Origin of the sequence: Chelatococcus albus, from assembly GCF_030067675.1 — a bacterium.
Taxonomy (GTDB): Bacteria; Pseudomonadota; Alphaproteobacteria; order Rhizobiales; family Beijerinckiaceae; genus Chelatococcus_A; species Chelatococcus_A albus.
On sequence record NZ_JASJEV010000001.1, the window covers coordinates 251,485 to 364,823 of the forward strand.

At 68.3% G+C, this 113,339-nt stretch carries 101 protein-coding genes, 3 tRNA genes, 3 pseudogenes and 1 riboswitch (1 of these 108 running past the window's edge); of the genes and pseudogenes, 43 read left to right on the forward strand and 64 right to left on the reverse strand.

Going from position 1 to position 113,339, the window contains the following annotated elements:
* A riboswitch (TPP riboswitch) is annotated at positions 1–74 on the reverse strand (it extends 25 nt beyond the left edge of the window).
* Between the two features lie 116 nt (positions 75–190).
* Positions 191–1,030, reverse strand: coding sequence for a 3-deoxy-8-phosphooctulonate synthase (gene kdsA, locus QNA08_RS01130; RefSeq protein WP_283738843.1), 840 nt, complete (start codon positions 1,028–1,030; stop codon positions 191–193).
* Positions 1,031–1,207: 177 nt separating this feature from the next.
* On the opposite strand from kdsA, the gene arfB reads away from it, so the two are divergent.
* Entirely contained in the window at positions 1,208–1,627 is a 420-nt protein-coding gene (gene arfB / locus QNA08_RS01135; protein WP_283738844.1) for an alternative ribosome rescue aminoacyl-tRNA hydrolase ArfB, read from the forward strand.
* A gap of 12 nt (positions 1,628–1,639) precedes the next feature.
* Here arfB and QNA08_RS01140 read toward each other — a convergent pair whose 3' ends face one another.
* From QNA08_RS01140 to tpiA, 5 genes are all read right to left on the reverse strand, one after another.
* Positions 1,640–2,044 carry a DUF350 domain-containing protein gene (locus QNA08_RS01140; protein ID WP_283738845.1) on the reverse strand — a complete coding sequence of 135 codons (405 nt, stop codon included), beginning with the start codon at positions 2,042–2,044 and terminating at the stop codon, positions 1,640–1,642.
* The gene (locus tag QNA08_RS01145) at positions 2,041–2,943 is read right to left on the reverse strand and encodes a VOC family protein (protein WP_283738846.1); all 903 of its coding nucleotides are present in this window, start codon (positions 2,941–2,943) and stop codon (positions 2,041–2,043) included. The genes QNA08_RS01140 and QNA08_RS01145 overlap by 4 nt, the downstream gene beginning before the upstream one ends.
* A 91-nt stretch (positions 2,944–3,034) precedes the next feature.
* Positions 3,035–4,663, reverse strand: coding sequence for a CTP synthase (locus tag QNA08_RS01150; RefSeq protein WP_283738847.1), 1,629 nt, complete (start codon positions 4,661–4,663; stop codon positions 3,035–3,037).
* 188 nt (positions 4,664–4,851) lie between these two features.
* Positions 4,852–5,247 carry a preprotein translocase subunit SecG gene (gene secG / locus QNA08_RS01155; RefSeq protein ID WP_283738848.1) on the reverse strand — a complete coding sequence of 132 codons (396 nt, stop codon included), beginning with the start codon at positions 5,245–5,247 and terminating at the stop codon, positions 4,852–4,854.
* Positions 5,248–5,372: 125 nt separating this feature from the next.
* Positions 5,373–6,131, reverse strand: coding sequence for a triose-phosphate isomerase (gene tpiA / locus QNA08_RS01160; protein WP_283738849.1), 759 nt, complete (start codon positions 6,129–6,131; stop codon positions 5,373–5,375).
* Between the two features lie 169 nt (positions 6,132–6,300).
* On the opposite strand from tpiA, the gene QNA08_RS01165 reads away from it, so the two are divergent.
* The 7 genes from QNA08_RS01165 to QNA08_RS01195 all read left to right on the forward strand — a co-directional run bounded on the left by QNA08_RS01165 (position 6,301) and on the right by QNA08_RS01195 (position 14,025).
* Positions 6,301–8,208, forward strand: a complete 1,908-nt coding sequence (locus QNA08_RS01165; RefSeq protein ID WP_283738850.1) for a SurA N-terminal domain-containing protein — start codon at positions 6,301–6,303, stop codon at positions 8,206–8,208.
* 6 nt (positions 8,209–8,214) lie between these two features.
* Entirely contained in the window at positions 8,215–9,735 is a 1,521-nt protein-coding gene (gene trpE / locus QNA08_RS01170) for an anthranilate synthase component I (protein ID WP_283738851.1), read from the forward strand.
* 108 nt (positions 9,736–9,843) lie between these two features.
* A complete protein-coding gene (locus QNA08_RS01175) occupies positions 9,844–10,455 on the forward strand; it encodes an anthranilate synthase component II (protein ID WP_283738852.1) in 612 nt (203 codons plus the stop codon).
* A 25-nt stretch (positions 10,456–10,480) separates the two neighbouring features.
* Entirely contained in the window at positions 10,481–11,494 is a 1,014-nt protein-coding gene (trpD, locus tag QNA08_RS01180) for an anthranilate phosphoribosyltransferase (RefSeq protein WP_283738853.1), read from the forward strand.
* 16 nt (positions 11,495–11,510) lie between these two features.
* A complete protein-coding gene (gene trpC / locus QNA08_RS01185; protein ID WP_283738854.1) occupies positions 11,511–12,326 on the forward strand; it encodes an indole-3-glycerol phosphate synthase TrpC in 816 nt (271 codons plus the stop codon).
* Positions 12,323–12,811 carry a cyclic pyranopterin monophosphate synthase MoaC gene (gene moaC / locus QNA08_RS01190; RefSeq protein WP_283738855.1) on the forward strand — a complete coding sequence of 163 codons (489 nt, stop codon included), beginning with the start codon at positions 12,323–12,325 and terminating at the stop codon, positions 12,809–12,811. The genes trpC and moaC overlap by 4 nt, the downstream gene beginning before the upstream one ends.
* Positions 12,808–14,025, forward strand: a complete 1,218-nt coding sequence (locus QNA08_RS01195) for a molybdopterin molybdotransferase MoeA (RefSeq protein WP_283738856.1) — start codon at positions 12,808–12,810, stop codon at positions 14,023–14,025. Before moaC ends, QNA08_RS01195 begins: the two co-directional genes overlap by 4 nt.
* A gap of 86 nt (positions 14,026–14,111) precedes the next feature.
* Here QNA08_RS01195 and QNA08_RS01200 read toward each other — a convergent pair whose 3' ends face one another.
* From QNA08_RS01200 to QNA08_RS01220, 5 genes are all read right to left on the reverse strand, one after another.
* Entirely contained in the window at positions 14,112–15,182 is a 1,071-nt protein-coding gene (locus tag QNA08_RS01200) for a BMP family ABC transporter substrate-binding protein (protein ID WP_283738857.1), read from the reverse strand.
* 94 nt (positions 15,183–15,276) lie between these two features.
* Positions 15,277–16,194 carry an ABC transporter permease gene (locus QNA08_RS01205; RefSeq protein ID WP_283738858.1) on the reverse strand — a complete coding sequence of 306 codons (918 nt, stop codon included), beginning with the start codon at positions 16,192–16,194 and terminating at the stop codon, positions 15,277–15,279.
* Complete coding sequence (locus QNA08_RS01210; RefSeq protein WP_283738859.1) at positions 16,191–17,282, reverse strand: ABC transporter permease; 1,092 nt, start codon at positions 17,280–17,282, stop codon at positions 16,191–16,193. The genes QNA08_RS01205 and QNA08_RS01210 overlap by 4 nt, the downstream gene beginning before the upstream one ends.
* Positions 17,272–18,858, reverse strand: a complete 1,587-nt coding sequence (locus QNA08_RS01215; protein WP_283739293.1) for an ABC transporter ATP-binding protein — start codon at positions 18,856–18,858, stop codon at positions 17,272–17,274. The genes QNA08_RS01210 and QNA08_RS01215 overlap by 11 nt, the downstream gene beginning before the upstream one ends.
* A 56-nt stretch (positions 18,859–18,914) precedes the next feature.
* Positions 18,915–19,895 (reverse strand): quinone oxidoreductase family protein, encoded by a 981-nt coding sequence (locus QNA08_RS01220; RefSeq protein ID WP_283738860.1) that lies wholly within the window; start codon positions 19,893–19,895, stop codon positions 18,915–18,917.
* A gap of 120 nt (positions 19,896–20,015) precedes the next feature.
* On the opposite strand from QNA08_RS01220, the gene QNA08_RS01225 reads away from it, so the two are divergent.
* A complete protein-coding gene (locus QNA08_RS01225) occupies positions 20,016–21,752 on the forward strand; it encodes a SulP family inorganic anion transporter (RefSeq protein ID WP_283738861.1) in 1,737 nt (578 codons plus the stop codon).
* On the opposite strand, the gene QNA08_RS01230 is transcribed toward QNA08_RS01225, so the two are convergent.
* On the reverse strand, positions 21,735–22,517 hold the full coding sequence (locus QNA08_RS01230) for a TerC family protein (protein ID WP_283738862.1): 783 nt from the start codon (positions 22,515–22,517) through the stop codon (positions 21,735–21,737). The two genes, QNA08_RS01225 and QNA08_RS01230, sit on opposite strands and share 18 nt — an antisense overlap.
* A gap of 161 nt (positions 22,518–22,678) precedes the next feature.
* On the opposite strand from QNA08_RS01230, the gene QNA08_RS01235 reads away from it, so the two are divergent.
* Positions 22,679–23,905, forward strand: a complete 1,227-nt coding sequence (locus tag QNA08_RS01235) for a UbiH/UbiF family hydroxylase (protein ID WP_283738863.1) — start codon at positions 22,679–22,681, stop codon at positions 23,903–23,905.
* A 34-nt stretch (positions 23,906–23,939) separates the two neighbouring features.
* Here QNA08_RS01235 and QNA08_RS01240 read toward each other — a convergent pair whose 3' ends face one another.
* Positions 23,940–25,067, reverse strand: coding sequence for a CaiB/BaiF CoA transferase family protein (locus tag QNA08_RS01240; RefSeq protein ID WP_283738864.1), 1,128 nt, complete (start codon positions 25,065–25,067; stop codon positions 23,940–23,942).
* A gap of 8 nt (positions 25,068–25,075) precedes the next feature.
* Positions 25,076–26,050: an AEC family transporter gene (locus QNA08_RS01245; RefSeq protein WP_283738865.1), complete on the reverse strand. Its 975-nt coding sequence runs from the start codon at positions 26,048–26,050 to the stop codon at positions 25,076–25,078.
* Positions 26,051–26,277: 227 nt separating this feature from the next.
* On the opposite strand from QNA08_RS01245, the gene QNA08_RS01250 reads away from it, so the two are divergent.
* Positions 26,278–27,321, forward strand: coding sequence for an HpcH/HpaI aldolase/citrate lyase family protein (locus QNA08_RS01250; protein WP_283738866.1), 1,044 nt, complete (start codon positions 26,278–26,280; stop codon positions 27,319–27,321).
* Positions 27,322–27,407: 86 nt separating this feature from the next.
* Entirely contained in the window at positions 27,408–27,737 is a 330-nt protein-coding gene (gene hspQ / locus QNA08_RS01255; RefSeq protein ID WP_283738867.1) for a heat shock protein HspQ, read from the forward strand.
* 87 nt (positions 27,738–27,824) lie between these two features.
* Here hspQ and QNA08_RS01260 read toward each other — a convergent pair whose 3' ends face one another.
* Positions 27,825–28,613, reverse strand: coding sequence for an invasion associated locus B family protein (locus tag QNA08_RS01260; protein WP_283738868.1), 789 nt, complete (start codon positions 28,611–28,613; stop codon positions 27,825–27,827).
* Positions 28,614–28,884: 271 nt separating this feature from the next.
* Between QNA08_RS01260 and QNA08_RS01265 the strand changes: the two genes are divergently transcribed.
* From QNA08_RS01265 to QNA08_RS01275, 3 genes are all read left to right on the forward strand, one after another.
* Positions 28,885–30,705 (forward strand): extracellular solute-binding protein, encoded by a 1,821-nt coding sequence (locus QNA08_RS01265; RefSeq protein WP_283738869.1) that lies wholly within the window; start codon positions 28,885–28,887, stop codon positions 30,703–30,705.
* A gap of 114 nt (positions 30,706–30,819) precedes the next feature.
* Complete coding sequence (locus QNA08_RS01270; RefSeq protein ID WP_283738870.1) at positions 30,820–32,055, forward strand: AMP-binding protein; 1,236 nt, start codon at positions 30,820–30,822, stop codon at positions 32,053–32,055.
* Between the two features lie 99 nt (positions 32,056–32,154).
* A complete protein-coding gene (locus QNA08_RS01275) occupies positions 32,155–32,847 on the forward strand; it encodes a DsbA family oxidoreductase (RefSeq protein ID WP_283738871.1) in 693 nt (230 codons plus the stop codon).
* 51 nt (positions 32,848–32,898) lie between these two features.
* Here the strand turns inward: QNA08_RS01275 and mfd are convergent, their stop codons facing one another.
* Together mfd and QNA08_RS01285 are read right to left on the reverse strand one after the other, a co-directional pair.
* A complete protein-coding gene (gene mfd / locus QNA08_RS01280) occupies positions 32,899–36,438 on the reverse strand; it encodes a transcription-repair coupling factor (RefSeq protein WP_283738872.1) in 3,540 nt (1,179 codons plus the stop codon).
* A gap of 169 nt (positions 36,439–36,607) precedes the next feature.
* Positions 36,608–36,904 (reverse strand): FAD assembly factor SdhE, encoded by a 297-nt coding sequence (locus QNA08_RS01285; RefSeq protein ID WP_283738873.1) that lies wholly within the window; start codon positions 36,902–36,904, stop codon positions 36,608–36,610.
* 110 nt (positions 36,905–37,014) lie between these two features.
* Here QNA08_RS01285 and recG point away from each other — a divergent pair, with 110 nt between their 5' ends.
* Entirely contained in the window at positions 37,015–39,117 is a 2,103-nt protein-coding gene (recG, locus tag QNA08_RS01290) for an ATP-dependent DNA helicase RecG (RefSeq protein WP_283738874.1), read from the forward strand.
* 27 nt (positions 39,118–39,144) lie between these two features.
* Here the strand turns inward: recG and QNA08_RS01295 are convergent, their stop codons facing one another.
* Positions 39,145–39,873 carry a DUF502 domain-containing protein gene (locus QNA08_RS01295; RefSeq protein ID WP_422679843.1) on the reverse strand — a complete coding sequence of 243 codons (729 nt, stop codon included), beginning with the start codon at positions 39,871–39,873 and terminating at the stop codon, positions 39,145–39,147.
* Positions 39,874–40,021: 148 nt separating this feature from the next.
* Here QNA08_RS01295 and QNA08_RS01300 point away from each other — a divergent pair, with 148 nt between their 5' ends.
* Together QNA08_RS01300 and QNA08_RS01305 are read left to right on the forward strand one after the other, a co-directional pair.
* On the forward strand, positions 40,022–40,456 hold the full coding sequence (locus QNA08_RS01300; protein WP_283738875.1) for a YbaN family protein: 435 nt from the start codon (positions 40,022–40,024) through the stop codon (positions 40,454–40,456).
* Between the two features lie 103 nt (positions 40,457–40,559).
* A complete protein-coding gene (locus QNA08_RS01305; RefSeq protein WP_283738876.1) occupies positions 40,560–40,865 on the forward strand; it encodes a YbaN family protein in 306 nt (101 codons plus the stop codon).
* Positions 40,866–40,889: 24 nt separating this feature from the next.
* On the opposite strand, the gene glmS is transcribed toward QNA08_RS01305, so the two are convergent.
* Both glmS and glmU read right to left on the reverse strand, forming a co-directional pair.
* Positions 40,890–42,716, reverse strand: a complete 1,827-nt coding sequence (gene glmS / locus QNA08_RS01310; protein ID WP_283738877.1) for a glutamine--fructose-6-phosphate transaminase (isomerizing) — start codon at positions 42,714–42,716, stop codon at positions 40,890–40,892.
* 147 nt (positions 42,717–42,863) lie between these two features.
* The gene (glmU, locus tag QNA08_RS01315; RefSeq protein ID WP_283738878.1) at positions 42,864–44,258 is read right to left on the reverse strand and encodes a bifunctional UDP-N-acetylglucosamine diphosphorylase/glucosamine-1-phosphate N-acetyltransferase GlmU; all 1,395 of its coding nucleotides are present in this window, start codon (positions 44,256–44,258) and stop codon (positions 42,864–42,866) included.
* A gap of 246 nt (positions 44,259–44,504) precedes the next feature.
* On the opposite strand from glmU, the gene QNA08_RS01320 reads away from it, so the two are divergent.
* The 3 genes from QNA08_RS01320 (at position 44,505) to QNA08_RS01330 (ending at position 48,454) form a co-directional block, all read left to right on the forward strand.
* Positions 44,505–46,112 carry an OpgD/OpgG family glucan biosynthesis protein gene (locus QNA08_RS01320; RefSeq protein ID WP_283738879.1) on the forward strand — a complete coding sequence of 536 codons (1,608 nt, stop codon included), beginning with the start codon at positions 44,505–44,507 and terminating at the stop codon, positions 46,110–46,112.
* A complete protein-coding gene (gene mdoH / locus QNA08_RS01325; protein WP_422679831.1) occupies positions 46,088–48,280 on the forward strand; it encodes a glucans biosynthesis glucosyltransferase MdoH in 2,193 nt (730 codons plus the stop codon). The genes QNA08_RS01320 and mdoH overlap by 25 nt, the downstream gene beginning before the upstream one ends.
* 98 nt (positions 48,281–48,378) lie before the next feature.
* A tRNA-Lys gene (locus QNA08_RS01330) sits at positions 48,379–48,454 on the forward strand.
* 81 nt (positions 48,455–48,535) lie between these two features.
* Here the strand turns inward: QNA08_RS01330 and QNA08_RS01335 are convergent.
* Positions 48,536–48,947: pseudogene (locus QNA08_RS01335) on the reverse strand (DNA adenine methylase); the annotation flags it as partial.
* Between the two features lie 464 nt (positions 48,948–49,411).
* Positions 49,412–49,954: a hypothetical protein gene (locus QNA08_RS01345; RefSeq protein ID WP_283738880.1), complete on the reverse strand. Its 543-nt coding sequence runs from the start codon at positions 49,952–49,954 to the stop codon at positions 49,412–49,414.
* 76 nt (positions 49,955–50,030) lie between these two features.
* Between QNA08_RS01345 and QNA08_RS19100 the strand changes: the two genes are divergently transcribed.
* Positions 50,031–50,153: an AbiTii domain-containing protein gene (locus QNA08_RS19100; RefSeq protein ID WP_479688866.1), complete on the forward strand. Its 123-nt coding sequence runs from the start codon at positions 50,031–50,033 to the stop codon at positions 50,151–50,153.
* 273 nt (positions 50,154–50,426) lie between these two features.
* On the opposite strand, the gene QNA08_RS01350 is transcribed toward QNA08_RS19100, so the two are convergent.
* The 7 genes from QNA08_RS01350 to QNA08_RS01380 form a co-directional block, all read right to left on the reverse strand.
* The gene (locus tag QNA08_RS01350; protein ID WP_283738881.1) at positions 50,427–51,473 is read right to left on the reverse strand and encodes a phage head morphogenesis protein; all 1,047 of its coding nucleotides are present in this window, start codon (positions 51,471–51,473) and stop codon (positions 50,427–50,429) included.
* A 642-nt stretch (positions 51,474–52,115) separates the two neighbouring features.
* Positions 52,116–52,191 (reverse strand) — tRNA-Glu (locus QNA08_RS01355).
* Between the two features lie 74 nt (positions 52,192–52,265).
* Positions 52,266–54,092 carry a single-stranded-DNA-specific exonuclease RecJ gene (gene recJ, locus QNA08_RS01360; RefSeq protein WP_283738882.1) on the reverse strand — a complete coding sequence of 609 codons (1,827 nt, stop codon included), beginning with the start codon at positions 54,090–54,092 and terminating at the stop codon, positions 52,266–52,268.
* 133 nt (positions 54,093–54,225) lie between these two features.
* Positions 54,226–55,221 carry a class II fructose-bisphosphatase gene (glpX, locus tag QNA08_RS01365; RefSeq protein WP_283738883.1) on the reverse strand — a complete coding sequence of 332 codons (996 nt, stop codon included), beginning with the start codon at positions 55,219–55,221 and terminating at the stop codon, positions 54,226–54,228.
* Positions 55,222–55,268: 47 nt separating this feature from the next.
* Positions 55,269–56,591: a homoserine dehydrogenase gene (locus QNA08_RS01370; protein WP_283738884.1), complete on the reverse strand. Its 1,323-nt coding sequence runs from the start codon at positions 56,589–56,591 to the stop codon at positions 55,269–55,271.
* Positions 56,592–56,633: 42 nt separating this feature from the next.
* Positions 56,634–57,854: an LL-diaminopimelate aminotransferase gene (locus tag QNA08_RS01375; RefSeq protein ID WP_283738885.1), complete on the reverse strand. Its 1,221-nt coding sequence runs from the start codon at positions 57,852–57,854 to the stop codon at positions 56,634–56,636.
* A gap of 123 nt (positions 57,855–57,977) precedes the next feature.
* Positions 57,978–58,355: a hypothetical protein gene (locus QNA08_RS01380; protein WP_283738886.1), complete on the reverse strand. Its 378-nt coding sequence runs from the start codon at positions 58,353–58,355 to the stop codon at positions 57,978–57,980.
* 138 nt (positions 58,356–58,493) lie between these two features.
* Here QNA08_RS01380 and phaC point away from each other — a divergent pair, with 138 nt between their 5' ends.
* Entirely contained in the window at positions 58,494–60,302 is a 1,809-nt protein-coding gene (phaC, locus tag QNA08_RS01385) for a class I poly(R)-hydroxyalkanoic acid synthase (RefSeq protein ID WP_283738887.1), read from the forward strand.
* A 292-nt stretch (positions 60,303–60,594) separates the two neighbouring features.
* On the opposite strand, the gene QNA08_RS01390 is transcribed toward phaC, so the two are convergent.
* A complete protein-coding gene (locus QNA08_RS01390; RefSeq protein ID WP_283738888.1) occupies positions 60,595–61,920 on the reverse strand; it encodes an OmpP1/FadL family transporter in 1,326 nt (441 codons plus the stop codon).
* Between the two features lie 418 nt (positions 61,921–62,338).
* On the opposite strand from QNA08_RS01390, the gene QNA08_RS01395 reads away from it, so the two are divergent.
* Positions 62,339–63,187 (forward strand): fumarylacetoacetate hydrolase family protein, encoded by an 849-nt coding sequence (locus QNA08_RS01395; protein WP_283738889.1) that lies wholly within the window; start codon positions 62,339–62,341, stop codon positions 63,185–63,187.
* Between the two features lie 283 nt (positions 63,188–63,470).
* Here QNA08_RS01395 and argC read toward each other — a convergent pair whose 3' ends face one another.
* Complete coding sequence (argC, locus tag QNA08_RS01400; protein ID WP_283738890.1) at positions 63,471–64,445, reverse strand: N-acetyl-gamma-glutamyl-phosphate reductase; 975 nt, start codon at positions 64,443–64,445, stop codon at positions 63,471–63,473.
* A gap of 279 nt (positions 64,446–64,724) precedes the next feature.
* A complete protein-coding gene (gene speB, locus QNA08_RS01405) occupies positions 64,725–65,687 on the reverse strand; it encodes an agmatinase (protein WP_283738891.1) in 963 nt (320 codons plus the stop codon).
* A gap of 160 nt (positions 65,688–65,847) precedes the next feature.
* Between speB and QNA08_RS01410 the strand changes: the two genes are divergently transcribed.
* Complete coding sequence (locus QNA08_RS01410; RefSeq protein WP_283738892.1) at positions 65,848–66,429, forward strand: TlpA disulfide reductase family protein; 582 nt, start codon at positions 65,848–65,850, stop codon at positions 66,427–66,429.
* A gap of 73 nt (positions 66,430–66,502) precedes the next feature.
* Here QNA08_RS01410 and rpsI read toward each other — a convergent pair whose 3' ends face one another.
* The 3 genes from rpsI to QNA08_RS01425 all read right to left on the reverse strand — a co-directional run bounded on the left by rpsI (position 66,503) and on the right by QNA08_RS01425 (position 68,112).
* A complete protein-coding gene (gene rpsI, locus QNA08_RS01415; RefSeq protein WP_283738893.1) occupies positions 66,503–66,982 on the reverse strand; it encodes a 30S ribosomal protein S9 in 480 nt (159 codons plus the stop codon).
* Positions 66,983–66,984: 2 nt separating this feature from the next.
* Positions 66,985–67,449: a 50S ribosomal protein L13 gene (gene rplM, locus QNA08_RS01420; RefSeq protein ID WP_283738894.1), complete on the reverse strand. Its 465-nt coding sequence runs from the start codon at positions 67,447–67,449 to the stop codon at positions 66,985–66,987.
* Between the two features lie 198 nt (positions 67,450–67,647).
* Positions 67,648–68,112: a PaaI family thioesterase gene (locus QNA08_RS01425; RefSeq protein WP_283738895.1), complete on the reverse strand. Its 465-nt coding sequence runs from the start codon at positions 68,110–68,112 to the stop codon at positions 67,648–67,650.
* Between the two features lie 167 nt (positions 68,113–68,279).
* On the opposite strand from QNA08_RS01425, the gene QNA08_RS01430 reads away from it, so the two are divergent.
* The 4 genes from QNA08_RS01430 (at position 68,280) to QNA08_RS01445 (ending at position 71,741) form a co-directional block, all read left to right on the forward strand.
* Positions 68,280–69,095, forward strand: coding sequence for an enoyl-CoA hydratase (locus QNA08_RS01430; RefSeq protein WP_283738896.1), 816 nt, complete (start codon positions 68,280–68,282; stop codon positions 69,093–69,095).
* 62 nt (positions 69,096–69,157) lie between these two features.
* Complete coding sequence (locus QNA08_RS01435; RefSeq protein ID WP_283738897.1) at positions 69,158–69,679, forward strand: CoA-binding protein; 522 nt, start codon at positions 69,158–69,160, stop codon at positions 69,677–69,679.
* A 118-nt stretch (positions 69,680–69,797) separates the two neighbouring features.
* Complete coding sequence (locus tag QNA08_RS01440; RefSeq protein WP_283738898.1) at positions 69,798–71,081, forward strand: O-acetylhomoserine aminocarboxypropyltransferase; 1,284 nt, start codon at positions 69,798–69,800, stop codon at positions 71,079–71,081.
* 222 nt (positions 71,082–71,303) lie between these two features.
* The gene (locus QNA08_RS01445) at positions 71,304–71,741 is read left to right on the forward strand and encodes a universal stress protein (RefSeq protein WP_283738899.1); all 438 of its coding nucleotides are present in this window, start codon (positions 71,304–71,306) and stop codon (positions 71,739–71,741) included.
* A 71-nt stretch (positions 71,742–71,812) separates the two neighbouring features.
* On the opposite strand, the gene QNA08_RS01450 is transcribed toward QNA08_RS01445, so the two are convergent.
* Both QNA08_RS01450 and QNA08_RS01455 read right to left on the reverse strand, forming a co-directional pair.
* Complete coding sequence (locus QNA08_RS01450) at positions 71,813–72,028, reverse strand: hypothetical protein (RefSeq protein ID WP_283738900.1); 216 nt, start codon at positions 72,026–72,028, stop codon at positions 71,813–71,815.
* A gap of 131 nt (positions 72,029–72,159) precedes the next feature.
* On the reverse strand, positions 72,160–73,266 hold the full coding sequence (locus QNA08_RS01455; protein WP_422679844.1) for a COX15/CtaA family protein: 1,107 nt from the start codon (positions 73,264–73,266) through the stop codon (positions 72,160–72,162).
* A gap of 233 nt (positions 73,267–73,499) precedes the next feature.
* On the opposite strand from QNA08_RS01455, the gene QNA08_RS01460 reads away from it, so the two are divergent.
* Positions 73,500–73,715: a DUF2842 domain-containing protein gene (locus QNA08_RS01460; RefSeq protein WP_283738902.1), complete on the forward strand. Its 216-nt coding sequence runs from the start codon at positions 73,500–73,502 to the stop codon at positions 73,713–73,715.
* Positions 73,716–73,745: 30 nt separating this feature from the next.
* On the opposite strand, the gene QNA08_RS01465 is transcribed toward QNA08_RS01460, so the two are convergent.
* Positions 73,746–74,798, reverse strand: coding sequence for a polysaccharide deacetylase family protein (locus QNA08_RS01465; RefSeq protein ID WP_283738903.1), 1,053 nt, complete (start codon positions 74,796–74,798; stop codon positions 73,746–73,748).
* Between the two features lie 247 nt (positions 74,799–75,045).
* On the opposite strand from QNA08_RS01465, the gene QNA08_RS01470 reads away from it, so the two are divergent.
* Complete coding sequence (locus QNA08_RS01470) at positions 75,046–76,131, forward strand: GNAT family N-acetyltransferase (RefSeq protein WP_283738904.1); 1,086 nt, start codon at positions 75,046–75,048, stop codon at positions 76,129–76,131.
* An 11-nt stretch (positions 76,132–76,142) separates the two neighbouring features.
* Here QNA08_RS01470 and QNA08_RS01475 read toward each other — a convergent pair whose 3' ends face one another.
* Positions 76,143–78,227, reverse strand: coding sequence for a GumC family protein (locus tag QNA08_RS01475; RefSeq protein ID WP_283738905.1), 2,085 nt, complete (start codon positions 78,225–78,227; stop codon positions 76,143–76,145).
* A gap of 137 nt (positions 78,228–78,364) precedes the next feature.
* Between QNA08_RS01475 and QNA08_RS01480 the strand changes: the two genes are divergently transcribed.
* The 4 genes from QNA08_RS01480 to QNA08_RS01495 all read left to right on the forward strand — a co-directional run bounded on the left by QNA08_RS01480 (position 78,365) and on the right by QNA08_RS01495 (position 83,027).
* Entirely contained in the window at positions 78,365–78,928 is a 564-nt protein-coding gene (locus QNA08_RS01480) for a polysaccharide biosynthesis/export family protein (protein WP_283738906.1), read from the forward strand.
* Positions 78,929–79,026: 98 nt separating this feature from the next.
* Positions 79,027–80,127 (forward strand): glycosyltransferase, encoded by a 1,101-nt coding sequence (locus QNA08_RS01485; RefSeq protein ID WP_283739296.1) that lies wholly within the window; start codon positions 79,027–79,029, stop codon positions 80,125–80,127.
* A gap of 117 nt (positions 80,128–80,244) precedes the next feature.
* Entirely contained in the window at positions 80,245–81,789 is a 1,545-nt protein-coding gene (locus QNA08_RS01490) for an undecaprenyl-phosphate glucose phosphotransferase (protein WP_283738907.1), read from the forward strand.
* Positions 81,786–83,027 carry an O-antigen ligase family protein gene (locus tag QNA08_RS01495; RefSeq protein WP_283738908.1) on the forward strand — a complete coding sequence of 414 codons (1,242 nt, stop codon included), beginning with the start codon at positions 81,786–81,788 and terminating at the stop codon, positions 83,025–83,027. The genes QNA08_RS01490 and QNA08_RS01495 overlap by 4 nt, the downstream gene beginning before the upstream one ends.
* A 30-nt stretch (positions 83,028–83,057) precedes the next feature.
* On the opposite strand, the gene QNA08_RS01500 is transcribed toward QNA08_RS01495, so the two are convergent.
* The 10 genes from QNA08_RS01500 to QNA08_RS01545 form a co-directional block, all read right to left on the reverse strand.
* Positions 83,058–84,317 (reverse strand): glycosyltransferase family 4 protein, encoded by a 1,260-nt coding sequence (locus QNA08_RS01500; protein ID WP_283738909.1) that lies wholly within the window; start codon positions 84,315–84,317, stop codon positions 83,058–83,060.
* A gap of 132 nt (positions 84,318–84,449) precedes the next feature.
* A complete protein-coding gene (locus tag QNA08_RS01505; protein WP_283738910.1) occupies positions 84,450–84,704 on the reverse strand; it encodes a hypothetical protein in 255 nt (84 codons plus the stop codon).
* A gap of 219 nt (positions 84,705–84,923) precedes the next feature.
* Positions 84,924–86,387 carry a methyl-accepting chemotaxis protein gene (locus tag QNA08_RS01510; protein ID WP_283738911.1) on the reverse strand — a complete coding sequence of 488 codons (1,464 nt, stop codon included), beginning with the start codon at positions 86,385–86,387 and terminating at the stop codon, positions 84,924–84,926.
* A gap of 219 nt (positions 86,388–86,606) precedes the next feature.
* Positions 86,607–86,684: transfer RNA gene (locus tag QNA08_RS01515), tRNA-Pro, on the reverse strand.
* Positions 86,685–86,756: 72 nt separating this feature from the next.
* Positions 86,757–87,368, reverse strand: a complete 612-nt coding sequence (locus QNA08_RS01520; RefSeq protein WP_283738912.1) for a MerR family transcriptional regulator — start codon at positions 87,366–87,368, stop codon at positions 86,757–86,759.
* Between the two features lie 32 nt (positions 87,369–87,400).
* Positions 87,401–87,715 carry an integration host factor subunit alpha gene (locus QNA08_RS01525; protein WP_283738913.1) on the reverse strand — a complete coding sequence of 105 codons (315 nt, stop codon included), beginning with the start codon at positions 87,713–87,715 and terminating at the stop codon, positions 87,401–87,403.
* Between the two features lie 145 nt (positions 87,716–87,860).
* Positions 87,861–88,838, reverse strand: coding sequence for a beta-ketoacyl-ACP synthase III (locus tag QNA08_RS01530; RefSeq protein WP_283738914.1), 978 nt, complete (start codon positions 88,836–88,838; stop codon positions 87,861–87,863).
* Between the two features lie 14 nt (positions 88,839–88,852).
* Positions 88,853–89,893 (reverse strand): phosphate acyltransferase PlsX, encoded by a 1,041-nt coding sequence (gene plsX, locus QNA08_RS01535; protein ID WP_283738915.1) that lies wholly within the window; start codon positions 89,891–89,893, stop codon positions 88,853–88,855.
* Positions 89,894–90,036: 143 nt separating this feature from the next.
* On the reverse strand, positions 90,037–90,615 hold the full coding sequence (locus QNA08_RS01540; RefSeq protein WP_283738916.1) for a YceD family protein: 579 nt from the start codon (positions 90,613–90,615) through the stop codon (positions 90,037–90,039).
* Entirely contained in the window at positions 90,612–91,154 is a 543-nt protein-coding gene (locus tag QNA08_RS01545) for a ubiquinol-cytochrome C chaperone family protein (RefSeq protein WP_283738917.1), read from the reverse strand. The genes QNA08_RS01540 and QNA08_RS01545 overlap by 4 nt, the downstream gene beginning before the upstream one ends.
* Positions 91,155–91,272: 118 nt before the next feature.
* On the opposite strand from QNA08_RS01545, the gene QNA08_RS01550 reads away from it, so the two are divergent.
* The gene (locus QNA08_RS01550; RefSeq protein ID WP_283738918.1) at positions 91,273–91,758 is read left to right on the forward strand and encodes an outer membrane protein assembly factor BamE; all 486 of its coding nucleotides are present in this window, start codon (positions 91,273–91,275) and stop codon (positions 91,756–91,758) included.
* Between the two features lie 186 nt (positions 91,759–91,944).
* On the opposite strand, the gene QNA08_RS01555 is transcribed toward QNA08_RS01550, so the two are convergent.
* The 15 genes and pseudogenes from QNA08_RS01555 to QNA08_RS01625 all read right to left on the reverse strand — a co-directional run bounded on the left by QNA08_RS01555 (position 91,945) and on the right by QNA08_RS01625 (position 106,582).
* Entirely contained in the window at positions 91,945–94,068 is a 2,124-nt protein-coding gene (locus QNA08_RS01555; RefSeq protein WP_283738919.1) for a sodium-translocating pyrophosphatase, read from the reverse strand.
* A 226-nt stretch (positions 94,069–94,294) separates the two neighbouring features.
* Positions 94,295–95,512: an MFS transporter gene (locus QNA08_RS01560; protein ID WP_283738920.1), complete on the reverse strand. Its 1,218-nt coding sequence runs from the start codon at positions 95,510–95,512 to the stop codon at positions 94,295–94,297.
* An 11-nt stretch (positions 95,513–95,523) separates the two neighbouring features.
* The gene (thiL, locus tag QNA08_RS01565; protein ID WP_283738921.1) at positions 95,524–96,519 is read right to left on the reverse strand and encodes a thiamine-phosphate kinase; all 996 of its coding nucleotides are present in this window, start codon (positions 96,517–96,519) and stop codon (positions 95,524–95,526) included.
* A gap of 28 nt (positions 96,520–96,547) precedes the next feature.
* Complete coding sequence (gene nusB / locus QNA08_RS01570; RefSeq protein WP_283738922.1) at positions 96,548–97,012, reverse strand: transcription antitermination factor NusB; 465 nt, start codon at positions 97,010–97,012, stop codon at positions 96,548–96,550.
* The gene (gene ribH / locus QNA08_RS01575) at positions 97,009–97,509 is read right to left on the reverse strand and encodes a 6,7-dimethyl-8-ribityllumazine synthase (protein WP_422679832.1); all 501 of its coding nucleotides are present in this window, start codon (positions 97,507–97,509) and stop codon (positions 97,009–97,011) included. Before ribH ends, nusB begins: the two co-directional genes overlap by 4 nt.
* A 120-nt stretch (positions 97,510–97,629) precedes the next feature.
* Entirely contained in the window at positions 97,630–98,280 is a 651-nt protein-coding gene (locus tag QNA08_RS01580) for a riboflavin synthase (protein WP_283738923.1), read from the reverse strand.
* Entirely contained in the window at positions 98,280–99,434 is a 1,155-nt protein-coding gene (gene ribD, locus QNA08_RS01585) for a bifunctional diaminohydroxyphosphoribosylaminopyrimidine deaminase/5-amino-6-(5-phosphoribosylamino)uracil reductase RibD (protein ID WP_283738924.1), read from the reverse strand. The genes QNA08_RS01580 and ribD overlap by 1 nt, the downstream gene beginning before the upstream one ends.
* Before the next feature lie 11 nt (positions 99,435–99,445).
* Positions 99,446–99,937 carry a transcriptional regulator NrdR gene (gene nrdR / locus QNA08_RS01590; RefSeq protein WP_283738925.1) on the reverse strand — a complete coding sequence of 164 codons (492 nt, stop codon included), beginning with the start codon at positions 99,935–99,937 and terminating at the stop codon, positions 99,446–99,448.
* Positions 99,938–99,965: 28 nt separating this feature from the next.
* Positions 99,966–101,273: a serine hydroxymethyltransferase gene (gene glyA, locus QNA08_RS01595; RefSeq protein WP_283738926.1), complete on the reverse strand. Its 1,308-nt coding sequence runs from the start codon at positions 101,271–101,273 to the stop codon at positions 99,966–99,968.
* 203 nt (positions 101,274–101,476) lie between these two features.
* Positions 101,477–102,067: pseudogene (locus tag QNA08_RS01600) on the reverse strand (class I SAM-dependent methyltransferase).
* 334 nt (positions 102,068–102,401) lie between these two features.
* Positions 102,402–102,611 (reverse strand): annotated as a pseudogene (locus tag QNA08_RS01605) (response regulator); the annotation flags it as partial.
* A 198-nt stretch (positions 102,612–102,809) separates the two neighbouring features.
* Complete coding sequence (locus QNA08_RS01610; RefSeq protein WP_283738927.1) at positions 102,810–104,066, reverse strand: L,D-transpeptidase family protein; 1,257 nt, start codon at positions 104,064–104,066, stop codon at positions 102,810–102,812.
* Between the two features lie 290 nt (positions 104,067–104,356).
* Entirely contained in the window at positions 104,357–104,869 is a 513-nt protein-coding gene (gene ldtR / locus QNA08_RS01615; RefSeq protein WP_283738928.1) for a transcriptional regulator LdtR, read from the reverse strand.
* 194 nt (positions 104,870–105,063) lie between these two features.
* Complete coding sequence (locus QNA08_RS01620; protein WP_283738929.1) at positions 105,064–105,513, reverse strand: DUF6163 family protein; 450 nt, start codon at positions 105,511–105,513, stop codon at positions 105,064–105,066.
* A 10-nt stretch (positions 105,514–105,523) separates the two neighbouring features.
* Entirely contained in the window at positions 105,524–106,582 is a 1,059-nt protein-coding gene (locus QNA08_RS01625) for an enoyl-CoA hydratase/isomerase family protein (RefSeq protein WP_283739298.1), read from the reverse strand.
* Between the two features lie 225 nt (positions 106,583–106,807).
* On the opposite strand from QNA08_RS01625, the gene hemB reads away from it, so the two are divergent.
* The 7 genes from hemB (at position 106,808) to QNA08_RS01660 (ending at position 113,315) form a co-directional block, all read left to right on the forward strand.
* Positions 106,808–107,872 (forward strand): porphobilinogen synthase, encoded by a 1,065-nt coding sequence (gene hemB, locus QNA08_RS01630; protein WP_283738930.1) that lies wholly within the window; start codon positions 106,808–106,810, stop codon positions 107,870–107,872.
* A gap of 253 nt (positions 107,873–108,125) precedes the next feature.
* Positions 108,126–109,466: a branched-chain amino acid ABC transporter permease gene (locus QNA08_RS01635; protein WP_283738931.1), complete on the forward strand. Its 1,341-nt coding sequence runs from the start codon at positions 108,126–108,128 to the stop codon at positions 109,464–109,466.
* A gap of 124 nt (positions 109,467–109,590) precedes the next feature.
* Positions 109,591–110,832, forward strand: a complete 1,242-nt coding sequence (locus QNA08_RS01640) for a threonine ammonia-lyase (protein ID WP_283738932.1) — start codon at positions 109,591–109,593, stop codon at positions 110,830–110,832.
* A 78-nt stretch (positions 110,833–110,910) separates the two neighbouring features.
* Positions 110,911–111,372 carry an RDD family protein gene (locus tag QNA08_RS01645; protein WP_283738933.1) on the forward strand — a complete coding sequence of 154 codons (462 nt, stop codon included), beginning with the start codon at positions 110,911–110,913 and terminating at the stop codon, positions 111,370–111,372.
* 79 nt (positions 111,373–111,451) lie between these two features.
* Positions 111,452–112,198 carry an arginyltransferase gene (locus QNA08_RS01650; protein WP_283738934.1) on the forward strand — a complete coding sequence of 249 codons (747 nt, stop codon included), beginning with the start codon at positions 111,452–111,454 and terminating at the stop codon, positions 112,196–112,198.
* Positions 112,199–112,305: 107 nt separating this feature from the next.
* A complete protein-coding gene (locus QNA08_RS01655) occupies positions 112,306–112,881 on the forward strand; it encodes a biotin transporter BioY (protein ID WP_283738935.1) in 576 nt (191 codons plus the stop codon).
* Positions 112,878–113,315 (forward strand): DUF1284 domain-containing protein, encoded by a 438-nt coding sequence (locus QNA08_RS01660; RefSeq protein ID WP_283738936.1) that lies wholly within the window; start codon positions 112,878–112,880, stop codon positions 113,313–113,315. Before QNA08_RS01655 ends, QNA08_RS01660 begins: the two co-directional genes overlap by 4 nt.
* Positions 113,316–113,339 lie beyond the last annotated feature (24 nt).

Consider the following 113,339-nt stretch of genomic DNA (forward strand, 5'->3'; position numbering starts at 1 on the left):
GCTGGCATGATCCAGACAGGTTCGATGGGTATGATCTCAGCCACGCCGAAGGCGCGGCACCCCAGGGCCGTAGTGCTAGGATTGACCTTTCCGGCGGTCCGCGCAAGCCGCAGCGGCGCGGAATTCGCCATCTCCCTTCCGCCCGGCGCATGACCGCCGGGCATCCCCTCTCTTCCCGCGTGCCGGCGGGTCAGGCGGCGCGCTTCTTGGCGAGCGCGTCGAAGGCCATGAGCTCGGCGACGAGCCCCTCCATCTCCTTGAGCGGCACCATGTTGGGGCCGTCGGAAGGGGCCTTGTCCGGGTCCTGATGCGTCTCGACGAAGAGGCCGGCGACCCCGACGGCGACCGCCGCCCGCGCCAGCACGGGCACGAATTCGCGCTGCCCGCCGGTCGAGGCGCCCTGCCCGCCCGGCTGCTGCACCGAGTGGGTGGCGTCGAAGACGACAGGCGCGCCCGTGCTCTCGGCCATGATCGGCAGGGCGCGCATGTCGGACACGAGCGTGTTGTAGCCGAAGGAGGCGCCGCGCTCGGTGACGAGCACGTTGGGATTGCCGGCGCCCGTCACCTTGGCGGCGACGTTCCTCATATCCCAGGGGGCGAGGAACTGGCCCTTCTTCACATTGACGGCGCGACCCGTCTTCGCGGCTGCGACGAGCAGGTCCGTCTGGCGGCAGAGGAAGGCTGGGATCTGCAGGATGTCGACGACTTCCGCGACCGGAGCGCACTGCTCCGGCGCATGCACGTCGGTGAGCACCGGCAGACCGAAACGCTCCTTGATCTCGGCGAAGATCGGCAGGGCCGTATCGAGCCCGACGCCGCGCTGTGCCGACAGCGAGGTGCGATTCGCCTTGTCGAAGGACGTCTTGAAGACGAGCCCGATGCCGAGACGGGCGGCGATCTCCTTGAGCGCGGCGGCCATCTCGAGCGCATGGGCGCGGCTCTCGAGCTGGCAGGGGCCGGCGATCAGGGCGAGCGGCAGGCGGTTGCCGAAGCGCACCTTGCCGATGGTGACGATGGCGTTGGCGGTCATCCGATCATCCGGGTGAGGAAGAGGCTCGCGCATCCCTACCCGCAAGCGGCGGGCGATGGAAGGGTTGGAGGGTCGCGGCTGCACCCGCGTCTTGCGCATTCCGCCATCACTTGCCGCCTTGCCCCGGCGGGAAGTCTGGTTCAGGAGGAGCGTCTGCAATTCTCCGGCGGCCCCGTCATGATCCGCGTCACCCCCAGCATCATTCTCGACGAGCGCGACATCGACGTGAGCTTCATCCGCGCCTCCGGCCCGGGCGGCCAGAACGTCAACAAGCTCTCCACGGCGGCGCAGCTGCGCTTCGACGTGAGCCGGATCGACCTGCCGGACGACATGCGCGAACGGCTCGCGCGCCTCGCCGGCCAACGGCTGACGCAGGACGGCGTCATCGTCATCACCGCGCAGCGCTTCCGCACCCAGGAACGCAACCGCGAAGATGCCGTTGCGCGCCTCGTCGATCTCCTCCGCCGCGCGGCCGAGCGCCCGAAGCCGCGCCGCCCGACCCACCCCACCCTCGCCTCGAAGAAGCGCAGGCTGGAGGCGAAGAGCCGCCGCTCCGCCCTCAAGAGCCTGAGACGAGGCAGGCCCGAGGGCGATTGAGGCGTGCGGGCCTCAATAGGTCATCGAGGCCGCGTTGATCAGGCCCGCGGCGAGGGAGGCCGCGCCGAGGAACAGGGCGGCGGCGAGCTCGCCGGAAGCGATGCGCTGCGTCAGGTTCGGCAGAACCAGGCGCACCAGCCAGTAGACGACGATCTGCACCACGAGGGCGACCAGGCCCCAGATGATGCAGTCGACGACCGTCTTGGCATGGACGATGGCGCTCGACAGCGGCAGGGCGAAGCCGAGCAGGCTGAGGCCGAGGGACAATGCCGCGGATATGACGTTGCGGCGGATGAGCTCGAACTCGTTATGGGCGGTCGCGAATGTGTAGACCGTCAGATAGAGCCCGACGAGGCCGATCGCCACGATGAAGTAGAGGAGGAATTCAGGCAGCCCTTCGATCGCCCCGTAGATCATGAATAACCCCCTCCCCGGCCCGCTCTGGCGCCACCTCCGCTCGCTGCCTCGAAGGTGATGGCCGCGCCGAAGGCCCGGCCCGACGGCACCGTCAGCCGCCCGCCCCTGTCGAGGAACGCTATACCACTTTCGCCGAGGCGGCGTGCCTGTTCCCGGAGATCGGGGACGGCCACCGCAAAGCCGATGAGGCGAGGCTCTGCGCTCGTCTCGGCAAAGCCGTAGATCTCCGCTGCGGCCGCCGGCGTCAGGACCTCGATGCGTCCGCGAGGCAGGCCGATCGTCACGCCGAGCGAGGTCGCCCGCATGTCGCGCTCGCCGGTGAAGGCCGAGAGAAAGGCGTGATGATCGCTCGGGTTCTCGGCGACCATGACGGCCGCGGTGATGCCGGTCGCCCCGTTGGGGTGGCGCTGGAAGGCGGGGTTCCAGAAGTTCTCGGGAAAGTGCTGCTGGCAGACAAAGAAGCCGGCCTGTGGCGCACGCAGGTCCTCGGCGAAGGCGAGCGTGAAGGCCACCTGCGTCTCGCTGCCGTCCGGCCGACGGGCGCGGCGCTCGAAGAAGAAGGTGTCGAAATCGCCGACGCCGGCGGCACGGAAGGCCGCCGCGTCCGCCGCGGCGTCCTTCGATTCGAGGACGAGCATGGCAAGGCCCTCACGCCTCGCCAGATAGTCGCGCACGAAGGCGCCGAAGGAGAAGGAGCGCGGGCCATGCGGCGCAATCTCCGCCCCCTCGCCCACCGTGATCAGTTCCAGGAACACCCCCGGAAACTGCACGATGCGGTTCTCCGTGCCCCACGGATGGCGATTGCGCGCCCCGACCGTGAAGCCGAGACGCTCGTGGAACGCGCCTGCCGCATCGAGATCGCGGACGGCGAAGACCAGATGGTCGATACCGCGGGGCATGTGCGCCTCTCCTCCCATCCTCGGGCGCGTCGGAAGCGCCGGCAGACGCAACTGCAGCCGCACGGCGCCGGTCGGGGCTGGAGCCGGACGATCAGACGAGACGGCTCTGGTCCCGTGCCGCCGCGACGAAGCTCCTGAACAGCGGGTGCGGCTCGAAGGGGCGCGACTTCAGTTCGGGATGGAACTGCACGCCGATGAACCAGGGGTGGTTATCGAGCTCGACGATCTCGGGCAGGAGCCCGTCGGGCGAAACGCCGGAAAAGCGCATGCCCTTGGCCTCGAGGCGCTCGCGATACTCCATGTTCACTTCATAGCGGTGCCTGTGCCGCTCGGAGATCTCCGTGGAGCCGTAGACGGCGGCCACCTTGCTCCCGGGGGTGAGGCGCGCCTGATAGGCGCCGAGCCGCATGGTGCCGCCGAGGTCGCCACCGGCCTGTCGCTTCTCGAGCTCGTTGCCCTTCAGCCATTCGGTGAGAATGCCGACCACGGGCTCGGGCGTCGGGCCGAACTCGGTCGAGTTGGCCTCCCTGACCCCCGCCAGCGACCGGGCGGCTTCGATGACCGCCATCTGCATGCCGAAGCAGATGCCGAGATAGGGAAGCTTGCGCTCGCGGGCAAAGCCCGCGGCCCTGATCTTGCCTTCGGCGCCACGATGGCCGAAGCCGCCGGGCACGAGGATGCCGTGCACATGTTCGAGGAACGGCGCCGGGTCCTCGCGCTCGAAGATCTCGCTCTCGATCCAGTCGAGGTTGACCTTGACGCGGTTGGCGATGCCGCCGTGGGTAAGCGCCTCGATCAGCGACTTGTAGGCGTCCTTCAGGCCCGTGTACTTGCCGACGATGGCGATGGTGACCTCGCCCTCCGGGTTCTTCACGCGTTCGGATATCGCCTTCCAAGGTTCGATGTTGGGAGCCGGCGCGCCCTCGATGCCGAAGGCGGCGAGCACCTCCGAGTCGAGGCCTTCCTCGTGATAGGCGATCGGCACGTCGTAGATGGAGGCGACGTCGCGCGCCTCGATGACCGCCGTCTCGCGCACGTTGCAGAAGAGCGAGAGCTTGCGCCGCTCCTCGCGCGGGATCGGGCGGTCCGTGCGGCAGAGCAGGATGTCCGGCTGGATGCCGATGGACCGCAGCTCGGCGACGGAATGCTGCGTAGGCTTTGTCTTCAGCTCGCCTGCCGACGGGATGTACGGCAGGAGCGTCAGGTGAATGTAGATGGCGTGATTGCGCGGCAGCTCCTGGCCGAGCTGGCGGATCGCCTCCAGGAAGGGCTGGCTTTCGATGTCGCCCACCGTGCCGCCGATCTCGACGAGCACGAAATCGTAGCCCTCGTTGCCGGAGAGCACGAAGTCCTTGATGGCGTTGGTGACGTGCGGGATGACCTGGATCGTGGCGCCGAGATAGTCGCCACGCCGCTCCTTGGTCAGGATGTCGAGATAGATGCGGCCGGTGGTGATGTTGTCCCCGCGGTTGCAGGGATGCCCGGTGAAGCGCTCGTAGTGGCCGAGGTCGAGGTCCGTCTCGGCCCCGTCGTCGGTCACGAAGACCTCCCCATGCTGGTAGGGGCTCATCGTGCCCGGATCGACGTTGAGATAGGGGTCCAGCTTGCGCAGGCGGACCTTGTAGCCGCGCGCCTGCAGAAGCGCCCCGAGGGCCGCAGAGGCCAGGCCCTTCCCGAGGGAGGACACCACGCCGCCGGTGATGAAGACGTACCGCGCCATGGGGATTCTCGTTTACTCCGTGCCGTTCGATTCGGGGAGTGGGACGGAGCCGCTCGCCGGCCCCATTCTACTCCACGCCCAAAAACGTGATCTCTCCGCCGGCGGCAGGCCGTCGGCGGCCACAAGCTCACGTCGATGTCGTCTCTACAAAAAGAGAGGGCCGGCGAACCGGCCCTCGATCTCGTGCCTCACTGCGCTGTCGGCGCTTGCGGCGCTGCCGGCGCCTGCGGGCTGCCGGTGTCGCCCTGCAGGCGCTTCAGCTCGTCGAGAACGCCGCCGCCGGTCGGGGCCGACGGAGCGCCGGAGGTCGCCGGAGCGCCGCCGGGCGCGGCCGTGTCGAGAATCGAGCGCGGGCCGCGCGACTGGCCGGCCAGGATCGACAGGACGAGGCTGGTTGCGAAGAACAGGGCAGCCAGAACAGCCGTCGTGCGGGTGAGCACGTTGGTCTGGCCGCGGCCTGTCATGAAGCCGGACACGCCGCCGCCGCCAAGGCCGAGGCCGCCGCCCTCGGACCGCTGCAGCAGCACGACGCCGACGAGCGCGAGCACGACGATGAGATGAATGACGATGAGGACACTCTGCATGGCAACATCCAAAGCCCGGCCGCGGACGTGCGACGGCCGGGCTGAACCCGTTCGGCGGCGCGTTTAACACAAGGATCGCGGCGGATCAAAGGCGCCCGTCGCAAATCCGCGGCGCGCCGCCCTCCTCAGCCCCTGTAGGCTGCGGCGATCCCCAGGAAATCCGCGGCCGCAAGGCTCGCGCCGCCGACGAGCGCGCCGTCGACATTGGCTACCGCCAGCAGTTCCTTGGCATTGGCAGGCTTCACGGAGCCGCCATAGAGGATGCGGATCGCCGCCCCCTCCTCGCCGTAGCGCGCCACGAGCCGCTCGCGGATGAAAGCGTGCACCTCCGCCACGTCCGCCACGGTCGGCGTCAGGCCGGTGCCGATGGCCCAGACCGGTTCGTAGGCCACGACGAGATTCTCGCCCGTCGCATCGTCCGGCAGTGACCCGTCGAGCTGACGGCCGACGACCTCGAGCGTGCGGCCGGAATCGCGCTCCTCGCGCGTCTCGCCGATGCAGACAATGGGGGTCAGACCCGCCCGCCGCGCGGCCAGCGCCTTCTTGCGCACATCCGCATCGCTCTCCCCATGATAGATCCGGCGCTCGGAGTGCCCGACGATGACGGCGCTGGCGCCGGCGTCGGCGAGCATTTCGGCCGCAAGGTCGCCGGTGAAGGCGCCGGAGGGTTCGGCGTGGCAGTCCTGCCCGCCGATGGCGACGGGCGCATCGTTCACCGCTGCGGCGAAGGCGAGCAGCAGGGTCGCCGGCGGGCAGACGAGCAGGTCCACCCTGTCGCGCAGCTCGGCGTCGTAGCCGGCGATGATCTCGCCGAGCGTACGGGCCGAGGCCTTGAGGCCGTTCATTTTCCAGTTGCCGGCTACGAGGGGGCGCGGGTTCGCCATCGGTTCCTTCTCCGTGTGGTCCGCGGCGGACTAGCAGACCGCGCAACGCCGGGCAACGCACGGCATTGCGGGGCGGGCGGGGCATCACTATGATCCGCCGCCTTTTCCCGGACGGGCGCGTCGCACAGACGCCCGTCTCCTGCAGCGTTCGACACCACCGGATCGCCTCATGCTCAAGGGTTTTCGCAAGGCCGGACAGTCCTGGCTCGGCAAGCTCCTCATTGCCGTCATGTTCGGTTTCCTGATCCTGTCCTTTGCGATCTGGGGTGTGGGCGACATCTTCCGCGGCTACGGCAGCAACACGGTCGCCACCGTCGGCTCGACGGAAATCTCGGTCGAGACCGTGCGGCAGACCTATCAGAACGAACTGCAGACCCTCTCGCGCCGCTTCCGTCGTGCCATCACGCCGGAGGCGGCGCGCGCGATCGGCCTCGACCAGCAGGTCCTCGCGCGCCTCGTCACGGAGGCGACCCTCGACGAGCGCGCCAGGGCCATGGGCCTCGCCGCCTCGGACGAGGCGATCGCCCGCTCGATCCGGGAGGATCCCACCTTCCGCAACGCGGCCGGACAGTTCGACCGTCTCGCCTTCGACGACATCCTGCGTGCAAGCGGCCTGACCGAGGCTGGCTATGTGCGCGAACAGCGCCGCGTCATGACCCGGCGCGAGATTGCCGACGGCGTGGCTGGCGGAACGAACGTGCCGCTCGCCATGCGCGAGGCGCTCCACCGCTACGGCGCCGAGCGGCGGGCCGCCGATTATGTCGTTCTGCCGGCGGCTGCGGCGGGCGAAATCGACAAGCCGGGCGATGCTGCGCTCAAGACCTATTTCGAAGAACGCAAGACGAGCTTCCGCGCGCCGGAATATCGCAAGGTGACGCTGCTCGCCCTGACGCCCGAGAGCGTTGCCCGACCAGCCGACGTGTCGGATGCGGACGCACGTGCGCGCTACGCGCAGATCAAGGACCGCTTCGGCTCGCCCGAGCGGCGCAAGATCCAGCAGATCGTCTTCCCGAGCGAGGCCGAGGCCAGGGCCGCGTCTGACAAGATCCGGGGCGGCGCCACGTTCGAGGCCGTCGCCGCGGAGCGCGGGATCGCCGAGAAGGATCTCGAACTCGGCACCTTCGCGCGAACGCAGCTCTTCGACGAAGCCGTCGCCGCTGCCGCCTTCGCCCTTCCCGAGGGGGGCGTCAGCCCGCCGGTCGCCGGCCGCTTCGGCATCGTGCTCGTGCGCGTCGTGACGATCGAGCCCGAGCGCGTGAAGCCCTTCGAGGAGGTTGCCGGCGAGGTCAAGGCCGAGGTCGCGCGCGAGCGTGCGCGAACGGCAATTGTCGACCTGCACGACAGGATCGAGGACCTGCGTGCGGCCGCGAAGCCCCTGCCGGAGATCGCGTCGACCGTGGCCTCGACCGCGCGCACCATCGAGGCCGTCGACCGCAACGGCCTCGACAAGGCGGGCCAGGCGATCGGGGGACTGCCGGACAAGGACGCGCTGCTCGCGGCCGTCTTCGCGTCCGACATCGGGGTCGACAACGAGGCATTGCGCCTGCAGGACGGCGGCTATCTGTGGTTCGATGTCGCCGGCATCGAGCCGGCGCGCGACCGCGCGCTCGACGAGGTTCGCGACGAGGTCGTGAAGCAGTGGACCGCGGACGAGGTCGCCAGGCGCCTCTCGGACAAGGCGCGCGGCCTCGTCGAGCGCCTCGACAAGGGCGAGGCCTTCGCAGCGGTCGCCGCGTCAGTGAACCTGCCGGTGAAGAAGGCGGAGGGCCTCGCCCGCAGCACGCCGAAGGACGACCTGACCGCCTCTGTCGTCGGCCAGATCTTCGCCACCCCCGCCGGCAAGGCAGGCTCCGCGGCACTTGGCGACGGGGAGGCGCGCGTCGTCTTCCGGGTGATCGCCGCCACCGTGCCGCCGCTCGTCACATCCACGCAGCAGGCCGAGAACCTCGAACAGCAGCTTCGGATCGCGCTGACCGACGACCTCCTGTCCCAGTATGTCGCCAGGCTCCAGGCGGACCTCGGCGTCAGGATCAATCAGCAGGCCCTGCGCAACGCGCTCGGCGGCGGGGAGTTCTGACGCGCGATGCAGCTCGAACCCTCGTACGAGACGATCGCCGCGGCCTATGCCCGGGGCGCGGCGAGCGTGCTGCGCGCCACGCTCGTCGCCGACCTCGAGACGCCGGTCGCTGCCTATCTCAAGCTGACGGCGGGGGGCGCCTCCCCAGCCTTCCTGCTCGAATCGGTGGAGGGCGGCGCCGTGCGCGGCCGCTATTCGATGATCGGGCTCAAGCCCGATCTCGTCTGGCGCTGCCGCGACGGAAAGGCGGAGATCGACCGCGACGCCCTCACGGGAACGGGCTCCTTCGTCGCGGACGAGCGGCCGCCGCTCGAGAGCCTGCGGGCCCTCGTCGCCGAGAGCGCCATTGCCTTCGGGGCCGACATGCCGCCAATGGCGGCCGGCATCTTCGGCTATCTCGGTTACGACATGGTCCGGCTGATGGAGCGGTTGCCCCCGCCCCCGCCGGACGCCCTCGGGCTGCCCGATGCTGTCCTGGTGCGGCCGACCGTGATGGTCGTCTTCGACGCCGTGCGTGACGAGCTGTCTCTGATCACGCCGATCCGCCCCAAGGACGGCGTCTCCGCCAAGGCCGCCTACGAGGGCGCCGTGGCGCGCATCGAGGAGGCGCTTTCGGCGCTAGACCGTCATCTGCCGCACGACGCGCGCGCAGACGTGCTCGGCATCGCCGAGCCGCAGGCCGTTTCGAACACGACGCCAGCCGAATACCGGGCCATGGTCGGCAGGGCGAAGGAGTACATTCGCGCCGGCGACATCTTCCAGGTGGTCCTGTCGCAGCGCTTCGAGGCCCCGTTCCCGCTGCCTGCGCTCGCACTCTACCGTTCGCTCAGGAGGGTGAACCCCTCCCCCTTTCTCTGCTTCCTGGACTTCGTCGATTTCCAGATCGTCTGTTCGAGCCCCGAGATCCTCGTGCGCGTCCGCGACGGCAAGGTCACGATCCGCCCGATCGCGGGCACCCGCCGACGTGGCGCGACGCCAGCCGAGGATCGGGCGCTCGCGGAGGAGCTGCTCGCCGATCCGAAGGAGCGGGCCGAGCATCTGATGCTGCTCGATCTCGGCCGCAACGACGTGGGCCGCGTCTCGGAGATCGGCACTGTGACGGTGACCGACAGCTTCTTCCTCGAGTACTACAGCCAGGTCATGCACATCGTCTCGAACGTCGAGGGCAGGCTCGACGCCAGGCACGATGCGCTGGCGGCGCTCGTCGCCGGCTTTCCGGCCGGGACGGTCTCCGGTGCGCCGAAAGTGCGCGCGATGGAGATCATCGACGAACTCGAGAAGGAAAAGCGCGGTCCCTATGCCGGCTGCATCGGCTATTTCGGCGCCAACGGCGAGATGGACACCTGCATTGTGCTGCGCACGGCCGTGGTGAAGGACGGCCGCATGGCTGTGCAGGCTGGCGCGGGAATCGTCTACGATTCCGACCCGGAGTCCGAGCAGCAGGAATGCGTCAACAAGGCCAAGGCCCTGTTCCGTGCGGCGGAGGATGCGGTACGCTTCGCCGCCAGGGCGCGACGCGGCCAGTAGAGACGAGGATGGGCGGAACCATGACGACGACCGGCTTTCGATGGCGCCGCGCTTGACCCGCCCGCAACGGGCCGTCACACCAAGGCTTCCTCGAACGCGGTCGCACCCATGGCCCGGATCGTCCTGATCGACAACTACGATTCATTCACCTGGAACCTCGTCCATCTGATCGGCGGGCTCGGCGTCGAGGTTGAGGTCCATCGCAACGATGCGGTGACGACCGACGTGGTTATCGCCTCCGCGCCCGACGCGGTCGTGCTCTCCCCCGGGCCGTGCACGCCGAGGGAGGCCGGCATCTGCCTCGACCTCGTCGGGCGTGCCGGCGGCGACGTGCCGATCTTCGGCGTCTGCCTCGGCCTGCAGGCGATCGGGCAGGTCTACGGCGGCAATGTGGTGCGGGCGCCCGTGCCGGTGCACGGCAAGCTCTCGACTGTCCGGCACCGCGCGGCCGGGATTTTTCGCGGCATCAACGGCCCGTTCCAGGCGACGCGCTACCACTCGCTCGTGGTCGAGCGCGGCACCTGCCCGCCCTCTCTGGACATCACAGCCGAGACCGACGACGGCCTCATCATGGCCCTCTCCCATCGCGACCACCCGGTACACGGCGTGCAGTTCCATCCGGAGAGCATCCTCTCCGAGCACGGCGCGACCATGATGAAGAACTTCCTCGATCTCGCCGCGGCCTGGAACGCAACCAGACGCATCCGGCGCGCGAGCTGAGGCAACGACGCATTCGGGATTGATCATGGACGCCTTCAAGCCCTTCATCGCCAAGGTCGCGACCGGTGCCTCGCTCACGCGCGAGGAGGCCAGCGCAGCCTTCGACGCGCTTCTCTCCGGCGAGGTCACGCCTGCCCAGGCCGGCGGCTTCCTCATGGCGCTGCGCGTGCGCGGCGAGACTGTCGACGAGATCGCCGGCGCCGTCTCTGCCCTGCGGGCGCGCATGCTGCGCGTCAAGGCGCCGGCGAATGCCATCGACATCGTCGGCACGGGCGGTGACAACTCCGGCAGTTACAACGTCTCCACCCTCTCTTCCATTGTCGTGGCGGCCTGCGGCGTGCCGGTCGCCAAGCACGGCAATCGCGCCGCCTCGTCGAAGTCAGGCGCGGCCGACGTGCTCGCGGCGCTGGGCGTCAAGATGAGCACCGAGCCGCGCTCGATCGAGCGCTGCATCGCGGAGGCCGGCGTCGGCTTCATGTTCGCGCCCTCGCACCACGCCTCCATGCGGCATGTGGCGCCGGTGCGTGTCGAGCTCGGCACGCGCACGCTATTCAACCTGATCGGCCCGCTGTCGAATCCGGCCGGTGTCCGGCGCCAGCTCTTCGGCGTTTTCTCCGAGAGCTGGCTTGAGCCCCTGGTCGAGGTGCTGCGTAGCCTCGGCTCCGAGCGCGTCTGGGCCGTGCACGGTTCGGACGGCCTCGACGAGCTGACGACGACGGGGCCGACCGCGGTGGTCGCGCTCGAAGACGGCAAGATCCGCAAGTTCACGGTCACGCCGCAGGATGTCGACCTGCCCCCCGCCCGCGTCGAGGATCTGCGCGGCGGCGATCCCGAGCACAATGCGCGCGCCCTGCGTGACGTGCTCAACGGGGAAGCCTCGGCCTACCGCGACATCACGCTCCTCAACGCGGCCGCAGCCCTCGTCGTCGCCGAACGGGCTGGGCATCTGCGCGAGGGCGTCGAGCTCGCCGCGAGGGCGATCGATTCCGGCGCGGCGCGGGCAACGCTCGACAAACTCATCGCCGTGTCGAACGATTGATGGCAGGGCCGAAGTGATGAGCGACATCCTCGCCAGGATCGAAGCCTACAAGCGCCGCGAGATCGCCGCGGCCAAGGAGGCCGTGCCGCAGGCCGAGATCGAGCGCCGCGCGCTCGCCGCGCCGCCCGTGCGCGGCTTCGCCGCGGCGATCGAGCGGCACATCGGCGCGGGCCGCCCGGCCCTCATCGCCGAGATCAAGAAGGCGAGCCCGTCGAAAGGTCTGATCCGCGCCGAGTTCGACCCGCCGGGGCTCGCCCGCGCCTATGCGGCTGGCGGCGCCACCTGCCTGTCCGTGCTCACCGACGAGCCGTCCTTCCAGGGTCGGCCGGACTACCTTTCCGCGGCGCGGGCCGCCTGCGACCTGCCCGCGCTGCGCAAGGACTTCATGTTCGAGCCCTACCAGGTCTTCGAGGCGCGCGCCTGGGGGGCCGACTGCATCCTCGTCATCATGGCGAGCGTGACGGACACCGAGGCGAAGGCGCTCGTGGAGACGGCTCATACCCTCGGCATGGACGTCCTTGTCGAAGTGCACGACGGCGCCGAGCTCGACCGGGCGCTGCCGCTCGGCACGCGGCTCATCGGCATCAACAACCGCAACCTTCGCAGCTTCGAGGTGTCGCTCGACACCTCGGAGGAGCTCGCCCTGCGCGTTCCGGCGGACCGCATCGTCGTCGGCGAGAGCGGCATCTTCACCCATGCCGACATCGAGCGCTTGATTCGCGTCGGCATTCGTACCTTCCTCGTCGGCGAGAGCCTCATGCGGCAGGTGGACGTGACGGCGGCCACGCGGCGTCTGCTCTTTGGCGAGGCTCCGGAGGCGGCCCGCGCATGAGCAGGCTCACCCACATTGATCCCACGACCGGCGCGGCGCGGATGGTCGACGTCTCGGACAAGGCCGTGACGGCGCGGACCGCCGTCGCCGAAGGATGTGTCGTGATGCGGCCGGAGACCCTGGCGCTCATCCGCAGCGGCGACGCGAAGAAGGGCGACGTGCTGGGCGCGGCGCGCATCGCCGGGATCATGGCGGCGAAGCGCACGCACGAACTCATTCCGCTCTGCCACCCGCTCAACCTCAGCAAGGTCGCCGTGGATCTTGCGCTCGACGACGGCCTGCCCGGCGTGCGCGTGCGCGCCGAGGCGAAGCTCGCCGGCCAGACGGGGGTCGAGATGGAGGTGCTCACGGCCGTCTCCGTCGCCTGCCTCACCGTCTACGACATGGTGAAGGCCGCCGACCGCGCCATGCGCATCGAGGGCATCCGTCTCCTCCGGAAGAGCGGCGGCAAGTCGGGCGATTTCCGCGCGGGAGATGTTGCATGAGCCTCCTGCCGGTGGTCGAGGCGCTGCAGCGCGTGCTGGCGAGCGTGGCCACGCCCGTCGAGGCCGAGGCGGTGCCGCTCGCGACCTGCCGCGGCCGTACGCTCGCCGCCGATCTCGCCGCGCTGCGCACGCAGCCGCCCTTCCCCGCCTCGGCGATGGACGGCTATGCCGTACGCGCCGCCGACGTCGCCGCATTGCCGGCGACGTTGCGGGTGATCGGCACGAGCGCCGCCGGCCACGGCCATCGCGGCACGGTCGGCGCGGGCGAGGCTGTGCGCATCTTCACCGGCGCACCGGTGCCCGATGGCGCGGACACGGTCGTCATCCAGGAGAACACAGAGCCGGGCGAGGGCACCGTCCTCGTCAGGGAAGTGTCGGCGACGCGCCATATCCGCACTGCGGGCCTCGATTTCCGGCAGGGCGACGTGCTCATTCGCGCCGGCCGGCGCCTCGATGCGCGCCTCCTGGCGCTCGCCGCAGCGATGGGGCATTCGAGCCTGCCCGTCCGCCGCCGGCCGCGGGTCGCCATTCTCGCCACGGGCGACGAGCTCGTCCCGCCCGGGAGCGAGGCCCGCCCCGACCAGATCGTCGCCTCGAACAGCTATGCGGTCGCTGCGATCGTCGAGGAGGCGGGCGGCGAGCCGATCGATCTCGGCATCGCCGGCGACAGTTTCGCTGCCCTGGAAGGGGCGATCGCCCGCGCCCGTGCGGCAAGGGCGGACGTGCTCGTGACGCTCGGCGGCGCATCGGTCGGCGAGCACGACCTCGTGCAGTCAGCGCTCGCCCGCGAGGGCATGCAGCTCGGCTTCTGGCGCATCGCCATGCGCCCCGGCAAGCCGCTCATGCACGGGCGCCTCGGCGATATGATCATCCTGGGGCTGCCCGGCAATCCGGTGTCGAGCATCGTCTGTTCGGTGCTCTTCGTCGCGCCTGCGGTGCGCGCCCTGTGCGGCGACCCCGAGGCCGGGCGCGATCCGAGCGAGGAGGCCGTGCTCGGCGTCGACCTGGCCGCCAACGACCAGCGGCAGGACTATCTGCGGGCCAGGCTGGACGAGCAGCCCGCCGGACCGCCGCGCGTGACGCCCTTCGGCCGGCAGGACAGCTCCATGCTGGCGACGCTCGCCGAGGCCCAGGCCCTGCTGATCCGCCCACCCTACGCCCCTGCGGCGACGGCCGGCAGCGCCTGCCGCATCATCCGTTTCGACAGGCGCTGAGCGCGGCGGTCGAAGGACAAAGGCGGCGCGCTTGCCGCGCGCCGCCTTTCCTTCAATGCTGCGGAACCTCCGGCCGGGCCGCAGCCTTACTGCGGCAGCTTGTCGTCGATGCCCTTCACGTAGAAGTTCATGCCGAGGATCTGCTCGTCGGAGAGTCCGTCGCCGCCCTTGCACTCCACCTGGCTGCCGTCCTGCTTGAAGACCGGGCACTTGAACGGCTTGAGCTTGCCCGAGCGGATGGCCTCCTCCGTCTCCTTGGCGAGCTTCGCCACGTCCTCGGGCATGTTGGTATAGGGCGCCATCACGACCATGTGCTGCGCGAGTCCGCCCCAGGTGTCTTGTGCCTTCCAGCTGCCGTCGAGGACGGCCTTGGTGCGGGCGACGTAATAGTCGTTCCAGTTGTCGATGATCGCCGTGAGCTGGGCCTTGGGCGCGAATTTGATCATGTCGGAGGCCTGCCCGAAGGCGAGCTTGCCGCGCGCCTCGGCGGCCTGCAGCGGCGCCGGGCTGTCGGTGTGCTGGGTAAGCACGTCGACACCCTGGTCGAGAAGCGCCTTGGCGCCGTCCGCCTCCTTGCCCGGGTCGTACCAGCTGTTGACGTAGACCACCTTGAGCTTGACGGCCGGGTTCACCGACTGCGCGCCGAGGAAATAGGCGTTGATGCCGGCCACGACCTCCGGGATCGGATAGGCGCCGACATAGCCGATGACGCCCGTCTTCGACATCTTCGCCGCGATCTGGCCGCTGATGTAGCGCCCCTCGTAGAAGCGCGCCGCATAGGTCGAGACGTTCTTCTCGCGCTTGAAGCCGGTGGCGTGCTCGAACATCACGTTCGGGTATTTCTTCGCCACCTTCAGCGTCGGCTCCATGTAGCCGAAGGAGGTGGTGAAGATGAGCTTGTGGCCGGTACGCGCCAGTTGCTCGATGGCGCGCTCGGAATCGGCCTCCGGCACGCTCTCGACGTAGCTCGTCTCGACCCTGTCGCCGAGCTCCTTCTCGATTGCCTTGCGGCCCTGGTCGTGCTGGTAGGACCAGCCGTGGTCACCTACGGGGCCCACATAGATGAAGCCGACCTTGAGCTTCTGCTGGGCCGACGCCGGCCCGGCCATAATGGCGAGCGCAGCCACGGCCACGGCTCCCAGAACTGCACGCTTCATGATCTGACCCCCATCGGAAGCAGCGAGGATTGAGAAGGAGCTGCCACGCGCGCCCCCCGCGTCGCGCGCGCGCTCGAAATTCAACGTTATCAATTCATCGATCAGGAACGAAGGGCGTGCCGAGTGACCCCGGCGCGCCGACCGCCCGGCGCTTGCCGAGCGAAAGCAAGACCAGGGCCACGACCGTCGCGAGATAGGGCAGCGCCGAGAGCGTCTGCGACGGCAGGCCGATGGAGGCGGCCTGGGCGTGAAGCTGCAGCACCGTGGCCGCGCCGAACAGATAGGCGCCGGCGAAGGCGCGGCCCGGCCGCCAGGCGGCAAAGACGACGAGCGCGAGCGCGATCCAGCCGCGCCCCGCGGTCATGCCGGGTGACCAGAAGCGCGTGTAGACGAGCGAGAGATAGGCCCCGCTGAGCCCCGCGCAGGCGCCACCGAAGACGATGGCGAGTAAGCGGACGCGAACGACGGGCAGGCCGAGCGAATGCGCCGAGGTGTGGTTCTCGCCCACCGAGCGCAGCGTCAGGCCGGCGCGCGTGTGGAAGAGGAACCAGGCCACGGCGAGGGCGAGGAGGAGCGAGACGTAGACGAAGGCGTCCTGCCCGAAGAACAGCCTGCCGACGACGGGCAGATCGGTCAGGCCTGGAATGTGGAGATGCGCGATGGGTTCGCGGCGCGCGCCGATGAACGGCGCTCCGATGAGCCCGGCGAGGCCGAGTCCGAGGATGGTGAGGGCAAGGCCCGAAGCGACCTGGTTCGTGGCGAGGCCGAGGACGGCGAAGGCGAAGAGGCTCGCGAGCAGGACGGCCGCGATCATGCCCGAGAGCACGCCGAGGGCTGTGGAATCGAAGACGACCGCGCCGGCGAAACCGCAGGCCGCGCCCATGGCCATCATGCCCTCGACGCCTAGGTTGAGAACGCCGGCGCGCTCCGCGACGAGCTCGCCCAGGGCTGCGAGCAGCAAAGGCGTCGAGGCCGTGACGATGGTGAGGAGAACCGCCTCGAACATGCTCACGCCGGTGCCCTCCCCGCGAGCACGCCCCGGCGCACGAGACGGATGCGGTACGAGACGAGCGCATCCGCCGCGAGCACGCAGAAGAGCAGGATACCCTGGAAGGCCTTGGTCAGGTCGAAGGGCAGGCGCAGCGAGATCTGGGCCGCTTCGCCCCCGATGAAGGTGAGCGCCATGACAAGACCGGCAAAGAGGATGCCGAGAGGATGCAGGCGCCCGAGAAAGGCGACCGTGATGGCCGTGAAGCCATAGCCGGGGGAAATGGAGGGCTTGAGCTGGCCGATCTGGCCGGAGACCTCCACGATGCCGGCGAGCCCTGCGAGGCCGCCCGAGATGGCGAAGACGGCGAGTGCCGTGCGGCGCTCGTCGAAGCCGGCGAAGCGAGCGGCCCGAGGGGCGTCGCCCGTGACGCGCAGGCGGTAGCCGAAGAGGGTCCGCGTCATGACGACCCAGGCGACGGCCGCGGCGGCGAGCGCGAAGAGGACGCCGACATGCAGGCGCCCACCGTCGCCGAGAATCGGGAGCGTCGCCGCCGTGTCGAAACCGACCGACTGGGGAAAGTTGAAGCCCTTGGGGTCACGCCACGGACCGCGCACGAGATAGTCGAGCATGAGTTCCGCGACATAGACGAGCATCAGGCTCGTCAGGATCTCGCTCACGCCGAAGCGCACGCGCAGGAAGGCCGGGACGAGCCCCCAGAGTGCCCCGCCCAGGATGCCGAGCCCGAGCATCGCCGGCAGCACCCAAGCGCCGGCCTCGGTGCCGTGTGTGGCGAGGGCGAGGGCGCTGCCGCAGATGGCGCCCACGACATACTGCCCCTCCGCCCCGATGTTCCACAGGCTGGCACGGAAGCAGAAGGACAGGCCGACGGCGATGAGCACGAGCGGCGTCGCCTTCACCACGAGCTCCTGCAGCGCCCAGGGGTCGGACAACGGCTGCAGCACGTAGATGTCAAGCGCCGTCAGCGGCGAGCGCCCCATCAGCGCGACGATGATGCCGCCCAGGGCGAAGGAGAGGATGAGCGCGCCGATCGGGGCAAGGAGCCTCGCCGCCGGCGAGACGGTGGCGCGCGGCACGAGCTCAAGACGCATGAACCACTCCCGCCTCCTCCGCCGCCTTCAGGGCGGATTCGTCCAACGCTCCCGTCATCAGCAGGCCCACCGCCTCGCGCGTCAGTTCACGCGTCGGCCGCGGCTCGCTCACCTGTCCGGCATGGATGACGGCGATGCGGTCGGCGACTTCGAAGAGCTCGTCGAGATCCTGGCTGATGACGATAACCGCACTGCCGCGCGCGGCGAGATCGACGAGCGCCTGGCGGATGACCGTCGCGGCGCCCGCGTCCACGCCCCAGGTCGGCTGGTTGACGACGAGGACGGCAGGTTCGCGCAGGATCTCGCGGCCGACGACGAATTTCTGCAGATTGCCGCCGGAGAGCGTGCGCGCCCTCGGGTCGGGCCCCTCCTTGCGCACGTCGAAGGTATCGACGATGCGGAAGGCGAGCTTGCGGGCGGCGTCGGCCAGAATGAAGCCGCGGGCCACCAGCCCGCCCGTGCCATGGCGCGACAAGAGCGCATTCTCGCCCAGCCTGTGGTCCGGCACCGCACCATGCCCCAGGCGCTCCTCGGGCACGAAGGCAGCACCGAGACGCCGGCGGCTCGTCACATCGAGAAGACCGACGGCGGTGCCGTCAATGCGCACCGCGTCGGCAGCGGCCGCAAGCCGCTCTCCCGACAGCGCGGCGAAGAGCTCGCCCTGGCCGTTGCCCGCGACGCCCGCGATGCCGAGGACCTCGCCGCCGCGCACGCCGAGCGCGACCTCGCGCAGGGACTGACCATGCGGTTCCTCGGGCGGAAGCGACAGCCCCTTCACGACGAGCCGCTCGGGCCCCATTGCGTGGCCCGGAACCGCCTTCACCTCGCCGATCTCCACGCCCACCATCAAGGCGGCGATCTCTCGCGCGCGCACGCTGCGCGGGTCGATAGTGGCCACGACCTTGCCAGCCCGCAGGATCGTCGCCGTCCGGCACAGCCGCCGCACCTCTTCAAGGCGATGCGAGATGTAGAGGATGGCACAGCCGTCGGCCGCGAGCTTCTCCAGCGTCACGAACAGTCTCTCGGCCTCCTGCGGCGTCAGCACGGAGGTCGGCTCGTCGAGGACCAGAAGACGCGGGTTCTGCAGCAGGCAGCGCACGATCTCGATGCGCTGGCGCTCGCCGGCGGAAAGCGTCCAGACGAATCGGCCGGGATCGAGCACCAGCCCGTACTCCTCCCCTACGGCCGCGATCCTCTCCGTGATCGCGGCAATCGGCAGATCACCGGGCATGGCGACCGCCACGTTCTCGGCAACCGTCAGGTTCTCGAACAGCGAGAAATGCTGAAAAACCATGCCGATGCCGAGCGCCCGCGCCTGCTGCGGCCCCTGGAGGGCGACCGGCTCGCCTTGCCAGAGGATCGCACCGTCGCTCGGCTCGAGGAGACCGTAGAGGATTTTCACCAGGGTCGACTTGCCGGCTCCGTTCTCGCCGAGCAGGGCGTGGATCTCACCGGGATGGATGTCGAGATCGACGTGATCGTTCGCCGTCAGCGTACCGAAGCGCTTGGTGATGCCGCGCAGCGACACGAGCGGAGGTGGAGCGGCGGCCGCTCGATCCCCTTCCCTCGGAACCATCTCGATCATCGCCTATCGGCTCTTCATCCGTGTCATGTGCAGAAGCCGGCGGAACGTCAGGCGGCCTGCGGCACGAGGACGGTCGCGCCGGTCGTGGCTCGGCTCTCGAGCAGGCGATGCGCCTCGGCAGCATCCTTCAACGGGTAACGGGCGTGAATCTCGATCTTCACCGCCCCGCTCGCCACCACGCCGAACAGGTCCTCGCTCATCGCAAGGACGTTCTCCCGCCTGGCGAGATGCGTGAAGAGCGTGGGACGCGTGGCGTAGAGCGATCCCTTCTGGGCGAGGAGGCCGATGTTGAAGGCGTCGATGGCGCCGGAGGCGGAGCCGAAGCTGACGAACATCCCGAACGGCTTGAGGCAGTCGAGTGATGCGGGAAAGGTCGCCTTGCCGACCCCGTCATAGACGACGTCGCAGCCCTCGCCCCTGGTGATCTCCTTCACCCGCGCAGCGAAATCCTCCTCGCGGTAGAGGATGACGTGGTCGCACCCGCTCGCCCTTGCGAGATCGGCCTTGGCCGCGGAACCGACCGTGCCGATGACCGTCGCCCCGAGGTGCTTCGCCCATTGGCATGCGATGAGCCCGACGCCGCCGGCCGCGGCATGGACGAGGATGGTCTGCCCCCTCTCCACCCTGAAGGTGCGGCGCAGGAGATATTGGGCGGTGAGGCCCTTCAGCATCATGGCCGCGCCGGTGTCGAAGTCGATCGCATCCGGCAGCTTGACCAGGAAATGCGCCGGCACGTTGCGTTCCTCGGCATAGGCGCCGAGTGTGGCGGCATAGGCGACGCGATCGCCCGGCGCGAAGCCGGTGACGCCCTCCCCGACGGACACGACTTCGCCCGCCCCCTCGTTGCCCGGCACGAAGGGCAGAGCCGGCACCGCATAGGCCCCCGTCCGATAATAGGTGTCGATGTAGTTGAGTCCGATGGCGCGGTTGCGCACCCGCACCTCGCCGGCCCCCGGCAGCTCGGCTTCGACATCCTCGTAGGACAATACCTCAGGACCGCCGTAGCGGTGCACACGAATCGCCTTCACGCGCGAGCCTCCCTTGCAGGCGACATGTTAGATATGCATGGGGCTTCTAGGCAACGCGGGAGACTCGCCATATACTACAAAATGTGGATGTAAATTACCCTCTCTCCCGGTCTTCCAACGATGTTGCAGCGCGCCCCTCACGAACCGACCTTCGTGGAGCTCTTCACACCGAAACTCGTGACGGTCCTGAGGGAGGGCTACGGCTTCCGCCAGTTTCGCGCCGACGCCCTGGCAGGACTGACCGTCGCCATCGTCGCCCTGCCCCTGTCGATGGCCATTGCCATCGCGAGCGGCGCGCCGCCGGAGCGCGGTCTCTACACGGCGATCGTCGCCGGCTTCCTCATCTCGGCGCTCGGCGGCAGCCGCTTCCAGGTTGGAGGCCCGGCGGGTGCCTTCATCGTCCTCGTGGCCGCCAGCATCGAGCGGCACGGCTTCGACGGCTTCCTGCTCGCCACGATGCTCGCAGGCTTCATGCTCGTAGCCATCGGCCTGCTGCGGCTCGGCACCTACATCAAGTACATCCCCCATCCGGTGACCGTCGGCTTCACGGCGGGCATCGCCGTCATCATCCTCGCGAGCCAGCTCAAGGAGCTCTTTGGCCTGCGGCTCGCCGGCAAGGAGCCGGCCGCGCTCGTGCCGAAGCTCGAGGCGCTCTGGGCGGCGCGGATCACCCTCGATCCGACGACCTGCGCGGTCGCCTTCGGCGCCATCGCCGTCATTGTCCTGGTCCGGCGCCTGCGCCCGCACTGGCCCGCCTTCCTCATCGCGGTGGGCCTCGGCGCCATCGCCACCTGGGCGCTCGGACTGCCGGTGGAGACCATCGGCACGCGCTTCGGCGGCGTGCCGAGCACGCTGCCGGCGCCGGCCCTGCCCGCCCTCTCGCTCGATAAGCTTCAGGCCGTTCTTCCAGACGCCTTCGCGCTCGCCCTGCTCGGCGGCATCGAGTCCCTGTTGTCGGCAGTCGTCGCCGACGGCATGAGCGGGCGGCGCCATCGCTCCAATTGCGAGCTCGTCGCGCAGGGCGTCGCCAATGTCGCCTCGGCCGCCTTCGGCGGGCTGACGGCGACGGGGACCATTGCCCGCACGGCGACCAACGTGCGCGCCGGCGCGACGGGCCCCGTCGCGGGCATGCTGCACGCCGCCTTCCTGCTCGTCTTCATGCTGGTGGCCGCGCCGCTCGCGAGCTTCATCCCGCTCGCAGCGCTCGGCGCCGTCCTTGCCGTCGTGGCCTGGAACATGGCTGAAGGCGCCGTCTTCCTCGCCATCCTGCGGCGCTCGCGCGGCGATGCGCTGGTGCTGCTCGCCACCTTCCTGCTCACGGTCTTCCGCGATCTGACAGAGGGCATCGCCGTCGGCGTCGTGCTCGGCAGTCTCCTGTTCATGCACCGCATGGCGGCACTCGTCGCCGTCGCCGGCGAAGCGACGCTGATGGCGACCGATCAGGCGGACGCGGGCGAGCGCACGGCCGCGACCTACGACGCGGCAGCCGCATCGGATCGTGACATTCTCGTCTACCGGATCGCAGGCCCGCTTTTCTTCGGCGCGGCGGCGAGCGTCGGCTCCGTGCTCGAGCGCATGGGCGACTATCCGCGCGCGCTCATCCTCGATGTCAGCGCCGTGCCGCTGGCCGACTCGACGGCGGCGCTGTCCCTGCGAACCTTCATCGACAAGGCGCGCCGCCACGGGGCGCGCGTCTACGTCGCGGGTGCCGTTCCGCCCGTGCGACGCACGCTGGCGCATGAGGGCCTGCGTGTGCCGGTCGTACGCTATGCTGCGACGGTCTCCGACGCCCGGGCCGCCGCCGCACGCGCCCTTGCCCCGGCGGTGGAGACGGCGGCCTCAAGCCGCGCCGCCTGAACCCGCGCCGCCTGAACCCGAGCCTTCCCGCACCACGGCCCGCTGCCTGTGCTGCAGGCGCTTGCGGCGGGCGAGCACGTTGATGAACTCCACCGCCACGGCGAAGGCCATGGCCGAATAGATGTAGCCGCGCGGGATGTGGAAGCCGCCGCCCTCGGCGCAGAGCGACACGCCGATGAGGATGAGGAAGGCGAGCGCCAGCATCTTCGTGGTCGGATGCTCCGCGATGAAGCGGCTCACGGTGCCCGCGGCAAAGTACATGACCGCCATCGAGATGACGACGGCGATGACCATGATCGCGAGGTCCTGCGCCATGCCGATGGCAGTGACGATCGAGTCGATCGAGAAGACGAGGTCGATCAGCGTGATCTGCAGAACGGCGGCGGTAAAGGCGCCGGGGGCCTCGCTGCGCCACTCCTCTTCGTCCGGCCCCTCGATCTCGCCGTGGATCTCGCTCGTCGCCTTGGCGATGAGGAAGAGGCCGCCGCCGATCAGGATGAGGTCACGCCAGGAGAACCCCTCGCCGAAGATCGTGAAGACGGGCTCGGTCAGCCGCATGATCGACGTCAGGGTGAAGAGGAAGATGACGCGGAAGACGAGCGCGAGCAGGAGCCCGATCTGGCGGGCCTGTTTGGCCTGGCTTGCCGGCAATCGCGCCACCAGCACGGAGATGAACACGACGTTGTCGATGCCGAGCACGATCTCCATGGCGGTGAGCGTGACGAGTGCGGCCCAGGCATTCGGGTCGGCAAGCCAGGCGAACATCGGGGGGATTCTCCGTGACGAAGCGCGGACAGGAGTAGGAAGCGCAGACAATCATGTGGTCGCCCGCGCGACAACTCGCCACCCGGAGCCTGCGTCGCCCCGACGCTGGCGCCGGGGGCTGCATCGCGCTACCCCTTGGCCCCGAAGGGAGATTGCGAGCCATGGCGACACATATGGCCGACATCGCGGTGGTCGGGGCTGGTCCGGCGGGGCTAGCGGCGGCCATCGCCTTCGCGCGCGAGGGCTTCAGGACTCTGCTCGTCGGCGCGCCCGACGCGCGCAGGGACGGACGCACGGTCGCGTTGCTCGACGGATCGGTGCGCTTCCTCTCCGCCATCGGCGCCTGGGAGGCGATAGCACCACAGGCGGCGCCGCTCGTCACCATGCGCATCATCGACGATACGGGCAGCCTATTCCGCCTGCCGCCGGTCGCCTTCCAGGCGCGCGAGATCGATCTCGGCGCCTTCGGCTACAACATCGAGAACGTGGCACTCGTCGCCGGCCTCGCCGCGGTGGCGGCGGGCTGCGAGGACCTCACCGTCGTTCCGGCCCTTGCCGAGGGCATGCGCATCGAAGGCGCCCATGCCCTGCTCACGCTCGCCGACGGCGCGACGGTGCGCGCGCATCTCGTGCTTGCCGCAGACGGCCGTCGGTCGCGCCTCAGGGAGGCCGCCGGCATCGCGACCCGCGACTGGTCCTATCCGCAGGTGGCACTCACGGCCGTGCTCACGCATTCGCGCGACCATGCGGAGGCGTCAACGGAGTTCCATACCCGTTCGGGTCCCTTCACGCTCGTGCCGCTCCCCGGCCGGCGTTCGAGCCTCGTCTGGGTCGCGAATCCGGCTGTGGCGGAGCGTCTCGCAGCGCTCGACGACACCGCCTTCGCCCGCGCTGTCGAACGCCAGGCCCATTCGCTGCTCGGCAGCATGGCAGTGGACGGACCGCGCGGCGCGGTTCCCATGTCCGGCCTCTCGGTCTCCCGCTTCACGGCGCCGCATCTGGCGATCGCCGGCGAGGCCGCGCACGTCTTTCCACCCATCGGCGCACAGGGCCTCAACCTCGGCCTGCGCGACGTGGCCGCCCTGCGCGATGCGGTGGCCGACGCGCGCGACGCCGGCGAGGACATCGGCGGCGTGGCCGCCCTCGCCGCCTACGAGCGGAGCCGCGGCCTCGACGTCCGCATGCGCACGGCGGCCATCGATACCCTCAACCGGACACTCCTCAGCGATTTCCTGCCGCTCGACCTGCTGCGCGGCGCCGGGCTCCTGGCGCTCGACCTCATCGGCCCGTTACGGCGCACGGTGATGCGGGAGAGCCTCGTTCCGCGCCTGTCCACGCCCCGCCTGATGCGGGCGCCGGTCATGGACACCGCCGGTGTCGCCTTCTGAGCATGCAGGCACGACCTGCCGCCACGGCCGCGTATCAGGCCACGGGCACGATCTCCTCGTCGTTCTCCCCCGCCGCGGGGACGCGGCGCACATCGCCCTGAGGATCGCGGAACGGCGGCGCGATCGGCACGGTCGCGGCCGGCATGCGCTTGCCGGAGGGTTCCTCGACGTGGCCGGCAAAGAGGCCGCGCGCGTGGAAATGCGGATCGGCGACGGCTTCGGCGAGCGAGGCAACGATGGTGCAGCAGCAGTCGAGGGGGCCGAGAACGGCCTCCCAGTGGGCGGCAGTCTCCCGCCGCACGATGTCGGCGATCGCCCGCCGGGTCGCCGCCGCGTCGAGGCGGTCGTCCCGGAACGGCCGCGGCAGGCCGATGCCCTCGCAGAAGGCCGCCCAGAACTTCTCCTCGAGCGCCCCGACCGCAAGAAAGCGATTGTCCTTCGTCGCATAGAGCGCGTAACGCGGCGAGCCACCCGCCAGGAAGTTCTCGCCCGCCCCCGGAAAGTGGCCCGTCGCGCGGCCTTCCGCCAGGCCATACCAGGCAAAGGTGAACATGGCGTCGGCCATGGCGATGTCGATGTAGGACCCCTCACCCGTTGTGTCGCGCCGCCTCAGGCCCAACAGGATGTTGATGACGGCGGGCATCGCGCCGCCGCCGATGTCTGCCACGAGCGCCGGCGGGACGACAGGTGTCTCAGGCGTTCCGGGGGACAGGGAGAGGAGCCCGGTCACGGCGGCATAGTTGAGGTCGTGGCCCGCTTCGCCCGCGCGAGGGCCCGTCTGGCCGTAACCCGTGATCGAGCAGTAGACGATGCGCGGATTGACGGCCCGGACCGCCTCGTAATCGAGGCCGAGGCGCTTCATGACCCCCGGGCGAAACTGCTCGACGAGCACGTCCGCCCGCTCGACGAGGGGCATCAGGCGCTCGCGCTCGGCCTTCTGCTTGAGGTCGAGCACGACGCTTTTCTTTCCCCGGTTGAGCACGGCAAAGGGGGCCGAGGTCGCGCCGAAGCGCGGCGGAAAGCCGCGCATGTCCTCGCCGCCGGGTTTCTCGATCTTGATCACCTCGGCGCCGGCCTCGGCCAGCATCAGGGTCGCGAGCGGGCCCGGCAGAAGCGTCGTGAAATCGAGGACAAGGAGATCGCTGAGGGGCGGCAGGAGCATTCGCACACTCACGACGGAAAGAGGTCGTGAGGCATCTTGCCCGTCTTGATGAGCCAGAGGAAGGCCATCAGCGTCACCATCGAGGCGACCGTGCCGAGCAGGATGCAGGCGGAGGCACGCTCCATGCCCACCTTGTAGTGCGCCGACAGGACGAAGATGTTCAACGCCGGCGGCAGCGCCGCCATCAGGACGGCCGCATAGACCCACACCGGATCGAAATCGCCGAGCCCGGACAGCACCACCCACACGAGAAGCGGATGGGCGACGAGCTTCACGGTAACGAGAATCGGCACCTCGATCGGCAGCTTGCGCATGGGCCGCAGGGCCACCGTGACACCGAGGATGAAGAGCGCGCAGGGCGCGGCGGCATTCGCCAGCCAGCTCACCATCTTGTCGGCGAAACCCGGCAGCTCGAACCGCGCATAGCTCGCCAGCACCCCTACGGCAGTCGCGATGTTGAAGGGGTGGGTCACGACACGCCGGGCCACCTCGCGGGCCGTCGCGGCGACGCTGCGCTTCTCCACCCCTCCGATCGTCATGAGGAAGGGCACGAGCGTGAACAGGAGCGCATTGTCGAAGACGAAGATGAGCGCCACGGGCGGGCTCGCCGCCGTGCCGAGCGCGGCCAGGACGAGTGGGGGGCCCATGTAGCCGATGTTGGAATAGGAGCCGGCGACCCCCTGCAGCGTCGCCTGCGGCAGATCCCCGCGCGAAAGGAGGAGGCCCGTCACGAAGGACGACGCGAAGATGCAGAAGGTCGTCAGCGTCGTCGCCAGGATGAAGTGCCAGTTGGCGAGTTCCTGTAGCGGCGTCGAGGCGATGAGCCGGTAGAAGAGTGGAGGCAGCGCGACGAAGACGACGAAGAACTGCATCCACGCGAGCCCCTCCGCCGGCAGCTTCACCACCTTCCCGCAGAGGAACCCGAGTGCGATCAGGCCGAAGAACGGCGCGACGAGGCTGACGAGCCCGGCGAGATCGGCCATGTGGAGTTCCGGTCGTAGCGAACTGGTGCGGCTCGACAGGTCTTTACCGGTTCCGCAGGTCATGGCAACGCATCAGGCCTGCGGTGGCCGCGCCTCCGCCGGACCGCCAGCGCATGGCTGGTGCCGCTTTCGGCGACGAGACGACGTCCCTCCGTCACAAGACCTATGGACGAGGCCGCCGCAGCGACCATACTGCGCTGCAACATGACCGATCGGAGGGATCGCCCGTGAAGCTGCCGCGCCAGTTCTACCGCCCGCTCGCCCTCGGCGCGCCGGAGCCCTATCGCGAGCTGCCCGTGCGGCTCGAGCGCATGATCCACTTCGTCCCGCCGCATATCGAGAAGGTGCGCGCCAAGGTGCCGGAACTCGTGGGCCAGGTGGACGTTGTGCTCGGCAACCTCGAGGATGCCATCCCGGCCGATGCGAAGGCCGCGGCGCGCGAAGGCTTCATCGCGCTGGCGAAGAGCATCGACTTCGGCGCGACCGGCCTCTGGACGCGCATCAACGCCCTGAACAGCCCGTGGATGCTTGACGACGTCACGGAAATCGTCGCTGCGGTCGGCGACAAGCTCGACGTGGTGATGCTGCCCAAGGTGGAGGGGCCGTGGGACATCCACTATCTCGACCAGCTCCTCGCCCAGCTCGAGGCCCGGCATGCGGTGAGGCGGCCGATCCTCATCCATGCGATCCTCGAGACGGCGGAGGGCGTCAAGAACGTCGATGCCATCGCCTGCGCCTCCCCCCGGCTGCACGGCATGAGCCTCGGGCCTGCCGACCTCGCCGCTTCGCGCGGCATGAAGACGACACGCGTCGGCGGGGGCCATCCCGACTATAGGGTCCTCGCCGATGCGACCGGCGACGGCTCGCCCCGCATCGCGGCACAGCAGGATCCCTGGCACTACACGATCGCGCGCATGGTCGACGCCTGCCAGGCGAACGGCCTCAAGGCCTTCTACGGCCCCTTCGGCGATTTTTCCGACCCGGAGGCCTGCGAGGCGCAGTTCCGCAACGCCTTCCTTCTCGGCTGCGCCGGCGCCTGGTCGCTTCACCCTTCCCAGATCGCCATTGCCAAGAAGGTCTTCAGCCCGGACGCGGCGGAAGTCGCCTTCGCCAGGCGCATTCTGGAGGCGATGCCCGACGGCACGGGCGCGGTCATGATCGACGGCAAGATGCAGGACGACGCCACCTGGAAACAGGCCAAGGTCATCGTCGATCTCGCCCGCAGCGTGGCGCGCAAGGACCCCGAAATGGCCGCAGTCTATGGCTTGTGAATGAAGACGGCGGCGGACCGCCCGGTTTCGCCGATTGACAGGCGTTCGGCGCGACTTATATGCGCGCCATGAGTATCGATGGACCCATGAAGGCGCGCGTCGCAAAATTCTCGATCGGACAGGTCGTCAGGCACCGCGTCTATCCGTTCCGCGGCGTGATCTTTGACGTCGATCCGGTCTACGACAATACCGAGGAGTGGTGGCAGTCCATTCCCGAGGACGTGCGGCCGTCGAAGGATCAGCCCTTCTATCACCTGCTCGCGGAAAATGCCGAGACGGAGTACATCGCCTACGTGTCGGAGCAGAACCTCGTGCCCGACACCTCCGGCGAGCCGATCCGCCATCCGCAGGTCGAGGATCTCTTCGTGCGGGGCGAGGATGGCGCCTATCGCACGCGCGGCGGCCTCGCCAGCTAGGACCGGCCACCCCTCGCCCTCTTCCCTCGGACCAAACGACAACGCCGGGCCGATGGCCCGGCGTTCTGTTTCAGATCTGTGCGCCAATTACTGCTTTGCCGGCGTCCCGGGGGCGGCGGGAGCCGCCGGGGCGGCACCCGCACCCGCCGCGCCCTGCTGCTGCTCAAGGCGCTTGCGCAGCTCGTCAGAACGCTTCTGGAGCTCCTCCTGCAGCCTCTTCTGCTGTTCTTCGAGCACCTTGGGGTCTATCGGCGCACCGTCGAAGGCCTTGCCGAAGCCCGACAGCGGCACCTGGAAGGTGACTTCGCGCCCGACCTGGTTCTGCACGCTGACGTTGATGTTTGTGCCCTTCTTCATGCTGGCGACGTCGGCTTCCTTCACCTGCGCCTCGGCGAAGCAGCCGTTCGGGAAGCAGATGGCGTAGCGGCCGGCCGTCGGCTGGCCCTGGTCAACCGCAAAGCGGATGCCGGGCTGGAGGATGAGGCCGAGCGGCATGAGGAAGCGGACGACCTTCGTCGGCTCGCCCTTCACGTCATAGACCGCCACGGCCAGAACCGGCTGCCCCTGGTCGGACACGAAGTCGCGCGTCGTGTAGCAGACTTCCTTGTTGGCGGCCTGATCCTTGCCGCAGACCTTGGTCCAGTCGGTCTGCGAAGGCTCGGGCTTGACCTGCACGATCGTCGGGCCGCCGGCGTCCGCACCGGGCTGGGCCGGCTGGGCGGGCTTCTGCTGCTGCTGAGCGGGCTTGGCCGCGGGCTGCGCGGGCTTGGCCGGGGCCGGCTGCTGCGCAAGGGCAATTGTCGGCAAAAATGCGGTCGCGCCGGCGACGAGCGCCGCCGCGAGGCCGAGCGGCGCAGATTTCTTCACGAACGGCATCGAGTGATCCTCTTTCACAAGACCGACGAGCTGGCGCCCGAAGTCGTCCCCGCTGGCCCGATGTCGCGCACGAACGCCGCGGCATCGGCTCTCGCATTCTGGAGCCGCTGGCTTCGGTGCCGAATGAGGCGATTGAATGACACGACTCGCGGCTTCCTTTATCCGGTTCCGCCAAGGCTTTCCAGATCGGACCGGAACCTCGGTGGGGCGTGATAGGGTGAATCAACCGACATTTTCGAATCATCCCGTGGAATGGAGCCCCCCGCGCGCGATGACCGCCGCCTGCCGTTCGATCCGTCCCTATGCGCTTCTCGTCGCGGCGGCACTGTCCTGGCTCGCCGTCCCGCTTGCCCACGCCGCCGAGGGCGCGGCCCGTCACGCCATTGTCAAGCACGGCGAACCCGCCCTGCCGGCCGGATTTACCCATTTTCCCTACGTCAATGTCGCGGCTCCGAAGGGCGGGCGCCTCGTCCAGAGCGTGCTCGGCACCTACGACAATCTCAACCCCTTCGTTCTCAAGGGCATTTCGGCCCAGGGGCTGACCAACCTCGTCTTCCAGAGCCTGATGGCCCGCTCCATGGACGAGCCTTTCTCGCTCTATCCCTCCATTGCCGAGAGCGTGGAACTGCCGGAGGATCGCAGCTTCATCCTCTTCCACCTTGACGTGCGCGCCCGCTTCTCCGACGGCCGGCCGATCACGGCCGAGGATGTGCTCTTTTCCTGGTCGCTGCTGAAGGAGAAGGGCAAGCCCTTCCATCGCGCCTACTACGGCAAGGTGGCGAAGGCCACGGCACTCGACGCGCGGACGGTGCGCTTCGATCTCGCAGACACGAGCGACCGCGAGATTCCGCTGGTGCTCGCCATGATGCCCGTGCTTGCCGAAGGCACGATCGATCCCGAGACGTTCGAGACCGAGACCTACAAGGTCCCCGTCGGCTCCGGCCCTTACGTCGTGGCGGAGTTCGAGGCGGGAAAGAGCATCACCTACCGGCGCAATCCGAATTTCTGGGCCGCGGACCTGCCGGTGAACCGCGGCCTCTACAATTTCGACGAGATCCGCTTCGACTACTACCGCGACGTCAACACCCAGTTCGAGGCCTTCAAGGCAGGCCTCTACGACCTGCGCGTGGAGCAGAGCGCCGCCCGCTGGGCCACGGCCTACGACTTTCCCGCCGTCGCGGAGGGCCGCGTCATCCGCGAGGAGCTGCCGGTCGGCACGCCCAAGCCCATGTCCGGCTTCGCCTTCAACACGCGCCGGACGCAGTTCTCGGACGTGCGCGTGCGCGAGGCGCTTGGCTACCTCTTCGACTTCGAATGGGTCAACCGCAACCTCTTCTTCGGGCTCTACAAGCGCACGGCGAGCTATTTCGCCGGCTCCGACCTGTCCTCCTTCGGCCGGCCGGCCTCGCCCCGGGAGCGGGCGCTCCTCGCGCCCTTCGGGGACGCCGTCCGCGGGGACATTCTCGAAGGCACGTGGTCGCCCCCCGCTTCCGACGGCTCCGGCCGTGACCGAGGGCTCGCCCGCAAGGCGTTCGAGCTCATGGAAGCCGCCGGCTTCGAGCTCGCCGACGGCCTCCTGCGCCGTAAGGCCAGCGGCGAGCCCCTGAGTTTCGAGATCATGGTCGCATCGCGCGATCAGGAGCGGCTCGCCCTCAACTTCGCGCAATCGCTCGCGCGCGCTGGCATCACGGCACGCGTGCGCCTCGTCGACGAAGCCCAGTACTGGAGGCGTCTGCAATCCTTCGACTACGACATGATCCTTTACACCTGGAACGTATCAGCCTCCCCGGGCAACGAGCAGGAAAACCGCTGGAACATGGCGTCCGCCGACCGGCAAGGTTCGCTGAACTATACCGGCGCCAAGTCGCCGGCGATCGACGCCATGATCGCCGCCATGCTCTCGGCGCGGACGCGGGATGACTACGTCGCTGCCGTGCGTGCCTTCGACCGCGTGCTCCTGTCGGGGTTCTACGTCGTGCCGTTGTTTCACGCCCCGAGCCAGTGGGTGGCCCACTGGTCGACGATCTCGCGGCCCGAAACGACACCGCTCTTCGGCACCCAGCCGGAAAGCTGGTGGCGCGCCGGGTCCTGACCGCGCATCATTCGATACCGACGATTCGATCAGGGGCGCGCGGCTGTGACGGCGAGAGGGGCCACGCATCAAACGGTCCAGGCGGGGACGTCCGGTGAGCCCGCGTGGGAGCGCTTGCGCCTGGCGCGGCTGCTCGCCGGCGCCGCGCGACGCGAGCCGACGCGCATCGCCTTTCGAGCGGCGGTGCGCGAGGCGCGGGTGAGCCGCGCGCTTGACGCCAGCCTGCCGCTCGCGGCTGCGGATGCCGCGGTTCGCCGACTGAGCGCCTTCTTCGCGGGACTACCGGTGCAGCGCCAAGCCGCCGTCGGCTTTCTCCTGCCGAACGGACCGGAGGCCTGCATCGGCATCCTTGCGGCGTTGGACGCGGGCCTGCGGCCCTGCCTTCTGCCCTTGGCCTGGCCGGTCGAAACCATTGCGCAAGCGGTCGAGGCGGCTGGCGTCGAAGTGCTCGTGACCGCGGGACGCATCGACCGTCTGGCACCGGCGGAGGACATGTGCCGGCTCGCGGCCGGCTTCTACGGCCTGCGCTTCATCGCGGCCTTCGGCGCCGACGTGCCGGATGGCGTGGCGGCACTCGATGCCATTCTCGCGGATGATGCGCCGCCGCCTGCCATCACGGTGGAGCAGCCCTTTCCGTCACCGGGGATCGTGACCTTCGCCTCGGCGGGCGAGCGCCCCCTGCCCGTCCTGCGCTCGGAAGGCGCACTGGTGGCGGCGACCTTGCCCTTCGTGCTCGCGACGGGACTGACGACCGGCCAGCGTATCGTCCAGCTCCTCGCGCCGGACGATCTCGCCGGGCTCGCGACCGGCCTCGCCGCGGCCCTGATCGGGGGCGCCACGCTGGTCTCGCACGGGCTCTTCGACGCGGCGCGTTTCCTTGACGATCTCGGCGCAAGCCAGCCGACGGTTCTCGTGGCGCCGGGCTGGATGGCGCAATCGATCGACGCGTCGGGGCTGCTGCGCCGCGACGGGACGCTGGTCTGCGCCCTTGTGCATCAGGCCTCGGGCGGCTTCTCCGCCGGCAGCGGCATCGCCGGTGGCGCAGTGGTCGACGTTCTCGCCCTCGACGAGGCCGCGATGCTCGTCGCACGCCGCGACGCGAACGGAGGCTGCGCACTCGCGCTCGGTGCGGTCACGGCCCCGAACGGCGGCACCCGCCCCCTTCTCGAGGTCAGGACCGGCGCGGCCGGCGGCCTCGAAGCCCGAGGTCCGGCCGTCGCCAGCCCGGTTGCGCTATCCCCATCGGCAGCGGTCGACGCCGAGGCCTGGCACGCATTGCCCTTCACCGTCACCGCGAAGGACGGCCGCATCCTGTCGGTCGCGCGCGACGGCGACACGGCGCCGGCCTGAGCCGCGCGCGGGGCGCGGGGCGCCCCCGCACGTGAGCGCCTCGTGCCGGCGGCCGCTTCTGCGCTAGACTGTCTTTCGGGTTTGATGGCGGAAGACACCATGTCGAACGGCCTGCCGAGTTCCGAACTGCTTGCGATCGACGTCGTCTCGGACGTCGTCTGCCCCTGGTGCTTCATCGGCAAGAAGCGGCTCGGGAAGGCGCTGGCGCTGCGCCCGGATGTACTTATCGAGCTGCGCTGGCGGCCCTTCCAGCTCGATCCGACCATCCCGCCAGAGGGCATGGACCGGCAGGACTATCTGACGCGCAAGTTCGGCTCCGCCGCGCGCATCGCCGAGATGCACGCGCATATCGCCGAGACGGGCGCCGCGGACGGCATTTCCTTCCGCTTCGATGCGATCAGGCGCGCGCCCAACACGCTCGATGCCCATCGCCTCATCCGCTGGGCACATGCCGAGGACGTGCAGGACATGGTGGTCGACCGCCTGTTTGCCGCCTATTTCCTCGAGGGCCGCGACATCGGCGATCATGCGGTGCTGCGGGACATCGCCGAGAAGACGGGCCTCGATGGCGGGCGCATCGCTGCGCGGCTTGCCAGCAGCGAGGACAGGGAAGCCGTGCAGGAGGAGATCGCCACAGCCGTGCGCCTCGGCGTCTCGGGCGTGCCCTTCTACATCTTCGGCCGCCGCTACGGGATCTCGGGTGCGCAGTCACCTGCGGTGCTCGCCGCGGCGATCGACCGGGCGCTCGCGGCGCGGGCGGAGCCAGACGCCGGCGACAGGCCGCCCGCCTGAGGCTCGCGAAGCGCGACGGTCCGACGCTTCCCCCTCCGGGATCGCCCCGCCTCAAGCCGCCTTCTTGCGCTCGGCGATCCGCACGAGGTTGCGCAGGATCGCGGTCGTGCCCCTGAGGCGCTGCTCGGGCTTGTCGAAATCGTCGATGAAGACAATGCGCATGTCGGGCCTGACTTTCGCGAGCGTGCCCTGCTCCGCCACATAGGCCACGAGCCCCGCCGGATTGGCGAATTCGTTGTTGCGGAAGGCGACGATGACGCCCTTCGGTCCGGCCTCCACCTTCTCGACATTGGCGCGGCGGCAGAGCGCCTTGATGGAGACGATCTTGAGGAGCTGGTCGACCTCCACCGGCAGCGGGCCGAAGCGGTCGATGAGCTCGGCGCCGAAGGCGTCGATCTCCTGGTCGGTTTCCAGCATCGACAGGCGCTTGTAGAGCCCGAGGCGCAGCTGCAGGTCGGGCACGTAGCCCTCCGGGATCATGACCGGCGTACCGATGGTGATCGTCGGCGACCACTGCTCCTCGCCCGCCTCGTCGACGACGCCGGCCTTGAGCTGGGCCACCGCCTCCTCGAGCATCTGCTGGTAGAGCTCGTAGCCGACCTCCTTGATGTGACCGGACTGCTCGTCGCCGAGCAGGTTGCCGGCACCGCGGATATCGAGATCGTGGCTCGCGAGCTGGAAACCCGCGCCGAGGGTGTCCAGCGACTGCAGCACCTTGAGGCGTCGTTCCGCGGTCGCCGTCAGGGTGCGATTCGCAGGCACGGTGAAGAGCGCGTAGGCGCGCGTCTTGGAGCGGCCAACGCGCCCGCGCAACTGGTAGAGCTGGGCGAGACCAAACATGTCGGCACGATGCACGATGAGGGTGTTGGCGCGCGGGATGTCGAGGCCCGACTCGACGATGGTCGTGGACAGGAGAATGTCGAACTTGCCCTCGTAGAACGCCGTCATGACGTCCTCGAGCTGGCCGGCGGCCATCTGCCCGTGCGCCACGGCAACCTTGGCCTCCGGCACCTGCTGGTCGAGGAAGGTCTTGATCTCGGCCAGATCCTCGATGCGCGGGCAGACGTAGAAGGCCTGGCCGCCGCGGTAGCGCTCGCGCAGGAGCGCCTCGCGGATCACGAGCGCGTCGAAGGGCGTAACGAAGGTGCGCACGGCCAGCCGATCCACCGGCGGGGTCGCGATGATCGACAGTTCGCGCACGCCCGTCAGCGCCAGCTGCAGGGTGCGCGGGATCGGCGTCGCCGAGAGGGTGAGCACATGCACCTCGGCACGCAGCTCCTTCAGCCGTTCCTTGTGGGCCACGCCGAAATGCTGCTCCTCGTCGACGATGATGAGGCCGAGGTCCTTGAACGTGACCCCCTTGCCGAGGAGCGCGTGCGTGCCGACGACGATGTCCAGCGTGCCGTCGGCGATGCCGTTCTTCACCTGCCGCATATCCGCGGCGGAGACGAAGCGCGAGGCGTGCCCGACCTTGACCGGAAGGCCCTGGAAGCGCTCGGCGAAGGTCTTGTGATGCTGGCGGGCGAGCAGCGTCGTCGGCACCACCACCGCCACCTGCTTGCCCGCGAGCGCTGTCGCGAAGGCGGCGCGCAGCGCAACCTCCGTCTTGCCGAAGCCGACGTCGCCGCAGATCAGCCGGTCCATCGGCCTGCCGGCGGCGAGGTCCTCAAGCACGGCATCGATGGCATTCTGCTGGTCGTCCGTCTCCTCGTAGGGGAAGCGCGCGGCGAATTCGTCGTACAGGCCGTCCGGCGGCATGAGGCGCGGCGCCTCCTTGAGAGCGCGGGCGGCGGCCACCTTGATGAGTGCGCCGGCCATCTCGCGGATGCGCTGCTTCAGCTTCGACTTGCGCGCCTGCCAGGCGACGCCGCCGAGCTTGTCGAGCACCACCTCGGTGTCTTCCGAGCCGTAGCGCGACAGGAGCTCGATGTTCTCGACCGGCAGGAACAGCTTGTCGCCGCCGGCGTAGTGAATCTCCAGGCAGTCGTGCGGCGCGCCGGCGGCATCGATGGTCTTCAGCCCGACGAAGCGGCCGATGCCGTGGTCAACATGGACCACGACATCGCCGGCCATGAGGCTCGACACCTCGGCGATGAAGTCCTGCGCGCGCTTCGTCTTGCGCTTCGCACGCACGAGGCGGTCGCCGAGGATGTCCTGTTCACCGACGACGGCGAGGTCGGCCGTCTCGAAGCCCTGCTCGATCCCCCACGCCGCCATCGCCACGACGGCCTTCGGCAGATCCTGCGCCTCGGCGAGCCGTGCGATGGGCTTCACCTGGGTCAGGCCATGGTCGGCGAGCACGTGGCCGAGGCGTTCGCGCGAGCCGTCGGACCAGGCGGCGAGCACGACGCGCTTGCCGGCGGCCTGCAGGTCGCGCACGTGCTTCACCGTCGCATCGAAGACGTTGGCCCCGGCCTGCACCCCTTCCTCCGCGCGCTCGGCGGCGAAGGTGCGGCCGAGCTTGCCACCGGCGTCGACGATCAGGCGTTCGGCGCTCCCGGGCTGGAGGAAGGGCGTGAGGCGGGCGATCCCGCCGTCGGCAAGCCTCGCCGCCCAGTCCTTCGACGAGAGATAGAGCGCGTCTGGCCTCAATGGCTTGTAGGGCGAGCCGCCGCCGGCGTTGCCCTGGTCGAGCACCGCCCGCCGCGCCTCGTAGTAGTCGGCGATCTGCGACAGGCGCTCCCCCGCCGCATCGTCCGCCAGCGCGTCGAAGACGATCGGCGTGTCCGGGACATAGTCGAAGAGCGTGTCGAGATGGTCGTGGAACAGTGGCAGCCAGTGCTCGAGGCCCGGATGGCGGCGCCCCTCGCTCACCGCTTCATACAGGGTGTCGTCGCGCGTCGCCGCGCCGAAGGTCGCGAGATACCCCTGGCGGAAACGCTTGATGGTCTCCGTCGTCAGTTGCGCCTCGCTCATCGGCACGAGGTCGAGCGCACGCAATTGATGCGTGGAGCGCTGCGTCTCGGCGTCGAAGGCACGGATCGACTCGAGCGTATCGCCGAAGAAATCGAGGCGAATCGGTTCCGGCAGGCCGGGCGCGTAGAGGTCAAGGATGCCGCCGCGCACCGCGTATTCGCCGACGTCGCGCACGGTGCCCGTGCGCAGGAAGCCGTTCACTTCAAGCCACGCCACGATCGCGTTCATGTCGACGGCATTGCCGGGGGCGGCCGAGAACGTCTCGCTGGCAAGGCGACTGCGCGGCGGCACGCGCTGCAGCAGGGCGTTCACCGTCGTCAGGAGGACGCGCGGCCGTTCGGTCGAGGACCGGGTGCGCACGAGGCGCGCCAGCGTCGTCATGCGCCGCGCCGTGATCGCCGGATTGGGCGACACGCGGTCGTAGGGCTGGCAGTCCCAGGCGGGGAACGACAGCGCCTCTATATCCGGCGCCACGAAGCCGAGTGCGGCCTCCAGCGCCGCGAGGCGCTGTCCGTCACGTGCCACGTAGACGAGCACGGCCGCGCGGTCGGCCTCCCGCAGGGCATGGGCGAGGTCGGCAACGACGAGCGTATCCATGCCGTCCGGCACGCCGGCAATGGTCGGGCTGTCGCCCCGCTTGAGGGCTTCGATGGCACGGGTGAGCGCAACGCTCATGTCTTCAGGCTCGTCATGCAAGTGCGCTGACCGGACGCGACGCGCCCGGCGGGAGTTCATCGGGTCAGGATGGATTCGGAATGAAATGATCCAAGGTCATCGTGGTCGATTTCAGAAGGTTGGAGTGCCTTGCCGCTCAATGGCCGGCCGGCGGCCTGCCGCATCGGATCTAGACGTGAATCGGGGCGCCGTGCGTATGGAAGGCCTTCACGCGCCGGTAGACCGGCGTGTCGTAGGCTTCGGGCACCGGCCGCTCGCCACTGATCCAGGCGAAGACGTCGTGATCCGGCGCGTCAATGAGATGCTCGAACTCGTCCACCTCGGCCTCGCTCATGTCGCCGATATGGGCATCGGCGAAGCGGCCGAGAATGAGGTCCATCTCCCGGATGCCGCGATGCCAGGCGCGGAAGAGGATGCGGCGGCGGCGGACGTCGAGGTCCGCACTCGTGCGTGTCGTTCCGCTCATCGATCGTCTCCGGAATGCCGGCTTCGTGGCGATGATCGTCGCGAGCCGGAGAGTGGGCGGCTATATAGCCCCTGGTCATTCCGCTGTCAGCCCGCGACCGATTCCCTCGCATGCGCCCGTCCCTGCTCGATCCGCTCTTCGCCCCCCTCGTCGCCCTGCCGGGCGTCGGGCCGCGCATGGGCGCGCTGTTCGACAGGCTGCTGGCGGAGCCCGGGCGGCCGGCGCGCGTGGTCGATCTCCTCCTCCACCTGCCGCACGGCGGCATCGACCGGCGGTCCCGGCCGACCATCGCGGAAGCCCTGCCGGGCGAGATCGTGACGCTCGCGGTGCGGGTCGCGGCCCATCGCCCCTCCCCGCCGGGCCGCTCCCGTGCGCCCTACCGGGTGCTTGTCGAGGACGAGACCGGGGATCTCACGCTCGTCTTCTTCAACGGCAACCGTGCCCGCCTCGAGAAGCTCCTGCCCGTGGGCGAGCAGCGCTTCGTCTCGGGGCGGATCGAGTTCTGGGACGGCCATCGGCAGATGGTGCACCCGGACCGCGTCGTCGACGCGGCCGGCCTTGCGGCGATGCCGCTCGTCGAGCCGGTCTACGGGCTGACGGAAGGGCTCTCGGCGCGATACGTGGCGCGCGTCGCCGGCACAGCCCTCGACCGCCTGCCCAGCCTGCCCGAGTGGCAGGACCTCGCCTGGCTCGCGCGGCAGCGGTTTCCGGGCTTCGGCCCGGCGCTCTGCCAGATCCACCGCCCGCAGGACATGGCGGCGCTCGCGCCCGAGAGCCCTGCACGCCGCAGGCTCGCCTACGACGAACTGCTCGCCACGCAGCTCGCCCTCGCGCTGCTGCGCGCCAGCATGCGCCGCGCCGCCGGCCGCGTGAATGTCGGCGACGGACGCCTGGTCGAAGCGATCATTGCCCGCCTGCCCTTCGCGCTCACGCGCTCGCAGGAGCAGGCGGTGAGCGACATCCGTCGCGACCTCGCCGCGCCGCAGCGGATGCTGCGGCTCGTGCAGGGTGACGTCGGCTCGGGCAAGACGGTCGTCGCCCTCCTCGCCATGGCGAGTGCGGTCGAGGCCGGGCGCCAGGCCGCCATGATGGCGCCGACCGAGATCCTCGCCCGGCAGCATCATGAGCGCCTCGCGCCGCTCGCGGAGGCCGCCGGCATCAAGATCGGCCTCCTGACCGGGCGCGACAAGGGCGCCGAGCGCGCGCGCACGCTGGAAGCCCTGGCCGACGGTCGCCTGCAGCTCGTCGTCGGCACGCACGCGCTCTTCCAGGAAGGCGTCGCCTTCAAAGACCTTGGCCTCGCCGTGGTCGACGAGCAGCATCGCTTCGGAGTGCACCAGCGCCTCGCGCTCGGCGCCAAGGGGGCGGCCGTCGACCTTCTGGTCATGACGGCGACGCCCATTCCGCGCACGCTCGTCCTCACCTATTTCGGCGACATGGACGTCTCGCTCCTCACCGAGAAGCCGGCCGGCCGTCAGCCCATCGTCACGCGGGCCATGCCGCTCGAACGGCTCGACGAGGTGGTCGGCGCCGTGCGGCGCGCCATCGGCGCGGGCGCCCGCGTCTACTGGATCTGCCCGCTGGTCGAGGAGTCCGAGACGCTCGACGTCGCCGCGGCGGAAGAACGCCATGCCGCCCTCCGGCAGGTGTTCGGCGAGCGGGTCGGACTGCTGCACGGCAAGATGACCGGACGCGACAAGGACGCCGTGATGGGCGCCTTCGCCGGCGGCGACCTCGACGTCCTGGTGGCCACGACCGTCGTCGAGGTGGGCGTCGACGTGCCCGAGGCCACCGTCATGGTCATCGAGCATGCCGAGCGCTTCGGCCTCGCACAGTTGCACCAGCTGCGCGGCCGGATCGGCCGCGGCGCCGCCGCTTCCACCTGCCTCCTCCTCTACAAGGGTCCCCTCGGCCCGGTGGCCGAGGCGCGGCTGAGGATCATGCGCGAGACGGACGACGGTTTCCGCATCGCCGAGGAGGACCTCAGGCTGCGCGGCGAAGGCGAGATCCTCGGCACGCGCCAGTCGGGCGCGCCGGATTTCAGGCTCGTACGCGCCGAGATCGACGGCGATCTCATCGCCGCCGCACGCGACGACGCCCGCCTGATCATGGAGCAGGATCCCACCCTGACGGGTGAGCGCGGCAAGGCCTTGCGGCTGCTCCTCTACCTGTTCGAACGCGACGAGGCGATCCGCCTGCTGCGGGCCGGATGAGGCCGCCGCGCGGCGGCGCAGGGCCTCTCAGGCGGCATCGGCGGCCTGCGCCTTGCGCGCGGCGTCGGCGAGCGCCTGCAGGCGCTTCTGCTGCTCGCCCGGCTGGATGAGGCCGGCCGACATGATGAGCTTCGCCGCCTCGTCGACCGACAGGGGCACCTCGATCACGTCCCGGCGCGGCACGTAGAAGAAGAAGCCGGTCGTGGGGTTCGGCGTGCAGGGCAGGAAGACGCTCTGATAGCCGCCCGCCTCCGGCATGCGGGCCGCGAGGTCGCCCGATGGCGGGGTCGAGATGAACACGATCGACCACATACCCGGGGCGGGAAACTGCACGAGCCCCACCTTGCGGAAGGAGGTCCCCGATTGGGAGAATAGCGTCTCGAAGACCTGCTTCACCCCCTTGTAGAGCCCGCGCACCACCGGCATGCGGTCGAGCACGTGCTCCCCGAAGCGCAGGAGGGAACGGCCGACGAGGCTCGCCGTCAGGAAGCCGAGCAGCGTCAGCCCGAGGAAGGCGATGATCAGCCCGAAGCCGGGGATGGAGAACGGCAGGTAGGTGTCGGGCAGATAGGCCGGCGGCACGAGCGGCTTCACCCAGCCATCGACGAGGTTGATCACCCACCAGACGAGATAGGCCGTGATGGCGAGCGGCCCGGCGACGACGACACCGGTCAGGAAATAGTTGCGAATGCGCGCGCCCACCGTGTGGTGGTGACGCCCGCCCGGGGCCGGCATCATCTCCTCGGCGCTCGGCATTGCGGAGGAGTCCTGGGCTGCATCCGTCATCGCTCGGGGCACCTTTGGAATCGGTCGTCGGCATCCTATGTTACGGGCCGGCGTCCGTATCGGCAGAGTTTGCCCCGCCGGCACGGCCGTCGCCAAGTCGAATGCTGCAACGCATCGCGTGACCGATCGTCCTTCCATGATCGACGAGCCGCCGATCCCACACCCGAGCACCCGGCGGCCGGGCTGGCAGCGCACGCTCTACGCCACCGCCGGCTGGCTTTGCGTCGCGATCGGCATCATCGGGCTGTTCCTGCCGCTCCTGCCAGGAACGGTGTTCCTCATTCTGGCGGCGGCCTGCTTCACGCGCTCGTCGGCCCGCTTCGAGATCTGGCTCCTTGCCCACCCCACCCTTGGTCCCTCGGTGCGCGCCTGGCGCGCCACGGGGGCCATTCCGCGCCGCGCGAAATGGCTCGCCTGCGCGAGCCTCCTCGTCAGCTATGCGTTCGTGTGGCTGTCGGGCGCGCCTTCGATAGGCCTCGCCGGGGCGGCTGCGACCATGCTCGCCGTCGCGGGCTACATCATTTCGCGCCCGGAGCCGGCGCCGCGGCCCTGAACGGCACCATCAGCCCGCCCCTTTGCCCCACGAAGGGTCGTCCCCACATCTCCCGCGGCGAGGTGATGCCCCGCGGAGAATCGAGGGCCGACAGGACAAGAGCATGATGATGACAGGGTCTTCGCCCGTTCCGCGGGTCGTCGATTCGCGGATGGGACTGCCGGTCTTCCTCAGGAGTCGCCGTCCGCGGTGGCAGCGTGTTCTCTTCGCGGCCGCCGGCAGCCTTTTCCTCGCCCTCGGGCTCGTCGGGCTCGTGATGCCCCTTCTGCCCGGCGTCGTCTTCCTCACGCTGGCCGCAGCCTGCTTCAGCCGCGCCTCGACACGTTTCGAGATCTGGCTGCTCACCCGCTCCTGGCTCGGGCCGCTGCTGCGCCGCTGGCAGCTCCCCAGCCGGCGAGCAGCCGGCTGAAGGCAACGCGGCCTTTCGCCTCGTTCACTCCACGGTGACGGATTTCGCGAGATTGCGCGGCTGGTCGACGTCCTTCCCCATGAAGACCGCCGTGTGGTAGGCGAGGAGCTGCACCGGCACGGCGTAGACAATGGGGGCGACGATCGGGTCCATGGCTGGCATCGTCAGCGTCGTCCAGGTCTCGACGGAAGCCTCGCGCGCTGCCCGCTCGTCCCCGACCAGAATGATGCGCCCGCCGCGCGCCGCCACCTCCTGCATGTTCGACACGGTCTTCTCGAAGATCGCGTCGTGGGGGGCAAGCACGATCACCGGCATCGTCTCGTCGATGAGGGCGATCGGTCCGTGCTTCAGTTCGCCGGCGGCATAGCCCTCGGCGTGAATGTAGGAGATCTCCTTCAGCTTCAGCGCCCCTTCGAGCGCCAGCGGATAGGACGTGCCCCGGCCCAGGTACAGGACATCGGTCGCCTTGGCGAGATCACGGCTGAGAAGCTCGATGTCGTGCTCGTGCTTCAGCGCCTCGGACATCAGGCTCGGCACGCTCACCAGGGCCTTGACGAGGCGCTGCTCGTCCTCGGCCGAAAGCGTGCCGCGCGCCCGCCCGGCCGCAACGGCGAGGCTGAGGAGAACGGCGAGCTGACAGGTGAACGCCTTGGTCGAGGCGACGCCGATCTCGGGCCCGGCCAGCGTCGGCGCCACCACGGCGCTTTCCCGCGCGATCGTCGAGGTGGGGACGTTGACGACCGAGACGATGTGCTGGCCCTCGGCCCTGGCGTAGCGCAACGAGGCGAGGGTGTCGGCCGTCTCGCCGGATTGCGAGATGAAGAGCGCGAGCTCGCCTGGCTCGAGCGGCATCTCGCGGTAGCGGAACTCGGAGGCGACGTCGATCTCGACCGGCAGCCGCGCCAGGCGCTCGAACCAGTACTGGGCGACGAGGCCGGCGTAGTAGGCCGTGCCGCAGGCCGAGATCACCAGCCGCTTCAGCGCCTTGAAGTCGAACGGCAGGTCGAGCGGCAGCCGCACCGTGCCAGTGGCGAGATCGACGTAATGGGCGATGGTCCGCCCCACGACCTCGGGCTGCTCGTGGATTTCCTTGGCCATGAAATGGCGGTGGTTGCCCTTGTCCACCATGTAGGCGCCCGGCTGGATCTTCTGGCGCGCACGCGACACCGGCGCATTGCCGACGTCGTAGATCGTCGCTCCGCCGCGCGACAGGACCACCCAGTCACCGTCTTCGAGATAGGTGACCTCGTCTGTGAAGGGGGCGAGGGCAAGCGCGTCGGAGCCCAGGAACATCTCGCCGTCGCCATAACCGATGGCGAGCGGGGCGCCGTGGCGCGCACCGATCAGGAGATCGTCCCGCCCATCGAACAGGAACCCGAGCGCGAAAGCACCCTTCAGGCGCGGCAGGACGGCGGCGACTGCCTCCTCCGGCGCCTTGCCGGCGCGCATCTCGCGGGTGACGAGCTGGGCGACGACCTCGGTGTCGGTCTCGGTGTCGAAGCGCACGCCCTCGGCTTCAAGGCCTTCCTTCAGGTCGCGGAAGTTCTCGATGATGCCGTTGTGCACGACGGCGAGATGGTCCGTCGCATGCGGGTGGGCGTTGGTCTCGTTCGGCCGGCCGTGCGTCGCCCAGCGGGTGTGACCGATGCCGATGGCGCCGGACAGCGGCGCGCGGGACAGCTTCTCCTCGAGGTTCCTGAGCTTGCCCTCGGCGCGACGGCGCTCCAGCCGCCCACACTCCAGGGTCGCGACGCCGGCGGAATCGTAGCCGCGGTATTCGAGGCGCTTGAGCGCATCCACCACCTGCGACGCAACGGCCGTCTTGCCCAGAATCCCGACAATGCCGCACATGAATTCTTATCCCTGCTCGCCCTCGCGGGCTCCGCTCGCTTCAATTCGCGGGCTCTTGCTAGCCGAGAGCGCCCTTCACGCTCCAATCACGTTAGATGACCGTTTGTGACCGGTGGACGTGGCTGTCCGCCTCGGTCCCGGCAGCGGTCAATCTTTCTCCCTGGGCGCGAACTTGTCGCGAAAAGCCTTCGCCCATCCTTCCTTGTTGACCTGCCGGGTCCGCGCAACAGCGAGCGCGTCGGCCGGCACGTCGCCGGTCACCACCGTTCCCGACCCGACATAGGCGCCGTCGCCGATGGTCACCGGCGCCACGAGCGAGGAATTCGAACCGATGAACGCCCCCGCACCAATGACGGTCTTGTGCTTGCGGAAGCCGTCGTAGTTGCAGGTGATGGTTCCGGCACCCACGTTCGTCCCCGCCCCGACCGTGGCATCGCCGACATAGGTCAGGTGGTTGACCTTCGTGCCCACGCCGAGCGTCGAGTTCTTCACCTCGACGAAATTGCCGATGCGCACCTTGGCGGCGAGGTCTGCCCCGGGGCGCAGGCGGGCGAAGGGGCCTATCAATGCGCCGGCCCCCACCCGCGCGCCCTCAAGATAGGAGAAGGAGTGGATCACCGCCCCGTCCTCGACCACGACGCCGGGGCCGAAGACGACGTTTGGCTCCACCACCACGTCGCGGCCGAGACGCGTGTCGTGGGTGAAGAACACCGTCTCGGGCGCGACGAGCGTCGCGCCGTTGCGCATCGCCGCGCCGCGCAGGCGCGCCTGCATGGCGGCCTCCGCCCCGGCGAGCTGCTGGCGATCGTTGACGCCCTGCACCTCCTCCTCCTCGGCGACCAGGGCGACGGCGGACAGGCCGAGGTCGCGCGCGACCTGGACGGAATCCGTCAGGTAGTACTCCCCCTTTGCATTGGCGTTGCCGATGCGATCGAGGATCGCGAGCGCATGGCGCCCGGCGAGCGCCATGAGGCCTGCGTTGCACAGGGTGATGGCGCGCTCGGCCTCGCTCGCATCCTTCTCCTCGCGGATGGCGGCGAGGATGCCGCCCTCGATGACGAGACGTCCATAGCCTGTCGGCTCGCGTGTCTCGAAGCCGAGGACGGCCACCGCCGCGCCCTGCGCGAGCGACTCGCGCAGGCGCTGGAACGTCGCCGGCCGCATCAAGGGCGTGTCGCCGAAGGCAACGATGACATCATCGGCACCGCGTTCGAGCGCCGCGCGCGCCGCGAGCACGGCATGGGCCGTCCCGAGGCGCTCCGTCTGCACGAAGATCTCCGCCTTCACGGCCAATCGCGCGGCCTCCCGCGCGACATCGTCCCGGTCGGGACCGACGATCACCGCCACATCCTCGGCGCCCGCTTCCGTCACGGCAGCGAGCACATGGCCGAGCATCGAGCGGCCCGCGATCTCGTGCAGCACCTTGGGCCTGGCGGACTTCATGCGCGTCCCCTCGCCCGCTGCGAGAACGATCGCGAGACAGCGGCGGGACGCCGCCCGGCTCGGCGACGCAGACTGGTTCGTCACGGTGACATCGAGCATGCGACAGATTCCATCGGCAGCGCGGCGGAAGGGGCTTTCCGCCTGCGACGAGAGATGACGAGGGGCGTTAACGACCGCAAAACCGCTCGCCTGTCAAAGGGCTGATGCGCTTTTCTCGCATCGCGCGGCAAATCCTCCTCCCCCGTCGGCCGCGAACCATGATAGAAGCCCAATTTGGCTGGGGCGGCGCGTGCGCGCCTGCGGCCTCCCGAATCCACCAACCTTTTCGAGACGCCCGGAAAGCCAGTGGCAGCCGACATCGTACCACCACGCCCGACGCCCATTCTCCATACCGTGCTCGATCGGCGCCAGACACTGACGCTCGGCTTGTCGGCGGCCGTGGCGATTCTCGGTTCCGAGGCGGCGGTGGCACAGAGCCAGAGCTTTCCCCAGGCGGTGCTCGCCGCCCTGCCCGAGGGCCAGCCCTTCGACGCCGCGCGCGTCGCTGATATGGCGCGCACCCTTGCCAGACGGGCTTTCGTGCCGCCGGCGAGCGACCTGCCCGACCCCCTCGGGTCGCTCACCTACGAGCAATATGTCGGCATCCGCGCGCTCGGCACGGCCCTCGTCTGGAACGGAGAGGGCCGTGCCTTCTCCCTCGAGCCGCTGCACCGCGGCTTCCTCTTCACGAACCCGGTCCAGCTGTTTGTCGTCGAGGACGGCGCCGTCCGCCGGCTCGCCTATGAGCGCGGCAAGTTCGACTTCGGCAAGCTTCAGGTGCCGGCGGGCACGCCGGGCGGCCCCGACTTCGGCTTTTCCGGTTTCCGCGTGTTCTTCGGCGGCGCGGGAGAGGCCGCACAGGAGATCGCGATCTTCCAGGGAGCCACGTTCTTCCGGGCGATCGCCAGGGGTCAGAACTTCGGCGCCCAGGCGCGCGCGCTGATGCTGAGGCCCGCCGAGGCGAAGGGCGAGGAGGTGCCAATCTTCCGCGCCTTCTGGATCGAACGGCCGTCTGCCGGCTCCGGGGCGCTCGTCATTCATGCGCTTCTCGACTCGGAGAGCGTCGCCGGCGCGGTGCGCTTCACGCTGCGGCCGGGCGAGATGACCATCATCGACGTGGAGACGACGCTGTTTCCCCGCGTCGCGCTGGAGCACGTCGGCCTCGGCGGCATGACCGCGACCTACCTCTTCGGTCCGAACGACCAGCGCGGCATCGACGACGCGCGCGCCGCCGTCTACGAGGCCAAGGGGCTGCAGATGCTCAACGGCCAGGGCGAATGGATCTGGCGGCCGCTGAGCAACCCGGAGACGCTGCAGATTTCGGCTTTCGTCGACACGGATCCGCGCGGCATCGGCCTGCTGCAGCGGGACCGCGACTACGCCACCTTCCAGGACGACGACCAGCGCTTCGAGCGCCGGCCGAGCCTGTGGATCGAGCCCTTCGGCGATTGGGGACCGGGCACCGTTCAGCTCATCGAGGTGCCGAGCGACTCGGAAGTGAACGACAACGTCATCGCCTACTGGCGGCCGAAGACGCCCTATCCGCAGGGCGGAGAGGTGACATTCGCCTACCGCCAGTTCTGGTGCTGGAAGCCTCCGGAGCGCCCACCCCTCGCGACCGTCGCCAACACGCGCGTCGGGCGCGGCTCGAACAATCGCCGGCGCCGCTTTTTCGTCGATTTCGTGGGCGATTCCCTCGCCGATGCAGGAACGACGGTGGAAGCCAAGCCCGCCCTCACCACGGCGCCCGGCGCCGTCCACAACGTGCGGGTCTGGCCCTATCCCGAGCGCAAGACACTGCGTGTGGCCTTCGAACTCGATCCCGGCAATGAAACGAGCTGCGAGCTTCGCCTTGTTCTCGAAGCCGCGGGCAAGCCTTTGAGCGAAACATGGTTGTATCGCTGGACGCCGTAATGGAGCGCCCATCCGCCGAGGAACCGAGGGCGCCGATCGAGCCGGCCATGCCGCCCGAGCGGCACCTCGCCATGCCGATCCAATCGCTGCGCAAATGGTCGGGCAGCGAAGAGCGCACGCTTCTAGCGCCCGGGCGTCTGCGCACGCCGTGGCTGTCCCGTCTTGTCGTCTTCGGCGGGGCGCTGGCGCTCACGGGCTACGGTGCCTGGCAGATGTACCAGGTCGTGTCGGTGAGCCGCACGACCATTCTCCAGTGGGTCCTGCTCGCCCTCTTCACGATCAACTTTTCCTGGATCGCGCTGGCGTTCACGAGCGCCATCGTCGGCTTCCTGGCACTCCTGCGGCGCCGGGCGCCGGGAGAACCGCCGCGGACGCTGGCGAGCCGCACGGCCGTCGTGATGCCGGTCTATAATGAATCAACAGCGCGCGTCTTCGCGGCCTTCGCCGCCATCCGCGAGTCGATCGAGGCAACTGGCCTCGGCGAGCACTTCGACTATTTCATCCTCTCCGACACGACGAATCCCGACGTCTGGATTGCCGAGGAGCGGGCCTTTCTCGCCCTGCGCCGACGCATCGGCCCGGACGCGCGCGTCTACTACCGCCACCGGCAGAAGAACACGCACCGCAAGGCCGGCAACATCGCCGATTTCGTGTCCCGCTGGGGCGGACACTACGACCACATGCTGGTGCTCGACGCCGACAGCCTCATGACGGGAGACTGCATCGTCCGCCTTGCCGCGGCGATGGAGGCCGACCCGGACGCCGGCATCATCCAGAGCCTGCCGCTCATCATCAACCGCAACACGCTGTTCGCCCGCGTGCAGCAGTTTGCGGCGCGCGTCTATGGGCCCGTCATCGCCAAGGGCCTCGCCGTGTGGATGGGGCGCGACGGCAACTACTGGGGCCACAACGCCATCATCCGCACGGCCGCTTTCGCCGCGCACTGCGGCCTGCCGGACCTGCCGGGCAAGCCCCCCTTCGGCGGCCATATCCTCAGCCACGACTTCGTCGAGGCGGCGCTCATCCGCCGCGCGGGCTGGACGGTGTACATGCTGCCGGAACTCGAGGGCAGCTATGAGGAAAGCCCCCCGTCGCTGATCGATCTCGCGGCGCGCGACCGTCGCTGGTGCCAGGGCAACCTCCAGCATTCGCGCGTCATCGGTTCGAGAGGGCTGAAGCTCGCCACGCGCCAGCATTTCGCGACTGGCATATTTTCCTATCTCGCATCTCCCTTGTGGCTGTTCCAGCTCATCGTCGGCATCACCCTCGTGCTGCAGACACGCTATGTGCGGCCGGAGTATTTCACCAAGGAGTTCTCGCTCTTCCCGGTATGGCCGCGCTTCGACGCGGAACGGGCGCTTGCGCTCTTCGCGCTCACGATGGGCATCCTGCTTGCCCCGAAATTCTTCGGCCTGGTGCTGATGCTGTTCAGCCGCGGAGAACGGCAGGCGAGCGGCGGCGGCATCCGCCTCCTGCTGTCGACGCTGCTCGAGATCCTCCTGTCGGCGCTGCTCGCTCCCATCATGATGGTCATCCAGTCCGGCGCGGTGTTCCAGATCCTCGCCGGCCGCGACACGGGTTGGCAGCCGCAGCGCCGCGACGACGGGTCGATCCCCTTCCATGATATCGTCCGCCGCCATCGCGGCCATGTCTTCCTTGGCGTGGCGACCGGTGTCTCGGCCTTCATGATTGCGCCCTCGCTGTTTGCCTGGATGTCGCCGACCATCATCGGCCTCCTGCTCGCCATTCCGATCTCGTGGGGCAGCGGGCTCCTGTCGGCCGGGCTCGGGCTCAAGCGCGCCGGGCTCCTGCTGACGCCGGAAGAAACCTTCCGCCCGCCGATCGCCGTCAGGGCCAGCGAGCTGCAGGAGGATTTCGCGCGCGATGGCTTCGACGATGCCGATGCGATTGCCGTGCTTCATGCCGACGGGGAGATGCGAGCCTGCCACGAGGCGATGCTGCCGACGGCACCGCCGCGCAAGCGCGGCGTCATCGACGCCGATCGGGCCATGGCCGAGGCGAAGCTCGTCGATGCCGAAACGATCGAGGACGCCATTGCCTGGCTCAAGCCCAAGGAGCGCATGGCCGTGCTCCACGATCGTGCCCTCCTCGCACTCCTCACGAGTCTGCCGGCCAGGCGGCCCATGTCCGCCGTGCATGCCGTGTGAGGCTGCAAGACGGGGAATTGTCCAGGAAGAACCACGCGGCGTGGCGCTTTGCGTGTTGACCCTCCGCGGGCGAGTCCGTATTGCAGGCGCAAGGAGGCGAGCGCGTAGCTCAGCCGGTAGAGCAACTGACTTTTAATCAGTAGGTCCTGGGTTCGAGCCCCAGCGCGCTCACCATTTCGACCCTTTGCCGGCGAGGGTTTCGAGACAAAGACACAGACATGGAACGGCGCGCCCACGGGGCGCGGGCGCCTTGGTGTCGATGCCGAACGTCCGGCCCGCCACCTTGCCGCCGAAGGACAGGCGCTGGAGGTAGTGGAAGCGGGCCGCCCGCTCCAGATCGGTGAGGGTGTCGGCGTCCTGGCGACGGGGCGCTCGAATGCGGCGCGGCTCGACACCTGCCATTTGAGCATGTCCATGAACGCCTGGTAGTGGCGCTGCAGGATGCGGAAGAAGGTGGCGACGTCCTTGTTGAGGTCGTTGATCACCTCGGCCTTCGGCGCCGCCCCGCGCTTGAAGAACACCCGCCCATGCCGACGAAAGCCTCGGCATAGGTCGTGTGCCCGATGCCGGCGATGCGCTCCGCCAGCATCTTCGACAGCTGCTTCTTGCCACCGACATAGCCGGCGACGGGGCGGATGGCGCGCGCCGGGCGCATCTCGCAATCCATCTTGTACAGAGACCCAGAATCGGTGCCCTTGCCCCGCGCGGCCTTCTCGGTCTCGTGATCGAAATCGACCGGCAGATGCAGCCCGCCCGCGGCGAAGGCCGCCGCCAGGCGCTCGGGGTCGAAGACGAAGATGCGCCCGTCGCGCGCCGTCACGCGGCCGCGCGGCGTGAGCTGGATCCATTCCGGCGGCGTGAACTCGCCCCCGGCCGCCGCCGAGACCACCTCGAACGCCAGCCCGCCGGCAACCAGGCCGGGGGGCAGAATTTCGTCGCGGGGGCTTGCGGAGCGCTTCGGCATGGAGGCACCATGCCGATCATCCCGAAACGCAAGGCCCCGGGCGTGCGTCCGGTTCCCTTGTCGCGACGGGGCGGTGTGCTAGGATGCGCCCTGCGGTCGAGCCATTCGCGCAACCGTCCATGTGACGTGAGGGGCCGGCGACCCTCCGACCGCCTTCAATCGCCCTTTCAATCCCGCCTGAAGTGATAGCTGTTGAGCAGCAGCTCGCCGGCGGACGTCAGCTTGACGACGAGGCGGCGCAGCCGGCCGTCGACGCGGCCTGTGACAACGAGCTTGCCGTTGGCGGCCACGGTCGCGTCGTCATAGTCGGCGAGCAGGGCGTCGATCTCGTCGAAATGCCTGCGCTCGAGCGGATGCTTCGCCCGCATCTTCGCCGCATCCTCCACCGAAAGCGCAATGACGCGCGCCGGCGTCTGCAGACGCGCGGCGAGCCCGTCCGGCAGCACCGCCACCGGCCAGCGCAGCCGGCCGACCGCCCTCTGTTCCGCTTCGGTGCGGCGGCCGAGGTCGAAACCCGCCCCGTTCCCGACGACGTAGACGAAGACGCGCCCGTCGCGCGCCGTCACGCGGCCGCGCGGCGTGAGCTGCACCCACTCGGGCGGCGTCACCGTGCCCTCGGCCGCGGCCGCCACCACCTCGAAGGCGAGGCCACCGGCGACAAGGCCTTGGGGTAGATGTTCGTCGCGGGGGCTTGCGGAGCGCTTCGGCATGGAGGCACCATGCCGATCATCCCGAAATACAAGGCCCCGGACGCGCGTCCGGCATGCGATCAGTGTGAGAGCGTAAATGCCGACGATCGCTGAACAAATCCAAAACGATGCTCTTGATCAAGAGGTATCCGTCAGCACAATTCTCCGCCGTGTAAAGCTCGCAGCCGCCAAATTGGGTTTAGACAAAGTCGAGGAGTGAGTGGAATTAGAACTCAACGGATACAATAGTAAGGTGCCGGACTATCGCGCGGTGCAAGGTACGCCTAAAGCCTTAAACCCATTTCACGGCTGGATTACAGTTGGCGGGCACACGGAGCGGATATCGCGCCGAAGCAACAACATCGAGGCCGGCAGAATCACCGGCACATTCGGAAGTGAGGCATTGTTGCGCCTCCCTTTGTTTGTCACCTCAAGTCGTGATACATTATTGCAGCGGTCGAGCCAGTAGCGCCGTCCTTGTGACGCGGGGGAGTTACGCCCCTCCGGCCGCTTCTTCCAATTTCCGCGCCTGTTGATCCGTTATCCGGTGGATGCTGTTTATGAACAGCTCATCGGCCTGGCTGCGCTTGATCACGACGATGTAGCGCTTGCCGCGCCAAGTCGCGAGCAGAGAGAGCTTGCCGTCCGCAACGACCACCTCGGGCGCGTCGAGTGCCTCCTGGAGCGGAAATTCGGTGAGGTCAATGCCGTGCTTTTCAATGATCTTGGCCCCGTCGGCGACCGACGCGGTCACGACGCGGCTGCGGCTGTCGAGCATTGCGGCGAGACGATCTGGCATGACCGCGGCCGGCCAGCGCAAGTGACCGAGGGAGACATTGTCGGGTGAGCGGTCAAGCCGCCGGAAACCCGAGCCGTTGCGGGCAACGTAAGTGAAGACGGGATCTTCGCGCAGCCGGCGCACGGCCTCCCGCCGCGCCTCGCCGCCCATGCGGTCGAGCCGCTCGGTGAGGCGCCGGCCGACCATCTGCGCCCGTGCCCGGCCGGGGTTGTGGTCCCAGCCCGGGTCGATGCCGGCCGGCACCATCCGCGTCTCGCCGGTGGCCGGGTTCGTCCAGGGCTGGGGCTTCAGTGGCGGCCGCCGGGTCGAGGCGCCCTCGCGCGGCACGGCGCGGGACCGGACCCGGCATTTGCAGCGCCAGCCGTTGGGCGGATAGTGCGTTGCCCACCAGGGGTCGTCGACGGGCAGCGTCGTGCCGACCCATGACAGGTGCAGCGGCCGCTTCCGCTCCGAGGTCGAGGTCATGTATTCGAGGTACGGCAAAGCGTCCTTGACGCGCTGGATGCGCTGCCAGTCGCCGGCGGCCTCGGCCGAGCGGATATTGGCGTCGTAGATGAGCTCGAGGCGCCGGACCGAGCCGAGCTGCGCCGTCACGCGTTCGCCCGTCTTCGGGTCCGTGACCTCGCGCTTGCCCCACCAGCCCTTCGATTGCAGGATGGGCTCGAGCTCCTTTCGGAACTGCTCGAAGGGCACGCGGTCGACGACAGCCTTGCGCAGGGCGGCGCGGATGTCGTCGAGCACGTCCTAACCGGCGGTCTTTGCGACGGTGCAGGCGAGCGCATGCTCGCGCGGGGCGATGTCGCGCCAGTCGAAGGTGGGGACGGACGGGCGGCGTCAACATCACGCGTGGCGATACCAACGTCACGGTGCAGGTGATGGGCGGCGGGGACAATGCAAGCCTCGCCCGCACGGCGGCCGAGGCGCTTCGCCGTGAGCTTCAACGGCTGGAATGGGAGCAGCAGGCGCTACTAAATGATTAACAGTCGACCAGGGCACGCCGAGCCACATCAAAAGTCTCCGCACATTCTCGGCGGTGGCTTGGCTATATGCCCACGCAAGTAGACCGGTAATAGCAGCGACGCTCAAGGCCGGGACCATCGACGGAAACGCCTTCGCAAACAAGCCGCGAGACCTACCAATGACCGCACAAAGGTCTCCGGTTTCACTACCCCGGACGAGACCAATCCATTGCCCAACAAGCGCTTCTTTCATCCCCGCCCCTTCGTCGACCAGAAGCATGACAAAGGGAGACGAGCGGACGGGCAAGTTAACCCCGGCATGTATCCCCGAATCAAGCGACATTACCCGGCTACGCTTATTGCGCCACCGTTGTGCCAATTCACATTATCAGTCGGGAAAAGAGGCTGAAATCCTTGCTGCGCTTGGCGCGCCCAAGGGGACTCGAACCCCTGTTTTCGCCGTGAAAGGGCGACGTCCTAGACCGCTAGACGATGGGCGCTGAGGTCGACTGCGTCGACGAAGCGGCGCGACATATAGAGGGGTTCTCGGAAGGCGGCAAGCCGTCTCGTGCCGTCATCCACGCATCAAGGCAGCGTCGACGACGCGCAGGTCGACGCGCGTGCCGCCGCCCCACCGGTCGAGCGACAAGGTGCCCGCGACATGCAGCATTTCCCCTCGCGCCCCGAGCAGCGCCTGCCCCAATGGCTGGTCGGCGGCGCGAAAGGCGATGCCGCTGATCGAGGCGCCGTCCCCCGCCCGGAGCCGCACCCGCACGTGATTGCTGCCCACAACGGCCGCGTCGACGAGACGGTGATGCGGAAAGGCGAACACCGGCTCCGCATTGCCGGAGCCGTAGGGACCGGCCTTCTCGATCATGGCGAGGAGCTGCTGCGAGGCGCCGGCAGCGGTCAGGGCCGCGTCCACCGCGAGGGCGGCATCGCCCCCGGCGACGGCAACCGCCTCCTTCAGCCGCTCGGCGACAAAGATGCCGAAGGCTTCCAGGCGTTCGCTGGCGAGGGTGACGCCGGCGGCCATCGCGTGCCCCCCGCCCTTGATCGCGAGCCCCTCCGCGACCGCAGCGCGCACCGCGCGCCCGAGATCGACACCCATGACCGAGCGGCCGGACCCGGAACTCGTGCCGTCCGCACTGACGGCGAAGGCGAAGGCGGGGCGCTGGAAGCGCTCCTTGAGGCGGGCTGCGACCAGGCCGACGACGCCTGGATGCCAGGTCTCCGACGCGGTGACCAGCACCGGCAGATCGGGCACGCGGTCGAGCGCCGCAAGCGCCTGGACGCTCGCCTCCTCGACCGCCACCTGTTCGATGACCTGGCGTTCGCGGTTGAGCCGGTCGAGATCGGCGGCGATTCGCCCGGCCTCGACCGGATCGTCCGCGAGCAGCAGCTTCGCCCCGAGGGCCGCATCGCCGATGCGACCGCCGGCATTGATGCGCGGACCGACGAGATAGCCGAGATGCCACGGCTCCGGCGGGCCCGACAGGCCGGTGACGTCGAGCAGCGCCGTGAGGCCGATGCGATGGCGCTGCCGCATGACCGACAGCCCCTGCCGCACGAAGGCGCGATTGAGCCCCTCGAGGCGCACCACGTCGGCGATCGTGGCGAGCGCCACGAGATCGAGATCGGCGAGGAGGTTCGGCTCACCGCCGGGCGCTCCTGCCCGCCCCTTCCAGAAGCCGCAGGCGCGCAAGGCGCGATTGAGCCCGACCAGCACCAGGAAGACGACGCCTGCCGCACAAAGGTGCCCCAGGCCGGACAGGTCGTCCTGCCGGTTCGGATTAACCACGGCGATCGCGGCCGGCAGGGTCTCCGGCGCCTGATGATGGTCGATGACGACCGTGTCGAGCCCGAGCCGGGCCGCCTCGTCGAGCGGGCCGTGGCTCGCCGTGCCGCAGTCGACGGTGACGAGGAGGTCCGCCCCCGACGCCCTCAAGGCGCGGATCGCCTCGACGTTCGGGCCGTAGCCCTCGCTGATCCGATCCGGAATGTGGATGGCGAAGGGCGTGCCGCAGCGTGCCAGATACGCCGCGAGCAGCGCCGCCGAACAGGCGCCGTCGACATCGTAGTCGCCGAAAATGGCGACCATCTCGCCGGCGCAAACGGCGCGCGCCAGCCTGTCGACCGCCGCGTCCATGCCCTGCAGCACAGACGGGTCGGGCATCAGGTCGCGCAGCTTCGGTTCGAGGAACCCCGGGACACCGTCACTGGTCACGCCGCGTGCCGCGAGAACGCGCGCCAGGATGTCGGGCACCCCGTGCAACTGCGCAATCGCCATCGCCCGCGCGGCCCCGGCATCGTCGCAGGCGTCTCGCCACGCGCGGCCGAGCACCGAGCGGGACACGCCGAGAAAGGGCCGGAAGGGCGGGAGTGAAGACGAATCGCTCACGTCGGAAGCTTAGCCGGCCGCAGCCATTCCCGCTTCAGGGCACAAGCGGCGCGCCGATGTCCGCTCACGCGGCGGCAAGCCAGGACCGGCCGCGCACCGGCAGCCGCGAGGGCGGCAGGAGCGCAGCCGTCGATCATTCGAAATGGAACTTGGCCATCTCGCGGTGCTCGGCGTGGATCTTGCGCACCGTGCCGGTGGCAGAGCGGTAGACGACCGTCTCTGTCTCGATCACGCCCTTGCCGAAATGCACGCCCGAGAGCAGCGCTCCGTCGGTGACGCCGGTCGCGGCGACAATGACGTCGCCCGAGGCCATATCGTGCATGTCGTATTTCTTGTTCGGGTCCTGCACGCCCATCTTGGCGGCGCGCTCGCGCTTCTCCGCCGTGTCGAGGATCAGGCGGGTCTGCATCTGTCCGCCGACGCAGCGCAGCGCCCCGGCCGCCAGCACGCCCTCCGGCGCCCCACCGACGCCCATGTAGATGTCGATGCCCGTCTGCTCGGGCATGGTGGTGAAGATGACGCCCGCCACGTCGCCATCGGTGATGAGGCGGACGGCGGCCCCCGTCTTGCGCACGGCGGCGATGATGTCGGCGTGGCGGGGGCGGTCGAGGATGAGCGCGGTGATCTCGCTCGGCTTCACGCCCTTCGCCCTGGCAAGGGACATGATGTTGTCCTCGGGCTTGGCGTCGAGGTCGATCGTGCCGGCGGGATAGCCCGGGCCGATGGCAACCTTCTCCATGTAGACGTCCGGCGCATAGAGCAGCGTCCCGCCCTCGGCCATGGCCATGACAGCGATGGAGCCGGGCATGTCCTTGGCGCAGAGCGTCGTGCCTTCGAGCGGGTCGACGGCGATGTCGACGCGCGGGCCCTTCCGGTTGCCGACCTTCTCGCCGATGAAGAGCATCGGCGCTTCGTCGCGCTCGCCCTCACCGATCACCACGGTGCCGTCGATGGGCAAGCGGTTGAGCTCCCGGCGCATCGCGTCGACTGCCGCCTGGTCGGCGGCCTTCTCGTTGCCGTGGCCGCGCAGGCGCGCTGCGGCGACTGCCGCGCGTTCGGTGACGCGCACCAGCTCGAGCGTAAGGATGCGCTCGATGACCTGGCTCGGCTTGACGGTGATCTCGGACATGGACGTGACGTCTCCCTGGGAATGGATCGCGTCGGCGATTCGGCCGCTCATTCGCGTTCGATACGGATGACCTGTGGCGGCTCGGCGACGGCCCCGTCGGCGATGACTTTGTCCACAGCCATGCGGATGGCGGCCTCGGTGGTGGCGTAGGTGATGAGCACGACGGGCACCGGCGTGCCGGAGCGGCCTGCCGGGTCGCGGCTCGCCGCGGCCTCCGAGCGATGCTGCACGATGCTCTCGAGCGAGATGTCGGCTTCCGCCATGCGCGTCACGATCGTGGCGGCCGTGCCGGGTCGGTCGAAGGCGGTCAGGCGCACGTAGTAGCCGCCCTCGTGGCGCTGCATCGGCGCGCGCTGCGGCTTGTCGAGCCTGTCGACCGGTCGCCCGAAAGGCGCGCCGACCGCGCCGCTCGCGACATCGGCGATGTCGGAGATCACGGCCGAGGCCGTGGCGTCGCCGCCGGCTCCCGGGCCGACGAGGGTGAGCTCACGCACGGCATCGGCATCAATGGTCACCGCGTTCGTCACGCCCATGACCTGGGCGATGGCGGAGGACTTCGGCACCATCGTCGGGTGCACGCGCTGCTCGATGCCGGTCTTCGTACGCTCGGCAACGCCGAGGAGCTTGATGCGATAGCCGAGCTCGTCGGCCATCTTGATGTCGATCGGCGCGATCGAGGAGATGCCCTCGATGTAGATCGCCTCGGCATCGAGTTCCGTGCCGAAGGCGAGACTCGTCAGGATGGCGAGCTTGTGGGCGGTGTCGAAGCCGCCGACGTCGAAGGTCGGGTCCGCCTCCGCATAGCCGAGGCGCTGGGCGTCCCTCAGGCATTCGGCAAAGGACAGCCCGTCCGTCTCCATGCGGGAGAGGATGTAGTTGCAGGTGCCGTTGAGGATGCCGTAGATGCGCGTGATCGTATTGCCGGCGAGCGCCTCGCGCAGCGTCTTGACGACGGGAATGCCACCGGCTGCCGAGGCCTCGAAGGCGAGCGCCACGCCCTTCTGCTCCGCCGCCCGCGCGAGCGCGAGGCCGTGGCGGGCGAGCAGCGCCTTGTTGGCGGTGACGACATGCTTGCCGGTGGCGATGGCGCGCTCCACCGTGGCCTTGGCCGGGCCGTCCGCACCGCCGATGAGCTCGACGACGCAGTCGACCTCGTCGGAGCCTGCGAGCGCCACCGGATCGTCGAACCACGTGTATCGGTTCAGATCGAACCCGCGGTCGCGTGTGCGATCCCGCGACGACACCGCCGTGACGCGAACGCCGCGGCCGCAACGGGCCGCAAGCGCGTTTTCCTGGCGAGCCAGAAGGCGAACAACGGATGCGCCAACCGTCCCGAGGCCGGCGATACCGACCCGTAGAGCTTCTGCCATCACATGAAACCTGACGTGGACCGCGCGACGCGGCGAAGCACGTCAGCGGCAAGCAGCGAGCGGGACGACGTTGTGCAACGTTTTGTCCGCCGTTTCAAGGAAGCGCCGCAGGTTGCGCGCAGCCTGGCGGATGCGCTGCTCGTTCTCCACGATGGCAATGCGCACAAATTCGTCGCCGTGCTCGCCGAAGCCGATGCCCGGCGCGACAGCAATCTCCGCCTTTTCGACGAGGAGCTTGGAGAATTCCAGGCTGCCGAGGGCGCGGAAAGGCTCCGGGATCGGAACCCACGCGAACATCGAGGCGCTCGGCTGGGGAATCTCCCAGCCGGCACGCCCGAAGGAATCGACGAGCACGTCACGGCGATTCCTGTAGATCTGCCGCATCTCGCGAATGCAGTCGTCCGGGCCGTTGAGCGCCGCCGTCGCCGCCACCTGAATGGGCGTGTAGGCGCCGTAGTCCAGATAGGACTTCACGCGCGACAGGGCCGCCAGCAGCCGCTCGTTGCCGACAGCAAAGCCCATGCGCCAGCCGGCCATCGAGAAGGTTTTCGACATCGAGGTGAATTCGACCGTGACATCGCTGGCGCCGGGCACCTGCAGCACGGAGGGCGGCGGATTGTCGTCGTCGAAGTAGACCTCGGCATAGGCAAGGTCGGACAGGATGAAGAGCTCGTGCTTCTTCGCGAAGGCGACGAGGTCCTTGTAGAAATCGAGCGAGGCCACATAGGCCGTCGGGTTCGACGGATAGCAGACGACGACCGCGATCGGCTTCGGGATGGAGCGCAGCACGGCACGCTCGAGCGCGGGAAAGAAGGCGGGCGTCGGCTCGGCCGGAACGGAGCGGATGACGCCACCGGCCATCAGGAAGCCGAAGGCGTGGATCGGATAGCTCGGGTTCGGCACCAGCACCACGTCGCCCGGCGCCGTGATGGCCTGCGCCATGTTGGCGAAGCCCTCCTTCGACCCGAGCGTGGCGACGACCTGCGTCTCCGGATCGAGCTTCACGGCGAAGCGGCGATCATAGTAGGCGGCCTGGGCACGACGCAGGCCGGCGATGCCCTTCGAGGCGGAATAGCGATCGGTTCGCGGCTTGCCGACGGTCTCGACGAGCTTCTCGATGACGTGGCGCGGCGTCGGGAGGTCGGGGTTTCCCATGCCGAGATCGACAATGTCGGCGCCGTTGGCGCGAGCCGCGGCCTTGATGCGGTTGACCTGCTCGAACACGTAGGGCGGAAGGCGCTTGATGCGGTAGAAGTCCGTCATTGCTGCAGGTCCCTGAGGCGCATCGGCCCCGTCGGCGGCCGAAGGTTCCCCTTATCATCGCTCATGCCGGCGCGGCAGGCGATCTTTTGTCCTAGTGGATCGAATCCGCGGGCCCGCGCCGCGTCACTGCGCCGGCGCGCTTCCGGGTTGCGGCGCAGGCGCGGAGCCGAGCGCCTTCGCCTGGGCGGCGGCCTCCTCGTTGGCCTTGCGCTGAGCATCGAGCTGCTCCTCCAGCGCCTTGGCCTCTTCCGGCGTCTTCGGCTTGATGCGCCGCGGCGGCTGGCGCTGGCCGATGGGAAGGTAGTCGACCTCGGCGGACCGGCTTTCCTTCACGAATCCAGCCGGTTCAGGAGGCTTGGCGCCGAAGCCGGTCGAGACGGCGACGTCGCGCACCGGATTGGCGCCGCAGCCGGCGACGAGCGCGCTCACCGCCATCGCCGCGCCCAGTGCGCCCACCCGGGCGAAACGTGCCGCTCCTCCGCGCCTCTTGGTCGCACACATGCTCAGCCTCTTTTGTACGTCTTTCGTCATTCAGACGTCGCAACCTTCGGTGGACGTGCCTATGTCGGTACCAAGCCGTTAATATGCTGAAAACATGCGGCACGCGAGCATGCGCACCAAGGTGCCCGGACGGGGGGAATGATGAACGATACGACCGACAAGGAGCCGTTCGGAAACCGTCTGCCGGATTTCGAAGCCCTGTCGCGAAACATGGCTCATTTCGTAGAGGAAGCCGGCAAGGCGACAGCAGCCTACATGAGGCCGCTCGAGGAGGGGCGCGCCAAGGGCGGGCTCGCCGACGAGGTGGGCGAGATGGTCAAGACGCTCGGCCAGGTGGCGGAGCGGTGGCTCAGCGATCCGCAAAGGGCCATCGAGGCGCAGACGAGCCTGACGTCACGCTTCTTCGACCTGTGGAGCACTACCCTCAAGCGCATGAATGGCGAGGACGTGGAGCCGGTCATCGAGCCGGAGCCGAAGGACAATCGCTTCGCTGATCCCGAATGGCAGGAGAACCCCTTCTTCGACTTCCTGAAGCAGGCCTATCTGGTCACCTCGCACTGGGCCGAGGATCTCGTCGAGCGGGCCGACGGCCTGGATGAGCACACCCGGCACAAGGCGCAGTTCTACGTGAAGCAGCTCTCGAGCGCCCTGTCGCCGTCCAATTTCGTGCCGACCAACCCGGAGCTCATCCGCGAGACGCTGCGCCAGAGCGGGGCCAATCTCGTACGCGGCATGAAGATGCTCGCCGAGGACATCGAGGCGGGCCAGGGCGAGCTCAAGATCCGGCAGAGCGACCAGAGCAAGTTCGAGGTCGGCGTCAATCTGGCGACGACGCCGGGCAAGGTCGTCTACCGCAATGAGCTGATCGAGCTCATCCAGTACGCGCCGACGACGGAAACGGTGCTGAAGCGCCCCCTCCTCATCGTGCCGCCCTGGATCAACAAGTATTACATCCTTGATCTCAATCCGGATAAGTCCTTCATCCGATGGGCGGTGGCGCAGGGCCTCACCGTCTTCTGCATCTCCTGGGTCAACCCGGACGCGAGGCTCGCCGAAAAGACCTTCGAGGACTACATGCGTGAGGGCGTGTTCGCGGCCCTCGACGCGATCGGGATGGCGACCGGCGAGAAGCGGGTTGCGGCCATCGGCTATTGCGTCGGTGGCACGCTCCTCGCCGTGGCGCTCGCGCACATGGCCGCGACGGGCGACGAGCGCATCGACAGCGCCACGTTCTTCACGACCCAGGTAGACTTCACGCACGCGGGCGACCTGAAGGTCTTCGTCGACGACGAGCAGATCCGCGCCCTCGAGGAACAGATGCGCGTCAAGGGCTACCTTGACGGATCGCGCATGGCCACAGCCTTCAACATGCTCCGGCCGAACGACCTGATCTGGCCCTACGTCGTCAACGTCTATCTGAAGGGGCAGGCGCCCTTCCCCTTCGACCTGCTGTTCTGGAACGCCGATTCGACCCGCATGCCCGCCGCCAACCACTCCTTCTACCTGCGCGAATGCTACCTCGAGAACAAGCTGACGCGCGGGGAGATGGTGGTCGGCGGCGAGCGCCTCGACCTCGGCCGGGTCAAGATCCCGATCTATAACCTCGCCACGCGCGAGGATCACATCGCCCCGGCGCGTTCGGTCTTCCTCGGCTCGAGCTTCTTCGGCGGGCCGGTCAAATTCGTGCTGGCGGGTTCGGGCCACATCGCCGGCGTGGTGAACACGCCGCTCAAGCCCAAGTACCAGTACTGGGTCGGCGGCCAGGTGGGCGGCGAGCTGGACGACTGGATCGGCGCCGCCGAGGAGAGGACAGGCTCCTGGTGGCCGGACTGGTTTGCCTGGATCGAGGCACAGGCGCCAGCGCGCGTGAAGGCGCGCATCCCCGGCAAGGGCAAGCTCAAGGCGATCTGCGACGCACCTGGAACTTATGTGAAGATGCGCTCATAAGAATCTGTTTTATCGTCGTTTTTCTTGTTTCATTCGCCCGACCCGGCATCTGTGGCCCGCGCGCGTCTCCCATGCTGCGCCATGGGAGGCATCGAGCGTCTGTGGCGCCTCGCGTGTGAGGGCGACCTGCCACGCAGAATGAGCCTCTATCCGGCTCGTGCGACGGGCCCGCCCCGTCCCGTTGAAGGGGTGGCCTGCCCCGTGGCCGGCGCGGGCCTGGGCCGCCGCGGCGGCACAGAAAGCAGAAGGCCGGCACTGCCGCCGGCCTTCCCTGTTCGACGCCCTGCTGATCTCAGTATTTGCGCACGATCGGCGCCGGGATCGGCTTCGACGGCTCGTCCCAGCGGTAACGCATGCCGACCGCGATGATGTCCACCCTCGAGTCGACGTCGCCGACGAAGGGCAGCGGTCCGAGGATCGGGTTGACGATCAGGTCCTGGTGGCCCTGCGCGATGCGGATCTTCGTGTCGCGCGAGAAGATGTGGGTGTAGCCGATGTCGAAGGTCAGCTTGTCGTTCCAGGCATAGCTCGCGCCGATGGAAGCCCAGATACGATCATTGTCGGGCAGGCGCGTGCTGCGGATCTTCTCGTCGATGGGCGACCACTCGTAGGCAACGCCGGCGCGGAAGGTCCAGTTCGGGTTGAGCTTGTACTCGGCGCCGATGGAGGCGAACCAGCCGTCGTCGTAGTTGAAGTGCAGAACCTGCGCCACGGTGCCATTCAACTGGTTGACCACGCGCGGATCCTTCAGGCGGCTCCAGTTCGTCCACTCGAAGCCTGCGCTGACCGTCCACCGGTCGTTGACCGCCTGCCGCAAGCCGACGCTCACAGTCTCGGGCAGGTTGACGGTGGCCTTGACCGGAACGATCGCGCTGGCGGTCGCCCCCACGGGTATGGTCAGGTCACCATCGAGTTCCTGTCGGATCGACGACCGGAAGCCGATTCCGATCTCGGTGCCGGCGAAGGGCGTGATCGTCGCGCCGAGCGTATAGCCGAACGAGGTGTCGTCGCCCTCGAGCGTGCCGCTGCGTGCGCCGGGCAGGAAGGACGTCGCCGAACGCAGGCGCACGTCCATGTACTGGATCTGCACGCCGGCCGCGAGAGACAGCCAGTCGTTGACCTTATAGGCGACGACGGGCGTCGCGTTGAACGAAAAAACACGCGACGTGCGCGAGTAGATCTGGCCAGCCCAGTCGTAGTTCGGCTTGGTGGTGAAGCCGAAAGGCGCACCCGTGTAGAGGCCGAGCCACAGGCGGTCGTTGAGCTGGTAGCTCACGGAGCCGGACGGCACCAGGGCGTCCTCGCCGATGTCTCCGGACGACCCCCGGTTGATCAGGAAGGGCGATGTGCCTGCGATGGGAGTGATCTTGGCCTCGGGAATGACGGCCGTGAGCGCGAACTCCGTCTGGAATCCGGGCTTCATCGTGATCGTCGCCGGGTTCCAGAAGATCGAGTTGAGCCCCGCGGAGCCGGCCGCGGCACCGGCGAACGACAAGCCCTGGCCGACGGCGCTCTGCTCACGGATGGCGAAGGCGCCGGCATTCGCCCCGCCCGTCGCGGCCACCAGGGCAGCCGTGGAAACCGCAGCCATGGCAATGAAATGTGTAAAATGTCTCATGGGAAGTTCCCTGCCCCTCGCTTGTTCGTTTTCGGCTTGGCGCAACCCTTGTGGCCGCTCGTGATTCTCATCCTGCCAATGCCGCGGAGGAGCCGCAATCCTGCTCTGTTCTGGCAAAGTCCCTGCAGATCGGCGCGGATTTGGCTCAATTTGGCGAAATTCTCGCCATTTTCCGCCCGAGCCCGTCATAGCTCTGCGCCGGCGTTGATGGTTTCCATCTAAACCATCAGGTTTTTCGCGCCTCCCCCACGCGTTTCCAGATGGGCAACGACAGAGATGGCCGCACGAAATCCATCGGACGTGACAAAATGGCAACAGGGACCAGCCATGATCTAAATGGATTAGATCATGCACATGCGGCGCTTGCCGGCACCGGCATCGCGACGCACACTCCGGCCTTCACAATGGAGGAAACCCCATGAAGCTCGTGCGTTACGGCCAGCCGGGACAGGAAAGGCCCGGTCTCGTCGACGCTGACGGAACCATTCGCGACCTCTCCGCCGTCGTGCCCGACATCGCCGGCGCAGCGCTTTCAAAGGCCAGGCTCGCCGAAATCGCGAAGATGGATCCGAAGACCCTCCCGGTCGTGCCCGCAGGCACGCGGCTCGGCCCCTGCGTCGGCAACGTGCGCAACTTTGTCGCCGTTGGCCTGAACTTCGCCGACCATGCGGCGGAGACCGGCGCCGAGATCCCGAAGGAACCGATCCTCTTCAACAAGGCCCCGTCCTGCATCGTCGGCCCGAACGACGACGTTGTGCTGCCGCGCGGCTCGAAGAAGACCGACTGGGAGGTGGAACTTGCCGTCGTCATCGGCGAGCGCGCCTCCTACGTGCCGGAGCACGACGCCCTGTCGGTCGTCGCGGGCTACTGCATCTGCAACGACGTGTCGGAACGCGAATACCAGATCGAGCGCGGCGGCCAGTGGATGAAGGGCAAGGGCTGCCCGACTTTCGGCCCGCTGGGCCCCTGGCTGGTCACAGCCGACGAGGTCGCCGACGTGCAGAACCTCGGCATGTGGCTCGACGTGAACGGCGAACGCATGCAGACGGGCTCGACGAAGACCATGATCTTCGACGTTGTGAAGCTCGTCTCCTACATCTCGCATTTCATGGTGCTTGAGCCCGGCGACGTCATCACCACCGGCACGCCGCCCGGCGTCGGCCTCGGCATGAAGCCGCCACGCTTTCTCAAGGCGGGCGATGTGGTGAGCCTCGGGATCGACGGCCTGGGCGTGCAGAAGCAGACGGTCGTCGCCTACCACGGCTGACGTGAATGCGCCCTCGCCCCGCGGGCAAGGGCGCTGCCATCTCGCGACAGGCCGGGTCCGTGGGTACCGCGGCCCCGGCCGGGGCGGCCGCGAGGCATGCCTCAAACACCGCGGTGCGGAAGCCGCCACCTCACGCCTTCCCTTGCATGCCGTGCATGCGAAATCCGGCAGGCGAGCAGATCCCAAGCCACTCCTTCCCTCCACGCTCACCACGACGCGCGGAGGGATCGGAGCTGCGGAGGCCGATGCGGCTGTCACGCCGGGCGGCCTCGGGCCAGGGCCTTCAGGCCAGGCCGAGCATGAGGCGGATGTTCTGCACCGCCGCTCCGGACGCTCCCTTGCCGAGATTGTCGAGCCGGGCCACGAGCACGGCCTGCCGGCGGGCCTCGTTGGCGAAGACGTGCAGCTCGAGCCTGTCGGTGCCGTTCAGGGCCTGGGGCTCGAGCTTGCCGCTCTTCAGCTCCGGCGCGTCGAGCGGGGCGACGCTCACCAGTTCGCTGCCCGCATAGCGCTCGGCGAGGACGGCGTGCAGGTCCGCCGCCTTGGGGCTGCCCGGCAGGGAATCGAGATGCAGCGGGACGGAGACGAGCATCCCCTGCCGGAAATTGCCCACCGAGGGTACGAAGATCGGGCGGCGCGTCAGCCCGGCATATTGCTGCATCTCCGGAAGGTGCTTGTGCTCGAGGCCAAGCCCGTAGAGCTCGAAAGCCGGCGCCGTACCGGCCTCGTAGGCTTCGATCATCGACTTGCCACCGCCGGAGTAGCCGCTTACCGCATTGATCGTGATCGGGTAGTCCCTGGGCACGAGCCCCGCATCGACGAGCGGCCGCAGGAGGGCGGTCGAGCCCGTCGGATAGCAGCCGGGATTGGCGACCCGCCTCGCCTCGGCGATCATCCTGGCGTGATCGGGCGTGAGTTCGGCGAAGCCGTAGACCCAGCCCGGCGCCACGCGGTGGGCCGTGCTGGCGTCGAGCACGCGGGGGCCTGCGTCGCCCAAGGAATCGACGAGCGCGACGGTCTCCCTCGCCGCCTCGTCCGGCAGGCAGAGGACGGCGAGATCGACCTCGGCGAGCAGCGCCTTCTTCGCCTGCAGGTCCTTGCGCAGCTCCGCGCTGATGCTCTTCACCTCGACCTGCGGCAGAGCGCGCAGGCGCTCGCGGATCCCGAGGCCCGTGGTGCCGGCCTCGCCGTCGATGAAGAGGCTCGGCTTGCCGGCGTTGCGCAGGCTCGTGCCCTGACCTTGCGTTCTGGCGTCCATGGGAGCGTCCTTGTGCTTCCTCGCGGGGTCCCGCGGGCCTCCGCCGGGTCGAGGTCCGCTGCGTTCGGGATCTTCGTGCACCAATCCCGGCGCACAACAAAAAAGCCGCGCTTGCGGCGCGGCTTCACGAGCGAACGTGCGGGCCCGTCATCGCGCGCGCCGGGGGGCGGTCACGAAGCGGCGTCGGATCATGCGGGCGTTCAGGCTCGTCATGCCCGCGTAGATGGCGGAGGAACTGGCGTCTGTCAACGGCATTGACAGACGCCCGGCTGAGGCGATCTAGCCGCCCGCCTTCTCGGCCAGGATCTGCATGTAGTGTTGTGCCACCGCCGAGGCGGCGATGGCCGTCATGTCGGCGTGATCGTAGGGCGGTGCCACCTCCACCACATCCATGCCGCGCCAGTCGAGTGAGCGGATGGCCCAAAGCGCCGCCAGCGCATCGGCGGACGACAGGCCGCCGGCCACCGGCGTGCCCGTGCCGGGCGCAAAGGCCGGATCGAGCGCATCGATGTCGAAGGTGAGGTACGCGGGCGCACCGCCGACACGGTCGCGCACGAGCTCGGCAACGCCCTTCGGCCCGAGCGCCTGCACCTCGTAGGCATCGATGATCTCGATGCCGAAATCGTCCGGCGCCACCGTGCGGATGCCGACCTGAATCGAGCGCGCCGGATCGATCAAGCCCTCCGCCACGGCCCGGGTGACGAAGCTGCCGTGCGAGATCTTTGTGCCGTCGTCCTCCCAGGTGTCCTGGTGGGCGTCGAACTGCACGAGGGCGAGCGGGCCGTGCACCGCCACATGGGCGCGCAGCAGAGGCAGGGTGACGGAGTGATCGCCGCCGAGGGTGACGAGATGGCAGCCTTCGTCAAGGATCTCCCTGGCCTGCGTCTCGATGAGGCGCGGCACCTCGGCGATCTTCCCGTAGTCGAAGGAACAGTCGCCGTAGTCGACGACCGTCAGCGTCGCGAAGGGATCGAGTCCGGAAGGGAATTGCGGGTCGCCGTCGAAGATCGCCGAGGCACGGCGAATGGCCTGGCAGCCGAAGCGCGCACCGGGGCGGTTCGACGTGGCGCAGTCGAAGGGCACACCCCAGACGACGACGTCCACCCCCTCGAGCTGCCGGGTCAGGCGGCGACGCATGAAGGACAGGACCCCCCCGTAGGTCGGCTCCGGCGAGCCGCCCTTGAGCGGCCCGAGGAAGGCGTTGTCGGTGGGGCGCGGGCGGATCGGATCGTCGGCGGCCAAGATTCGGCTCCTGTCGGCAGCCGGCGCAGGATAGCCGCCCCCCGCATCGAGGCAACGGCGCCGGCCGCGCCCCGATCGCCCCCGCCCTCTCGCCACGCCCATGACACGAATCGGACGAACAGCATCGTTCCCAGGGCCGAACTCGATGGGGGAGAACCGGATGAAGCGCCGCGACCTGCTGAAGGGGCTTTCCGCTGTCGGCCTGGCAGCCCCCGCCGCGCTCTCCTCCCGCGCCGTCCGGGCCGGGGAACGACCGCGCCTCGCCCACGACCTGCAGTTCAGGGAACTGCACCCCCTGCGCACCGTATCCTCGCTGGCGCTCCCGCGCCTCGACGGCCGGACGTCGGATTTCGCCCGGCTGCGCGGCAAGCTCGTGCTGGTGAACCTGTGGGCGACGTGGTGCCCGCAGTGCCGTCTCGAACTGCCCCTGCTCCGGTCGCTCGCGCGGCAGCAACGGCCGAACCTGCACGTGCTCGCCGTCGCCACCGATCGCGGCGGCAAGGCGGTCGTTGCACGCTATGTGGCGAAGCACGGCCTCGGCGATCTCGACGTCATCCTCGACCCGGACCAGCGCATTGCCCATTCGAACACCGACAATCCGAACGATGCGCCCTTCACCATCTACGCCATGCCCGCGACCTATCTTGTCGATCCGGCCGGACAGATCGTCGGCTATGTCCCAGGCGCCGTCGACTGGACCTCAGGGCCGGCCGAGGCGCTGATGCGCCGCTACTCGGCCTGACGGCACGGAGGCCGCAGGCACGAAAAAGGGCGGCCGAGGCCGCCCTTTCGCGCTCGTATGGTCGAAACGCCGATCAGCGCTTCGAGAACTGGAAGGAACGACGGGCTTTCTTGCGGCCGTACTTCTTGCGCTCGACTACGCGGCTGTCGCGGGTGAGGAAGCCTTCCTTCTTGAGGACGGAGCGCAGCTCCGGCTCGTAGTGCGTCAGGGCCTTGGCAAGGCCGTGGCGCACGGCGCCGGCCTGACCGGACAGACCACCGCCGTCCACCGACACCATCACGTCGTACTGGTCGACGCGGCCGGCCACGACGAGCGGCTGCTGCAGGATCATGCGCAGAACCGGACGAGCGAAGTACACGTCGAGCTCACGACCGTTGACGACGATCTTACCGGCGCCGGGCTTGATCCAGACGCGCGCAATGGCGTCCTTGCGCTTGCCGGTGGCGTAGGCGCGGCCTTGGGCGTCGAGCTTCTGCACGTGCACCGGAGCCTCGGGGGCAACCGGAGCGACCTTCTGACCGAGATCGGACAGGCTCTGGAGGGTCTCGGCCATGGTCAGGCGGTCCTCGCGTTCTTGCGGTTCAGCGAAGCGACGTCGAGCGCTTCGGGCTGCTGCGCCTCATGGGGATGCTCGGCGCCACCGTAGACACGGAGGTTGCCGAGCTGCTTGCGGCCGAGCGGACCGCGCGGGAGCATGCGCTCCACCGCCTTCTCGACGACGCGCTCCGGGAAGCGGCCCTCGAGGATGAACTTGGCGGTGCGCTCCTTGATGCCGCCCGGATAGCCGGTGTGGTGGTAGTACACCTTCTGGTCGCGCTTCTTGCCGGTGAACACCACCTTGTCGGCGTTGATCACGATGACGTTGTCGCCGCAGTCCACGTGAGGCGTGAAGGTGGCCTTGTGCTTGCCGCGCAGGCGCATGGCTACGATCGAAGCCAGGCGCCCGACGACGAGCCCCTCAGCGTCGATGAGCACCCACTTCTTCTCGACGTCGGCAGGCTTCGCCGAATAGGTCTTCATGGGGTCTCTTCCGAGATATCGGGCGGAGCCGGGCTAGGGCGCCGCGATGAAAAAACGCGCGCCCGGCATCGGCCGGGCAACGCGATGTGGGCGTGGCTCTACCGTGAGGCGCCCCATTCGTCAAGCCGAATTTGCACACGAGCTTTCTGAAAACTGATTAGTTTTCATCATCTTATGCGTAGAGGTAAAATAGCACCATCATTTTTCACCGCGCGGCGGGATGGAGTACGTGCCGGTGGCATGGGCCACCAGTTCGTTCTCGCCCTCGGATCGGATGGCGACCTCCCCAACGGCGAGGCGTTTGCCGAGCTTGAGAAGGCGGCATTCGGCGAGGAGCGCACGCTGCGCCGGCTTGCGGAGGAAGTTTAAGCTGAGGTTCGTCGTCACCGCGAGAGCGACCGGCCCGATCGACGACAGTATGGCGACGTAGAGCGCGAGATCGGCGAGCGCCATGATGGTGGGGCCGGAGATGGTGCCGCCTGGCCTGAGGTGTCGCTCGTGATAGGCGCAGCGAACCGTCGCCGCGAGGGGCGCGAGCGCCTCGATCGAATAGGTGCGCCCGCCATGGTGGATCTGCGGGAACTCGCGATCGAGGAAAGCTTCGACCTCGGCGATGCTCATCACCGGCAACTGCGCCGCGGGCGCGACATAGGGCAGGTTCATGCGTGTCCCCTCACGTCGACTTTTCCGTTTGCTCACCTTGCAGCACGCCCGTCTCGCCGCGACAATTGGCAGAAGCGCCAAGGCACCTGCGCGCCCCGGCACCAACGGGCGCGCATTGCCGAAGATGAAGAGACATTGATCCGCTGTGCGCGGGAGGATCGCCGCATATGACCGCCCATACCGCCATCGAGACCGAAGCCGTGCTCCTGCGCCAGGATGCGGATGCCGTCGCGACGCTCACCCTCAACCGGCCGGCAGCGCGCAACAGCCTGTCCGAAGCACTCATCGAAGCCTTGACGGTGGAGCTCGACCGGCTCGCGGAGGACAAGAGCATACGGGCCGTGATCCTGGCGGCAAACGGCCCGGTCTTCTCCGCCGGACACGACCTGAAGGAGATGACGGCGCATCGCGCCGACGCCGACCGCGGTCGCACCTACTTCACCGATGTTCTCGGCCGCTGCTCGGCCATGATGCAGCGCATCGTGCGCCTGCCGCAGCCGGTGATCGGAGCCGTCGAAGGAGTGGCGACGGCCGCGGGCTGCCAGCTCGTGGCGAGCTGCGATCTCGCGGTCGCAGGCGCAGAAGCACGCTTCTGCACGCCGGGCGTGCACATCGGGCTCTTCTGTTCCACCCCGATGGTGGCGCTGTCACGCAACCTCGCTCGCAAGCACGCCATGGAGATGCTCCTTCTCGGCGAGATGGTGCGGGCCGACGATGCCCACCGATTCGGGCTCGTCAATCGGGTGGTGGCGGCTGGTGAAGCGCTGGCGGAGGCCCGGCGCATGGCGCTCGCGATCGCCTCGAAGTCGCCGCTGACGCTCAAGACCGGCAAGCGCGCCTTCTACGAGCAGCTCGAAATGGGCCTGTCGCGCGCCTACGACCATGCTTCGCAAGTGATGGTCGAAAACATGCTGGCCCGCGATGCCGAGGAGGGCATCGGCGCCTTCATGGAGAAGCGCGAGCCGCGATGGCAGGGGCGCTGAGCGAGCGCTCGGCTCGGGCATCGGCAATCGGGGCGGGCTTGGGGCACATGAATTGGGGGCACATGAATCACGACAGCTATCCGGATGAATACATCCGCGCCATCCTGACGGGCGTGCGGAAGATCGCGCTCGTCGGCGCCTCGACCAATCCTGCGCGCCCCAGCTGGATCGTCATGAAATACCTCGTCGATCGCGGCTACGACGTCTTTCCCGTCAATCCGGGCCAGGCCGGCAAGGAGATTCTCGGCCAGCGCGTCTACGGGCATCTGGCCGACCTGCCGGAGCGCATCGACATGGTCGACATCTTCCGCAATGCGGAGGCGGCCGGCCGCGTGGTCGACGAGGCGATCGCCCTGTCGCCGCGCCCGCGGGTGATCTGGATGCAGCTCTCCGTGCGCAACGACGAGGCGGCCATGCAGGCCGAAGCCGCCGGCATCAAGGTCGTCATGAACCGCTGCCCCAAGATCGAATATGGGCGCCTCTCGGGCGAGATCGGGTGGCAGGGCGTGAACTCGCGCATCATCTCCGCCAAGAAGCCAGCACTCGCCGGCCGTGGCTTCCAGAAGCTGTCGATCGATCGCTGAGCGTGAAGACGCCGACCATCGTCGGTCGTTGACCCGAACGATCGTTCTCTATATCGAACGAACCGGCCGCCACCGCGAACGGAACGGGCGCGCCGCGCAGCAGCAAGGGAGACGTCCGATGGCCGACCGCGAACCGGGGTTCAACACGCTCGCTGTACATGCCGGCGCCCAGCCGGATCCTGCCACCGGCGCCCGTGCCACGCCGATCTACCAGACGACCTCGTTCGTCTTCGACGACGTCGACCATGCGGCCTCGCTCTTCGGCCTCCAGGCGTTTGGCAATATCTATACCCGCATCGGCAATCCGACGAACGCCGTACTGGAGGAGCGCGTCGCGGCGCTCGAGGGCGGCACGGCGGCGCTCGCCGTGGCATCCGGGCATGCCGCCGAATTCCTGACCTTCCACGCCCTCCTGCAGCCGGGCGACGAATTCATCGCGGCCAGGAAGCTCTACGGCGGCTCGATCAACCAGTTCAGCCAGTCCTACAAGAGCTTCGGCTGGAACGTCGTCTGGGCCGACACGGACGACCCCGCGTCCTTCGAGCGTGCCCTGACCCCGCGCACCAAGGCGATCTTCGTCGAGTCGATCGCCAATCCGGGCGGCGTGATCGTCGACCTCGAGGCGATCTCGGCCGTGGCCAAGCGCGCCAATATCCCGCTGATCGTCGACAATACGATGGCTACCCCCTATCTGTGGCGGCCGATCGAACACGGTGCCGACATCGTCGTCCACTCGGCGACGAAATTTCTCGGCGGCCACGGCAATTCGATCGGCGGCCTGATCGTCGACGCCGGCAGCTTCAACTGGGTGGGCGACGCGCGCTATCCGCTCCTCTCAGCCCCGCGCCCGGAATACGGGGGAATGGTGCTTGGCGAGACCTTCGGCAACTTCGCCTTCGCAATCGCGACGCGGGTCCTCGGGCTGCGCGATCTTGGTCCTGCCCTCTCGCCCTTCAACGCCTTCCTGATCCTCAACGGCATCGAGACCTTGCCGCTGCGCATGCAGCGCCAGTCCGACACCGCGCTCGCGGTGGCCGAGCACCTCGCCGGCCATCCGGCGGTGTCGTGGGTGAGCTATCCGGGCCTCCCGACGGACCGCTACCACAACCTCGCCAGGAAATACGTGCCGAAGGGCGCTGGCGCCGTCTTCACCTTCGGCCTGAAGGGCGGATACGAAGCGGGCGTCGCCTTCGTGTCGAACCTGAAGCTCTTCTCGCATCTCGCCAACATCGGCGACACGCGCTCCCTCGTTATCCATCCGGCCTCGACCACCCATCGCCAGCTTTCCGATGAACAGAAGGTGGTCGCCGGCGCCGGCCCGGAGGTCGTGCGCCTGTCGGTCGGGCTGGAGGACAGGGCGGACCTGATCGCCGACATCGACCAGGCGCTCGCAGCGGCCTGACATATCGGCGACCGAGGCAGAAGGCGGCCACGCGCGGATGCGCGCCGGCCGCTTCCGCGTCTTGCCGTCACGAGACTTTGAGCGGCCGGCGCCGATTTCCCATGCGCCGAAGTGGTATCATTCTCTTGGTTGCGCCGGCGTCGCGATAAGTCGCCGTGATGCATGTCGCGCCCGCATCGGCGACACGGCCGGACGCGCGAGACCTCTTGCGGGGAGGCCGCCATGTACAAGCACATCCTCGTTCCGACCGATGGAACGGAACTCTCCGACAAGGCGATCGCGCATGGCGTCTCACTTGCCAAGGCGGTCGGAGCGACGATCACCGGCCTCACGGTGTCGCCCCCCTTCCACGCCTTCGCCGTCGATCCGATGATGGTGGCCGATACGCCGGAGGCCTACCGCGACCATGTGTGGCGGGCGGCGACGAAGCGTCTCGCCAAGGTGCGCAGCGCGGCCGAAGCCGCCGGCGTGACCTGCGACACACTCCATGTCGAGAACGACCACCCTTACGAGGCCATCATCGACACGGCGAAGACCCGCGCCTGCGATCTCATCGTCATGGCCTCCCACGGGCGCAGGGGCCTGTCCGCGATCCTCCTCGGCAGCGAGACCGTCAAGGTGCTGACGCACAGCGACATTCCCGTCCTCGTCTGCCGCTAAGTCCTCGCCTGCCGCTGTGACGAAAGGCGGGCCGTCGCCCTGGCGACGGCCCGCCCCTCTCCTCTCCCGCGTCACGATACCTTGGCGTGAAGGCTCTTTCGCTTCGTCCGGGCTTGTCCGGCCGGAACGGCGGCATGGACGACGGCACCCGGCGTTAACCTGAGCGCCGCCTCCGTCCTCCCCGTCGCCGCGACGACCGCCGCCGCCATGGTCGCGATACCGATGCAGCTCGCCACAACTCCGACGGACCACCCCTCCGGGTGAAAGATCGTCACCATTCCCGTCATGGTCGCCATCCCCGTCATGCGCCCACGCCTCGACGAGAGGCGGCGGACACCGGGACAGTCGCGCGAACGACGCATCGTCTCCGTGACGTAGCGCACATGCAGCGCATGGCCGCGCCGGAGCCGATCCTGGGTCAGATCGCGGGGACGACCGTCCGCGCCGATACGCGCAAGGGTTGTGCCAGCCTCCTCCGGTGCATGGAGCAGGCTCCCAGGAGAATGATCGCGGTACCTTGGTGCAGGAGGCCAGCCCAGAGAGGAACCTGGAGAAGCAGTGCCAACACCCCGATACCGGCCTGCAGCATCACGAGCGCGGCGATTGCAACCGCGCCGTGTGCTGCCGCGCTTCCCGAAGCGAGACGATGCGCGCGCCAGGCGTGCCAGAACGAGACGGCGAGGAGGGCATAGGCGCCGGCGCGGTGGTTGAACTGCACCGTCGCCACCGTTTCGAAGGCATTGACCCACCACGGCGAGAGGGGCAGGAGCGTATGCGTGGCCGGCACCAGCCGGCCGTCCATCAGCGGCCAGGTATTGAAGGCAAGGCCGGCGTCGAGGCCGGCGACGAGCGCGCCGAGTGCGATCTGGAGGAAGACGAGCCCCAGGAGCAAGGATGCGCTGCCGCGCAACTGCGCGGACGCCCGGTCGACCGGGGACCGCGCACCCAGACCGGTCGCCACCCAGACAAGCCCGAGGAAGATGGCGCAGGCAGCGATGAGATGCAGCATCAGTTTCACGGGCGCAACGGCCGTCATGCCCGGCTCGAGGCCGGAAGCGACCATGATCCAGCCGATGGCGCCCTGCAGTCCGCCGAGGATGCCGATGGCGCCAAGCGTGATCATCAGCCGCCCCCGCACGGTGCCGCGCCAGACGAAGAACATGAGAGGCACGACATAGGCAAGCCCGATCAGGCGGCCGAGAAGCCTATGGCCCCATTCCCACAGATAGATCGTCTTGAACTCCGCGAGCGTCATCCCCTTGTTGACGAGCTCGTATTGCGGGATCTGCCGGTATCTCTCGAATTCGGCGAGCCACGCGCTCTCGGTCAGGGGCAGCAGCGCCCCCGTCACCGGTTTCCATTCGGTGATGGACAACCCCGAGCCTGTGAGCCTGGTCGCGCCGCCGACGAGCACCATGATGAGGACGAGGAGCGCAACCGCATAGAGCCAGAGCCTCACCGCTCGCCATTCGCCGGGCGCGGCGGGATCCAATGTCCTGTCTGCGGTGCTGCCTGTTGCCGTCATTGTCTCTACCGTCATGCGCGGCGCTGATCAGCAGCGCCCGCACCTGCAATCGGCCGGACGCGGAGCCGGCTGCTCTCCTCCCTTGCCTCGCCCTTCCGGCTCGCCTGCGCCGGAGGGGTTGCGAGGCAAGACGGGCCGACACATAGTCCGCCCCGCCGGGCGGCACAACGAGCCGGGCCGCCGCACCCCAACCATCGCCTTCCTCGCGCCTTCCTTGCCCCTCGGGAAATCCCATGCGTCGTCGTGCACGCAAGCTCGTCGGAACCGTCATCCTGCTGGCCTTCGTGTGCGTCTATGCCCTCGTCGCCATGGCGCTGGCGCAGGGCCGCGTTCAGGACGCGCCAAAACTCGTGCAGATGATCTTTTATGTGACGATCGGCTTCGCCTGGATCCTCCCGGCCTTTCCCCTCATCCGATGGATGGAGCGGCGCGACGCCGAGGACATCTGAGCCCACCATCCGGGTCCGGCCTGAGGGGGGTCACGTCACGCTGGTGCGCCGTGCCCGGTTCCAGAGGAGGAACGGCACGCCCGACAGGAGGGCGCGCACCGCGCCCTTCGTCTGAAATGCACCGTTGATCGATACGCGCGGCAGCGCCGTCAGATGAGCGTCATGTTCCGGAAAAAGATGGCCGGGACGTGTCGTCACGGCCGTGGCGTAACCCGCCTCGCGCGCAAGCGTGAACTCGCGCGGCCCGGCCGCCCCCCGGTCTCCCACCGGATAGGCGAGATGGCGGACCGAGCGGCCGATTCTGGCCTCGATGAGCGACTTCGCCTCGACGATCTCGCTCCGTGCCACTGCTTCCGAATGTTTGGCGAGCATCGGATGCGTGAGGGTATGCGCCCCGATGGTCACGCCGCGATGCCGGGCCAGTTCGGCGATGCCCTGCCAGTCCAGGCACAGGTGCTCGACGAGCGCCCTGCCCTCGACGCTTGCCTGCGCCGCCAGAATGCCGACGACCTCGCGCAACCGCTCCTCCCGCCCGGCCCGCAGATCCCAATAGATCTCGTCAAAGGCGGCCGACTTCTCGCCGTCGTTCCGGCACGGCCAGCACCGCCGGGTGCCGTCGATTGTGAGGGCGACGTGGTCGAGGCGGCGAATGGCCTCCTCCAGCTCCAGCCACCACAGCGAGGCCGTCCGCTCGGCAAAGCCCGTCGTCACGAACATCGTCCACGGTGCCCCGTGGCGGTCGAGCACGGGGGCGGCATATAGGACATTGTCGCGATAGCCGTCATCGAACGTGACGGCGACGAAAGGACGCCCCTGCTTCCCCCGCCGCAGGCGCTCCGGGACTTCGTCCATCGCGACGAACTCGAAGCCCTCCTCCGCGACACACCGCAGAACGGAATCGAGAAACTCCGGGGTGATCTCGAGGATGCGGTTGGGTGCAAAGCCGCGCGGCCGCCAGGGCCGCACGTGGTGCAGCATGAGGATCACCCCGCAGCCACGGGCCGCGGGTGCAAGCCAGCGGTCGGCACGCGAGCGGTGAATCGCGGCCAGTCCCCACCGAAACAGTGTTCGACGCACGCTCATTGCTCCCGGTCGCGCCTGCTGACTTGGACGTTCCCCGCGAATGGTTAAGGCTGTGATACGGTCGCGATTGACGTTGCGGACGGTGCCTGATTACGTGCTCGCGGGGTTGGAGGCAGAAGCCGTGGTTGCACTGTCAGGGCGGTGGTCCGTATGGCCGCGGCTGGATTCCGCCGGATCGACCGTCCGCATACATGCCGAGCCGGCGTTCCATGTCCAGGCTTACGAAGACCTGACAACGGTAGAGCCTTTGTGGCGGAGACTGGAGGCGAGCGGAGCCGCTTCGCCCTACCAGCGGTACGACTGGGTCAAGAGCTTTGGCGATACCCTCGGTCGCATCGACGGCGCGCGCACCGTCGCCGTCGTCGTCAGTGATCGCGACGGACGCCCGGCGGTGCTCTTTCCACTCACCGTGTACCGCCGCGGCGGCCTGCGCATCGCACAGATCGCAGGCGGCAAGCACGCGAATTTCCATCTGCCCCTGGTCGCCTCCCACCTCATCCCTCCGCTCAACGAGCCTGCGCTCGTTGCGCAGTTGCGCGGCGTTGCGCGCGCCGTCGGCGGCGTCGACGCCTTCTCCTTCATCAATCAACCGCGCTCCTGGGAGGGCGAGCCTTCGGCCCTCATGGCGCTCGACAACCAACCCAGCCCGAGCAACGCCTACAGGCTGACGCTCGGCCCCTGCAGCGAGACGGTCCTGCGCCGCGTCCTGAGCGGCGAGACGCGCAAGAAGCTGCGCCGCAAGGAGCGGAGGCTGCTGGAACTCGGCCCCGTCGCCTACCGTCGCGCGACCACGCCCGTGGAGATCGGCGCAATCCTCGATGCCTTCTTCGCGCAGAAGGCGGACCGCTTCAAGCAGATGGGGCTGAGCAATCCCTTTGCGGCAGAAGCCGCGGAGACCTTCATCCGCACGGCATGCCGGAGCGGTCTCGAAGCCGGCCGCCCGGCGATCGAGCTGCACGCGCTTTTCCTCGGCGAACGCCCGATCGCGACCTTCGGCGGCGCCACCGACGGCCGCAGGCTGTCGGGCATGTTCACCTCTTTCGATGCCGATCCGCGAATCGTGCGATCGAGCCCGGGCGAGCTCCTGATCCAGCGGACGATCGAGAACCTCTGCGAACGCGGGTTCGCCACATTCGACCTCGGCGTCGGCGAGGCACGCTACAAGACGATGTTCTGCGACGGCGTCGAAGAACTCGTGGACGCCCATGTTGCGATGACCCCTGCGGGCCATCTCTATGTCGCCGCGGCGGCGACCGGCCGAAGGCTGAAGGGATGGATCAAGCAGACCCCCTGGGCCTCGCGCCTCGCCCGCCGGGTTACAGCCGCCTGCTGAGTGCCACCAGATCAGGCGGCCGCCTCGCTCGACGGCGGCGGCACGCCGTCGTTGGCCACTGCGACGATCATGTTGCGTGCGCCTGATGCCTCCAGTTCCGCGAAGGTGGCGAGCGTCGTGCCGCTCGTGTCCTCGTCCCGTGACGCCAGAATGACGCCGTCGACCCGGGCAGCGAGCAGGGAGGCGAGAGCGTTGCGATGGCTCGCCGGCAGGACGCAGACCACCCACTGGTAGGTCTGGTCGAGCGCCGACAGGGCGAGGTCGACGGTGTCGACCGCCTCGCCCAGCGTCGTGGCATCGCCGCTGCCTGCCGGGATGACGTGCAGGCGCGCGCCCCGTTCCCGCCCGATGACCTCGGCGAAGGAGGCGCGGCCGGCGACCAGATCGATGAAGCCCGGGGTCGCTGTCCCTCCATCGTCTTCCGACGCCACCGCGACCAGCACCGTACGGGCCCGATTGGCAACGTGATGCGCAAGGGCCGAGGCCATGCTGGCTGCGCCATCGCCCGCGTCCGTCTCCGTGACGAGCACCCGCGCGCCGCGCTCCGGCTCGGGCCGCACGGCAAGTTTGGCCAGGATGGCATCCAGCGCACGCGCGGTCGCGACGGCCTCGGGATCGCTCCGGAGCAGTTCCGGCTCGCTCGCCACTGGCTCCGCCACGGTCTCCGCCGGCCAGGAGGTTGCTTGTGCCGGAGTGACGAAGGCGCGGCCGGAGAGCAGTTCGCGTGCGACCACGAGGGCTGCGGACAGAAACAGCGTCGCAAGCGTCGAAACGAGGATGATCGGCACCTTCTTCGGGAATGATGGCGACGACGGCGGCACTGCGCGCGACACGACGCGCGCGTCCGCCGGCGATGCGTTCTCCACATCCCGCGCGCGGGCCTCGCGATACTTGGCGAGATAGGTCTCCAGCTGCTCGCGCTGCGTGCGGGCCTCGCGTTCCAGGGCGCGCAGCTGGACTTCGTTCTCGTTGGCCTCCGCCGCGACCTTCTTCTGGGTTTCCAGGGCCGACAGGAGGCTGTCGACGCGCGAACCAGCGAGCCTGGCGTCGTTCTCCAGCGCGCGCACCGTCCGTTCGGCGGCGGCGCGCATCTGGGTTTCGAGATCGGCAAGCTGGGCGTTCAGCTCCTTGATGCGGGGATGCTCCGGCAGGAGCGTGCGCAAGTCGAGCGCGAGTTGCGAGCGCAACGAGACCCGCTGTTCGATGAGCCGCCGTATGAGATCGTTGTTCGCAACGTCGGGGATCTCGAATGTGCGCCCCGAGCGCATCATCTCGCGGATGAGCTGCGCCTTGGCCTGCGCGTCTGCCTGTGCCGCACGGGCCGACGCAAGCTGGCTCGACAGCTCCGAGAGCTGCTGGGCCGGCAGGGTGCTGTTGTTACCGCTGGCGAGCAGCCCCTTCTCCGCGCGAAAGGTCTCGACCTTCGATTCGGCCTCGGCGACGCGCTTGCGCAGCTGGTCGATATTGGAGGCGAGCCAACCTGATGCGTTGCGAGCCGCCTCCTGCTTGGCCGCCCTCTGGAACTCGAGATAGACTTCCGAGATCGAGTTGGCGACGCGAGCGGCAAGGTCGGGATCGCGCGAAGTGAACTCGATCTGTACGACGCGCGACTTGCCGACTGGGAACACCAGCAGCCGGTCGAAGAATTGCGTCAGCACGCGCTCCTCGGGTGCCGCCCCCCTTGCACCGCCAAGCCCCACGAGAGCGAGCAGCCGGCCCACCGTGCCGAGCCCCGTCGCCTGCGGATCAAATTCGGGATTGCCGACGAGCCCCGTCCGCCTGATCACCTCCCGCGCGAGGTCACGCGAGGTCAGGATCTGCACCTGGCTCAGCACGGCCTCGGAGTCGATACCCTGCACCTCGCGCTCGCTGGGATCGGGACGTGTATAGAAGCTGTCGCGATTTTCGAGGAGAACCCGCGTCTCGCCGGTGTAGCGTGGCGTGACGAGGTTGACGGCGACAACAGAACCGACAAGTGCCAGGCAGGTGGGCAGAGCGATCCACCAGCGGCTCGCCCTGAGCGCGTTCCAAACCTGCCCGATGTCCAGCGCGTCACCCGCGCCGGCCGGAAAATCTGAACTGATAGATCGGGCCATGGTTCGACTCGAGGCTTTGACAGTGCCGACCATACAAACCGCTCGCGGTTGCCGCAGGGTTAATTCCGCACCACGCAGAGCGATGATTTGTTAACCACGGCACGCTATTGAACCCGCATTCGCCTTTCGATTGCGCCATGCTCATGCTCCAGAGACAGCTCGCCGCCCTCCTCATGATGCTGGCCGCCGCCGGTTGTGCCACAGCCCCACCTCCCGTGACGGCCATACCCGGTCCGCCGCCCGCCACCTATACGCTCGCGAGCGGCGACAAGCTGCGCATCATCGTCTTCGGCCAGGACAATCTGTCCAACATCTATGCCGTGGACGCATCGGGGCGTATCACGATGCCGCTCATCGGCAGCATTCCCGCGCATGGCCAGAGCACGCAGCAGCTCGCCCGGGCCATCGAGGCAAGACTTCGCGCCGGATATGTCCGCGAGCCGAAAGTCACCGTCGAGGTTGATACTTATCGGCCCTTCTTTATCCTCGGTGAAGTGACGAATGCCGGCCAGTTTCCCTTCGTGTCCGGTATGACGGTCCAGACCGCCGTCGCCATTGCGGGAGGTTTCTCGCCACGGGCCGTTCAGTCGAGCGCCGAGGTGACCCGGCAGGTCGACGGTCGCATTCTTGTCGCCACGGTGCCGATCACCTATCCATTGCGCCCCGGCGACACGGTCGTCATCAAGGAGCGCTGGTTCTGACCAAGGCTCTCACCTCCCCGCCGCAAGGCGTTCCTCTGCCTGGCAGACGACGCGAGCGCCTGCGTATCCTTCACGTCTTCCGCGCGCCGGTCGGCGGCCTGTTCCGGCACGTTCTCGACGTCGCACGCGGCCAGGTCGAGAGGGGGCACGAGGTTGGTCTCGTCTGCGATGCGAGCACCGGCGGGGAGCGGGCCGACGCTGCTCTCGCCGCCCTGCAGCCGTCGCTCGCACTGGGCATCACGCGCGTGCCGATGAGCCGCGCGCCGACGCCATCCGACATCGCCGCGTTGCAGGCCGTGCGCCGTCTCTGCCGGGCCCTCCGCCCCGACGTTATTCACGGACACGGCTCGAAGGGCGGCCTCTATGCCCGGCTGCCCGCCTTCCTCGAGGGGGCGAACCGCCCGGTCCGGGTCTACACGCCGCACGGCGGCAGCTTCAATTATCATCCGGGATCAGCCGCTCACCGCATGTACATGCTGATCGAGCGCCTCCTCGAGCGGCGGACCGATCTGTTCCTCTTCGAAAGCGCCTATGTGCGTCGATGCTTCCAGACCTACGTCGGCGACACCGACCAACTGGTGCGCATCGTCTACAATGGCATCGACGAGCGCGAGTTCGCGCCGGTCGCCCGCGAAGACGACCCGTTCGACCTGCTCTACATCGGCGAACTCCGCGCGGTGAAGGGCATCGACACGCTCATCGAGGCGCTGTCGCTCATAAGGGACCGATACGGACGCGCCTTGCGTCTCCTGCTCGTGGGGGCAGGCCCCGAGGAACAGGCCATTCGCGCCCTCGTGGCGACGCGCGGGCTCGCAAGCCAGGTGATCTTCTCGCCGCCGCGGCCGATCCGGGAGGCGCTCGCCAAGGCGCGCGTCATGGTGGTTCCCTCCCGCGCGGAGTCCCTCCCCTACGTCGTTCTGGAAGCTGCCGCGGCGGCGCAGCCCCTCGTCGCAACGGATGTCGGCGGCATCGCGGAGATCTTTGGGCCGCATGGCGATCGACTGATCCCGCCAGGCGACGCTGAACGGCTGGCCGAGGCGCTGATCGACGAGCTCGATCTGACCGCCGACGAGCGCGCATGTCGCGCCGCTGTCCTCCGCGCCTTCGTGCAGGAGCGCTTCTCCCAGACCAGGATGGTCGAGGACGGCATCACTGAGTACCTTGCAGCAATCGAGGCAAGGGCTACAAAGTACCGTTAAGCGTTCCGTGACCGTTGGACGCTAAGGGAAGGAGCCGACGAGCACGACGTGGGCTGGGGACGCATTGGTTGCCTCCCATTGCAAGGCCGACGCCGGAGGGTTCCAGGGCCTGTATCGATGTCTTCATACGACCTGCGCGATTTCATCAGACACGCCGCCGAGGCGGCCGCATCCAGTCCCGTCGCTCCCGAACCGGAGCCGTCGCGGCGCCTGTCGCCGCTCGCCGAGGAGATCGTCGCGGCCCCCGTCAAGCCGAGCTACTCGCCCGTGGTGCTCGCAGGGGTGGTTCGCCTGGCGGAATGCCTGCTCGTGGCGCTCACGGGCATTGCCGTGCACTGGCTCTATCTGACCGGACGGCAGGGCTATTCCACCGCCTATTTCGTCGCGATTCCGACCGTCGCGGCGCTCACCGTCGTCGTCTTCCAGACCCTGGGGCTCTATCACGTCGGCGTCTTCCGCTCCTTCGTCGCGCAGAGCGTGCGGCTCTTCGGCGGCTGGACCGTCGTCTTCCTCGTGACGCTGGCGGCCTTCTTCCTCGCCAAGATGGGAGACCATTTCTCGCGCGTCTGGCTTGTCACCTGGTTCGTGGCGGGCCTTGGCGCCCTGCTCGCCGGCCGAATTCTCCTGTCCTTCGCCACCCGCGCCATGACGCGGGCGGGCCGCCTCGATCGGCGCACGGCCATCGTCGGCGGCGGTGAGGCCGCCGAGGAACTGATCCTGGCGCTGACCGCCCAGCCGGATAGCGGCATCCGCATCCTCGGCATCTTCGACGATCGCAACGACGAGCGTTCACCCGACGTGGTCGCCGGCTATCCCAAGCTCGGCAACGTCGACGATCTGGTGGATTTCGCGCGCCGCACGCACCTCGATCTCGTTGTCTTCACGCTGCCCATCTCGGCCGAGAACCGCATCCTCCAGATGCTGCGCAAGCTGTGGATCCTGCCAATCGACATTCGGCTGGCAGCGCATGTGAGCAAGCTGCGCCTGAGGCCGCGCGCCTATTCCTACATCGGCAACGTGCCGGTGCTCGACGTCTTCGACAAGCCGATCGCCGACTGGGATCTCGTGCTGAAGTGGCTGTTCGACAAGATCGTCGGCAGCCTCCTGCTCATCCTGCTCTCACCCGTGATGATCGCCACGGCCATCGCGGTGAAGCTCGATTCGCGCGGCCCTGTGTTCTTCCGCCAGAAGCGCTACGGCTTCAACAACGAACTCATTGAGGTCTTCAAGTTCCGCTCGATGTACGTCGATCAAAGCGATGCTACGGCCGCGAAGCTCGTGACCAAGGGCGATCCGCGCGTCACGCGCGTTGGCCGCATCATCCGCAAGACCTCGCTCGACGAGCTGCCCCAGCTCTTCAACGTGGTGTTCAAGGGCAATCTGTCTCTCGTGGGCCCGCGCCCGCACGCCCTGCACGCCAAGGCCGAGAACCGCCTGTACGATCAGGTCGTCGATGGCTATTTCGCCCGCCACAAGGTCAAGCCCGGCATCACCGGTTGGGCGCAGATCAACGGCTGGCGCGGCGAGACCGACACGGAGGAGAAGATCCAGCGCCGCGTCGAGCACGACCTCTTCTACATCGAAAACTGGTCTGTGCTTTCGGACCTCTACATTCTCGCTGCCACGCCCTTCGCCCTCCTCAAGTCGGAGAACGCCTATTGAGCACCGCCGAACGGCTGAGCAGCGAGGCCGGGCGCAGGCCGATCAGCCTTCGCCTGCCCGTATCGAAACTGCAGCTGGCCACGCTGTGGCTGCTCATCTTCGGCAGCGCCTTCGTCATCATGGAGCCCTCGCCCTACGAGGTGATCTTCCTCCTCACAGGTAGCGCCTTCCTGACAAGCCTGCGCTTCTACCGGCCGTTCATTGCGCTCGTCGTCCTGCTGGCTCTGTTCAATCTCGGCGGCATTTTCGCGCTCGTGCCCTTCTTCGACGAGCGCCCGAGCGTGATGTTCGTCATCATCTCGATCTATTTGATGATGACGACGATCTTCTTTGCAGGATTGATGGGCGAGCATCCCGTCGAGCGCCTCGACACCATCCGCTCCGGCTACATCGCCGCCGCCTGGGCCGCGTCGATCGCCGCGATCCTCGGCTATTTCGACGTGGCCGGTCTCGGCGAGCGCTTCACGCTCTACGGCCGTGCCTCGGGAACGTTCAAGGACCCGAACGTGCTCGGCCCCTTCCTCGTCCTGCCGCTGATCTACCTCCTGCAGGGTGCGTTCGAGAGGCGCACAAGCCTCCTGCGCTCGGCCATCCTGGCTTCGGCTCCCTTCTTCGCGCTGTTCCTGAGCTTCTCGCGCGGCGCCTGGGGGCACATCATCGCCTCTCTCGGCCTGTTTTTCCTGCTTACCTTCCTCACGAGCCGCAGCGCCGCGGAGCGCACCAAGCTCACCACTTTCGCGGTCGTCGCGGTGGCGACGCTGGCGATGGTGCTGGCCATTGCCCTGTCGTTCGAAGGAATTCGCGAGGTCTTTGAGGTACGCGCCAGCCTGACGCAGGACTACGACGAAGGCGTCACCGGTCGTTTCGGCAACCAGTTGCGCAGCATCCCCGTCCTCCTCGACAATCCGAACGGGCTCGGCCCCCTGCGCTTCCGCTTCCACTTCGACGGCGACCCGCACAACGTCTACGTCAACAGCTTCTCTTCCTACGGCTGGCTGGGCGGGCTCTCCTATCTGGCACTCGTGGCGGCGACAGTCGTCGTTGGATGGAAGACCGTATTCGTGCGCCGCGCCACGCAGAAACATGCCATCGCCATCTGGTCGACCCTGTTCGTCACGATCGTCCAGGGCTTCCAGATCGATACGGACCATTGGCGTCATTTCTTCATGATGCTCGGCCTCATGTGGGGCCTCGCCGCCGTCACACACGCGCGGTCGCCGAAGCCGGCGCCGTCCTGACGCTGCGTCTGCCCTGCCGATCGTCCCGCCTCAGGCGGTTGCCGCCTCGACCGCGTCCGCGGTCACGGACGAGGTGCGACGGGCGCCTGCAAGCGCGGCTTCGTACACGCGCGTGACGCCGTCGAGATGCCGGTCGAGGGTAAGCGGCGCCTGCCAGTAGCGGGCATGGGCCCGCGCCGTCATTGCGTCGGCAGCCGCCTCGTCGCCGAGGACCGTCATCGCCTCGGCGAGCGCCGCGGGATCCCCCGATTTGAACCAGAGGCCGTTGACGCCGTGCTCCACGGCCTCCCGACCCGCGCAGACATCGCTGACGATCACCGGCGTACCCGTGGCGAGCGCTTCGTAGACCGTGAGCGGCTGGCCCTCGTACCAGACGGAGGGGAAGACGAGCGCCCGAGCCTCGCGCATGATCGGCAGGATCTCCTGCGCGGACTTCCAGCCCAGCATCTCCGCCTCCGGATAGTCGCGCGCGAGTTCCCCGGCCGCTGGTCCGCCGCCCACGATCACCGGCCTCACACCGAGCCGTCGGGCCGCCTCGGCGAAGATCGCGACACCCTTCTCGGGCGAGAGCCGCCCGACGAAGAGGAAGGCCCTGCCCGCTCTTTCCTTCGGCCCCATGTCGGGCACCGCGATCGGATTGGCTACCCGGTGGACGACGGAGCCCGGCGGCAGGAGCGCGCCCACGATATCTTCCTGCATGGCGCTGATGGTGATGACGTGCCTCGCGCAGCGGGCGAGGCGGCTCATGTGATCAACGGCGACCTGCCGCGCCAGCCTCCAGGCCTTGTGGGGCAAGCTGCGCGCATCACAGTTGGTCGTGACGCAGGAGAGCGACATGGGTGTGCGGCGGCAGATCTCGTTGCGCGGATAGACGTAGAAGCCGCCGTTGGGGCAGAACAGGAAATACTCGTGCATCGTATAGACGCCCGGATGCCCGGAGGCCGCGATCGCCGGCGCGATGCTGGGCGACAGGGCTTTGGCCCATCCGTGGATGTGGACCACCGTGTCGCCCGCAGGCAAACGGGCGAGGAGTTCTCCCAGAGCCCGGCGAGCGGGATCGTTCCAGATGCCCTGCACCACCCCCTTGATGAGCGGCGCCTTGACGAGTTCCGTCTGGCCAAGACATACGACCTCGATGCCGGCGTCGAGCAGGCTGGGATCCACGGGGCCAACTGCCGCGAAGACCGTGACTCGGGCCCCGCGCCGCGCGAAGCCCTTGGCGCTGTCCAGCGCCACTTTCGCCTGGCCGCCGTTGACGTGGGCATGGTCGAGAACGATGACGATGTTCATGCGGCACCCGTTGTTCGCGGGCCGGATCGTCGGCCTGCGCCCGGATGTCCTCTAGCCCCTATTGATGAATATTCCGCAAGCCCGCATTTGGACGGCACACAGCGCCGATCGGGCGCGGCGGCCGGGATCGTCCTAGAACGCCGTCTCTTCATTCCGGCCGGTCAGCAGGGCGAAGATGGCGTCCGCCGCCGCCCGGGCGGCGGGGAAGGCGATGTCCTCGTCCGCATCCTGGATGGCGCCCAGAATTTCGGCCCGGCAGGGCCGCTTGGCGAGCGCCCGGAGGGCCTGCAGCACCAGCATCCGGTCTTCGAAGGAAGCGATCGTCCAGGCGGACTCGTCGCCGGAGGCCAGTGCGTCCGCAAGGGTGGCAGCGTCGCGCAGCGTCATTGGCTCGTTCCTTGCTCCGATCGGTTTCGCCGATCTCGACGGCTCTCGACGACCGTCTCGCCAGGAACCCTATCGGCCGTGGGGACGGCTCAAAGTGCGCCAGCACCCACACAAGGCCCCGCGGCACGCACGGTGATGCCGTCGACCGGCCATGCCGCCTTGCCGCGTGCGCCTCCGCACGCGCTTCCACGCACCGCGGGCGACGAGGCCCCTCGGGATTCAGGTCACCTTGTAGCCGATGCGGAAACCGCCCCAGTGGCGCCCCTTGACCAGGATGGGCGCTGAGAGGTCCTTCATCAGCACATAGGTGCCGCCGCCCATGTCGCGCCGATAGGTCTGGAGAAGAAAGGGCCGCGTGTTGCGTCCGGCGGAAAGCCCCGTGCGGTCGTTGAAGATGCGGCGGTTGCGGCAGTGGGCCGCGTTCCACACCGGGTCCTTCCCCTGCGGCCGCGCGTATTGCAGGTTGTGGGTCGGCAGGTAGCCGTTCCGGTCGACGGCAACGCAGAAGACGATCCGCGGATCGGCAGCGAGCAGTCTCTCCTGGATGGGCGGCAGCAGATTGTCCGTGAGCCGCACGAAGCGGGTCATGTGCTGCTGGGGATTGGTGCCAGGAATGGGCACGTAGCGCTCGTCGAAGAGATCGGCGAGGCTCGCATGGCCGCGCTCGACAGCGTGCTCGAAACGCGCCCCGATCTCGCGCGCCGCAGTCATGCACAGCTCGATGAGCGCATGGTCCGGCGTCTCGACGCCGCTGTCGGCGAGACAGGAGATTAGTTCCTCGCTGATGCTGCGCAGCATGTCGATGCGCCGGTTGGCATTCGCGAGATCCCGGCTCGATGCATCGACGCCCCCCGCGAGATCGGCGAGATCGTCGATCACCCGCCGGCAATGGGCGATGTTCTCCCGAACCGGTCGGGCGATGACCTCGATGTTGCCGACAAGCTCCTGGACCTGCCTCCCGAAACGATCGAAGCCGTCGAGCTGGGCCCCGATGAGCGCGCTGTCCTCGGCCGCGCGTCTGGCCTTCTCGGCGTTGTCCTGGCTCTTGGTCACGAGGCCGTCGAGAACGCGTCCCAACGCTTCGAGGCGCCTGGCGTTCTCCCGGGTGACTTCCCGCGCCTGGTCCGACAATTGCCGAACGGCGTCAGCGACTACGGCAAAGCCCCTGCCGGCATCACCAGCGCGCGCCGCTTCGACCCCGGCATTGAGCGCCAGAAGCTGCGTCTCGGTGGCGATCGACTGAATGGCCGAGCTCGATTCACGGATTTCACGGATTGACGCCATGACCTCCGACAGCAGGCCAGCCATCGTGGTCGCGGCAGTCGTCAGGGTGCCGATGGTCCCGAGCGCGCCGTTCAGCCCGGCGCGGATCGCCTCGGTCGTCGAGCCCATCGCCTGTCTGACCGCCTCGGCCGACTGCTGGGCGGCCTCGCCCAGGGAGGCGATGTGTTCGTTGGAGCGCAACATGTGCTCGGCGGCCGAGGACAGGTGGTGGAAACGCTCGGCCTGTTCATCGAACTGGTGCGACAGCGTTTCGATGAAACCGTGGATGTCAGCAATCTGGACGCCGAGCTGGTCGACCCGCTTGACGATGTCGACGATCACGCCCTGCCCGGCGGCCGATGCCGAACCGGTGCCCTGGCCCGCTGTTGCGTCGCCGCCCCCACCTGCCTCCGCAGTCATCCCGGACATCCGCTCCCCCCGCGCATCTGTCGGAACTCGACGAATCGGCTCGCGCGGCCTGGGCGCTCGAGCAGGGCCGAGCCTGCCCCGCCAAGCCTCGGGAGTGCATTTGGCATTTGGTCGTAGAAAGCCTGACGCACGCCATCGCCGGCGCTGGCGGGAACAGCCCGATGCCCCTTGCTCGAAAGGCGAAAGATCAGCGATTTCAAAGGCTTGGAATGGTCGGAGCGGCGGGATTTGAACCCACGACCCCTAGTCCCCCAGACTAGTGCGCTAACCGGGCTGCGCTACGCTCCGACGAAGGCGCTTATAGAGACTCGCTCGCGCCTGCGCAACGCACTCGGCGCACGACAGGCGGGGAAAATCGCCTCAACTGTTGATGTCGCCGCCGCCGTCGTCGCTATCACGCGCAGCCGCGAGCAGTCGGCGGCATTCGCCGAGTTCGGTCAAAACGGCTTGCAAGATGCGCAGGTCGTCCGGCGCAAGCCCCGTTGGCTCGGGGACCTGCCGCCCGTGCAGTTCGTTCTGCCGCTCTCCCGCTGCCGGCGCGCGCGCATCGCGTCGCTCGTGACCGAGCAGAGCCTCGCTCCGGTCGTGGGCCCTCTCGCCTACGGGACTGGCGAAGAGGGGTCCGTCGGCGTCCTCGTCGTCCTCGTCCGCGTCGGACGGCGGAATGTCGGTTCCCCGCTGTTTCGGCGGCGCAACGGCGCCTTCCTGCCACGCGGACTGGACAAAGCGCACCCCTTCTTCCTTGAGGATGCGCTGCACGCCCTTGATCGTATAGCCCTCGCCGTAGAGGAGGTGCCGGATGCCGCGCAGAAGGTCGACATCGTCGGGCCGGTAGTAGCGGCGACCGCCACCGCGCTTCAGGGGCTTGATCTGCGAGAAGCGGGTTTCCCAGAAACGCAGGACGTGTTGCGGGACGTCGAGATCCTCGGCGACCTCGCTGATGGTGCGGAAGGCGTCCGGCCCCTTGTCCACTGGTCTGTTCCCGCCCGCCCTTCAGTTCCTCGTCATTCCTCCTCGCCCTCGGGCAGGAGGCCGTTGATGCGTGCCCGCAGGACATTGGACGGCTTGAAAACCATCACCCGGCGCGGCTCGATCGGCACCTCGACTCCGGTCTTGGGATTGCGGCCGATGCGCCTGCCCTTCTCGCGCACCACGAAGGAGCCGAAGGAGGACAGCTTCACCGTCTCGCCACGCGCGAGGCAGTCGCACATTTCGGACAGGACGAGTTCCACGAGCGAGGCCGATTCCGTGCGGGACAGGCCGACCTTCTGATAGACGGCCTCGCAAAGATCGGCGCGCGTTACCGTATGCCCTGCCATGGCACCTTTCCCGTCCCGATTCAGAAAAGATCGATATCTCGCTGATATTCAACGCTAATCCGTGAGGTGCGAGCGGTCAATGCTCGCCCTCGCGCCGTTTTCGCCATGTGGATAGCCGCCCCGGCAACGGCCCTGCGGCCTCGTTTCACCAGCGGATGAGGGCGCTTCCCCAGGTGAAGCCGCCCCCCATGGCCTCGATCATGACGAGGTCGCCCTGCTTGATGCGACCGTCCGCCCGCGCCACGGCGAGTGCGAGGGGAATGGAGGCGGCGGAGGTATTGCCGTGGCGGTCCACGGTCGTCACCACCTTCTCCGGTGCGATGCCAAGCTTGTCGGCACTTGCATCGATGATGCGCTTGTTGGCCTGGTGCGGCACGAACCAGTCGAGGTCCGCGGCCGTCGTGCCCGTTGCCTCGAAGGCGTCGGTGATGACATCCGTGATCATGCCGACAGCGTGGCGGAACACCTCCCGCCCCTCCATGCGCAGATGGCCGACCGTCCTGGTCGAGCCTGGCCCACCGTCGACGAAGAGCTTCGAGCGGTGACGGCCGTCGGAGCGCAGATGCGAGGTCAGCACCCCGCGATCATTCGCGTTGCCCTCCCCTTCCTGCGCCTCGAGCACGAGCGCGCCAGCCCCGTCGCCGAAGAGCACGCAGGTCGTCCGGTCGTTCCAGTCGAGAATACGCGAGAACGTCTCCGCGCCGATGACGAGCGCTCGCTTGTGCGAGCCGGATGTCAGGAACTTGTCGGCCGTGCCGACGCCGAAGACGAAGCCCGAGCACACGGCCTGCAGGTCGAAGGCAACGCCGTGGGCGATGCCAAGCCCCGATTGGATCTGTGTGGCCGTGGCGGGAAAGGTGTAATCCGGCGTCGAAGTGGCGCAGATGACGAGGTCGATATCGCCGGGCTCGAGGCCGGCATCGGCGAGGGCCGCCCGTGCAGCAGCAAGGCCGAGCATGGAGGTGGTCTCGCCGTCGGCGGCGATGTGACGTTCGCGGATGCCGGTGCGCTGCACGATCCACTCGTCCGAGGTGTCGACCATGCGGGCGAGATCGGCATTTGTGAGAACGCGTTCGGGCAGATAAGAGCCGCAGCCGCGGACGACGGAACGGAGAAGGGACACAGGCAGCAAACTCCTCAGACCGCGGCGCTCATCGCCGGGTGCGCACGTTCGAGCGTCTCGCGAATCTTCCCCAGAAGCTCGTGGCTGGCCATTTCGTAGGCAAGATCGACGGCGCTGGCGAAGCCCAGCGCATCGGTCCCGCCGTGGCTCTTGATGACGACCCCTTCGAGACCGAGGAAGACCCCGCCGTTGGCGCGGCGCGGATCGAGCTTTTCCTTGAGTGCGGCGAAGGCGCCGCGCGCAAAGAAGTAGCCCACCCTCGCCATCAGCGTGCGGTTCATCGCATTGCGCAGGTATTCGGCGATCTGCTTGGCCGTGCCTTCCGCCGTCTTGAGGGCGATGTTGCCGGCAAATCCTTCCGTCACGACCACGTCGACGGTGCCCTTGCCGAGATCATCCCCCTCGACGAAGCCGTGATAGGCGAGATGCGGAATCTCCGTCTCGCGCAGGATGCGGCCTGCCTCCTTCACGGCCTCGATGCCCTTGATCTCCTCGACGCCGACGTTGAGGAGCCCGACCGTCGGGCGGTCGATGTCGAAGACAACGCGCGCGAGCGCCGAACCCATGACTGCAAGATCGACGAGATGCTGGGCGTGCGCGCCGATGGTCGCGCCCACATCGAGCACGATGCTCTCGCCGCGCAGGGTCGGCCAGATGGCGGCAATGGCCGGCCGCTCGATATGCGCCATCGTCTTCAGGCAGAAGGTTGCCATGGCCATCAGCGCGCCGGTGTTACCGGCGGAGACGACCACATCCGCCTCGCCCTTCTTCACCGCTTCGATGGCGAGCCACATGGACGACTTGTAACGGCCCATGCGCAGCGCCTGGCTCGGCTTGTGGTCCATCGCCACGGCGACTTCCGTATGATGGAAGTCGGAGGAGGCCTTGACCTTGGGATGCGCGTCGAGGAGCGGGGCGACGACCTTCTCGTCGCCATAGATCACGAAGCGCAAGCCCGGGTGCCGCTCCAATGCAAGGGCGGCGCCAGGCAGCACGACAGAAGCACCATGATCCCCGCCCATGGCGTCGAGCGCGATCCTAACCGGTCGGGACATGGATGCCGATTGATCTCCAATGGGGCCGGCGGAAGCCGGCGTGATGGTCGGCGGACAATACTCAACGCGAAAACGCCCGCAACCGCTTTCTTAAAGGGGTTACGGCGCCGTCGCGCAAGGCATCGGCGCCCGACAACCCGGCTTCAGTGACAGTTCGACGAGTCGTCGCGGAGCTTGGCGAGAGCGGCAAAGGGCGTGGCCTTCTCCTCCCCTTCCTCCCGAAACGAGAACTCGACGCCCGGCCGGCGCGGATAGGGGGCGAGCCCCAGGGCAAGGAACTCTGCCGTCAGCGCGCCGAGATCGATGCGGCCGTCCTGGATTTCGTCGGGCGGATCGACCGCATCCTGATCCCCGGAGATGACGACCTCGGCCGGCTCGTCGTGCGCACCCGGTCGCTCAGCGCCGGGCCGCGGTGCCGCGAAGGCGACATCGACCTCTTCCTCGATCTCTGTATCGAAAGGCTCGAGCGATACGACGCAGATCTGCGTGAGCTTGGCGTTCACGCGCCCCTTGACGGTCATGCGCTTGGCGGTGCCGCGCAGATGGAACGAACCGGTCAGCTCGTGGAGCGCGGGCAGGCCGAACATCTTGGCGACCGCCGCGCGTTCCTCGGCGCTCGCCTCGACCACGACCTCCGCACCGTGGGGCGGAATCTCGGCCACCTCGATCACGCGCGTCAGGGGAGCGGCCGTCCGCGAGGCATGGTCCCTGTCGGTCATCATGAGCACTCCCCTGCGAATCGCGCCGCTGGTGGAAACGGCGCCTCGGCGGCGAGCAGGGCCTCTAGATCGAACCCGGCGAGGTCCGCCTCGGCCGCCCGGACGTAGGCCGCGAGCCCAAAGGCCGGCGCCCCGCCGCCGCAGACGTTGCGCGCCAGCGTTTCGGCGAGCGCACCCGCATCCTCGGACGCGAGCGCCTCGTCGTAACTCTTCACGCGACCATAGAACGCCTTGGCAATCGTCTTCATCTTTTTCGGAACCGAGAGGTCGCCGATGCCGATCTCGCGCAGCGCCCGCTCCAGCTCACGGAAGGATACATCGACGAGTTCCTGGCCGACGTCCCCCGCTGGCGCCGGCAGTCCACGCAGGCGGCGCAGCACGAGGAAGAGATGCAGGGTCAGCGCCTCGAAGCGTCCTTCCAGCGTGTCGGGAACGCCGAGCGCGGCGTAGAGCGCCGGCGCTCGGGACGCTTCCGCCGTACGCTGATAGAGCGTCTCGACCACATTCCCGCCATGGTCGCGTCTGAACAGGCGCAGAATCATGAACCTTCGGCGCAATCCCGGCGCCGCCTTGTCAAAGCCACGAGCGCGGGTTACGGCATCGCGGGGTCTCGATGCAAGCGCCGCGCTCCGTCATCGAGGGCAAGAACGGGTGGAACGAATGACTTTGCAAAGGTCCGCGTCCTTGAAGCGCCTCGCGGCGATGGTCGTGCTCGGTTCAGCGCTCGGCGTTGGCCTTTCCGGTTGCCAGAACAGCGGCCTCGGCGAAACGCTGACCAGGGGCTACGTCATCGACGAGCGAACTCTCGCCGAGATCAAGCCGGGCATGAACGTGGAGAAGGTCCTGTCGACACTCGGCACGCCCTCCACGGTCTCGACCGTCGGCAACAAGACCTTCTACTACATCAGCCAGACGATGCGCCGCACGGTGCAGTTCCTCGAGCCGAAGGTCGTCGACCAACGCGTCGTCGCCGTCTATTTCGACAAGAACTTCAAGGTCGAGCGCGTCGCGAACTACGGCCTGCAGGACGGCGTGCTGTTCGACTTCATCAGCCGCACGACGCCGACAAGCGGCCAGGACCAGTCCTTCGTGCGTCAGATGTTCCGTGGCCTGGGCGCCGGCTCATTCAACCCCTTCGGGGCATAGACCGCAGCACCGACATCGGCACAGCGGATGCAAGAAGCCCCGCGGTCCCGGACCACGGGGCTTCTTCTTGGCGCAAGCCCGGGAACGAACCATGCGGCCGCCGATCGCGCGCCCGCTTCCTTTCGCCTCGGCGGGCTTCCGGCGACGCGACGTCGCTCCGCCGGAAACGGTTGCGAAGCGCGGCTGTCAGAAATGGGCGAGGACCGCGAGCAACAGCAGCGCGACAATGTTCGTGATCTTGATCATCGGATTCACCGCGGGGCCTGCCGTGTCCTTGTAAGGATCGCCGACCGTGTCGCCGGTCACCGCGGCCTTGTGCGCGTCCGAGCCCTTCCCGCCGTAGTGCCCCTCCTCGATGAACTTCTTGGCGTTGTCCCAGGCGCCGCCGCCGGAGGTCATCGACACGGCGACGAACAGGCCCGTCAGGATGACGCCGAGCAGCATGGCGCCCACGGCGGCGAAGGCATCGTTCTTGCCGGCAATGGCAAGAACGACGACGTAGCAGACGATGGGCGAAAGCACCGGCAGAAGCGAGGGCACGACCATCTCGCGGATGGCTGCACGGGTCAGCATGTCCACGGCGCTGCCGTAGTCGGGCCGGTCCTTGCCCTCCATGATGCCGGGCTTCTCGCGAAACTGGCGGCGCACCTCCTCGACGATGGATGACGCGGCGCGACCGACGGCCGTCATGCCCAGGCCGCCGAAGACGTAAGGCAGCAGGCCACCGAACAGGAGGCCTACGACGACGTAAGGGTTGGAGAGGGAAAAGTCGATCTTCACGCCCTGGAAGTAGGGAAAGGCCGCGCCGTTGCTTGTAAAATAGCTGAGATCCGACGTGTAGGCGGCGAAGAGCACGAGGGCGCCGAGACCGGCCGAACCGATGGCATAGCCCTTGGTCACGGCCTTGGTGGTGTTGCCGACCGCATCGAGCGCGTCCGTCGATTTGCGCACTTCCTTCGGCAGCCCGGCCATCTCCGCGATGCCGCCGGCATTGTCCGTCACGGGCCCGAAGGCATCAAGCGCGACGACAACCCCGGCGAGCGCCAGCATCGCCGTCACCGCGATGGCGATGCCGAAGAGCCCGGCGAGCTTGAAGGTCACGATGATGCCGGTGATGATGACGAGCGCCGGCATCGCCGTCGACTCGAGCGACACGGCGAGGCCCTGGATGACGTTGGTGCCGTGGCCGGTCACGGAGGCGGCGGCGATCGACTGCACCGGCCGGTAGGTCGTGCCTGTGAAGTATTCCGTGATGATGACGATGAGCGCCGTTACCACGAGGCCGACCACTGCGCACCAGAAGAGCGCTCCCGAGGTGAAGGTCGCTCCGCTGGAGGTCTTCAATTCCACGCCGAAGCCGCCGAAGACGAGCCAGGTGACGATGGCAATGCCGACGATGGAAAGCACGCCCGTGGCGATGAAGCCCTTGTAGAGCGCGCCCATGATGGATTGGTTGGCGCCAAGCTTGACGAAGAAGGTGCCTGCGATCGAAGTCACGATGCAGGCGGCACAGATCGCAAGGGGATAGAGCAGCACCGACGTGAGGATCGGCTGCCCGGCAAAGAAGATGGCGGCGAGTACCATCGTGGCGACGACCGTCACGGCGTAGGTCTCGAACAGGTCCGCCGCCATGCCAGCGCAGTCGCCGACATTGTCGCCGACGTTGTCGGCAATGGTGGCCGGGTTACGCGGATCGTCCTCCGGAATGCCTGCCTCGACCTTGCCGACGAGGTCGCCGCCGACGTCGGCGCCCTTGGTGAAGATGCCGCCGCCGAGGCGCGCGAAGATCGAGATGAGCGACGCGCCGAAGCCGAGCGCCACCAAGGCGTCGACAACCACGCGGTCGGACGGTGCCTTGCCCATCACCTGGGTGAGCACCGTGTAGTAGACCGAGACGCCGAGCAGGGCGAGGCCCGCGACGAGCAGCCCGGTCACCGCACCCGACCTGAAGGCGAGATCGAGACCGGAGGCGAGCGATTGCGTCGCCGCCTGCGCGGTGCGCACGTTCGCTCTGACGGACACGTTCATGCCGATGAAGCCGGCCGACGCCGAGAGCACGGCGCCGATGGCGAAGCCGAAGGCCACCGTCGGCCCCAGGAACCAGGCGAGGATGATGAACAGCAGGATGCCGACGACCGCGATCGTCGAGTATTGGCGGCGCAGGTAGGCCTGTGCGCCCTCGCGGATGGCGCCGGCGATCTCCTGCATGCGCTGCGAGCCGGCGTCCGCGGCCATCACGGATTGAATGGTGAAGACGCCATAGACAATGGATAGGGCGCCCGCGACGATGATGAGTACAAGTGCGGTCATAGGTCCTTCCCTAGTGTCCTGGGAGGATCGCACGCACACGACATCCGGCCTCACGGCCGGATCGGCCGCGTTTTCTCCCCCGAGCCCGAGTTGTTGTCAGGGTGGCTCGGGGCAAGGTGAGCAAAAAACACGGCGTTAAGCAAACATGACGTCGCGAAGTCGGCGAGAAATCGCCGTACTCGCGTCCGCAGCCTCCAAATGTGGCAGTTTGCCGGGAAAATCCCGCTCAGGCAGCAGGGCGCCGGCGGCGCGTCGTGCGCGCCTGCCGGAGAACGAGGAGAATCACCACGGCGATCGGCGGAAAGACGAGCCAGTTGACCGTCGTCCAGCCGGCGGCGTCGAGCAGCTTCCCGGAGGAGAACGACGCCAGCGCCACAGAGCCGAAGACGAGGAAGTCGTTCGCCGCCTGCACCTTGGCCCGCTCCTCGGGGCGATAGCAGTCGGTGACCATGGCCGTCGCGCCGATGAAACCGAAGTTCCAGCCGAGGCCGAGCAGCACGAGCGCGATCCAGAAATGCGCCACGCCAAGCCCGGACAGCGCCACGGCGGCTGCAACGGCAATGAGCGCAAGGCCTGTCGCAGTGACGGCTTCCTTGCCGAAGCGCGCGATGAGCCGCCCCGTGAAGAAGCTCGGCGCGAACATCGACAGCACATGCCACTGGATGCCGAGCGCCGCCTCACCGATCGAATGGCCGCAGCCGACCATGGCCAGCGGCGCCGCCGTCATCATGAAGCTCATGAGGCCGTAGGAGACGAGGCCGGACACGACGGCGATGATGAAACGGGGCGTGCGCACGATCTCGACGAGCGGCCGACCGCCGGCCGGGGGCAGTGCTCCGACCGGCGGCGCGCGCAATTGCGCCACGACGGGAACGGCGAGGAGCGCCAGGGCGCCCTGCGCCAGGAAGCTGCCGGCGAAGCTCACCCCCGGCAGGGCGTCACGCGTCCAGATGACGAGTTGCGGGCCGATGACGGCGCTCGCGAGGCCTCCGAACATGACCCAGGAGATGGCGCGCGGGCGAAAGGCCTCGCTCGCCACGTCAGCGGCCGCGAATCGGTAGCTCTGCACGAAGGCGCCGTAGATTCCGGCGACCAGGGTGCCCAGGCAGAAGACGGCGAAGGCGCCAAGCGAGATCCCCGCTGTGGCGATCGCGCCCGCCACCGCCCCGATCAGCGCGCCGATGAGGTAGCCCGGGCGGCGGCCGAGGCGTCGCATGAGCATGGCCGCCGGGATGGTGCCCATCGCAAGCCCGAGATTGAGGAGGCTCACCGGCAGCGTCGCCAGCGCCTTGTCGCTTGCCAGCATGTGGCCGACGATCCCCCCGAGCGAGACGACGATGGGCGGGCTCGCCCCACCAAGGGCCTGGGCACAGGCAAGGACGAGAACATTGCGACGCGCCAGCCGGTCGTGGTCCGTCGTCGCCCTGTGAGCTCCGCCGTGCATGAGTCCCGCTTTCAGAAATGGCTGAACGATTGCCGGCCGAACTGCCGCGGCCCACGCTGGTCACGGATCGCGAGTTCGCCCTTGCCGGCCTGCACTTCGCCGATGACGCTGAGGGCCACTCCCGCAGCATCCGCTGCCGCCCGCAGCGATGTCAGCCTGCCTTCCGGCACCGTGCACAGGATTTCGTAGTCGTCGCCCCCGGTGACGGCGGTCTCCAGCAGTTGCGGCCTCGCGCCGATGGCCGCGCGTGCGGCAGCGGAGAGGGGCACGGCATCGAGGTCGAGCTCACCGCTCACGCCCGAGGCCTTCAACAGTTTGGCTAGGTCGCCGACGAGCCCGTCGGACACATCCATCGCGGCATTGGCATGGTCGCGGATAGCCCGGGCGAAGAGACAGCGCGGCTCGGGCTGGAGATAGCGGTCGGCAAGATGAGCCTTCTCCGCGGGGCTCAGCACATTGGCCCAGGCGGAGGTCGGTTCGCTGCGCAGCGCAAGGCCGAGTGAAGCGTCACCGATCGTGCCCGTGACGAGGATCCTGTCGCCCGGACGGGCACCGAGCCGGGTCACCATGCGACCGGTCGGCAGGGCGCCGAAGGCCGTCACCGACAGGGTGAGCGGCCCGGGCGTCCTCACCGTGTCACCGCCGAGCAAGGGGCAATGGTAGCGGTGGGCATCCTCGCCGAGGGCTGCGGCGAAGGCGGCCAGCCAGTCGACCGTCCAGTCCGGAGGCAGGGCGACGGTGATCAGAAAGCCGAGGGGATCGGCCCCCTTGGCCGCAAGATCGGAGAGATTGACGCGCAAAGCCTTGCGCGCGACCGATCCGGCCGGATCGGTCGCGAAGAAATGCACGCCGGCGACCAGGGCATCGGCGGTGAGGACGAGATCCTGCCCCTCCGGCGGCTGCAGCCGGGCGGCATCGTCCTTGAGCGAAAAGGCACCTGCTCCGGCAATCGGCGCGAAGAGCCGTGCGATCAGCTCGTCTTCGGAGAGGCGCTCGCCCGAGGTCATGCCAACGGTCCCCTCCCCGCTTCGCCGGTCACCCGCGCGCGTTGAGCTCGTTCTGGCGCACGTCCCGCCCGATGGTGTCCAGCACCGCGTTCAACAGCCCCGGCTCGTCGTCCTGGTAGAAGGCACGCGCGACGTCGACATATTCGGAGATCACGACGCGCGCCGGCACGTCCTTGCGGAAGAAGAGCTCGTAGGCGCCGGCGCGCAGGGCGGCGCGCAGCACGGCCTCGACGCGCCTGAGCGGCCAGCCCTTGGCCAGCGCCTCGTCAACCCTCCGGTCGATGAGCTTCTGCTCGCGCACGACGCCGGCGACAATGTCGCGAAAGAAGGCGGCCTCGGCCGGCTTGAACTCGACGCCCTCGACCTCCTGGCCGATCCAGTGGGCCTCGAACTCCGCCACCGCCTCGACCACGCCCTTGCCGGCGATGTCCATCTCGTACAGCGCCTGTACGGCGGCAAGCCGGGCGGCGCTGCGCCTCTCGCCCTTGCTCATCGCACGCCGACTCCCGCGCCGAGGCGCCGCTTGTGGCGGAGCACGGCGAGCGCCGCCTCCGCCGCCCCGCCACCCTTGTTCATCTCGGCCACGCGGGCGCGCGCCCAAGCCTGGGCATCGTTCTCGACCGTGAGAATGCCGTTGCCGAGCGGCAGCCCGCGGGCGACCGAAAGATCCATGAGGGCGCGCGAGCTTTCGCCCGCCACGATGTCGTAATGCCCTGTCTCACCGCGAATGACGCAGCCGAGCGCCACGGCCGCCTCGTAGGGTGTTCCCTTCGCCGCGGCAGCGTCGAGGGCGATCGCGATCATGGCCGGGATTTCGAGCGCCCCTGGAACGGTCAGGACCTCGACGATCGCGCCCGCCCGCTCGAGTGCGCCGCGCGCGCCGGCGAGCAGCTCGTCGGCAATATCGTCGTAGAAGCGCGCCTCGACGATGAGGACGCGGGCGCCCGTCACAGGCGTGTCGTCGAATGCGGCTTGGCGGGGTGCGGCCATGATCTCGCGTCAACCAGTTGCGCCTCGCGGCGATGGGAGAATTGTTGTGTTGGGCGCCCGGGCGAGGCCGGGCCGACCGGCAGTTGCGCTTGCGCGCCCCCCGCGATTGCGGGGCTCGCGTCAGTAGCCCGCCGCCCGCGCCTCCGCAAGTCGCGCCGCGTAGCGGGCCATCAGATCGACCTCGAGGTTGACCTTGTCCCCTGCCTTGCGCTCACCCCACGTGGTGATGGTGAGCGTGTGCGGGATGAGCAGCACGGAAAAGACGTCGCCGTCGACGGAATTGACCGTCAGCGAGGTGCCGTCGAGGCCGACCGAACCCTTCTCGGCGATGAAGCGCGCGAGCTCCCGGGGCGCGCGAATGTCGAAGCGCGCCGTCGGTCCCCACGGATCGTCGCTTCCTCCGCCCGCCTCCGTGATATCCACACGCGCCAGGATTTCGGCGACGCCGTCGACATGGCCGGTGACGACGTGCCCCCCGAGCTCGTCGCCGATCTTCATCGAGCGCTCGAGATTGACCCGCGTCCCTGGGGTCCAGGCGGCCACGGTCGTCCGTTGCAGGGTCTCCGCTGCGGCGTCAACGTCGAACCACGAGCCGCCGTCGCGCGGCCCTACCGCGACCACCGTCAGGCAAGGCCCGCCGCAGGCGATCGAGGCGCCGATGGCGATGCTCGCCGGATCATAGGTCGAGTTGATGCGCAACCGGCGCAAGGTTCCCTGGAAATCCTCCGCCGCGACGATCTCGCCGACGTCCGTGACGATGCCAGTGAACATCAGAAAACTCTCTCAAAGCATTGGAATAGATCGTTTTCCGCCAGAAAGCGGGTCGCAGGAAGGAAGCGTCTTGCGTCCGCGAGCGCGAGAGACAGTACGGGCCCGGGTGCAGGCACGCCCATCGCGCCGAGCGGCACCGAGCCCGTGACCAGTACGACGTCGTCCGTCAGATCGGCCTCCGTCAGGGCTTCCGCAAGAGCCGGCCCGCCTTCGCAGAAGATCCGCGTCATGCCGCGCTCGGCGAGGACCTCGAGCGCCGCCCTGAGATGCGGCCGTCCGTCATCCCCGAGACCGACGCGCATGACCTCGACGCCCGCGGCGACGAGGGCGCGCTCGGCGTCGACAGGAGCCGTCTCGGCCGCCACGATCCAGGTCGGCACCTCGCGCGCCGTCGCGACGAGCCTCGCCGTGAGGGGTGTGCGCAGGGCACTGTCCAGCACCACCCGCACGGGCGAGCGGTGTTCGAGACCCGGCAGGCGGACGGTGAGCTGCGGATCGTCGGCGAGCACGGTGCCCACGCCGACGAGGATCGCATCGGCGTGGGCGCGCATGAGGTGCACGCGCGCGTTTGCAGCCGCCCCTGTGATGAGCAGCCGCTCGCCGGACAGGCGCGCCGCATAGCCGTCGGCGGTGCGCGCGAGCTTGACGGTCACCGCCGGGCGCCGGCGCGTCACGCGCATGATGTGGCCGCGATGCGACCGCCGCGCCTCGTCCGCCAGGACGCCAACGTCGACGGCGATGCCGGCCTCGCGCAGGCGCGCGTGGCCGCGACCGGCGACACGCGCATCGGGATCCTCGATGGCGGACACGACCCGCGCGAGGCCCGCGGCGATGATCGCGTCAGCGCAGGGCGGTGTGCGGCCGAAATGGGAGCAGGGCTCCAGCCCGACGTAGAGGGTCGCGCCGCGTGCCGCCTCGCCGGCCATGGCGATCGCCATCGGTTCGCCGTGCGGGCGTCCGCCGGGCTGCGTCACGCCCCGGCCGACGATCACGGGGCCGCTGGCGCTCTGGCGGACGATGACCGCCCCCACCGAAGGGTTGGGCCAGGTCAGGCCGAGATGACGTGCGCCGAGGGCCAGGGCATCGCGCATGAAGCGCGCGTCCAGGGCCGGATCATGCGGCAGCACTGGCGGCGGTTCGAGGACGGAATGCATGCCGGGCGGGATCATCCCGCGTCGCGCAGACCGCCTTGGCCGGAAGCGCCCTCCTCGCTCGCGAGCTCACCGATGAGCTCCTCGAAGTCCTTCGCTTCGCGGAAATTGCGATAGACGGAGGCGAAGCGGACGTAGGCGACGCTGTCGAGATTCTTCAGTCCGTCCATGATGAGCTCGCCGATCCTCTCGCTCGGCACCTCGGCCTCGCCGGAACTCTCGAGCTGGCGGACGATGCCGTTGATCATGCGCTCGATGCGCTCCGGATCGACCGGGCGCTTGCGCAGCGCGATCTCGACCGAATGCTGCAGCTTGTCGCGGTCGAAGGGCACGCGCCGCCCCGACCGCTTGATCACCGTGAGCTCGCGCAGCTGGACCCGCTCGAAGGTGGTGAAGCGGCCGCCGCAATCGGGGCAGATGCGGCGGCGACGGATGGCGGAGGAATCGTCGGTCGGGCGCGAGTCCTTCACCTGCGTGTCGAGACTGCCGCAATAGGGACACCGCATGACTGCCCTCCCCCCGACATATGCGCGATCAGGCGTAGATGGGGAACCGACGCGTCAGTTCGCGCGCCTTCTCCTTCACCGCCGCCTCGACCGCGGCATTCGCCTCCTCGCCATTCGCGGCGAGCCCGTCCAGCACCTCGACGATCAACTGGCCGACGCGCTTGGCCTCCGCCACACCGAAACCCCGCGACGTGATGGCCGGGGTGCCGAGACGGATGCCGGAGGTGATCGTCGGCTTCTCGGTGTCGAACGGGACGCCGTTCTTGTTGCAGGTAATGTGCGCGCGGCCGAGCGCCGCCTCCGCCGCCTTGCCCGTGAGCTTCTTCGGCCGCAGATCGACGAGCATCAGATGGTTGTCGGTGCCGCCGGACACGAGCGCATAGCCCGCCGCCCCGATGGTCGCGGCGAGGGCCTTGGCGTTGTCGACGACGGCGCGGGCATAAGTCTTGAACTCGGGGCGCAGCGCCTCGCCGAATGCGACAGCCTTGGCGGCGATGACGTGCATCAGCGGGCCGCCCTGCAGGCCGGGGAAGATCGCCGAGTTGATCTTCTTGGCGATCTCCTCGTCGTTCGTCAGGATCATGCCGCCGCGCGGGCCACGCAGCGTCTTGTGCGTCGTCGTGGTGACGACGTGGGCATGCGGGAACGGCGAGGGATGCGCGCCGCCCGCCACAAGGCCGGCGAAATGCGCCATGTCGACCATCAGGTAGGCGCCGACCGCGTCCGCGATCTCACGGAACTTGGCAAAGTCCCAGTAGCGGGCGTAGGCCGAGCCGCCGGCGATGATGATCTTCGGCTTGTGCTCGTGGGCGAGATGCTCCACCTGCTCCATGTCGATCTGCTGGTCATCCTGACGCACCGTATAGTGCACAGGCCTGAACCACTTGCCCGAGAGATTGGGCTTGGCACCGTGCGTCAGGTGGCCGCCGGCGGCGAGGTCGAGCCCCATGAAGGTATCGCCCGGCTGGGCGAGCGCCATGAACACCGCCTGGTTGGCCTGGCTGCCGGAATTCGGCTGCACGTTGGCGAAGCGGCAGTCGAACAGGCGGCAGGCGCGGTCGATGGCGAGCTGCTCGGCGATATCGACGAACTGACAGCCGCCGTAGTAGCGCCGGCCCGGATAGCCCTCCGCATATTTGTTGGTCATGACCGAGCCCTGCGCCTCGAGCACGGCGCGGGAGACGATGTTCTCGGAGGCGATGAGCTCGATCTCGTTACGCTGGCGACCGAGTTCGAGTTCGATCGCGCGGGCGATCTCCGGGTCGGTGTCGGCGAGCCCCGCCGAGAAGAAGCTGTTCGATAGATGGGCTTGCGCCGCCGCTTCGTTCGCGCTCATGGTCCGACCTCGCCTGCCTTGCGGAAACGCGCCGCGGGACGCACGGGGCGGGCCCGGGCGTGCGCTCCTCACGGATGATCCGCCTACGATATCTGGGGGTGGGCCTGTCGCCCCTCCACGAAGCGTCCTTATCACGCGGCCTTGCAGGCGCCAACCACGACGGAACGGCAGCGGCGACGCAGGGCACTGCCGCGTGGGGCGTCTCAGGGGAGCGTCAGCCTGGAGGGCCTGCGGCGGGTGATCTTGTAAACGGCTGCCGGCGGAGCGTTGAGGAAGGTGCGGCCGAGGAGCATCGCCTTCAAGCCGAACCGGTCGAGGTAGCGCCGCGGCACGGGACAGCGCGGCCCGTAGGTGAACTGGTAGAACGCGCCGCCCGGCCGTATCGTCGCGAAGGCTCCCGTCAGGACGGCAACCACCTTTCGCTTGGACATGTTGAGCAGTGGCAGGCCGCTGACGACGGCGCCGATGGAGGCGTTCTAGAACAGGCCCGGTTGGGACAGCCGAGCCGCATCCATCCATAGCACCCGTGCCTCGGGAAAGCGCAACTGCAGCAGGCGCGCGAAATCGGAGCCGCATTCCACGAGCGTCAGATCTTCCTCCCTTACGCCGCGGGAAAGAATCGCACGCGTGAATGCGCCGGTACCGGGGCCAAGCTCGAGGACGGGCGCGGAGTCCCCGCTGATCTCGCTGGTGATGAGCTCGGCCAGACTCGCCCCGGATGGCGCGATGGCCCCGATACGATGCGGATCAGCAAGCCAGGCGCGCACGAAGGGCAGGACGTCACGCGGCGGCATGGGCGGTGTCCATCCCTGCGGCATGGGCATGCGGGTCCGATCCGCTCCGCACGGAGTGGGTGCATGAAAACGGCATGATGCGAATTCCAGTGATGTTGGTGCGATCCTCCTGACGAGGCGGGCGTCCTCGGCCGGGATGCTTGGCGGGGCGCAAGGCGCCGAACCGGGAGCCATGTTGCAGACCTGGATTGAGCGGGCATTGCGCTTTTCGAGCCCCCGCGCCTGATGGCGGGGTCCCCTCGCCCGCGACACGCCCTCGGGCAGCGTCGGCCGGGCCTCACAGGGCCGACCGGTCACCCGGTCGCCGCGAGCGGCAGCACGATCCTGAAGCGATCGCCCTGGCGCGCAGCCTGCGCAGCAGCGTCAGCCCGTCCCCGTCCGGGAGCTGGCGATCGAGCAGGACGGCATCGTGCAGGTCGCAGGCGAGAGCCGCCTCGGCTTCGGCGATCGTCGGCGCGTGATCGACGAGTGTATCGTATCGCTTCAGCGCCGCCCGGAGCGCCGAGGCCATTTCCGGCTCGTCCTCCACCAGCAGCACGCGCATGACTGCCCCCGTTGCCGACCTGCACTGGTACAATCGTACAGCTTCGGCGTTGCGCCTGCATTGCGCAATACCACCCGCGCGCGGCGCCAGCGCGGCGCGAAAAACAAACGGCCCGCCGAGGCGGGCCGTTCGAAGACGGATGTCGTGGCGGCTGGCTGTACGAAACCCTCGTGTTATCGGGGCTTCCGGGCCGCGAGCTCAGTTCGCCTCCTGATCGGCCTGCGCCTGGGCCACAGCCGCCATGGCGCCAAGGCCGTCGCGGTTGTAGATGTCGTCGCGGAACTGGACGAGGCCCTCGGCCGTGCCCCACGAGGTGATGTAGGCCCAGTAGACGTTCACCGGCTGGGCGATGCGGGCGTCGATGCGCTGGCCCGACTCGATCGCGCGGTCGATGGCCTCGCGGTCCCAGCCGGGCGTCTCCTTCAGGAGCCAGGTGACGTAGTCGCGCACGTTCTGCACGCGCACGCAGCCGGAGGAGACGAAGCGGAAATCGTCGCCGAAGATGCCGCGCGCCGGCGTGTCGTGCATGTAGACCCCGTGCGGATTGGGGATATTGATGCGCACGAAGCCCATCGAATTGAGATCGGCGCCCGGGTCCTGCCGGAACATGTACTTGGTCGCCTCGTACGTGTTCCAGTTGATGCTCTGCGGCGGAACTTCCTGACCCTGGCTGTTGTAGACGCGGATCTTGTTGTCGGCGAGATAGTTCGGCTCGGCCCGCATCTTCGGAATGAGATCCTTGCGGATGATCGAGGCCGGCACCGTCCAGAACGGATTGAAGTTGATCTCGGTGATCTTGGCGTTCATGATCGGCGACTGGCGGTCGATCTTGCCGACGCCGGCCGCATGACGCGTGGCCACCTGCCCGTTCTCGACCGTCTCGACGAGGGCGGCCGGGATGTTCACGATGACGTAGCGGTGGCCGAGATTGCCGTAGGAGCGCAGGCGCACGAGGTTGGTCTCGAGCTGGCGCAGGCGCGTCTCCGCCGGAACATTGAGAGCGGCGGCCGTCGTCGCATTGACGGTGCCCGTCGCGTTCAGGCCGTGGCGCGCCTGAAAGCGCTTCACGCCCGCCTCGACGAAGGAATCGAAGACGTCCGAGCCGCCGGCATTGGGTTCGAGATCGCCTGTCACCACGAGACGCTGGCGCAGGGCGACCACGGCGGGTCCGCGCGAGCCGACCCGAAGGCGCTGGTTGGCCGGCACCTGCCCCCAGCCGCCGCGCGCCACGATCTCGCGGTAGTGGGCGATGGCCTGCTCGGTCGCAGCCACGGACTCGGGCGACAACGTCGGCGTGAAGGAGCGGGCGACGCGCATGCGCGAAGCGGCGTCATAGCCCTGCTGCCATTCGGCCTGCTCGCCGAAAGCAACTTGCTGCTGAGCCGCGGCGGCGAAAGGCGCGGCAGCAAGAGCGAGCGCAAAGGAGGCGCGAAGCGAGGCGTATCGAAAACTCACCGGCTCTGATCCCGATATTCGTCGTGACGGCGAAGAGGCAAGATGTCCGAAGCAATTGCCGCCGGAACAGCGGCATGACCCTCGGACTCCGAGGCGAGCAACTAGCCCAGCCACGGTTTAAAAACCATGAGCAGTCCGGCGAATTTGTGGCGCGGAGGCGGCCGTTGCCCCGTTTGCGGCAGCCTGTGACAAGGCCGCAGCGTCCGGAGCCGGCTACCTCACAACCTCTTGAACGCGCGGAAGCCCCGGCAGGACCGGGGCTTCCGGCGAGGCGTGCGGCGATCGGAGCATCAGAGACGGTAGCGAATCTGATCCGTCCAGTAGCGCTCGAGCCGTGTAAGCGCCGTGTTCAGCCGCTTGAAGTCGTCGATCGAGATGCCACCGATCGGCTCGATCGTGCGCATGTGCTTCTCATAGAGGCCGGCGACGATCTCGTGCACCTCCCGTCCCTTCGACGTCAGGCTGATGCGCACCGACCGGCGGTCGACGCGCGAACGGGCGTGATGGAGATAGCCCATCTCCACCAGCTTCTTGACGTTGTAGGAGACGTTCGAGCCGAGGTAGTAGCCGCGGGTCCGCAGCTCACTCGCCGTCAGCTCCTTGTCGCCGATATTGTAGAGCAGCAGCGCCTGCACGCTGTTGACATCGTCCCGGCCGCGGCGCTCGAACTCGTCCTTGATGATGTCGAGGAGCCGGCGGTGAAGCCGCTCCACCAGAGTGAGAGCCTCCAGATAGAGCGGCTTCACCTCAGCGTTGATAGCCGGATGAGTCTGACCTTCCACGGCCTTCGTCGCAGTCTTCATTGTACGCCCCACCGTTATTACTCATCGGCCGGCTTGTTTGCTCCGGTCCATTTATGAGGCCATGATAGGTTGAGCGAATGAAGACGAGTTTAAATAACAGGATGAACGAGAAATTTCCGTCGTTTCGTCAATGAGATCTGAATTTAGCGCAAGTTTACCTTGAACTTTCGGTAACCACGCCCGGCCCTCGATGCTCACTCATCCTCGCGCGCGGCGAGCCAGGAGATGCCGAGATAGGCGGCGACGAGGACGATGAGGGCGCCGGTCGTCGGCAGCCCGGAATCGATGATGCGCGGGAAGAACACGGCCATGATCAGGTGGCTCATCACGGCGAGGAGCCACATCACGCCGCCCCAGGTGCTCGTCAGCCACAGGCCGACCGCAGCGACGAGATCGATGACCGCGAAATAGATCACCGTCGCCTGCACCGACAGGGGCCGCCCCTCGAAGGGCATCGCGCCGTCCGGGCCAATGCCGAGGAGCGCTGCCCAGGCCCCGAGCCCCTTGGCGACCCAGACGAGCGCCATGACCCGCAGGAACCAGACGAGCGCGCGGTCCCAACGGAATCCGCGATCCACCCCGCCGGTCCGCATGGCTTCGAGAACACCACGTGTCGCTCCCGGCGCGTCGCCTGGCTTCATCATCGTCCTTCCTTCAGGGCAGCTCGAGCTCGTCGGGGCCGAGCGGCGCGAAATAGGCAGCAATCGCCTCGCTTGTCACGTCTTCGACGCGCGCGGGCCGCCATTTCGGAGCCTGGTCCTTGTCGACGATAACCGCCCGCACCCCTTCGTAGAAATCGTGCCCCTCGGCGATGCGGCAAACGATGCGGTATTCCGTGCGCATCGCCTCTTCGAAATCCATCGTCTTGCCACGCCGCACCTGCTCGAGCGCGATCGCCATGCTCGTCGGCGACTTGCTGCGCATCGTCGCGGCGACCCTGGCCGCGAAGGCAGCTCCTCCGGCCGCCGCTTCGTCGAGCTTCGCGAGAACCCCGGCGACGCTGCCTGCGGCGAAGCACGAGTCGATGATCGGCCGCTCCGCCGCGAGCGGCCCCGGTTCGGGCACGCTCGCATGCGCGGCGAGCGCCGCATCGACCGGCTCGCCGGCAACGAGGGCGTCAAGAACGGCAGGAAAGGCCGCCGACGGGACGACATGCGTGACGATGCCGAGCGCAAGGGCGTCGGCCGCACCGAGGCGCTCGCCCGTCAGCGCGAGATAGGTGCCAGTCTCCCCCGGCAGGCGCGGCAGCGCGTAGGTTGCGCCGACGTCCGGAAAGAAGCCGATGCCCACCTCCGGCATGGCGAAGAGAAAGCGGTCGCCCGCGACGCGATGGCTGCCGTGCAGCGACACGCCGACGCCGCCGCCCATGCAGATGCCGTCGACGAGGGCAATGAAAGGCTTGGAATAGCGCTTGATGCGCGTGTTGAGCTGATATTCCTCGCCCCAGAAGGCGCGGGCCTCGTCGAGATGCCCCGCCTTGCCGAGATCGTGCAGCTTGCGGATGTCGCCGCCGGCGCAAAAGGCCTTCTCGCCCGCGCCCATGATGACGACGCGCGTGACGAGCGGGTCCTTCTCCCAGGCGTCCAGAGCCTGCCGCATGGCGCGCACCATGCCGAGCGTCAGGGCGTTCAACGCCCGCGGCCGGTCGAGCAGGATGACGCCTGCCTCGCCCTTCCGCTCACACGAGATCTCGCGCTCGATCACCGCCTCCATCTGCACGCCGTCCTCCCGAACCGTGGTTGATCGGGCCGGAGATTGCGGGTCGTTCCCCTCCCCGTCAACGCGCGGCGGACGGTGATCCGGACGGGCACCTGCGCACGACCACATGCGCACGACGGGACGCTGCTGCGACGTTGCGCGTCTTTTTTGGAATGGTTCCGGTATGATACCGCAAGACGGTGACGGCACGGGTGCAGCCGTCGGGAAGGACGGACAGACATGACCTCACGCGTCGTCAGACCTTTCGAAGGCCGCAACGCGCCAAAGGTGATCGACGAGACCGGGACGACCGAGAACCTCGCGCTCACCAGGCGCCCGCGACGCAATCGCAAGGCCGAATGGGCGCGGCGCCTCGTGCGCGAGAATGTCGTCACGACGAACGACCTCATCTGGCCCATCTTCGTCGTCGACGGCCACGAGACGCGCGTGCCGGTCGCCTCGATGCCCGGCGTGGACCGCCTGTCGGTGGATGAGGCCGTGCGCGCCGCCGAGCATGCGGCGAGCCTCTCCATCCCCTGCATCGCACTCTTTCCCTATACCGATCCGGCGCTGCGCGACGAACGCGGCAGCGAGGCGGTGAACAGCAAGAACCTGGTCTGCCGCGCCGTGCGCGCCATCAAGGCCGCCGTGCCTCAGATCGGCGTCATGACCGACGTGGCGCTCGACCCCTACACCAGCCACGGGCACGACGGCGTGCTGCGCGACGGCGAGATCGTCAACGACCAGTCCGTCGCGCTCCTCGTCCAGCAGGCGCTCGTGCAGGCCGCGGCAGGGGCGGACATCGTCGCGCCGTCGGACATGATGGACGGGCGCGTGGGCGCCATCCGCGAGGCGCTCGACCGAGCCGGGATGCAGCACGTGCAGATCATGGCCTATGCGGCGAAGTTCGCCTCGGCATTCTACGGTCCGTTCCGCGACGCGGTGGGTACCAATGCCACCCTCGTCGGCGACAAGCGCACCTACCAGATGGACCCGGCGAACGGCGACGAGGCGTTGCGCGAGGTCGCTCTCGACCTCGAAGAGGGCGCCGACATGGTCATGGTCAAGCCGGGCATGCCCTATCTCGATCTGGTGCATCGGGTGAAGAGCACCTTCCGCGTGCCTACCTTCGCCTATCAGGTATCGGGCGAGTACGCGATGATCGAGGCGGCGGCCCGCAATGGCTGGATCGATGGTGACAAGGCGATGATGGAGAGCCTCGTCGCCTTCAAGCGCGCCGGCGCCGATGGCGTGCTCACCTATTTCGCCCCTCGCGTCGCGCAGAAGCTCAAGGCCGAAAGCTGAGTGGGGCGCCAGGGCGCCCCGTCGAGTCGACGGGGCATCCCGGGCTGACCGCGGCCGGTTGCCCCATAAGGTCCGCGAGAAGCCGTGGGCGGGGCTGGGGGTGAACGCCGCCCAACCCCACCACGCCCCCGGGCGCGGCTCCCCGCACCGCCTTCATTCGGGGTCATAATCGTCATCGTTCTTAATGAGTTAGGCGTGAAACCGGCGGGATTCCGCTTCGCACCTCGCGGCGTCATGTTCTAGAGTGCCGGCGATGCGCCGCGCCGCCCCTGCCGTTCTCGCGATTCTCCTGCTTCTGTCCGCCTGCGGCACCGTCGTGGATGCCGACCAGGCGCGCACGTGCCGGCTCGTGATTCCGGCACTGAACCCCGAGGACACCGCCATTCGCGTGGTGCGGACGATGCCTGGCCCGTGGCCCAACAGCCTGCGCGTCGACTATCGCGCCGAGCGCACAGGGCAGGCCGCGCGCAACCGATATGTCCTGTGCCGCTTCGCCGGGGCCGGGCTCTCGACGGAGAAGGCACTCCTGACCGGCGTCGCCACGGAGCGCGGGCCCCTGCCCGACCCCTCCTTCTATTTCCTCAAGCGCTTCTATCTCGAGGCCTTCGGCTCTTCCCTCCGGGATCCCGGCGCCGGCGATCCCGCCGTCGAGACGGCGGCAGTACCCTGGCCCGTGGCCTACGGGCTGCAGCAGACGCTCGGCGCCCTGCCACTCGCCTCGATCTACGGGCTGCTTGCGGCGGCGTACGCCCTCGTCTTCGGCCTTGTGGGGCGCATCAACCTCGCCTTCGGCGAGTTCGCGGCGCTCGGCGGCTCGGCCGCGACCGTCGGCATCGCCATGCTGCTTGCGGGTGGCGTGACGACGCCGGTCGCCGGGCTTGCCACGGGCCTCTTCTTCGCGCTCTTCGCCGCCGCCCTGCACGGTTTCGCCGCAGCGCGCGTCGGCATCGCGCCGATCAGGCAGGCCACGGGCCAGCAGGTGCTTATCGCCACCACGGGCCTCGCCATCGCGCTCTCCGAATATCTGCGGCTCACGCAGGGAGCCACCACCCGCTGGGTGCCGCCGGTGTGGAACACGGTCGTCCCCCTCGCTCACGCCGACGACTTCGTGGTCACAATCACGCCCATGGCACTCCTCGTCGCCGGCGTCGGCTTTCTCGCCGCGAGCGGGCTGCTCGCGCTGATGCGTCTCAGCCCCTTTGGCCGCGCCTGGCGCGCCTATGCCGACGACCCCAAGGCGGCGGCGCTGTTCGGCGTCGATGGCCGGCGCCTCTTCGATCTCACCTTCGTCGTCGCCTGCGCGCTGGCCGGCCTAGCTGGCTTCGTCATGACGGCGTTCTACGGCGGCGTGGGCTTCGCGGCCGGCCTGTCACTCGGCCTCAAGGCCCTCGTCGCCGCCATCCTCGGCGGCATCGGCTCGGTGCCGGGAGCTTTCGTCGGCGGCCTCGCCGTCGGCTTCGGCGAGGCGCTGTGGTCGGCGACCATGCCCATCGAAGCGCGCGACATCGCGATCTACGCCCTCCTCGTGGTGATCCTCATCTTCCGCCCGGGCGGGCTCTTCGGTTACGGCGACCGCCTGCCCCGGCCGGTCTAGGAGCGGCACAGACTTTTTTGCGCGACTTCGTGGCGCGAGCCCTTAGGATCGCTCGCGACGACCACGACTCGTGATGGGCCGAGGTCGCTAGAACACAAGGAAACGCCGAAGGGAGCCGCCGCTCTTGTCCCCCCTAGCCATCAGCTTCGACGACGTTCTGGCCGCGGCGGACATCGTCGCCGGCCAGGTCCTGCGGACGCCGCTCATGCCGGCCCCGCGCCTCTCCGCACTCACCGGCGCCCGCGTCTTCGTCAAGCACGAGAACATGCAGGTGACGGGCTCCTTCAAGGAACGCGGCGCGACCGTGAAGCTCACCGGCCTCACCGAGGACGAACGCCGGCGCGGCACCATCGCCATGTCGGCCGGCAACCACGCCCAGGCGGTAGCCTATCACGCCAAGCGGCTTGGCATTCCCGCCACGATCGTCATGCCGGAGACGACGCCGCTCGTGAAGGTGGAGAACACCCGCGCCCACGGCGCCCGTGTCGTCCTCTTCGGCGAGACGCTTTACGAATCCGCGGCCCACGCCCGCGAGATCGCGGAGGCGGAGGGTCTCGTCTTCGTGCACCCCTACGACGATCCCGCCGTGATGGCGGGCCAGGGCACGATCGCGCTCGAAATGCTGGCCGACGAGCCCGACCTCGACGTGCTCGTCGTGCCGATCGGCGGCGGCGGGCTCTGCTCGGGCATCGCGACCGGCGCGAAGGGCGTGAAGCCCGGCATCGAGATCATCGGCGTCGAGGCGGCCCTCTATCCCTCCTTCCACAATGCCATCACGGGCGAGGACAAGCCCATCGGCGGCCCCACGCTCGCCGAGGGCATCGCCGTCAAGACGGTCGGCACGCTGACGCTGCCCATCGTGAGGAGCCTCGTCTCCGATATCCTCCTCGTGGACGAGGCCGAGATCGAGCACGCCGTCTATGCCTATGCCACGCTCCAGCGCACGATGGCGGAAGGCGCCGGAGCAGCCGGCCTCGCCGCCATGTTCAGCGAGCCCGAGCGCTTCCGCGGCCGCACGGTCGGGCTCGTGCTCTGCGGCGGCAACATCGACGCGCGCCTCCTCGCTTCCGTGATGGTGCGCGAGCTCGAGCGCGAGGACCGCATCATCTCCTTCCGCATCACGTCGAGCGACCGGCCGGGCCTCCTCGGGCGCATCACGAGTCGCCTCGGCGAGCTCGGCGCCAATATTCTCGAAGTGTCGCACGGCCGCCTCTTCCTCGACGTGCCGGCGAAGGGCGTGACGATCGACCTCACCGTCGAGACGCGCGACGCCGACCATACGCGTGCCGTTCTGGAGGCACTGACCGCGGACGGCCTGGCGCCCCAGCGCATCGATGCGCGCGGCCTCTCCGAGACGGCATTTTGAGAGCAGCGTGGGCCTGAGACTGGCCCCGCCTTTCGGGGTTCACCATATGGGACGCCGACAAGCCATCGGAGGCTCGGCATGAGCAACGACCCGCGTGCCGTCACGGCGCCGAATTCAGGCCTGCAAACCAGAGGTGTTCTCGGCGGGCGGTTCGTCGCCTATCTCGTCGACCTCTGCGTCATTGCCGTCCTCACCTTCGTCCTCGCGGTCGTCATCGCCTTGCTCGGGGTCGTGACGCTCGGGATCGCCTGGCTCCTCTTCCCGATCCTCGCGGCGACGGGCGTGTTCTACAGCATTGCCACGGTCGGCGGGCGGAGGCAGGCGACCATCGGCATGCGCCTCTTCGGACTTAAGGTCACGGGGCAGAACGGAACCCGCGTGGATCCGATCATCGCGGGCGCGCACGCCCTCTTCTTCTACGTGGCGGCGAGCACGATGCTGCTGCTCGCCCTCGACATCCTCATCGGCTTGGTGCGCGACGACCGCCGCCTGCTTCACGATCTGTTGACGGGCGTCACCGTGGTGCGCGTGGGCGTCTGACGCTCTTGAGGGCGGCCGATCCAGTGCTAGCATCGTTCAGCCGGCGCGGTCGCCGGCGGACGAGCCTGCGGGTGAGAGCGTGACCACACAGCCTCGCGACGCACCCCAGTTCTACCTCACCGCTCCCTCCCCCTGTCCCTATCTACCCGGCCAGGAGGAGAGGAAGGTGTTCACGCATCTCGTCGGCAAGCGCGCCGCCGAGATCAACGACATCCTCACGCAGGGCGGCTTCCGTCGGTCCCAGACCATCGCCTACCGGCCGGCCTGCGAAAGCTGCCGCGCCTGCGTCTCGGTGCGCGTCGTCGTCGACGATTTCGAGCCGTCCCGCAGTTTCCGGCGGGTTCTGAAGCACAATGCCGATCTCGTCGGCACGATGGGCGAAGCCATCCCGACCTCGGAGCAATACACACTCTTCCGCAGCTACCTCGATGCCCGGCACGCCGATGGCGGCATGGTGGACATGACGGTTCTCGACTACGCCTTGATGGTCGAGGACACGCACGTCACGACCCGCCTCGTCGAATACCGCAGACGCGGACCGGATACGGCAATCCACGGCCGCGGCCAGGGCGATCTCGTCGCCGTCGCGCTCACCGACATCCTCGCCGACGGCCTGTCGATGGTCTATTCCTTCTACGATCCCGAGCTGCAGCACAGGAGCCTCGGCAGCTTCATCATCCTCGACCACATCGCCAAGGCGCGCCGGCTCGGCCTGCCCTTCGTCTATCTCGGCTATTGGGTCGAGGGCTCGCGCAAGATGGACTACAAGGCCCGCTTCCTGCCGCAGGAACGCCTGATGCCACAGGGCTGGACGCGCTTCGGCTGAGACGAGGCCCGCATCCCTGTCTGCGTTCGTGCCGCTTGACCAGGGCATCGGCTCCCGGCGACTGTGCGCATCCGCAACGCAAGGAACTGCAAGGAACGAGCTCCTTCATGGCTTCCCAGACCCTCGCCCGCCTGCCGGTCGCACGTCTCGCCGCCGGCTCCGCCGCCCGGCGCCTCGCCGTCATTCTCGCAGGCAGCTGGCTCCTCGCCGCCGCCTCGTGGATCGAGGTGCCGATGTATCCGGTGCCGATGACCATGCAGACCTACGCGGTGCTCGTCATCGGTGCGCTCTGCGGTCTGCGCCTCGCGAGCGAGACGGTCGGCGCCTATCTCCTTCAGGGCGCCCTCGGCCTGCCGGTCTTCGCGGGCGGCGCCGCGGGTTACGTTCACTTCCTCGGGCCGACGGGCGGCTTCCTCGTCGGGTTCCTGCTCGCCGCAGCCCTCATCGGCTGGCTCGCCGACCACGGCTGGAACGCCTCGCCGGCCAGGCTCGCCCTGTCACTCACCGCCGGCCATCTCCTCCTCTTCGCACCGGGGCTCGCGCATCTCGCCGGCTTCGTCGGCGCCGAGAAGGCGATCGGCCTCGGCTGGACGCCCTTTGTGGCCGGCACCGCCCTGAAGACCGCGCTCGCCTTCGCGACGGTCGTCGGGCTCACCCGTTACGTGAAGAAGGATAGCGTGTGACGCATACCGTCCGCCTGCGCGGGCATCATCTACTGTGCATCCTGACCTATGTGGGGCGTGGCTACACGCCCCACTTCGTCGCGCGCATGGACGAGGCCGTGCGCCGCATCGCCGCCGGCGCTCCCGTCGAGATCGTCGAAGGGCCGGACGATCTGTGCGCCGCTCTCATCGAGGAGGGAAGCTGCCACGGCGACCATTGCGCGACGGCCCGCGTGCGCGAGCGCGACGACCTGGCGCGCGCCGAGATCGCTGCCCTGCTCGGCTTGCCGCACGGCGCGAACGGCACCCTCGTCTATTCCGCCCAGATCGTCGCGCGCCTGCGCGCTGCCTTTGCCGCCGGCTCGATCCGCAGCGCCTGCGCCGGCTGCGACTGGAAGGGCCTGTGCGACGGCCTCGCCGAGACGGGCTATCCTGAAGCGCGTCTGCAGAAATAGGCGGCCCGCGAGGAGCCCGCCTCC

Excerpts from the sequence above, each read along its gene's own strand:
- kdsA (WP_283738843.1), bottom strand. The coding sequence starts at position 1,030 with ATGACCGCCAACGCCATCGTCACCATCGGCAAGGTGCGCTTCGGCAAC.
- arfB (WP_283738844.1), top strand. The coding sequence starts at position 1,208 with ATGATCCGCGTCACCCCCAGCATCATTCTCGACGAGCGCGACATCGAC.
- QNA08_RS01140 (WP_283738845.1), bottom strand. The coding sequence starts at position 2,044 with ATGATCTACGGGGCGATCGAAGGGCTGCCTGAATTCCTCCTCTACTTC.
- QNA08_RS01145 (WP_283738846.1), bottom strand. The coding sequence starts at position 2,943 with ATGCCCCGCGGTATCGACCATCTGGTCTTCGCCGTCCGCGATCTCGAT.
- QNA08_RS01150 (WP_283738847.1), bottom strand. The coding sequence starts at position 4,663 with ATGGCGCGGTACGTCTTCATCACCGGCGGCGTGGTGTCCTCCCTCGGG.
- secG (WP_283738848.1), bottom strand. The coding sequence starts at position 5,247 with ATGCAGAGTGTCCTCATCGTCATTCATCTCATCGTCGTGCTCGCGCTC.
- tpiA (WP_283738849.1), bottom strand. The coding sequence starts at position 6,131 with ATGGCGAACCCGCGCCCCCTCGTAGCCGGCAACTGGAAAATGAACGGC.
- QNA08_RS01165 (WP_283738850.1), top strand. The coding sequence starts at position 6,301 with ATGCTCAAGGGTTTTCGCAAGGCCGGACAGTCCTGGCTCGGCAAGCTC.
- trpE (WP_283738851.1), top strand. The coding sequence starts at position 8,215 with ATGCAGCTCGAACCCTCGTACGAGACGATCGCCGCGGCCTATGCCCGG.
- QNA08_RS01175 (WP_283738852.1), top strand. The coding sequence starts at position 9,844 with ATGGCCCGGATCGTCCTGATCGACAACTACGATTCATTCACCTGGAAC.
- trpD (WP_283738853.1), top strand. The coding sequence starts at position 10,481 with ATGGACGCCTTCAAGCCCTTCATCGCCAAGGTCGCGACCGGTGCCTCG.
- trpC (WP_283738854.1), top strand. The coding sequence starts at position 11,511 with ATGAGCGACATCCTCGCCAGGATCGAAGCCTACAAGCGCCGCGAGATC.
- moaC (WP_283738855.1), top strand. The coding sequence starts at position 12,323 with ATGAGCAGGCTCACCCACATTGATCCCACGACCGGCGCGGCGCGGATG.
- QNA08_RS01195 (WP_283738856.1), top strand. The coding sequence starts at position 12,808 with ATGAGCCTCCTGCCGGTGGTCGAGGCGCTGCAGCGCGTGCTGGCGAGC.
- QNA08_RS01200 (WP_283738857.1), bottom strand. The coding sequence starts at position 15,182 with ATGAAGCGTGCAGTTCTGGGAGCCGTGGCCGTGGCTGCGCTCGCCATT.
- QNA08_RS01210 (WP_283738859.1), bottom strand. The coding sequence starts at position 17,282 with ATGCGTCTTGAGCTCGTGCCGCGCGCCACCGTCTCGCCGGCGGCGAGG.
- QNA08_RS01215 (WP_283739293.1), bottom strand. The coding sequence starts at position 18,858 with ATGGTTCCGAGGGAAGGGGATCGAGCGGCCGCCGCTCCACCTCCGCTC.
- QNA08_RS01225 (WP_283738861.1), top strand. The coding sequence starts at position 20,016 with ATGTTGCAGCGCGCCCCTCACGAACCGACCTTCGTGGAGCTCTTCACA.
- QNA08_RS01230 (WP_283738862.1), bottom strand. The coding sequence starts at position 22,517 with ATGTTCGCCTGGCTTGCCGACCCGAATGCCTGGGCCGCACTCGTCACG.
- QNA08_RS01235 (WP_283738863.1), top strand. The coding sequence starts at position 22,679 with ATGGCGACACATATGGCCGACATCGCGGTGGTCGGGGCTGGTCCGGCG.
- QNA08_RS01240 (WP_283738864.1), bottom strand. The coding sequence starts at position 25,067 with ATGCTCCTGCCGCCCCTCAGCGATCTCCTTGTCCTCGATTTCACGACG.
- QNA08_RS01245 (WP_283738865.1), bottom strand. The coding sequence starts at position 26,050 with ATGGCCGATCTCGCCGGGCTCGTCAGCCTCGTCGCGCCGTTCTTCGGC.
- hspQ (WP_283738867.1), top strand. The coding sequence starts at position 27,408 with ATGAAGGCGCGCGTCGCAAAATTCTCGATCGGACAGGTCGTCAGGCAC.
- QNA08_RS01260 (WP_283738868.1), bottom strand. The coding sequence starts at position 28,613 with ATGCCGTTCGTGAAGAAATCTGCGCCGCTCGGCCTCGCGGCGGCGCTC.
- QNA08_RS01265 (WP_283738869.1), top strand. The coding sequence starts at position 28,885 with ATGACCGCCGCCTGCCGTTCGATCCGTCCCTATGCGCTTCTCGTCGCG.
- QNA08_RS01275 (WP_283738871.1), top strand. The coding sequence starts at position 32,155 with ATGTCGAACGGCCTGCCGAGTTCCGAACTGCTTGCGATCGACGTCGTC.
- mfd (WP_283738872.1), bottom strand. The coding sequence starts at position 36,438 with ATGAGCGTTGCGCTCACCCGTGCCATCGAAGCCCTCAAGCGGGGCGAC.
- QNA08_RS01285 (WP_283738873.1), bottom strand. The coding sequence starts at position 36,904 with ATGAGCGGAACGACACGCACGAGTGCGGACCTCGACGTCCGCCGCCGC.
- recG (WP_283738874.1), top strand. The coding sequence starts at position 37,015 with ATGCGCCCGTCCCTGCTCGATCCGCTCTTCGCCCCCCTCGTCGCCCTG.
- QNA08_RS01295 (WP_422679843.1), bottom strand. The coding sequence starts at position 39,873 with ATGCCGAGCGCCGAGGAGATGATGCCGGCCCCGGGCGGGCGTCACCAC.
- QNA08_RS01305 (WP_283738876.1), top strand. The coding sequence starts at position 40,560 with ATGATGATGACAGGGTCTTCGCCCGTTCCGCGGGTCGTCGATTCGCGG.
- glmS (WP_283738877.1), bottom strand. The coding sequence starts at position 42,716 with ATGTGCGGCATTGTCGGGATTCTGGGCAAGACGGCCGTTGCGTCGCAG.
- glmU (WP_283738878.1), bottom strand. The coding sequence starts at position 44,258 with ATGCTCGATGTCACCGTGACGAACCAGTCTGCGTCGCCGAGCCGGGCG.
- mdoH (WP_422679831.1), top strand. The coding sequence starts at position 46,088 with ATGGTTGTATCGCTGGACGCCGTAATGGAGCGCCCATCCGCCGAGGAA.
- QNA08_RS01345 (WP_283738880.1), bottom strand. The coding sequence starts at position 49,954 with ATGCCGAAGCGCTCCGCAAGCCCCCGCGACGAACATCTACCCCAAGGC.
- QNA08_RS19100 (WP_479688866.1), top strand. The coding sequence starts at position 50,031 with ATGCCGACGATCGCTGAACAAATCCAAAACGATGCTCTTGATCAAGAG.
- glpX (WP_283738883.1), bottom strand. The coding sequence starts at position 55,221 with ATGTCCGAGATCACCGTCAAGCCGAGCCAGGTCATCGAGCGCATCCTT.
- QNA08_RS01370 (WP_283738884.1), bottom strand. The coding sequence starts at position 56,591 with ATGGCAGAAGCTCTACGGGTCGGTATCGCCGGCCTCGGGACGGTTGGC.
- QNA08_RS01375 (WP_283738885.1), bottom strand. The coding sequence starts at position 57,854 with ATGACGGACTTCTACCGCATCAAGCGCCTTCCGCCCTACGTGTTCGAG.
- QNA08_RS01380 (WP_283738886.1), bottom strand. The coding sequence starts at position 58,355 with ATGTGTGCGACCAAGAGGCGCGGAGGAGCGGCACGTTTCGCCCGGGTG.
- phaC (WP_283738887.1), top strand. The coding sequence starts at position 58,494 with ATGATGAACGATACGACCGACAAGGAGCCGTTCGGAAACCGTCTGCCG.
- QNA08_RS01390 (WP_283738888.1), bottom strand. The coding sequence starts at position 61,920 with ATGAGACATTTTACACATTTCATTGCCATGGCTGCGGTTTCCACGGCT.
- QNA08_RS01395 (WP_283738889.1), top strand. The coding sequence starts at position 62,339 with ATGAAGCTCGTGCGTTACGGCCAGCCGGGACAGGAAAGGCCCGGTCTC.
- argC (WP_283738890.1), bottom strand. The coding sequence starts at position 64,445 with ATGGACGCCAGAACGCAAGGTCAGGGCACGAGCCTGCGCAACGCCGGC.
- QNA08_RS01410 (WP_283738892.1), top strand. The coding sequence starts at position 65,848 with ATGAAGCGCCGCGACCTGCTGAAGGGGCTTTCCGCTGTCGGCCTGGCA.
- rpsI (WP_283738893.1), bottom strand. The coding sequence starts at position 66,982 with ATGGCCGAGACCCTCCAGAGCCTGTCCGATCTCGGTCAGAAGGTCGCT.
- rplM (WP_283738894.1), bottom strand. The coding sequence starts at position 67,449 with ATGAAGACCTATTCGGCGAAGCCTGCCGACGTCGAGAAGAAGTGGGTG.
- QNA08_RS01425 (WP_283738895.1), bottom strand. The coding sequence starts at position 68,112 with ATGAACCTGCCCTATGTCGCGCCCGCGGCGCAGTTGCCGGTGATGAGC.
- QNA08_RS01430 (WP_283738896.1), top strand. The coding sequence starts at position 68,280 with ATGACCGCCCATACCGCCATCGAGACCGAAGCCGTGCTCCTGCGCCAG.
- QNA08_RS01435 (WP_283738897.1), top strand. The coding sequence starts at position 69,158 with ATGAATCACGACAGCTATCCGGATGAATACATCCGCGCCATCCTGACG.
- QNA08_RS01440 (WP_283738898.1), top strand. The coding sequence starts at position 69,798 with ATGGCCGACCGCGAACCGGGGTTCAACACGCTCGCTGTACATGCCGGC.
- QNA08_RS01445 (WP_283738899.1), top strand. The coding sequence starts at position 71,304 with ATGTACAAGCACATCCTCGTTCCGACCGATGGAACGGAACTCTCCGAC.
- QNA08_RS01450 (WP_283738900.1), bottom strand. The coding sequence starts at position 72,028 with ATGACGGGAATGGTGACGATCTTTCACCCGGAGGGGTGGTCCGTCGGA.
- QNA08_RS01455 (WP_422679844.1), bottom strand. The coding sequence starts at position 73,266 with ATGACGGCAACAGGCAGCACCGCAGACAGGACATTGGATCCCGCCGCG.
- QNA08_RS01460 (WP_283738902.1), top strand. The coding sequence starts at position 73,500 with ATGCGTCGTCGTGCACGCAAGCTCGTCGGAACCGTCATCCTGCTGGCC.
- QNA08_RS01465 (WP_283738903.1), bottom strand. The coding sequence starts at position 74,798 with ATGAGCGTGCGTCGAACACTGTTTCGGTGGGGACTGGCCGCGATTCAC.
- QNA08_RS01475 (WP_283738905.1), bottom strand. The coding sequence starts at position 78,227 with ATGGCCCGATCTATCAGTTCAGATTTTCCGGCCGGCGCGGGTGACGCG.
- QNA08_RS01480 (WP_283738906.1), top strand. The coding sequence starts at position 78,365 with ATGCTCATGCTCCAGAGACAGCTCGCCGCCCTCCTCATGATGCTGGCC.
- QNA08_RS01490 (WP_283738907.1), top strand. The coding sequence starts at position 80,245 with ATGTCTTCATACGACCTGCGCGATTTCATCAGACACGCCGCCGAGGCG.
- QNA08_RS01500 (WP_283738909.1), bottom strand. The coding sequence starts at position 84,317 with ATGAACATCGTCATCGTTCTCGACCATGCCCACGTCAACGGCGGCCAG.
- QNA08_RS01505 (WP_283738910.1), bottom strand. The coding sequence starts at position 84,704 with ATGACGCTGCGCGACGCTGCCACCCTTGCGGACGCACTGGCCTCCGGC.
- QNA08_RS01510 (WP_283738911.1), bottom strand. The coding sequence starts at position 86,387 with ATGACTGCGGAGGCAGGTGGGGGCGGCGACGCAACAGCGGGCCAGGGC.
- QNA08_RS01525 (WP_283738913.1), bottom strand. The coding sequence starts at position 87,715 with ATGGCAGGGCATACGGTAACGCGCGCCGATCTTTGCGAGGCCGTCTAT.
- plsX (WP_283738915.1), bottom strand. The coding sequence starts at position 89,893 with ATGTCCCGACCGGTTAGGATCGCGCTCGACGCCATGGGCGGGGATCAT.
- QNA08_RS01540 (WP_283738916.1), bottom strand. The coding sequence starts at position 90,615 with ATGATGACCGACAGGGACCATGCCTCGCGGACGGCCGCTCCCCTGACG.
- QNA08_RS01545 (WP_283738917.1), bottom strand. The coding sequence starts at position 91,154 with ATGATTCTGCGCCTGTTCAGACGCGACCATGGCGGGAATGTGGTCGAG.
- QNA08_RS01550 (WP_283738918.1), top strand. The coding sequence starts at position 91,273 with ATGACTTTGCAAAGGTCCGCGTCCTTGAAGCGCCTCGCGGCGATGGTC.
- QNA08_RS01555 (WP_283738919.1), bottom strand. The coding sequence starts at position 94,068 with ATGACCGCACTTGTACTCATCATCGTCGCGGGCGCCCTATCCATTGTC.
- QNA08_RS01560 (WP_283738920.1), bottom strand. The coding sequence starts at position 95,512 with ATGCACGGCGGAGCTCACAGGGCGACGACGGACCACGACCGGCTGGCG.
- thiL (WP_283738921.1), bottom strand. The coding sequence starts at position 96,519 with ATGACCTCGGGCGAGCGCCTCTCCGAAGACGAGCTGATCGCACGGCTC.
- nusB (WP_283738922.1), bottom strand. The coding sequence starts at position 97,012 with ATGAGCAAGGGCGAGAGGCGCAGCGCCGCCCGGCTTGCCGCCGTACAG.
- ribH (WP_422679832.1), bottom strand. The coding sequence starts at position 97,509 with ATGGCCGCACCCCGCCAAGCCGCATTCGACGACACGCCTGTGACGGGC.
- QNA08_RS01580 (WP_283738923.1), bottom strand. The coding sequence starts at position 98,280 with ATGTTCACTGGCATCGTCACGGACGTCGGCGAGATCGTCGCGGCGGAG.
- ribD (WP_283738924.1), bottom strand. The coding sequence starts at position 99,434 with ATGCATTCCGTCCTCGAACCGCCGCCAGTGCTGCCGCATGATCCGGCC.
- nrdR (WP_283738925.1), bottom strand. The coding sequence starts at position 99,937 with ATGCGGTGTCCCTATTGCGGCAGTCTCGACACGCAGGTGAAGGACTCG.
- glyA (WP_283738926.1), bottom strand. The coding sequence starts at position 101,273 with ATGAGCGCGAACGAAGCGGCGGCGCAAGCCCATCTATCGAACAGCTTC.
- ldtR (WP_283738928.1), bottom strand. The coding sequence starts at position 104,869 with ATGAAGACTGCGACGAAGGCCGTGGAAGGTCAGACTCATCCGGCTATC.
- QNA08_RS01620 (WP_283738929.1), bottom strand. The coding sequence starts at position 105,513 with ATGATGAAGCCAGGCGACGCGCCGGGAGCGACACGTGGTGTTCTCGAA.
- QNA08_RS01625 (WP_283739298.1), bottom strand. The coding sequence starts at position 106,582 with ATGGAGGCGGTGATCGAGCGCGAGATCTCGTGTGAGCGGAAGGGCGAG.
- hemB (WP_283738930.1), top strand. The coding sequence starts at position 106,808 with ATGACCTCACGCGTCGTCAGACCTTTCGAAGGCCGCAACGCGCCAAAG.
- QNA08_RS01635 (WP_283738931.1), top strand. The coding sequence starts at position 108,126 with ATGCGCCGCGCCGCCCCTGCCGTTCTCGCGATTCTCCTGCTTCTGTCC.
- QNA08_RS01645 (WP_283738933.1), top strand. The coding sequence starts at position 110,911 with ATGAGCAACGACCCGCGTGCCGTCACGGCGCCGAATTCAGGCCTGCAA.
- QNA08_RS01655 (WP_283738935.1), top strand. The coding sequence starts at position 112,306 with ATGGCTTCCCAGACCCTCGCCCGCCTGCCGGTCGCACGTCTCGCCGCC.